This window comes from Rhodanobacter denitrificans, assembly GCF_000230695.2.
GTDB classification, from domain to species: Bacteria; Pseudomonadota; Gammaproteobacteria; order Xanthomonadales; family Rhodanobacteraceae; genus Rhodanobacter; species Rhodanobacter denitrificans.
Map to the genome: position 1 here is coordinate 1 of NC_020541.1, position 111,016 is coordinate 111,016.

Genomic DNA, 111,016 nt, shown 5'->3' on the forward strand with positions numbered 1-111,016 from the left:
AGGTTGGAAAGTATGTGGGGTGAATGACACCACTGTCAAATGGCGGTGGAGGGCACCCTGTGGATACCACTGTGGATAGGTGGGCGGCCGGGGGCGTGTGGGAGGCTGCTAGACTACCCCATCACCCCGCGCGCAAGCGCTCCCAAGCTGTGGTTGATCCTATCCATGAGTGATCTGTGGCGGCGCTGCCTTGAGCGCCTCGAAGGCGAGCTGAGCGCCGAAGACCTGCATACCTGGCTGATGCCGCTGCAGGCGCGCGAAGACGCCAACGGCCTGCAGTTGTTCGCGCCCAATTCCTACACCCTGGACACCGTGCGCGGGCGCTACCTGGAACAGATCGAGGCGATGCTGCTGCAGCTTGCCGGCAAGCCGTGTCCGGTGCGGCTGGAGGTCGGTTCCAGTGCGGTCCGGCCGGCACCGCCGGCGAAGGTAGCCGCGGCGCCCCGGGTCGCCATGACGGCGGCTGCCGCGTTCAGCCACAACCTCGACCCGCACTACACCTTCGAAACCTTCGTCGAGGGCAAATCCAACCAGCTCGGCAAGGCCGCCGCCATGCAGGTGGCGACCAATCCGGGCCGGGCCTACAACCCGCTGCTGCTGTACGGCGGCACCGGCCTGGGCAAGACCCACCTGATGCATGCTGCCGGCAACCTGATGCGCGAACGCAACCCGGACTGCAAGGTGCTGTACCTGCGCTCGGAGCAATTCGTGGGCTCGATGATCGAGGCCTTGCGCGCCAAGAGCATGGACCAGTTCAAGCAGCGCTTCCGCTCGGTCGACGCGCTGCTGATCGACGACATCCAGTTCTTCGCCGGCAAGGACACCACGCAGGAGGAGTTCTTCCACACCTTCAACGCGCTGTTCGAGTCCAAGCAGCAGATCATCCTCACCTGCGACCGCTATCCGAAGGAAGTGGACAAGCTGGAGCCGCGGCTGAAGTCGCGGCTGGGCTGGGGCCTGTCGGTGGCGATCGAGCCACCGGATTTCGAGACCCGCGCGGCAATCCTGCTGTCCAAGGCGCACGAGAAGGGGGTGGCCGTGGACGAACACGTGGCGATGCTGCTGGCCAAACGCATCCGCTCCAACGTGCGCGACCTGGAGGGTGCGCTGAACACGCTGGCGGCACGGGCGAATTTCTATGGCAAGCCGATCACCACCGACTTCGCCGAGGAAACCCTGCGCGACCTGCTGGCCACGCATGCGCAGGCGGTCACCATCCCGAACATCCAGAAGATCACCGCCGAGTACTTCAACGTGCGCCTGCAGGACCTGTTGTCCAAACGCCGCGTACGCTCGCTGGCGCGGCCGCGGCAGATCGCGATGACCTTGTCCAAGGAGCTGACCGAGCACAGCCTGCCGGAAATCGGCGAGGCGTTCGGCGGGCGCGACCACACGACCGTGATGCACGCCTGCAAGACGATCCGCAAGTTCATCGAGACGGACGCACGCATGCGCCAAGACTGGGAGCAACTGATTCGCACGCTGACCGGTTGAGCGACGATCGGCAAAGTTTATGGATAAGCGGGGGCCCAAGCTGTGGATAATGGGTGGACAGATCGGTCCTTGAAGTTATCCACAAACAGCCCACCGGCAGGCCGCCCTTTCAGGCACAATCAAGAATCATTGCAAATCATTGATAGACAAAAGAAAAACAGGTCGCGAACGTTATCCACCGGTACCACCACAACCACCAACTTCTTTTAAAGACAGAACAGCAGGTATAGGGGAAGCACAGCCATGCAATTCAGCATCCAACGAGAAGCTCTGCTCAAGCCGCTGCAGCAGGTGGTTGGTGTGGTTGAACGCCGCCAGACGCTACCCGTGCTGGCCAACCTGCTGGTCCGGGTCGGCAACGGCAAGTTGTCGCTGACCGGAACCGACCTGGAAGTGGAGATGGTCGCCACCACCGAGGCGGAGAAGCTGGTCGACGGCGAGGTGACCATTCCCGCCCGCAAGCTGTTCGATATCGTGCGGGCGCTGCCCGACGGCGCCCGCATCGAGCTCAAGCTGAACGGCGACCGCGTGGCGCTCAATGCCGGGCGCAGCCGCTTCACACTGACCACCCTGCCAGCCAGCGAATTTCCCACGATCGACGAAATCGAGCTGGTCGAAAAAGTCAGCCTGCCCGAGGAAGCGTTGCGCGACCTGATGGAGCGCACCGCGTTCGCCATGGCAAACCAGGACGTGCGCTACTACTTGAACGGCATGTTGCTGGACCTGCAGGAGCACACCTTGCGCTGCGTGGCTACCGACGGCCACCGTCTGGCGATGAAGGAAACCGAGCTGCAGAGCTCGGTCAGCGCGCGCCGGCAGATCATCATTCCACGCAAGGGCGTCAACGAACTGATCGGCCTGCTGGAAAGCGGTGACGGCCAGGTCGAACTGGAGTTCGGTCGCAACCACCTGCGCGTACGCCGCGGCGACGTGGTGTTCACCTCCAAGCTGATTGACGGCCGCTTCCCGGACTACGAAGCGGTGATTCCGCTGGGTGCCGACAAGACCGCCACGCTGGATCGGGAAGTGCTGCGTGGCGCCTTGCAGCGCGCGGCGATCCTGTCGAATGAGAAGTACCGCGGCGTGCGGCTGGAATTGTCGCCGGGCAAGCTGCGCATCGTGGCGCACAACCCGGAGCAGGAGGAAGCCGTGGAGGAGGTCGAGGCCGACACCCACGTGTCTGATCTGGCGGTTGGCTTCAACGTAGGCTACCTGCTCGATGCGCTGGCGGCGCTGCGCGGCGAACAGGCCCGGCTCAGCCTGCGCGACGCGCAGTCGAGCTGCCTGGTGCAGGAACACGACAACGAGCATGCCCGCCACGTGATCATGCCGCTGCGGCTCTGACGGCCGACCGATGGCGCTCGCCACGCACGGCAAGCCATGGCAACGCCGGGGCCCCCCTCAGGGACCCCGGCGTTGCCGTTTGTGGGCGCCTTGCCCGTGAGGTTGCAGCAGCTTCGGATACGCGGACTGCGTTGCCTCACCGACGTCGATGCGGTGCTGGGTCCGGCTATCAATGTTTTCGTGGGCGCGAACGGCGCCGGCAAGACCAGCGTGCTGGAAGCGGCGTTCCTGCTTTCACATGCCCGCTCCTTCCGCAGCGGGGCGAAGGAGGCGCTGTTGCAGCGGGGCGCCACGCAGTTGTCGATCTTTGCCGAGTTGTGTCATGCCGACCGGCGGGTGTGCCGGCTGGGCCTGGGCCGCGCCGGAGCGGGCTGGGAGGCGAAGCTCGATGGTTCGGGCGTCCCGCTCGGGCAACTGGTGAGCGAATGCGCGGTGGTCTGCTTCGAGCCAGGGTCGCACGCCCTGATCGCCGGCGCGGCCGAGGAGCGCCGACGCTACCTGGACTGGGGTGTGTTCCACGTGGAACATGCGTTTCTGTCCTGCTGGCGCCGCTACCAGCGGGCGCTGAAACAGCGCAACAGTCTGTTGCGTTCCCTCTCGCCCCCCGGCGACGAGCTGTTTGCGCCATGGGAGGCCGAACTGGCGCAGGCTGCCGATCAAATCGATCGGCAGCGGCGCGCCTACCTGGATCGGCTGCGCCCGCGGCTGCAGGGCAGCATCGCGGGTTTGCTGCCGGAACTGGGGGCGTTCGCGCTGCGTTATCGCCGCGGCTGGTCGGACGAGCTGGATCTGGCCCGGCAGCTGCGCGAGCAACGGGGCAGGGACCTGGCACGCGGGCACACCACGCTCGGCGCGCATCGGGCCGACTGGTCGATCACGTTCGAACAGGCGCCACTGCGTGAGCATCTGTCCCGCGGCCAGGAGAAACTCACCGCGCTGGCCTGCCTGCTGGCCCAGGCCGAACTGTATGCCGAGCATCGCGGGGAATGGCCCATCGTCTGCCTGGACGATCTCGCCTCCGAACTGGATCAGGCGCACCAGCTTGCGGTGGTGACGCTGCTGCGGGCGGCCGACGCCCAAGTCCTGCTGACCGGCACTGAGCTGCCGGCCGCGCTGCAGGGACTCCCTGCCTGCGTGTTCCACGTGGAACAAGGCAGGCTGGCGCGCCTGCTATAATCAAAAGGTTGCATCTCCCGGGATTGCATAACCCTGTCCGGCCATCCACGGCGCCGTGTCGGGCGGGTCGCTGGCGCCAGGAAACGGTCAACGCATGAACGAATCCAACAACGAATCGCATTACGACTCCAGCAACATCAAGGTCCTCAAGGGCCTGGAAGCGGTGCGCAAGCGCCCGGGCATGTACATCGGCGACACCGATGACGGCACCGGCCTGCACCACATGGTGTTCGAGGTCGTCGACAACGCGATCGACGAGGCGCTGGCCGGCTACTGCGACAAGGTGGTAGTCACCATCCTCGACGACGGTTCGGTCAGCGTCAGCGACAACGGCCGCGGCATTCCCGTCGACATCCATCCGGAGGAGGGCCGTTCCACTGCCGAGGTGGTGATGACGGTACTGCATGCCGGCGGCAAGTTCGACGCGAATTCGTACAAGGTCTCCGGCGGCCTGCACGGCGTGGGCGTATCGGTGGTGAACGCGCTGAGCGACCACCTGTGGCTGACCATCCATCGCGACGGCCACGAATACCTGCAGGAGTACGCGCTCGGCGAGCCGCTGTACCCCCTGAAAGAGGTCGGTCCGTCGACCAAGCGCGGCACCCTGGTGCGCTTCCTGCCCAGCCCGGCCACGTTCACCAACAACATCGATTTCCACTACGAGATCCTGGCCAAGCGCCTGCGCGAGCTGGCCTTCCTCAATTCCGGCGTCACCATCGAGCTGAAGGACGACCGCGGCGAAGGGCGCTCGGACACGTTTGCCTACCAGGGCGGCATCCGCTCGTTCGTGCAGCATCTGGCCCAGCTGAAGACCGCGCTGCATCCGAACGTGATCAGCCTGAGCGCGGAGCAGGACGGCATCGTGGTGGAAGTGGCGATGCAGTGGACCGACTCCTACCAGGAGACGATGTTCTGTTTCACCAACAACATCCCGCAGCGCGACGGCGGCACCCACCTCACCGGTTTCCGTGCCGCGCTGACCCGCTCGTTGCAGAACTATATAGAGAAAGAAGGTCTGGCCAAGACCGCCAAGGTTGCGCTGTCCGGCGACGACATGCGCGAGGGCATGATCGCGGTGCTGTCGGTGAAGGTGCCCGACCCGAAGTTCTCCTCGCAGACCAAGGACAAGCTGGTCTCGTCCGAGGTCAAGACGGTGGTGGAGCAGGTCGTCAACGAGAAGCTCGGCGAGTTCCTGCTGGAGCATCCGAACGAAGCCAAGGCGATCGCCTCCAAGGTGGTCGACGCCGCCCGTGCCCGCGAAGCCGCCCGCAAGGCGCGCGAGATGACCCGGCGCAAGGGTGCGCTGGACATCGCCGGCCTGCCCGGCAAGCTGGCCGACTGCCAGGAGAAGGATCCGGCGCTGTGCGAACTGTTCCTGGTCGAGGGCGACTCCGCCGGCGGCTCGGCCAAGCAGGGCCGCAACCGCAAGACCCAGGCCGTGCTGCCGCTCAAGGGCAAGATCCTCAACGTGGAGAAGGCGCGCTTCGATCGCATGCTGGCGTCGGCGGAGGTCGGCACCCTGATCACCGCGCTGGGCACCGGCATCGGCAAGGAGGAGTACAACCCGGACAAGCTGCGCTACCACCGCATCATCCTGATGACCGATGCGGACGTCGACGGCTCGCACATCCGCACCTTGCTGCTGACCTTCTTCTACCGGCAGATGCCGGAGCTGATCGAGCGCGGCCACATCTACATCGGCCTGCCGCCGCTGTACAAGGTGAAGCAGGGCAAGCAGGAGCTGTACATCAAGGACGACACCGCGCTGAACGACTATCTGATTTCCAGTGCGGTGGACAACGCCGCGCTGACCTACAGCCCGGACGCGCCGCCGATCACCGGCGAGGCGCTGGAAAAGCTGCTGCGCGGTTACCAGCACGCGCTGGACCAGATCGCCAAGCTGGCGCACCGCTTCGATGCCGCCGTGCTGAACGCCTTGCTCGAACACCCGCCGATCACGCCCGCGCTGTGGTCCGACGCGACCCTGATGCAGACTTGGCTGGATGGTGCCACCCGCCGCCTGGCCGCCAGCGGGCTGGGCAAGCCGCATTACCGCATGTCGCTGCGTCCGGCGCACGGCGAGCAGACGGCGGCGATCGAGGTGGTGAAGGAACAGCACGGGCTCAGCCACACCTGGCTGCTGCCACAGCCATTCTTCGCCAGCGCCGAGTTCCGCCCGCTGCTGGCGATCAGCCAGCAGATCGCCGGCATGATCCAGCCCGATGCCGTGGTGCGTCGCGGCAATGCCTCGCGCGGCGTGCTCAGCTTCCTGGAGGCGCGCGGCTGGCTGCTGGAGGAGGCGAAGAAGGGGCGCAGCATCCAGCGCTTCAAGGGCCTGGGCGAGATGAACCCCGAGCAGCTGTGGGACACCACGGTGAACCCGGACACCCGGCGCATGCTGCAGGTCGGCATCGAGGATGCGTTTGCCGCCGACCAGATGTTTTCGATGCTGATGGGCGAGGCGGTCGAACCGCGCCGCGACTTCATCGAGGCGAACGCATTGAAGGTCGCCAACCTCGACATCTGAAACAGCTTGCGCTGGCATGCCGGCCGGCGCCAGGCGTCGGCCAGCGGCATGCCCATTGGGCGCCTTGCCGCGTGGTGCGGCGCCAAGCAATTGATTTTCAACAGGCTTTGATGCGGCAGTGCAACTTGTTATCCCGTGCCGGGTCGAGTTACGCTCCGCAATCCCCCGCGTCATCACGACACGCCCAGACATTAGAGGATCACCATGAAGCATGCCCGAGGGTTAACCATGCTGGCCGGCATTGCGCTGCTGCTGGGCGTGGCCAGCAGCCCGGCACTGGCGCGCAAGAGCGACGACGCCAAACCCAAGAAGGAAGTGCTGTATCCGAACGCGACGCGCGTTGAGCCGAAGCTCGACCTGAGCAGCGTGAAGGATCAGAAGAACCTCAACGACGGCCTGGATGCGGTCAACGAGGGCGACAAGGCCAAGGCCGAGCAACTGCTGCAGCCGATCATCGACGGCAGCAAGAGCAAGTACGCCCAGGCGCTCGCCCTGCAGGGCATGGCCAGCCTCCACTACAACGACGGCGACACCAAGGGCGCGATCGCCGCGCTGCAGCGCTCGCTGGCGCTTGGCGTGATGCCGAATGACACCTACTTCCAGTTGATGTACATGCTGGCGCAGTTCCAGCTGGCCGACGAGCAGTACCAGGCCGCGCTGGACACGATCGCCAAGTGGCGCGCCGAAGGCAAGAAGGAAACCGCCGATTCGTACGCGCTCGAAGGCAATGCCGACTATCGGCTCGGCAAATATCCCGAGGCGATCGCCGCCATCACCAAGGCCAAGTCGCTGACCGACAAGCCGCAGCCGACCTGGGACCAGATCCTGATGGCCAGCTACGCCGAATCCGGCCAGGACGACAAGGCAGCCGCACTGGCTACCAGCCAGCTCAGTTCCAATCCGGACGACCCGAACGTGCTCAACAACGCGGTCGCCGTGCTGATGCAGGCGCACAAGTACCCCGAAGCGATCCAGATGCTGGAAAAGGCCCGCGCCGCCGGCAAGCTCGGCAAGGACACCCAGTATGTGAACCTGGCCAAGCTGTACCTGATCAGCGGCCAGGACAGTTCCGATCCTGCGCCGAACGCGCTCAAGGCCCAGCAGGTGCTTGAGGACGGTATCGGCAAGGGCGTGCTCAAACCCGACGCGGAAACCTACGTGCTGCTCGGCCAGTCCGCCGAGATCGGCAACAACATCGACAAGGCGATCGGCTATTACAACAAGGCCATCCCGCTGGCCAGCAACGGTGAGGCCGCGCTGCGCGCAGGACGCCTGCTGCTGAGCGAGAACAAGTACAGCCAGGCCAAGGGCCTGGTCCAGCAGGCGATCGACAAGGGCGTGCAGCACAAGGGTACGGCGTACATGCTGCTGGCCGAGTCCGAGCGTGGCTTGAAGAACAAGCCGGCGGCGATCGCCGCGATGAAGAAGGCCGCACAGGATCCGGAGACGGCGGCGAAGGCAAGGGACTGGCTGAAAAAGACCGGCGCCGAGTGACCGGCCGAGGCACCTGGCAGGTCGCGGGGTGGATGGACGTCCATATGATTCGCCACGCGGCGCTATACAAATGTCATGTGCTGTTGTACCGTTGAAACCTTTCCCTGCGTCTCCCCAGCGGCATGTTCCCTTCGGATCCGTCAAGGCATCAGACGACGGCTTCGGGGCCAAGCCCTGCGGCAACGTTCTCCTTCGGTTTGATCAGCTCCAGACAGTGACAGATGGCCTCAAGTAACGAAGAAATCGGGCGCGAGCCGTTTAGTTGGAAACGCACCTGGGCATTGGCAGTTGCCATCGGGCTGCATGCGTTTGCCTTCCTGTTGATCGTGGCGCCGATGGCGCCACCGAATCAGAACCACAAGGAAAAGGAACGCATCGTCCAGGTGAACTTCATCGAGCCGCCGCCGCCGCCGCCACCACCGCCGCCGCCGCCGCCGGAGCCGCCGAAGCAGCCGCCGCCGAAGATCATCCAGCAGATCAAGCCGCCGCCGACCCCGCCGCCGCCGACGCCGCCGCCACCGGTGGATGAGGTTTCGGCGAACGCGACTCCGGCACCGCCACCGGCGCCGCCGGCTCCGCCTGCGCCGCCTTCGGATATCACGGCCAGTTCGGACCTGAGCTACAACAGCCGTCTTCAGCCGAAGTACCCGCCGCAGGCGATCCGTCAGCGGCATGAGGGTACGGTCGTGCTGATGATCCTGGTGGGCGTGGATGGTTCGCCGAAGGACATCAAGATCGACCGCTCCAGCGGTTACCACGAACTCGATCGTGCTGCCATGGATGCCGCACGTCGTTGGCGCTTCAATCCAACGATTCGAAATGGACAAAAAGTTGAAGGGTACGCACGCGTTCCGGTCAACTTCAATCTCAACCAGCTGTAACCGGGTCCGCCCGGTTACAGTTACAGTTCACGCTTGACTTCCTTAGGGTAGCGTTATGTTCCTACAAACTCCTGCAACGACCGATGCCGCACAAGCTTTGGGTGGCAACACCAATGCTGAAGCCATGAAGGCCATGGGCTTTGGTGATTTGATCCACAATTTTGATCCGCTCGGTTGGGTCGTCTTCGTGACCCTGGTCGTGATGTCGTTCCTGTCGTGGTACTTCATCGTCGCCAACGGCATCCGCAATGCGACGGTGAAGGCCCGCGCCGACAAGGTCATCGACGGCTTCTGGGGCAACGGCTCCACCCAGGACGCGATCCGTGAACTGGAAGCCCAGCCGCGCAGCGAGCCGTTCTCCAAGATCGCGCTCGACGCCGCCTCGGCGGTCGCCCACCACCAGCAGGCCACAGCGGCGGCCGGCACCACCGGACGTCTGGCCGAGTCGCTGAGCCGTTCCGAGTTCATCGACCGCGCCCTGCGTCAGGCCGTGGCCCGCGAGAGCATGCGCCTGGAAGGCGGCATGACCCTGCTCGCCACGGTGGGCTCGGCCGCGCCGTTCGTCGGTCTGCTCGGTACCGTGTGGGGCATCTATCATGCTTTGATCAAGATTGCCGCTTCTGGCAACGCGTCGATGAACGCGGTGGCCGGCCCGGTCGGCGAGGCGCTGATCATGACCGCGTTCGGTCTGTTCGCCGCGATCCCGGCGCTGTTCGCCTACAACTTCTTCAGCCGCTCGAACCGCGTGGTCTATGCACGCTTCGACGAATTCGCGCACGACCTGCACGACTTCTTCGCCACCGGTTCGCGCGTCGAAAGCCAGAAGTGAGGGATTGACCCATGGCAGTCAGCCTAGGTGGCAATTCCGGCGGTCCGATGTCGGAAATCAACGTCACGCCGCTGGTCGACGTGATGCTGGTTTTGCTGATCATCTTCATGATCACGGCGCCGCTGATGTCGCACTCCATCACGATCGATCTGCCGATCGCGAATCCGAAGACCAAGGATGCGGAGTTGCCGGTGGCGCCTCTGGATCTGGCGGTCAAGCAGGACGGCAGCTTGTACTTCAATGACCACCTGGTCACCGAAGCCGAGTTGCGGGCGCAGTTTGCGGTGAATGCGCAGAAGTCGCCCCAGCCGGAACTGCAGATCCGTGCGGACAAGAACACCGAGTTCAAGATCGTGAAGAAGATCATCGGCGACGCCAAGGATTCGGGCATGGTCCATGTCGGCTTCATGACCACCGACGCGCCGAAGGGGTAACGAGATGTCTTTCTCCACCAAAACCAGCGGTCCGATGTCGGAGATCAACGTCACGCCGCTGGTCGACGTGATGCTGGTGCTCTTGATCATCTTCATGATCACGGCGCCGGTGCTGGCGCACAAGATCCAGGTCGACCTGCCGCAGCCGAACCCGAACCCGACGCCGCCGACCACGCCGCTGGATCCGATCCACCTGAAGATCGACCAGGCCGGTGCGCTGTACTGGAACGACACGCCGGTCGACGAGCTGGGCCTGAAGGCACAGCTCGCGGTGATCGCCCAGCAGAGCAACCAGCCGGAAATCCAGATCGCCGCGGATGACGCGGTGGCCTACCAGTACGTGGCGCGCGTGCTGGCGGATGCGAAGAGCTACAACCTGGTCAAGATCGGTTTCACCGAGAACTTCTGACCGGGCGCTGCCGCGGCAGCACGCAGCATCGAAGACCCCCGCCCTGTGCGGGGGTTTTTGTTTGCGTGAGCGGGCCGCGGGGCAGCGCTCAGCGCAGGATCTGCAGGTAGTTGCGCACGGTGGTGGCCAGTCCTTCGTACAGCGCCTCGCCGATCAGCGCATGGCCGATGGAGACTTCGGCCAGTCCGGGAATCGCCGCCTTGAAGGTGCCCAGGTTCGCCTGGCTGAGGTCGTGTCCGGCGTTCACCGCCAGCCCGGCCTGCTGCGCGCGGCGCGCGGTGTCGGCGCACGCGGCCAGCGCCGCCGCGGGCTGGCCATCGGCGAAGGCCTCGGCGTAGGGGCCGGTGTAGATCTCGACGCGCTGCGCGCCGATCGCTGCGGCCAGCTCGAAATCCCGGCTGCCGGCGTCGACGAACAGGCTGACCCGGCAGCCCAGGTCGCACAGTTCGCTGACCAGCGGGTGCAGCTGCGCGATGTCGCGGCGCAGGTCGAAGCCGTGGTCGGAGGTGATCTGGCCGTCGCTGTCCGGCACCAGGGTCACCTGGGTCGGGCGCACCTCGCGGGCCAGCGCGATCAGTCCCGGGTAGTCGCCGCGGGCGGCGGCAAACGGGTTGCCTTCGATGTTGTACTCGACCCGCCCGCGCAGCATCGCGGCCAGTGTGCGCACGTCCTGCGGCCGCACGTGGCGCTGGTCCGGGCGCGGGTGCACGGTGATGCCGCCACAGCCGGCCTCGATGCAGGTCTGCGCGGCGCGGCAGATATCCGGTTCGTGGCCGCCGCGCGAATTGCGCAGCACGGCGATCTTGTTGAGGTTGACACTGAGCAGGGTCATGGCGGGCGGTTCTTGGTGGTGGGCGATCGGCGTGGCACGCGGGTGGCGCACGGGCCGGTCGATGGACCGGAAACACTGCGCCGATCAGTCGTCGCTGGCAAGCGTGCCGAGGCGGATCCGCCGCTCGCCGCCGCGCCACGCCAGGGCGGCGATCAGGCCATGCCCGAGCGCCAGCCGCTGCAGCTGCCAGGCGCCGGCGTCGTCGCCGTGCAGCCGCCGCAGCTGCAGCCGTCCGTCCGCGCTGGCGACGCTGAGCCGGTCCAGGCCGAACGCGAGGCCGCGCCCCAGCGCCTTCAGCACCGCCTCCTTGGCGGTCCACAGTTCGAGGAAGACGGCGCCGCGCTCGGCCTCCGGCAAGGCGGCCAGCGCCGCGGCCTCCTCGGCGCAGAAAAAACGCCGGGCGAGCTGCAGTGCGTGCGGGCGTGGGCGCAGGCATTCGAGGTCGATCCCCGGCGCGACATGGCGGCCGACCGCGACCAGGGCATGGCCGCCACTGTGCGACCAGTTGAAGCCGAGCGTCGGGTCCAGCCCGGCGGCGAGCGCGGGGCGACCGTGCTCGCCCTCGGCCAGCACCACCTGCTCTGCCGCGATGCCGAGGTAGGTGGCCAGCAGTGCGCGCAGCGGTGCCCGCCCGCGCGACTGCTGGTGGTCCAGCCGCCACACATGAATCTCGTCATCGCGCAGGTGCTCTGCTACGTTGGCAAGTGTCGGTGCGGGCGCGGCGATCATCCGCGCATGGTGCCGCCGGCACCGCCATGGCACAAGCACGGGCCGCATGGTGCCGCGCCCGTCGATCGTCTGGCCGGGAGAAGGTGACTTGATTCAGGGGTGGATGCTGCTGCTGGTGTCGCTGCTGTACGTCGGGCTGCTGTTCGTGGTGGCCTACGCGGGCGACCGTCGGCCGCTGTACCCGCGCCAGCCGCGACTGCGGCCGATCGTCTACAGCCTGGCGCTGGCGGTGTACTGCTCGTCGTGGACGTTCTACGGCGCGGTCGGCACCGCCGCACGCGACGGCCTGGCCTACCTGCCGATCTACCTCGGCCCGATCCTGCTGTTCGTGTTCGGCTTCGGCCTGCTGCGCCGGCTGGTGCAGACGGTGAGGCAGCGCAACATCACCTCGATCGCCGACTTCATCGGCGCGCGCTTCGGCAAGTCGCACGGGTTGGCCGCGCTGGTGGCGGTGATCGCGGTGGTCGCCGTGGTGCCGTACATCGCGCTGCAGTTCAAGGCGGTGGCGATGTCGTACAGCGTGCTGGGCGGGGTCAGGCACGGCATGGTGACCGCCGGCGGCGTCGACAGCGCGCTGTGGTGCGCGGTGCTGCTGGCGGTATTCGCGATCCTGTTCGGCACGCGCAGCATCGACGCCACCGAACACCACCACGGCATGATGCTGGCGATTGCGCTGGAGTCGCTGATCAAGCTGCTCGCGTTCGTGGCGCTGGCCGGCTACGCGCTGTGGCAAGGCCCCGGGCTGGCCGATACCGTGCAGCTTCCGGCTGCCCAGCTGAGCCATGGCCTGTCGCCGGGTTTCCTGGCGCAGACGATGCTGGCGTTCTGCGCGATGTTCTGCCTGCCGCGGCAGTTCCAGATCGGCATGGTCGAATGCGAGGACACCGACGACCTCACCCGTGCGCGCTGGATGGTGCCGCTGTACCTGGTCATCGTCAGCGTGGCGGTGCTGCCGATCGTGGCGGCCGGCGCACACCTGCCGCTGGTGCGCGACGGCGCCGCTGACGCCTGGGTGCTGACCCTGCCGATGGCGCACGGTGACCGCGGCATGGCGCTGCTGGCCTTCATCGGCGGTTTCTCGGCGGCAACCGGCATGGTGATCGTGGCCTCGGTGGCGCTGTCGACGATGATCAGCAACGACCTGGTGATGCCAGCGCTGCTGCGCATCCGCCCGCTGCGGCTGGAGCAGCGCAGCGACCTGTCGCAGCTGGTGCTGGGCGTGCGCCGGGTGGCGATCATCCTGCTGGCGGTGATGGCCTACGCCTACTACCGGGCCGCCGCGAACGCGGAGAACCTGGCTGCCACCGGCCTGCTCGCGTTCGCCGCGGTGGCGCAGTTCGCGCCGGCGCTGATCGCCGCGCTGTACTGGCGCGGCGCCAGCCGTCGCGGCGTGATCGTGGGCCTGGCCGGCGGCTTCGCGGTGTGGCTGTACACCTTGCTGCTGCCGGCGCTGATCCGCTCGGATGGCTGGCTGCAGCACGGTCCGTTCGGCTGGGACTGGCTGCGCCCGCAGGCGCTGTTCCACCTGAGCGGCTGGGACCCGGTGATGCACGGCACGTTCTGGTCGCTGCTGGCCAACGTGGGCTGCCTGGTGTTCGTCTCGCTGCGGCTGCGGCCCAGCCTGGAGGAGCGCCTGCACGCGGCGATGTTCATGGATGCCGATCCGGCCAGCCGCGGCGGCAGCGGCGACTGGCGCGGCCGCGTGGCGGTGGCCGACCTGCGCACCATCGCCGAGCGCATCGTGGGCGAGCGCAGCAGCGTGCGCGCGTTCGAGGAATACGGACAGCGCCGCGGCAAGCCGCTGCTGGCCGGCGAGGCGGCCGACCGCGCACTGATCCAGTACACGGAGCGGCTGCTCGCCTCGGCGGTGGGCGCGGCGAACGCGCGGCGCATCCTGATCAGCGCGCTGTCCGGCAGCGGCCTGGACCTGGCCGAGTCGATGGCGTTGCTGGACGAGGCCTCGCAGGAGTTGCGCTTCAACCGCGAGCTGTTGTCCACCACGCTGGAAAACGTTTCGCAGGGGATCAGCGTGGTCGACGCGCGGATGCGCCTGGTGGCGTGGAACCGGCGCTACCTGGAACTGTTCGACTACCCCGACGGCATGGTGCACGTGGGCGTGCCGGTGGCCGAGCTGATCCGCTGGAACGCCGAGCGCGGCGAGTGCGGCCCGGGCGAGGTCGAGGCGCACGTGGCCAAGCGCATCCAGTACATGCGGGCCGGCTCGGCGCACCTGTTCCAGCGCGTGCGCCCGGACGGCACGGTGATCGAGATGCGCGGCCGCGCGCTGCCCGGCGGCGGCTACGTCACCACCTATACCGACGTCACCGCGTACAAGCACGCCGAGCAGGCGCTGATCGAGGTGAACGAGACGCTGGAGCAGCGCGTCGAGCAGCGCACTGCCGAGCTGTCCGAGGCGCTGGTCGCCACCGCGCAGGCGCGGCGCGCGGCGGAAACGGCGAACATCTCCAAGACGCGCTTCCTGGCCGCCGCCAGCCACGACCTGCTGCAGCCGCTCAACGCGGCGCGCCTGTTCACCTCGGCACTGCGCCAGCATCCCGGACTGGACCCCGAGGCCAGCGGTCTGGCCGAGCGCATCGACGCCTCGTTCCGCGCCGCCGAGGACCTGCTCGATGCATTGCTCGACGTCTCGCGGCTGGATGCCGGCAGCTACCACCCCGAGGTCGGCGCGTTCGCGCTGGCCGAGCTGTTCGATTCGCTGACGGCGCAGTTCGCGGTGGTCGCCGAACGGCGCGGGCTGCGCCTGCGCGTGGTGCCGACGCGGCTGGCGGTGCGCAGCGACCCGCAGCTGCTGCGCCGGATCCTGCAGAACTTCCTCTCCAACGCGCTGCGCTACACCAGCAAGGGCAGCGTACTGCTGGGCGCGCGGCGGGTCGGCGTGGACGAGGTGCGCATCGAGGTATGGGACTCCGGCCCCGGTATCGCGGCGGAGCAGCGCGCGCGGATCTTCGACGAGTTCCAGCGGCTGGAACAGCCTTCGCCGTGGGGTGAGAAAGGACTGGGCCTGGGCCTGTCGATCTGCGACCGCCTGGCCGGCATCCTCGGCCACCGGCTCGACCTGCATTCGCGGGTCGAGCACGGCAGCTGCTTCGCGGTGACCGTGCCGCGCAACGAGGCGGTGCCGGTGCGCCGCCAGCGCGTGCAACGCAGCGGCACCGACAAGCAGCTGCCGCTGACCGTGCTGTGCCTGGACAACGACGCGGCGATCCTCGACGGCATGCGCGCCCTGCTCAGCCGCTGGGGCGTCGACTGCCGCATCGCGCTCGACGCGGCACAGGCGCGCGACGAACTGCGCCGCGGCACGGTGGACCTGATCCTGGCCGACTATCACCTGGCCGACGATGCCGACGGCCTGCAGGTGCTGCAGCAGTTGCGCCAGGCGCTGGGCGACCTGCCGCCCGTGGCGATGATCACCGCCGACGGCAGCAGCGAGCTGAAACAGCGCGCCCGCGCGCTCGGCTACCCGCTGCTGCACAAGCCGGTGCGCCCCGCCGCGCTGCGCGCGCTGCTGACGGCGCTGGTACGCAGGCAGGGGGAGCCCGCGAGTTCAGCGGATTAGCAGGTCCGATACCGCGTCGGACCCATCCGTTTGCTGGCGCGAATTCCGCCGTGCGTTCCGCCATGGGGCAATCCGGGCTTTCCGCGATGGCGGGTTGCCTTCGCAAGCCTGCCCGGGACGGCTTCAGGCGTCGTCGTCTTCGGGCAGCGGCTGCATCGCGCCGGGTTCGACCGCCAGCTGGCTGGCGATCAGCGCGACCTGGGTGCGGTTGTTGACGCCGAGCTTGCGCATGATCGCGGTCATGTGCGCCTTGACGGTGGCTTCGGAAACGCCGAGCTCCCAGGCGATCTGCTTGTTCAGCAGGCCTTCGGCGATCATCGTCATCACGCGAAACTGCTGCGGTGTCAGCGCGGCGACCTGCGCGGCAGCGGCGGCTTCGTCGGGCCTGAGCTCGGCGTTGCCGCCGACCAGTTGTGGCGGCAGCCAGACGTCGCCGTCGAGCACGGCGCGGATCGCCGCCACGATGCTTTCGCCCGAACTGGATTTCGGGATGTACGCCGACGCACCGTGAGCCAGCGCGCGGCGTGCCACCTGCGCCTCTTCGTGGCCGGACACCACGATGGTCGGCAGGCCCGGATACTGGCCGCGGATGTGCGCCAGCGCGGAATAGCCGCGCGCACCGGGCATGTGCAGGTCCAGCAGCAGCAGCTCGGCATCGGGGAATTGCTCGATCAGGCCGAGCAGGGCGTGCACGCTGTCGGCGGTATGCACGCGTGCCTGCGGCATGGCGGCCAGCACCGCGCGCTGCAGCGCGTCGCGGAACAGCGGGTGGTCGTCGGCGATCAGGATGTCGGGCATGGCGTTCGTCGGCAAGGCGGGAGCGCACCCCGTGCGCGATGCTTTTGCTCCGCTGTGTGGAAAAGCACAGCGCACGGCGTGCGCTCCTGCCATTTCCTCATTTGATCAATCGCTCGTCCACCAGGTTCTTCACCACGCTGGGATCGGCCAGGGTGGTGATGTCGCCGAGCTGGTCGGGCAGGTTCTCGCCGATCTTGCGCAGGATGCGGCGCATGATCTTGCCCGAGCGCGTCTTCGGCAGGCCGGGCGCCCACTGCAGGTAGTCCGGCGTGGCGATCGGGCCGATCTCCTTGCGCACCCAGGCGATCAGTTCCTTGCGCAGCCCGTCGCTGCCGGTTTCGCCGGCGACCAGGGTGACGTACGCATAGATGCCCTGGCCCTTGATCTCGTGCGGGCAGCCGACCACGGCCGCCTCGGCCACCTTCGGGTGCGCCACCAGCGCGCTCTCCACTTCGGCGGTGCCGAGGCGGTGGCCGGACACGTTGATCACGTCGTCGACGCGGCCGGTGATCCAGTAGTAGCCGTCCTCGTCGCGGCGCGCGCCGTCGCCGGAGAAGTAGTTGCCGGGGTAGGCGCTGAAGTAGGTTTCGATGAAGCGCTGGTGGTCGCCGTAGATGGTGCGCACCTGGCCGGGCCAGGAGTCGGTGATCAGCAGGTTGCCCTCGGCCACGCCTTCCTGCACGGTGCCTTCGGCGTCGACGATGGCCGGCTTCACGCCGAAGAACGGCAGGGTGGCCGAGCCGGGCTTGGTGGCGATCGCGCCGGGAAGCGGCGAGATCATGATGCCGCCAGTCTCGGTCTGCCACCAGGTGTCGACGATCGGGCAGCGCTCCTCGCCGACCACCCGGTAGTACCACTCCCACGCCTCCGGGTTGATCGGCTCGCCGACCGAGCCGAGCAGGCGCAGCGACGCGCGAGAGCACTTCTTCACCGGCGCCTCGCCCTCGCGCATCAGCGCGCGGATCGCGGTGGGCGCGGTGTAGAAGATGCTGACCTGGTGCTTGTCGATCACCTGCCAGAAGCGGCTGTGGTCGGGGTAGTTCGGCACGCCCTCGAACATCACGGTGGTGGCGCCGTTGCATAGCGGGCCGTACACCACGTAGCTGTGGCCGGTGACCCAGCCCACGTCGGCGGTGCACCAGTAGATGTCGTCCTCACGCAGGTCGAACACCTGCTCGTGGGTGTAGCTGATGAACACCAGGTAGCCGCCGGTGGAGTGCTGCACGCCCTTCGGCTTGCCGGTGGAGCCGGAGGTGTACAGCACGAACAGCGGGTGCTCGGCCTCGACCGGGGTGGGCGCGCAGTCGGCCGACTGGCCTTCCATCAGCGTGTGCCAGTAGCGGTCGCGCGGCGACTGCATGTGCACCGCGCCGCCGGTGTGGCGCACCACGATCACGGTCTCCACGCTGTTGGTGCCGGGGCGTTCCAGTGCCGCATCCACGTTGACCTTGAGCGGGATGTGCTTGCCGGCGCGCCGGCCCTCGTCGGCGGTGATCACCACCTTGGCCTGCGAATCGACGATGCGCCCGGCCAGCGAGTCGGGCGAGAAGCCGCCGAACACCACCGAATGGATCGCGCCGAGCCGCGCGCAGGCCAGCATCGCCACCGCCGCCTCGGGGATCATCGGCAGGTAGATCGCCACGCGGTCGCCCTTGACCACGCCCAGGTGCTTCAGCGTGTTGGCGAACTTGCACACCTCGGCGTGCAGCTCGCGGTAGGTGATCCTGCGCGAGTCCTTCGGGTCGTCGCCCTCGAAGATGATCGCCACCTTGTCGCCGCGCTTTTCCAGCTGGCGGTCGAGGCAGTTCGCCGACACGTTCAGCTCGCCGTCCTCGTACCAGCGGATGTGCAGGTCCTTCGGATCGAACGAGACATCCTTGATCTTCGTCGGCGGCTTGATCCAGTCCAGGCGCTGGCCGATGCGGCCCCAGAAGCCCTCCGGGTCGCTGACCGACTCGGCGTAAAGGCGTGTGTAGTCGTCGCGGCGCAGGCGCGACGCGGCGGCAAACGAAGGGTTGACCGGATAGAGCTTGGACATGGCTGGGCTCCTGCTGGCTCGGCGTGGAAGGTGGCGAAGGGGGATCCCGCGGCAGGCGTCGACGCCCGGCGGTGCGCACGCTTCGAGTGTAGCCCGATCGTCGCGAAGGTAGCGGCGCGCCGCCGGCTCGACTTTGGTCGAAGTTCGACCAAAGGCGAATAGTCGCCCGCGTCGCAGCATGGCCATGCTCGGCTCGTCATCGACCCTGGGGAGACGCACGCATGACTCAACGACACACCCATCGTTACTCCGCGCTTGCCCTGAGCATGGCTTGCGCCCTGATGCTTCCGCTGGCCGGCCACGCGCAGGCGGACACGCACGAGCAGCAACTTGAGCAGCGTGTGGCGCAGCTCGAGCAGCAGTTGAACGAACTGAAGGCCATGATCCAGGCGCAGAAGGCCGCGCCCGCGCCGCCGGCACCCGCGCAGAACGTGGCGGCGGCCCCAGTGGCGGCGACGCCGGTGTTCAGCAGCGCGCCCGGCGTGTCGGTGGCGCTGCACGGTTTCGTCAGCGCCAGCGCGTTCAGCCAGAACAAGAGCTTCACCTACGGCAACGGTCAGAACGCGCTGTTCCCGATCCCCGGCTCGAAAGGCTCGCTCTCCGGGGTCGACGTGCGCAACACGCGCTTCTGGCTCGACTTCAAGGGCGCCAAGTTCGCCGGCAACTGGAGCGGCGGCGGGCGCATCGAGATGGACTTCTTCGGCGGCTTCAACGGCACCGGCGCGTACAGCCAGCAGCAGCCGACGCCGCGTCTGCGCCAGGCCTACATGGACCTGACCAACCCCGAGAGCGGCACCACCGTGCGCATCGGCCAGCAGTGGGACCTGATGTTCCCGGTCGACAACTCGCCGACCTCGCTGGCGCACATCGCGTTCCCGCTCGGCTTCGGTTCCGGCTACGGCGGCTGGCGCTTCCCCGGCGTGGTGGTGATGCAGGACCTCAACCACGGCAGTACCGGTGCGCAGTGGCGGCTCGACGTGGGCGCGTTCGAGGGCACCTGGAGCGGACCGGGCAACAACGTCAACTACCTCACCGCCGGCAGCGCCGGCTTCCGCCCGCAGGTGGAGGCACGCTTGCACGTGCAGGACAAGAACTGGCTGGCGTACTTCTCGGCGCACTACAGCAAGGTCGACCTGCGCGGCGTGGGCGGCACCGCGCCGACGCCAATCCAGTCCAGCGTGAAGAGCACCGGCTACGAAATCGGCGGCCAGTGGAAGCCGGGCCCGTGGACGTTCAAGGGACTGGCCTACACCGGCAACGGCCTTGGCGAGATCTTCGGCGCGATGTCGCAGTTCGGCGACATCCAGGAGAGCGGCGGCTTCGTGCAGGCGGGCTACAGCTTCACGCCGAACTGGAGCCTGTATGCGTTCTATGCCTACAGCAAACCCGACAGCAAGGACGTGATCGCCTGGATGGGCAACGGCTCGACCGGCTTGCTGCGCAACCGCCAGACCGCGCTGAGCCTGCAGTACACCGCCGGCTCGTATGACCTCAGTGCCGAATGGATGCACGACAAGCTCGACTCCACCAGCAACGGCGTGGATCGTAAGACCACCACCGGCAACCAGTTCAGCCTCAACGCGCTTTATCGCTTCTGAGGTTCATGGCGGCGTGCCCCGGCGCGCCGCCGACCCACCTCCCGCGACAGCGGGAGGATGACGAGGTGCGGCCCGGGGCAAGGGACGGTCCGCACCTTCCGACTTCTCCCCAGCGTTCCGGGCAGAGGCATCTCACACCATTCGGGAGGGGAAACATCATGGCCAGCAATGCCATTGGCGCCATCGGCAACCAGGCCGACGCCGCGCTCGACGTCAGCCACAAGCGGGTGATCCTGGCTTCCAGCCTGGGCACCGTGTTCGAGTGGTACGACTTCTACCTGTACGGCTCGCTCGCCGTGATCATCGGCCACCAGTTCTTCTCCGGCCTGAACGAGGCCAGCCAGCTGGTGTTCGCCCTGCTGGCGTTCGCCGCCGGCTTCGCAGTGCGTCCGTTCGGCGCGCTGGTGTTCGGCCGGGTCGGCGACCTGGTCGGGCGCAAGTACACCTTCCTGATCACCATCGTGATCATGGGCCTGTCCACGTTCTTCGTCGGCCTGCTGCCCAGTTACGGCTCGATCGGGGTGGCCGCACCAGTGATCCTGATCGCGCTGCGCATGCTGCAGGGCCTGGCACTCGGCGGCGAATACGGCGGCGCGGCCACCTACGTGGCCGAGCATGCGCCGCACGGCAAGCGCGGCCTGTACACCAGCTTCATCCAGATCACCGCCACCTTCGGCCTGTTCCTGTCGCTGCTGGTGATCCTGGGCTGCAAGTGGATGCTCGGCGACAAGTTCAACGACTGGGGCTGGCGCATTCCGTTCCTGCTGTCCTCGCTGCTGCTGGCGATCTCGGTGTACATCCGCCTGCAACTGGCCGAGTCGCCGGTGTTCAAGCAGATGAAGGAGGAAGGCAAGCAGTCGAAGGCGCCGCTGACCGAATCGTTCGCGCGCTGGGGCAACCTGAAGCTGGTGATCCTGGCCCTGCTCGGCGCCACCGCCGGCCAGGCCGTGGTGTGGTACTGCGGCCAGTTCTACGCGATGTACTTCCTCGGCAGCACGCTGAAGATCGACGCCACCACCACCCAGCTGCTGATCGCCGCGGCGCTGGTGATCGGCACGCCGTTCTTCGTGGTGTTCGGCTGGCTGTCGGACAAGATCGGGCGCAAGCCAGTGGTGCTGGCCGGCTGCCTGCTCGCCGCGCTGACCTACTTCCCGATCTTCAAGGGCCTCACCCACTACGGCAACCCGGCGATCGAGGCGGCCAGCGTGGCGGCACCGGTCAAGGTGCTGGCCGATCCGGCTGGCTGCAGCGTGCAGATCGACCTGATCGGCAAGAAGGTCTTCACCAGCTCCTGCGACGTGGCCAAGAGCTACCTGGCCAAGCGCGGCGTGCCGTACGAGAACGTCGCCGCGGCGCCGGGCACGGTGGCGGTCGTCTCGGTCGGCGGCCAGGACTTCCCCGCGTTCGAGGGCGGCGCCCTGGCCAAGGCCGACTTCACCGCGCAGGGCAAGGCGTTCGGCGACAGCGTCGGCAAGGCCCTGGCCGCTGCCGGTTACCCGGCCAAGGCCGACCCGGCGCAGACCAACACGCCGATGGTGATCCTGCTGCTGACCATCCTGGTGCTCTACGTGACGATGGTCTACGGACCAATCGCCGCGTGGCTGGTGGAGATGTTCCCCACCCGCATCCGCTACACCTCGATGAGCCTGCCCTACCACATCGGCAACGGCTGGTTCGGCGGCTTCCTGCCCTCGGTATCGTTCGGCATCGTCGCGGCCACCGGCAACTTCTACGCCGGCCTGTGGTATCCGGTGGTGATCGCCACGATGACCTTCGTGATCGGCATGCTGTTCGTGCGCGAGACCAAGGACGTCGACCTCAACGACTGAGTACAGTCGCCTGGAAACCAAAAACGCAGCGGCTCGTGCCGCTGCGTTTTTGTTGGCCACGGTGAACCGGACGGGTCAGGCGCGCTTGATCAGGCCGATGAGCACCAGCAGCACGATCGCGCCGATCATCGCGTAGATGATGCTGGTGACGATCGGGCTGCCGAGACTGAAGCCGATGCCGAGCGTCGGCAGCAGCCAGCCAGCGAGAAACGCGCCGATGATGCCGACCACGATATTGCCGAGCAGGCCGAAGCCGAAACCGCGCACGATCAGGCCGGCCAGCCAGCCGGCGATCGCGCCGATGAGCAGAAAAATGATCAAGCCGGACGCAGTCATCGTGAATTTCCAGGTAATGCGGGGCAGCAGGATGCCATGCCGCGATGTCAGCGCAAGCGTCCTAGTTCTGCCGTGCAGCGATCGTGATTGAAGCGTGATGCTGCCGACCCGCACCATGCACGCGCAGCGGCGATCCGGAAGCAGACGCTATGCTGGCAGCCGGGCTGCGTACGATGACTACGGGAGAGCACCGATGAGTAGCGCAGCAAGTTACGTTCACGGCGCCAGCGCGCAGCCGCTGCTGGGCGACACCGTGGGTTCGCTGATCGACCGCATCGCCGTCGCATACCCCGATCGACCGGCGCTGGTGGTGCGCGCGCAGGGCGTGCGCCTGAGCTACCGGCAATTCCACACCGAAGTGGAACGCATCGCTGCCGGGCTGCTGGCGCTGGGCCTCGAACCCGGCGAGCGCATCGGCATCTGGTCGCCGAACCGCGCCGAGTGGGTGCTGCTGCAGTTCGCCGCGCCGAAGGCCGGGCTGGTGCTGGTCAACATCAATCCGGCTTACCGCACGCACGAGCTGGAGTATTCGCTGAACAAGGTGGCTTGCCGCGCGCTGGTGCTGCCCCGCCGCTTCAAGACCTCGCATTACCTGGACATCCTGACCGAACTGGCGCCGGAGCTGGCCGCCGGCGTGCCGGGAGAGTTGCGCGCGGCGCGGCTGCCGGCGCTGCGCGAGGTGGTCCTGCTCGACGACGAACCGGCGCCCGGCACGCGCGGCTGGTGGCAGCTGGCGGCGCTCGGCGACGCCGCGGCGCTGGCGCGGCTGCACGAGGTGGAACGCGAACTGGGCTTCGACGATCCGGTCAATATCCAGTTCACCTCCGGCACCACCGGCGCACCGAAAGGCGCCACGCTGACCCACCACAACATCGTCAACAACGGCTGGTTCATCGGCGAGGCGATGCGCCTCACCGAGTACGACCGGCTGTGCATCCCGGTACCGTTCTACCACTGCTTCGGCATGGTGCTGGGCAACCTCGCCTGCGTCACCCACGGCGCCTGCATGGTGATCCCCGGCGAGGGCTTCGACGCGCTGGCCACGCTGGAAACCGTGGCGGAGGAAAAATGCACCGGCCTGCACGGCGTGCCCACCATGTTCATTGCCGAGCTGGAACACCCGCGCTTCGTCGAGTTCGACCTGTCGACCCTGCGCACCGGCATCATGGCTGGCTCGCCGTGCCCGATCGAGGTGATGCGGCGGGTGGTCGGCGAGATGCACCTGGCCGAGATCACCATCGCCTACGGCATGACCGAGACCAGCCCGGTGAGCTTCCAGACCGTGCCGGACGACCCGCTGGAGCGCCGCGTGGACAGCGTGGGGCGGATCCACCCGCAGCTGGAGGTGAAGCTGGTCGACGAGCGCGGGCGCATCGTACCGCGCGGCACGCCGGGCGAGCTGTGCACGCGCGGCTACTCGGTGATGCTGGGCTACTGGGAAGACGAATCGCGCACCCGCGAGGTGATCGACGCGGCGCGCTGGATGCACACCGGCGACCTCGCGGTGATCGACGCGGACGGCTACTGTCGCATCGTGGGCCGGCTCAAGGACATGATCATCCGCGGCGGCGAGAACGTGTACCCGCGCGAGATCGAGGAGTTCCTGTACGCCCACCCGAAGGTGCTCGACGTGCAGGTGTTCGGCGTGCCCGACACGAAGTTCGGCGAGCAGGTGTGCGCGTGGGTCCGTCTGCGCGAAGGTGCCGGCGCCAGCGAGGCCGAGATCCAGGACTACTGCCGCCATCACCTCGCCTACTACAAGGTGCCGCACTACGTGCGCTTCGTCGACGCCTTCCCGATGACGGTGACCGGCAAGGTGCAGAAGTACCGCATGCGCGAGGCGATGGTCGACGAGCTCGACCTGTAGGAGCGCACCCTGTGCGCGATGCTCTGAGGTCAATCCAGCCAAGAGCATCGCGCACAGGGTGCGCTCCTGCCCGTGGCGACCTTATCGAGCCAGGCGGTCGTGCTTCAGCGGATCCTTGCCCTCGCGCAGCCGCTTCAGGTCGTACTCGGACAGGCTGTCCCCGCGCACGCTGCCGGCGATGCGCGCCTGCACGAAGGCCAGCGTGGTGGCGAAGACGCCGATCAGCCCAACCAGCAGCCAGAAGCCCCAGGCGCCGGCGCCGTGGCGGGTGAAGCACAGCATGAACGCGAACACGGTGGAGACGAGCAGCAGCCAGCGCATGAAGTAAGCCCCGACAGGTGGAAGCGCACCGCCGGCAGCGGCGGACGGCCGCATCATAGCGTCGCCATGGCGCGTCCGGCGCGCGCCGGATCACGCCGCGCAAAAATGTCGCGACGGCTGAGACGTCGCCGCGCGACACTGCCGCGATGGATCATCCCTCGCCATTGCCGGCCTCCCCGGAACAGTTCCCCGCGACGCGCCCGCTCAAGGGCCGCGGCGCCGCCTCCAATCCGGAAGGCCGCTTCGAAAGCATCCGCCACCAGGCCGAGGACGACGGCTGGCAGAGCGCGCTGCTGGACGGGGATGCACCGCGCCCGCGCACCGAGGTCACCGAGGAGCGCGCGCGCAGCGTGATCAGTCGCAACGACTCGCCGGACATCGCGTTCAGCCAGGCGATCAATCCGTACCGCGGTTGCGAACACGGGTGTATTTATTGCTACGCGCGCCCCTCGCACAGCTACCTCAACCTCTCGCCCGGGTTGGACTTCGAAACGAAGCTGCGCGCGAAAGGCAACTTCGCCGAGGTCCTGCGTGCGGAACTGGCGAAGCCCGGTTACGCGATCAGCCCGATCAACATCGGCAGCAACACCGACCCCTACCAGCCGATCGAGAAGAAATGGCGGCTGACCCGCGCCGCGCTGGAACTGCTCGCTGAATGCCACCACCCGTGCACCATCGTGACCAAGAACGCGCTGGTCGAGCGCGACCTCGACATCCTGCAGCCGATGGCGCGCGAAAAACTGGTGCAGGTGTTCGTCTCGGTGAACTCGCTGGACAACCAGCTCGCCGCGAAACTCGAACCGCGCGCCAGCGCGCCGCACCGGCGGATCAAGGCCATCGCCGCACTGGCCGCGGCCGGCGTGCCGGTCGGCGTGCTGGTGGCGCCGATCATTCCCGCGCTCAACGACAAGGACATGGACGCGGTGATGGCGCAAGCGGCCGAGGCCGGCGCGCGCTGCGCCGGCTACACCACGCTGCGCCTGCCGTACGAGTTGAAGCAGCTGTTCCGCGAATGGCTGGCGCTGCACGCGCCGCAACGTGCCGAACACGTGATGAGCCTGCTGCAGCAGATGAACGGCGGCCGCGACTACGACAGCGATTTCCGCACCCGCATGCGCGGCCAGGGCGTGTTCGCCGATCTGCTGCGCCGCCGCTTCGAAGTCGCCTGCCGCAAGCACGGCTTCGGCCGCGCCCGCGAACTCACCCTCGATACCTCGCGCTTCGTGCCGCCGCGCAAGCCGTCGCCGCAGGGCGAGTTGTTTTGACGCGGTGGCCGCGGATGGACATCCCTCCGCGGCTTCGGCTCAGGGCTGCGCCAGGAACGGATGCGGCAGTCGCTGCATGCCACGCCAGCCGCGTCGACCAAGCCAGACCATTGCCGCGCCGAACAGCAGCCAGCTCAGCACCAGCGGCGGCAGTGTCGAGGCCGCGCCATGCAACGGGTGGCGACCCAAGGCCAGCACGGGCAGCAGCATGCTGAGCAGGGTCAGCGCGATCGCGATCATCAGCAGCAGGCCGGCGCCCCAGATCGGCAGCGCGCGGCCGCCGAACAGGTTGAGCATGGCGGCCACGGTGATCGTGGTCGTGCCCAGCTGCGCCAACAATAGGAACGACAGCATCGCCACATGGCCGTGCCAGCACAGCATGGCTACGCCGACCAGCAGCAGTACCAGCGCGTGCATCAGCAGCGGCAGGCCGAGCGCGGCGCGCAGCAATTGCCAGCGGACGTGGGCGTGCCCGCCCAGCCCGGGCAGCAGTGCCAGCAGGGGCAGTTCGCCGTTCACCCGCTGCCAGCGCTTGCTCAGCCACAGCAGACTCAGCGCGCTGATCATCGGCCCGGCTATCACGCCGAGCGTGCCGAGGCCGCCGACCAGGCTACCCTTCAGTAGATCCGTATTGTTGCGATCGTGCGGGCCGAGATAATCCAGCAGCAGAATCGACAGTACGGGCACCGCGACAATGCCAAGCAGCAGCGCCAGCTGCCGGAGGTGGCTGCTCAGGGTCAGCGGCAGGTACCAGCCGCCCAGCGCAACCCGCAGTGCGCGGTGCGGCTGCGTCGGGCCAACATCATCCAGATCGACGGCCGGCTGCAGCCAGCCCGGCCGCTGGCACAGCAAGCGCTGCTCGCCGACCTGGCTCCAGAGACCCCAGCTGCCGTTGCGGAACTGCAGCACCATCGGCGAGTTCCAGCCGCTCGCCTGGCCGTTGCTCACGCGCAGCAGCTGTCGCCAGCGCCAGGCACAGCACAGCAATAGCACCGGGATCAGCAGCAGCATCACCTCGACCGTGCGTGGATCGGTGAAGCCGGGCAGGTCGAAATGGCGCCACAGCCCGCTGAGCAGCGAGGGCGTTAGCCCGATCACGATGGCGAGATAGCGCGGCATCAGCGCGAACAGCATTCCGCCGGTGCCGAGCAGGGCCAGCAACGCGGTGGCGGGCAGCAGGGGTTGCCCGGCCCGTGCCAGCACGGCCAGCGGCAAGCCGAGACCCAGCGCGCCGTACAAGCACAGGCTGGCGAAGATCGGGCGCTGCACCCCCGGCACGCGTAGCCGCCGGGCGTCGATCGCCAGCAGCAGGCTGAGCGGCAGGAAGAACGCCCACACGAAGAACAGGCCGATGCCATACAGCATCGCCGCGCCCCGCCAGGCATCCGGCCGACCGGCGAGCAGGCCGAGCGCGAGCGCGCCTGCACTGCACAGCGCGAACACCAGAACAGTCATCCAGCGCAGCGGGCGGTGCGCCGAGTACCAGGGTATCTGCAACAGCTGCGAGAGATTCATTCGGCGACCTCCACGAACAGGTCTTCCAGGCCCAACGCGTCGATGCGCGCGCCGGCCAGCTCGGCGGCTTCCGGCCAGCCGCCGCGGGAGTCGCGTTCGACGACCAAGCTAAGGCTGCCGTCGTCGTGGCGGTGTCGGCTGAGGCTTTGCACGGGTGCGGCCGCGCTCATCCGCGCCGGCAGCCACAGTCGCGCATAGCGTTCCTTGGTGTCGTCCACGCTGCAGCGGAACAGCAGCCTGCCCTGGTGCAAGAACGCCACCTCTGAGGCGGCGCGTTCCAGGTCCGACACGATGTGGGTGGAGAACAGCACGGTGGTGCCCGCGTCGCCGGCGCGCAGCGCCACCTCGCGCAACAGCTCGCGGCGCGCCACTGGGTCGAGCGCCGCGGCCGGCTCGTCCAACACCAGCAGCTCCGGCTGCGAGGCGAGTGCGCGGATCAGGTCCACTCGCTGGCGCTCGCCCGGCGACAGTTTGGCCAGCAGCTTGTTTTCCGGGATCTGCCAGCGCTCCAGCATATGCTTCGCGAACACCTTGTCCCAGCGCGGGTAGAAGCGGCCGACAAAATCGAGCATCTGACGCGCGCTGAGCCAGGCCAGCGCCTCCGGCTGCTGGGGCACGTAGGCGATACGCGCCTTGGCGGCGTCGGACAGCGTCAGTGCCGGCTCACCGAACACGCGCACCTCGCCGGCACGCGGCTCGAGCAGGCCGAGCATGACGCGGATCAACGTGGACTTGCCGGCGCCGTTGCGGCCGACCAGGCCGAGCACGCTGCCCGGTTCCAGGACCAGCTCGACGCCGTCGAGCGCGTTGCAGCCGTCGTAGTGATGGACAAGGCCACGCACGGCGAGTGGGGCGATGGCGGATTCCGTTTCGCGCAGTATGGCGTTCATCTCACTCTCCCAGCAGTCTGGTCAGTCGCCGCAGCACCGGCTCGGCGGGCAGTTCGAGTTCACGGACGTGACGCGCCAGTGCCTGCAGTTGCGATTCGAGCAGGGCGAGGCGCTGGTGTTCGGTCCGGTTGGCGAGGCGCGTGGCGGCCACCGTCATGCCTTTGCCGCGCAGGCGTTCAAGCAGGCCCTCGCTTTCGGCAATGCCATAGGCACGCGACACGGTCATCGGATTGATCGCGTGGAATGCGGCCACCTCGCGTACCGATGGCAGAAGCTCTCCCGGCACCAGCTGGCCGCCGGCGATCAGCCGGCGCAGCTGTTCCGCGATCTGCCGGTAGATAGGCTCGCTGGCGGCGGGTTGTATGTTGAGCAGTGATGCATCCATGTGTATCAGTACAGCAATACACTTAGGTGCTTGTCAAGCATGATTTGCGGCGGCTGCCGCAATCCGGACGCGTCCGGCATGAAAAGCCGCCGGTCGCGTTGGCCATGCTTGCGCCGTGGATCGGCTAGTGAGTGGCCGGCAGGTATTGTCCGAACCACGCCAGCGCCCGCTGCAGCACGTCGCGCTGGTGCGTGGGGTCGACGAAGTGGTGGCCTTCGTTCGGGTAGACCACCAGCGAGGTCGGCACGTTCTGCGCGCGCAGCGCGTGCCACATCTCGAACGATTGCGGCGCCGGGCATTCGGCGTCGCGATCGCCGACCACGATCAGCATCGGCGTCTTCACCTGCTTGACGAAGTTGATCGCCGAGCTCTTCGCGTACACCGCCGGGTCGTCGTAGACGCTGGCGCCGAAGAACGGCGGCATCCACTGGTCGATCAGGTTCTGGCCGTAGTAGCTCTGCCAGTTGGCGGTGCCGGCGCCGGCCACCACGGCGCGGAAGCGCTGGGTCTGCGTGGGCGCGAACATGCTCATGAAGCCGCCGTAGCTCCAGCCGGTGAGGCCGAGCCGCTGGTCGTCCACCGGCAGCTTCTTCTCCACCGCGTCGACGCCGGCGAGGATGTCGCGCAGGTCGCCGTAGCCGAAATCCTTGCGGTTCGCCTGCACGTACTGCTCGCCCTGGCCGAAGCTGCCGCGCGGGTTCGGCATGAACACGAAGTAGCCCAGGGCCGCCAGCGGCGCGCCGCCGTAACCGACGCCGGGCCAGCGCGGGATCACCGCGCTGGACGGGCCGCCATGCACCACCACGATCATCGGGTAGCGCTTCTTCGCGTCGTAGTTGGCCGGGTACAGCAGCCAGCCCTGCACGTGGAAGCCCTCGTTGTTCCACTCCACCGATTCGGCCTTGCCCCAGGCCGGTTTCAGCGCGGCGTTGAACGCGGTCACTGCCGGCGGCGGCGCGTGACCCAGCGCGCCGACATGCACCTCGCTGGCGGCCGTGTACGAGCTCTGCACGAAGGCCACGTGCCTGAGGTCGGCGGAGAGCGACATCGCCATCGACGCGCTGCCGTCGCCGATGCTGGCCGGCACCGTGAAGTGCACGCCTTGCTGCTGCGCGCGGTCGCCGGTGACGGCGTAGTCCGCCAGCTGGCTCTGGCCGTTGCTGACCTGGCTGACCAGCAGCGAGTGCGGCCCGCTCCAGCGCAGCCACGACGGCGTGACGCGGATGCCCGGCGTGAGATCGACCGGCGCACCACCGCCGGCCGGCACCGCATAGATGTCGCCACCGGTGGCGCCCTGGTCGCTCATCAGGCCGCCGATGAAGGCGATCCGCGCGGCTTCCGGCGACCAGCGCGGCAGCGCGATCTGCAGGCCGTGCAGCGAAGCGCTGGCGGTGCCGGCCGGGTCGACCAGCACGCGGGCGTCGGCGCCCGCCTGCGCGCTCTGCACGTAAAGCTTCGCGATCCACCAGTTGTTGTCGCCCGGCGGCGGCGCGGCGGTGTAGGCGATGCGCGAGCCGTCCGGCGACCAGTCGAATTCGTAGGCGTACAGCGTGGCCGGGGTCAGTTCGCGCAGCGTGCCGTTGGCCACGTCGACGCTGGCCACGCGCTGCACTTCCAGCCCGCTCACGCCGATCTCGCCGGCGGCCGGCTTGGCGGCGGCCACCGCGCTGGCGTGGCGGGTGGCGCCGGGTACGTAGAGGAAGCCGAGCGACTTGCCGTCGGCAGTCCATTGCAGCGAACGCACGTAGCCTTGCAGTGCGGCCAGCCGCGCCGGCGTGCCGCCGCCGCGCGTGTCGGCGAGATAGATGGCGTTCTGCATCGCCTTGGTGCTGGTCAGATCGACGTGGCAATTGGCAATGAAGGCGAGGCGGCGCGAATCGGGCGCCCAGGCGATGCCGGATTCGGCACAGCTGCCCGGCGTAGTGGCGGCGCTGACGCGGTGCGCATGGCGGCCGTCGGCGTCGGCGACCTCGATCGCCGGCTTGTCGTCGCGCCGGATCACCCACGCCAGCTGTTTGCCGTCCGGCGACAGCGCCACCGCCTGGATCGACTGCGCCTTGCCCAGCTCGGTCAGCACCTGTTCGATGCGCGGATCGACCGTGGGCGTGGCGGCGAAGGCATGCGGTGCCAGTGCCACAGTCAGCAGCGACAGCGGGAGGATCAGGCGCGAGCGTTTCAGCATGGGAGGGTTCCGGCGCGGGAAGTCCCCACGCTACAACCCGGTGGTCACCGGCGCCAAGTGCAGGACGGCACGGCCGGCGTGGCTCAGGGGGCGACGTTGGCCGCGGCGGCCTGGTGCGCCGCGACCATCGCGGCCAGCTTGGTGCGGATCGCCGGGATCGCCGCCAACGCGGCTTTCTCGCCCTCGAGGATGGCCTGGTTCTTCTGCTCGAAATCGGTCGGGCCGATGCCGCGTAGGTCGGGACGGATCACCACGTCGGCGCGCGCACTTTCCTGTGCAGCCAATTGCCGGCCCATGATGGTGATGGACTGGCCGACGATGCCCATCATGTCCTGCGGGTTGCTGCCGTCGGGCATGGCGGAGATGTCCACCGCGATCACGAAGTCGGCGCCGAGCTGGCGCGCCGCGTCGACCGGGATCGGGCTGACCACGCCGCCGTCGACATAGTGCTTGCCGTGGATCTCGACCGGCTCGAACACGCCGGGAATGCTGGACGACGCGCGCACCGCGCGGCCGGTATTGCCGCGCACGAACACCGTGCGCGTGCCGGTTTCCAGCTCGGTGGCGACCGCGGCGAAGGGCCGCTTCAGCTGCTCGATCGGCTGCTTGTGCAGCAGCTGGTTGACGTAGTCCTGCAGTGCCTGGCCCTGCACCAAGCCGCCGGAAAACAGCCGCACGTCGCGGATCTTCGCTTCGTCCAGGCCGAACGCGGTCTGCTGCAGCGCGAACGCATCCATGCCGCTGGCGTACAGCGCGCCGACCACGCTGCCGGCGCTGGTGCCGGCGACCACGTCCGGGTGGATGCCGCTGGCCTCCAGCATCTTGATCACGCCGATGTGCGCGAAGCCCTTGGCCGCACCGCCGCCAAGGGCGAGGCCGATCTTCAGCTTCACCGGTGGCGGCGCCGCCGGCGGCGGCACGGGTTTGGTGGCATGCGTGCAGGCGCCCAGCAGGAGCGTGGCGAGCAGTGGCAGCAGGCGGCGGAGAGGCATGGGTGTCGGTGTCGGAGGTTTTTGATCCGCTCCTCCCGCTGCATGCAGCGGGAGGCTGGTGACCGAAGGGAGTCAATCAGCCCACGACGCCGTCGGCTTCCCGGTGGTAGTGCGTGGCCAGTTCGACCTCCTGCTTCGAACCGAGGAACACCGGCACGCGCTGGTGAAGACCGGTCGGCTGCAGCTCCATGATGCGCTGACGCCCGGTGGTGGCGGCACCGCCGGCCTGCTCGACGATGAAGGCCATCGGGTTGGCCTCGTACATCAGGCGCAGCTTGCCGCCCTGCTTTTCGATCTTGGCGTCCAGCGGGTAATAGAACACGCCGCCGCGGGTCACGATGCGGTGCACGTCGGCCACCATCGAGGCGACCCAGCGCATGTTGAAGTCCTTGCCGCGCGGGCCTTCCTTGCCGGCCAGCAGCTCGCCGACGTAGCGCTGCATCGGCGCCTGCCAGTGGCGCTGGTTGGACATGTTGATGGCGAACTCGGCGGTCTCGGCCGGAATGCGGATGCCGCGGCGGCTGAGGATGAAACTGCCCACCTCGCGGTCCAGCGTGAACTCGTGGGTGCCGTGGCCGAAGGTGAGCACCAGCACGGTGGACGGGCCGTACACCACGTAGCCGGCGGCGAGCTGGGCGGTGCCCGGCTGCAGGAAGTGCTCGGCCTTCGGCTCGGTCACGCCGTCCGGGCAGCGCAGCACCGAGAAGATCGTGCCGACCGAGATGTTGACGTCGATGTTCGAGGAGCCGTCCAGCGGGTCGAACAGCAGCAGGTGCTGGCCCTTCGGGTAGCCGTCCGGGATCTGCTGCGGGTCTTCCATCTCCTCCGAGGCGCAGGCGGCGAGGTGGCCGCCCCAGGCGTTCGCCTCCAGCAGGATCTCGTTGGAGATCACGTCCAGCTTCTTCTGCGCTTCGCCCTGGACGTTCATGCTCAGCGCGTCGCCGTTGCCGGCCATGCCCAGCACGCCGCCCAGCGCGCCCTTGCCGGTGGCCACGCCGATGCGCTTGCAGGCGCGCGCGACCACTTCGATCAGCAGCGAGAGTTCGGCGTTGATGTGGCCGGCGCGGCGTTCCTCGATCAGGAACTGGATCAGCGAGACGGGTTTCATGTCGGGTCCGTGGCAAGAGGAAGCGCCATTGTCCCGGCTCCGGCTGAACGGTGCCAGCCCGGCAGCCCGCGTGCCCGCATCCAGCCCGGCTGCTGACATCACGTTGGCAGCAAGGGGTGGGCAAGCTGTACCTCCATAGCGGAGGGACACGACATGCGCGACGCGGTTTATTTCCTGGTGTTCGACGGCTTTGCCGACTGGCAGGCCGCGCTGGCCCTGTGCGAGATCCGCCGGCCCGGCGACTGGCAGGTGCAGGCGGTGGGCTTCTCGACGGCGCCGGTGGTCTCGATGGGCGGCCTTCGCGTGCAGCCCGAGCTGTCGCTGGATCAGCTCGATCTCAAGCGGGCGGCGTTGCTGATCGTGCCCGGCGGCCACCTGTGGCAGCGTGGCGAGGGTGCCGCGGCGGTGGCGGCGATCCGCCGGCTGTACACCGCCGGGGCGCCGGTGGCCGCCATCGACAGCGGCGTGCTGGCGCTGGCCCGCAGCGGCCTGCTCGACCACTGCCGGCACACCGGCAACTGGGCCGGGCACATCGACAGCCACGTCCCGGCCTACGCCGGCGCGGAGCAGTACGATGCCGGCGTGCTGGCGGTCAGCGACGGCGGCGTGATCAGCGCCAGCCACCTCGGCAGCGTGGAGTTCGCGCGCGAGGTGATCCGCACGCTGGACCTGTACAGCCCGAGCGACCGCGAACACTGGTACCGCCTGTTCAAGCACGCCGAGCTGCCGCCGTGGTGCGTCGGCGAAGCCGTGGCGACGGCCTGAGGAGCCCACCATGAAGCCGCTACTGAAAACCGTGCTGATGGCCTACCGCCCGCTCTATCTGAATGGCCTGCTGCTGGACGGGCAGTACAAGCTGCCCAAGCCGGCGCCGACCGACGCCGCCGCGCCGCGCGCGCGCCGGCGCACCCTGCTGGCTGCACTGACCCACATCGTCTGGCACCCGCGCGGCAAAGCATGATCCCGTCCGTCGCAAGGCGTTCTTCGACTCGCCGCTGGCCTCGCCGGCAGCGGCCCTGCCCCGGCGCGATCGACATGGACCGCGACGAGCCGGCGGCGGCCCGTTTCCGCAGCACTGACATCACCCCATCGGGCAGGAGCACCCAGCATGGACACGACACCCCGCATCACCTTCTTTCATGCGCTGCAGAGCCGCTCCGCCGGCACCCGTGCCCTGCTCGAGGAACTCGGTGCCGACTACGAGCTGCAGCTGCTCGACCTGAAGGCCGGCGAACAGCGCCGGTCGCAGTATCTGGCGATCAACCCGATGGGCAAGGTGCCGGCGATCCGTCACGATGGCGCACTGGTCACCGAGCAGCCGGCGGTATTCATCTACCTGGCCGATCTCTACCCCGCGGCGAAACTGGCGCCACTGCTGGGCGACCCGCTGCGCGGGCCGTACCTGCGCTGGCTGGTGTTCTACGGCTCGTGCTTCGAGCCGGCGGTGACCGACAAGTCGATGCAGCGCGAACCGGCGGCGCCATCGACCTGCGGTTACGGCGACTACGACACCATGCTGCAGACGCTGGTCGGCCAGCTCGAACAAGGCCCGTACCTGCTCGGCGACAGCTTCAGCGCCGCTGACGTGCTGTGGGGCACCGCGCTGAACTGGACCACCCTGTTCAAGCTGGTGCCCGAGCTGCCGGTGATCCGCGCCTATATCGATCGCGTGCTGGCGCGCCCGGCGATGCAGCGCGCCGCGGCCAAGGATGCCGAACTGCTGGCCGCCCGGGCCGGGTGACGCGATGTATCGCGTCCGGCGTGACGTTCGGCGCTGTTCGCCCGCAGGTGCCTCGGCGATGATGTACGGATGCGTCGAGCCGATCGCCTGTTCCTCATCATCCATGCCCTGCGCGGCCGGCGTACCGCGTTGCAGGCGCGCTCGCTGGCGCAGACCCTGGGCGTGTCGCTGCGCACGGTGTACCGCGACGTCGCCGACCTGCAGCTGTCCGGCGTGCCGATCGAGGGGGAGGCCGGCGTCGGCTACGTGCTGCGCAAGGGCTCGGACATCCCGCCGCTGATGTTCACCGCGAACGAGCTCGAAGCCCTGGTGGTCGGCTCGCGCTTCGTGCGCGCGTTCGCCGGCACCCGGCTGGCCGAGAGCGCGCAGTCCGCCTTGCTGAAGATCGAGGCGGTGCTGCCGCCGGAATTGCGCGAGCGCGCCGCGCGCACGCGGATCTTCGCGCCGGTGTGGCGCGACCAGTACCGCGAGGATTTCGCCGCGCTGATCGACCGCCTGCACGCGGCCATCGTCGGCAGCCAGGTGCTGCGGCTGGAGTATCGCGACGAGGGCGGCAAGCCCAGCACGCGCGAGGTCGAGCCGCTGTGCCTGTCGTTCTGGGGCGGCAAGTGGACGCTGGGCGCGTGGTGCCGGCTGCGCGGCGACTTCCGCAATTTCCGCCCGGACCGCATCGGTACTTGCGTGCCCAGCGGCGAGGTCTTCGTCGAGACCGGGGAACGCGACCTGGCCGCCTACCTGCGCGCGGTCGGCGTGGGCAAGCTCGATCTCGGCTGAGCGGTGCGGCTGGCCCCACGTTGCCATGCCGCGGCAGGAAGGCGAGGATAGGCGTTCGCATCACGTCGCGTGATGCACGTTGACGCCGTCCCGCTGCAAGGAATCCGTGTGAACAAGCCCCTGATGATCGCGCGGCTGGCCGCGCTCGCGCTGACCTGCAGCGCCGCGCCGCTGCAGGCGGCCGCCACGCCGCCGCCCGCCGCCGCCAGCGCCAGCGCCGATGCACGCTTCAAGGACATCTACCGTGCCGAGTGGGCCTGGCGCACCGGCCAGGCCGGCATCAGCACCGCCGGCGAGCCGCAGCTGAACAGCGGCCGGCTCGACCAGGTCGATGCCGCCAGCCAGCAGCGGCGGCTGGCGTATTGGCAGGGTGTGCTGAAGCGGCTCGACGGCGTCGACGTGACGCGGCTATCGCCGGCCAATCAGGTCAACTACGCGATCTATCGCGAGCAGATCGGCAACTTCGTCGCCGGGCAGAAGTTCCAGGCCTGGCAGATGCCGTTCAACAGCGACTCCGCGTTCTGGTCCGATCTCGGTTACGTGCTGGGTGGCGACCGCCTGCGCACGGCCGCCGACTACCAGCGCTACCTCGACCGGCTCGGCCAGGTCCCGGCCTACTTCGACCAGCAGATCGCGAACATGCGCGCCGGCCTCAGGCGCGGCTTCAGCGTGCCGCGTGCGGTGCTGGGCGGGCGTGACGCCTCGATCGCCGCGGTGGCCGAGCTGAAAGACCCGACCCGCAGCAGCTTCTACGAACCCTTCCGGCAACTGCCGGCCTCGATCCCGGCCGATCGTGCGCAGGCGCTGCAGGGCCAGGCGCTGCGGCAGATCCGCGACGAGGTGATCCCCGCCTACGCGAAGCTGCTGGCCTTCTTCCGCAATGAATACGTGCCGCAGGCGCGCACCACACTGGCGGCCGAGGCGTTGCCCGACGGCAAGGCGTTCTATCGCCAGCAGATCCGCGAGTACACCACGCTCGACCTGGGGCCCGACGAGATCCACCAGATCGGCCTCGACCAAGTGGCGAAGATCCACGCGCAGATGCTGCAGGTGATGCAGGACACCGGCTTCAAGGGCAGCTTCGCCGAGTTCCTCACGTTCCTGCGCACGGACCCGCAGTTCTACGCGAAGACGCCAGACGAACTGCTGATGCGCAGCGCCTGGGTGGCCAAGCAGGTGGACGGCCAGATGTCGCGCTACTTCGGCCACCTGCCGCGCGCGCACTTCACCATCAAGCCGGTGCCGGCCGACATCGCGCCGTACTACACCTCCGGCCGCGGCGGCGCCGATGCCTACCTGGTCAACACCTACGACCTGAAGTCGCGGCCGCTGTTCAACGTGCCGGCGCTGACCCTGCACGAGAGCTACCCCGGCCACGCGCTGCAGCTGGAGCTGGCCGACGAACAGCACGAGCAGCCCGCGTTCCGCCGCAACAGCTACATCTCCGCCTACGGCGAGGGCTGGGGCCTGTACTCGGAATACCTCGGCAACGAGATGGGCATCTACCACACGCCGTACGAGCGCTTCGGCTACCTCACCTACCAGATGTGGCGCGCCTGCCGGCTGGTGGTCGATACCGGCATCCATCACCTCGGCTGGACGCGCCAGCAGGCGATCGACTACCTGACCGGCAACACCGCGCTGTCCGCACGGGAGATCGCCAACGAGGTGGACCGCTACATCAGCTGGCCGGGCCAGGCGCTGTCGTACGAACTGGGCTACCTGAAGATCCGCGAGCTGTGCGCGAAGGCGGAACAGGCGCTGGGCGGAAAGTTCGACATCCGCCACTTCCACGACACCGTGCTCGCGCTCGGTTCGGTACCGCTGCCGGTGCTGGAGCAGCGCATCGACCGCTTCATCGCCGAGGGCGGTCCGGAGCCGGACTACGCGTGCGACTGCGCGAAGACGAAGGGAGCTTCGGGACATTGAGGCCAGCTGGTGGTTGGCTGGTTTTTACTGTGCTCGTGAAGTAATATCTTCAATAACTTCACAGGGAGAGTAGGCACCATGGCTGCTCATTCGACCCGCATCGCCGAAGCCGCACCCCGCTACACGCCGCCGGACACGCTCGCCGAGCCGGCGCTGCGCGCGTTCTTCAAGCTGGCCGAACACTGGAAGCTGCGCATCGCCGACCAGCGCAAACTGCTCGGCGACCCGCCGGAATCGACCTTCTACAAGTGGAAGCGCCAGCAGGGCGGTGCACTGGGGCGCGACACGCTGGAGCGGATCAGCTACCTGCTCGGCATCTGGAAGTCGCTGCAGATCCTGTTCCCCGACCCGGCCCAGGCCGATGCCTGGCTGCACAAGCCGAACGCAGCGCCGCTGTTCGGTGGCCATTCCGCGCTGGAGCGCATGCTGTCCGGCAACGTCGCCGACCTGTACGTGGTACGCCAGTATCTGGATGCGCAGCGCGGCTGACGCATGTCGTGAGCGCGGTCGCGACGAGCGCGACGGAAATGCCACACGCTCAGCTCTTCCCTGCCATGCGGGGCGCGAGCACATCATGGAGCCGCGATGCCAACCGAACTTCCACCCGTCAAACGCATCCGCTGGAACCAGGCCTACCGCATCGTGCCCAGCCGCTTCCCGCCAGTCGGGGTGTATGACCGCATCGCCGATCCGGCCGATCTCGACGCGCTGTTCGCGATCGAGGCGCTGACCAACCCGCGCCTGCGCGAGGAAGCCGGCGCGTTGAAGCTGGTGCCGAAGGAGCATCGCCTCAGCGGGCCGGGCTCCACCCCGGTGATGGCCGCGTTCACCCATCTCAATCCGGAAGGCAGCCGCTTCTCCGACGGCAGCTGGGGCGTGTTCTACGCCGGGCACAGCGTCGCCACCGCGGTCGAGGAAACCGTGTACCACCGCGAGCGCTTCCTTGCCGCCACCGCCGAGCCGGCCTGCGACATCCAGATGCGCTGCTACCGCACCCATGTCGACAGCCGCCTGCACGACCTCCGCGGCGGCTGGAAGGCCGAGCACGATCCGGGCGTCTATACGGCCAGCATCAAGCTTGCCCGCGAGCTGCGCGAGCAGGGTTCCAACGGCATCGTCTACGACAGTGTGCGCGATCCGGGCGGCGAATGCCTGGCTGCATTCCAGCCTGACGTGGTGGCGCCGTGCGTGCAGGCGCAGCACCTGGTCTACCGCTGGGACGGCACGCGCATCGCGCAGGTGCTGGCGGTTTCGGAACTGGCGCGGCCGCGCCAGGCTGCGGGCACACCCGGGGAGGCGAGCCGATGAAGACCCTGCGCAACCTGCTGCTGTTCCTGCTGCTGTGGCCATTGCTGGCGATGGCACGCGACAACCGCGAGAACGATCACGCGCAGTGGAACGCGGAGATCGCCGCGTTCCAGGCCGGCGATCGCATGCATCCGCCGCCGGCCGGCGCGGTGCTGTTCATCGGCAGCTCGTCGATCCGCCTGTGGACCTCGCTGGCGGCGGATTTTCCCGGCGTGCGCACGATCAACCGCGGCTTCGGCGGCTCGGAGATCGACGACGCCACTTTCTTCGCCGACCGCATCGTGGCGCCGTACCACCCGCGCGCGATCGTGATCTACGCCGGCGACAACGACCTGCAGGACGGCGACAGCCCGGCGCACGTGCGCGACGATTTCGCTGCCTTCGTGCGCAAGGCGCGCGCGGTCGATCCCGGCGTGCCGATCGCCTTCATCGCGATCAAGCCCAGCGTGGCGCGCAAGGCGCTGTTGCCGAAGATCCGCGAGGCGAATGCGCTGGTGCGAACCTATGCAGCGACCCAGTCGGGTGTTGCCTACCTGGACGTCTTTACGCCCATGCTGGGCAAGGACGGCCAGCCGCAGTCGCGGTGGTTCATCGCCGACGGCCTGCACATGAACCGCCAGGGTTATGCACGGTGGATCGAGCTGGTGAAACCCTGGCTGGACGCGACGCTGCGCCGATCCGCCGGCTCAGGTATCCGCGTTGGCCGCCCAGCCCACGCGGTCGCCGCGGGTGAACACGCGGTCGCCGTCCAGCACGTCGCCGGCAGCGTGCGCCGGCCGCTCGCGCAGCTTGGCGTAGATCGGCGTGAAGTCCGGCCGGGTCGCCTCGAACAGCTGCTCGAAGCTGTCGATCACGAAGTAGGTCTGCTGGTAGGTGTCGATGCGGTAGCGCGTGCTCATCACGCGTTCCAGGCCGAAGCCGATGCGGTTCGGTGACGGCGAATCCAGGCAGTAGATCGACTCGCCCTTGGAGCTGACGATGCCGGCGCCGTAGATGCGCATGCCTTCGGCGGTGTGGATCAGGCCGAACTCCACTGTGTACCAGTACAGCCGGGTCAGGTTCATCAGCGCCTCGGGGCCGATCGCGAACGCCTTCATGCCGCCGCGGCCGTAGGCCTGCATGTAGTCGGCGAACACCGGGTTGAGCAAGAGCGGCACATGGCCGAACAGGTCGTGGAACAGGTCCGGTTCGCTCAGGTAGTCGAGCTGCTCGGGTTTCCTGATCCACCAGCTGACCGGGAAGCGGCGATGCGCCAGGTGGTCGAAGAACACCTCGTCCGGCAGCAGGCCTTCCACCGCCACCAGCTCCCAGCCAGTGGCCTGGCGCAGTACCCGGGTGACGTCCTCGAACTTCGGGATGCCACCGTTGCCCAGGCCGAAGCGCTCCACCCCGGCGAGGAACTCCCGGCAGGCGCGCCCGGGCAGCAGTTCGCGCTGGCGCTTGAACAAGGTGTCCCACACCTCGTGGTCACTCTGGCTGTAGCTGGCCCACGGCTGCTCGACCACGCCGGTGGCGTACACCGGCACGTAGCCGCGGTCGGTCTGCTGGTGTTCGACTTTGCGGGGCGTGTCCATCGGTGCGATTCCGGTGTGATCGGGCAAGCCACAGCATACGGCGGTTCGGCCGCAGCAGGGTTGTTTTGTTGCATCGCGCTGCGGAACAAATGCACTATTCTTGCTTTGAAATAGCCATTATCTGAGGTTTATTGCGCATGACGACACTCGATCGCACCGACCTGCGCATCCTCGCCGTGCTGCAGAGCGAGGGCCGCATCACCAACGCCGAACTGGCCGAGCAGGTCAGCCTGTCGCCGTCGGCCTGCCTGCGCCGGCTGCAGCGGCTGGAGGCGGACCGGGTGATCACCGGCTATGCCGCGCAGGTCGATCCGCAGGCGGTGGGGCTGGGCCTGCAGGCGTTCGTGCGGGTGCAGCTGGTGAAACACGAGAGCGCGGCGATCGAGGGCTTCGTGGAGCGCGTCAACGGCTGGGACGAGGTGGTCGCCTGCCACGCGCTGACCGGCGACATGGATTACCTGCTGCACGTCTACGTGGCCGATCTCAAGGACTTCTCGCGCTTCCTGCTCGACCATCTGCTGAACGCGGCGGGGGTGGCCGATGTCAATTCCAGCTTCGTGCTGCGCACGGTGAAGCGTTCGCCGTCGCTGCCGCTGGCGCAGCTGGAGCGCTGACGCCCCGCGTGTGCGCGAAACTGCCGCTAAACTAACCGACTGATGAGTATCGACACCACGACTACCACGACCGGGCCCGAGCGCGACCTGCTGCGCCCGCTGCGTTACCTGTGGCGGGTGCCGCTGCTGCTGCTGCACATCGTGCTGGGCATCGCGCTGTGCGCGCTGATCCTCAGCTGGAACCAGCGCGTGGTGATGAACAACGGCCGCGAGCCGTTCGCGCACCGCATGATCCGCTGGTGGTCGCTCGGTCTGCTGCGCATCTTCGGCCTGCGCTCGGTGCGCTTCGGCGAGGTGCGGCGCGACCCGGTGCTGTTCGTGGCCAACCACACCTCGTGGATCGACATCGTGATGCTGCACAGCCAGCGCGCGGCCTGCTTCGTGGCCAAGGCGGAGATCGCCGGCTGGCCGCTGATCGGCTGGCTGGCCAGGAACGGCGGCACCATCTTCCATCGCCGCGGCAACAACCATTCGCTGTCCACGGTGATGCAGGCGATGGTCGAGCGGCTGCGCGAGGGCCGTTCGGTGGCGGTGTTCCCGGAAGGCGGCACCGGCTACAACGGTGTGCTGAAGATCTTCCATGCGCGCATCTTCCAGGCCGCGCTGGATGCCACGGTGCCGGTGCAGCCGGTGGCGCTGCGTTTTGCCCGCGATGGGCGACGGGTGCTCGATGCCGGTTTCCGCGAGCACGAAAGTTTCCTGCACAACATCGTGCGCATGCTGGGCGAGGCGCCGCTGGACGCCGAGGTGCATTTCCTGGCGCCGGTGCCGGCCACCCCGGAGGCACGCCGACGCATGGCCGAGCTGTCGCGCGAGCGCATCGCCGTCGCGCTGGAAGATCGCCCCGGATGAACCTGCTGCACGGAAAGGATTTCCGACCGCCCTGGCCGCTCAGCAGCGGCCACATCCAGACCATGCTGTCCTCCAGCGGCGTGCGCCGCGTGTTGCTGCCACGCGCGGCGAAGAGCGTGCTGCGCGGGGCCGAGGCGGTAGTGGTCGACGGCGGCGGCGGCGTGCGCCTCACCGGTGCGTACACCGCACAGCAAACCCGGCCGCAGTCGCGCGGCCTGGCCGTGCTGTTCCACGGCTGGGAAGGCAGCGTCGACTCCACCTACGTGCTGCAGACCGGTAGCCGCCTGCTCGCCGACGGCTGGGACATCTTCCGGCTGAACTTCCGCGACCACGGCGACAGCCATGGGCTCAACGAGGCGCTGTTCCACTCCTGCCGGCTCGACGAGGTGGTGCACGCGCTGGGTGACATCGCCGCGCGCTGGAGCGCGCGGCCGATGGCGCTGGCCGGCTTCTCGCTGGGCGGCAATTTCGCGCTGCGCGCGGCGATGCAGACCTCGCGCGTGGGCATCCCGCTCAGCTACGTGCTGGCGGTGTGCCCGATCATCGACCCCGGCGAGGGCCTGTTCTCGCTGGAGGAATCCGCGCCGTGGTTCTACCAGGCGTACTTCATGCGCAAGTGGCGGCACTCGCTGCTGGCCAAGCAGAAGGCGTTCCCGCAGCACCAGTATTTCGAGATGTCCGAACTGAAGCAGCACCTGCGCGGGCTGACCGAGTCGCTGGTGCTGCGGCATACCGACTTCAATACCTTGCAGCAGTATCTGGACGGCTATTCGGTGGCCGGCGACGCCATGCGGGCGATGCAGATTCCCGCCACCATCCTCACCGCCAGGGACGACCCGGTGATCCCGGTCAGCGGCTTCGAGAAACTCGAACTGCCGGCCAACGTCGAGCTGGACATCGCGCCGTACGGCGGCCACTGCGGCTTCATTCGCGGCTGGGGCATGACCAGCTACACCGACGACTACATCGCCACGCGCTTCAATGCGGTGGCGGACGCGGCCGTGCCGGCCGGCTGAACGTCGGCGCGATCGCCTGGAGAGCGGGTGCCCACGGACGAACGCGCACCATCACCGTGGGCAGGCCGGGGGCGGGGGCATGATCGGATCGGGGTGGATGGGGAACTTGCACGCAGCCGGCTGGCTGCGCCGGGGTCTATGGCTGGCCTGCCTGCTGCCGTGCCTCGCGGCCGGCGCCACGGAAACGGGCTTCCTGCGCTCGTTCGAGAACAGCGAGCCGGCGCCGCCGGCACCGTTGGCGGGCGCCTCCTTCAGCGTCGACGTGGCCGGCGGCCCCGGCCAGGCGGCGGCGCTGACCGCCAAGCCCGGCGTCGGCTTCAGCGGGCAGCGTTCGCTGCACTACCGCGGCAGCGCCGGCGGGCAACAGCAGGCGGAGCTGTATGCGGTGGACCTGCCGGTACGGCCGGATACGCAGCTGTCGTACCTGATCTTCCCGCTGTCGAACGCGGGCGACCTGCGCAACCCTTCCACCTACGTCGCGGTGGACCTGCTGTTCGACGACGGCAGCCGGCTGTCCACCCGCGGCGCACGCGAGCAGCACCGCATCGGCGCCGCGGCGCGCGCACAGGGCGAGGGCCGCACGCTGTATCCGGACCAGTGGAACTACCTGTCGATCGACGTGGGCGCGGTCGCCGCCGGCCGCACGATCAAGCGCATCGTGCTGATGCACGATGGTCCGGCCGCCAGCTTCGATGGCTATCTGGACGACCTGCGCCTCGGCGCCGCGCCCGCCGATACGCGTCGGCGCCCCAGCGACTTCGTCGACACCCGCCGCGGCACCAACTCCAACGCCCGCTTCTCGCGCGGCAACAACTTTCCCGCGGTGGCCGTGCCGCACGGCTTCAACTTCTGGACGCCGGTGACCGATGCCGGCTCGGACTGGATGTACCAGTACCAGCAGCGCAACGATGTCGACAACCGCCCGCGGCTGGAAGCGTTCGCGCTGTCGCACGAACCGAGCCCGTGGATGGGCGACCGGCAGACCTTCCAGCTGATGCCGGCCGCGGTCGCCCGCGGTGCGCCGAGCGCGAATCGCGCGGCACGCGCGCTGAGCTTCAGCCACGCGAACGAGGACGCGCACGCGCACACCTACCGCGTGGCCTTTGACAACGGCATCGTCACTGAGCTCGCGCCGACCGACCACGCCGCGATGTTCCGCTTCACCTTCGCGGGCGATCGCGCGCAGCTGGTGTTCGACAACCGCGACGATCGCGGCGGCATCGCGCTGGACCCGGCGACGCGCAGCTTCAGCGGCTGGTCCGACGTGAAGAGCCGGCTTTCCGCCGGCGCCACCCGGCTGTTCTTCTATGGCGAGGTCGACCAGCCGGTGCACGAGAGCGGCCGGCTGCGCGGCGAAGGCCGCGACCACGTGGCGGCGTGGTTCGGCTTCGACACCACGCAGGCGAAAGTGGTGAACCTGCGCATCGCCAGCTCGCTGATCAGCCTGGAACAGGCGCGGCGCAACCTGGCGCTGGAGATTGCGCCGCACGAGAGCTTCGACGAGGTGCGCGAGCGCGCGCAGCGGCAGTGGGACAAGCAGCTCGGCATCGTCAAGGTGCGCGGCGCCAGCCGCGACGAGCTGACCACGCTGTACTCCAACCTGTACCGGCTGTTCCTGTACCCGAACGTCGCCTACGAGAACACCGGTACGGCGGCGCAGCCGCACTGGCGCTACGCCAGCCCGTTCTCCGCGCCGGTCGGCCCGGACACGCCCACGCAGACCGGCGCGCGCGTCGTCGACGGCAAGCCCTACGTCAACAACGGCTTCTGGGACACCTACCGCACCGCGTGGCCGGCCTACGTGCTGTTCACGCCGACGCAAGCCGGCGAGATGATCGACGGCTTCGTGCAGCAGTACCGCGACGGCGGCTGGATCGCGCGCTGGTCGTCGCCCGGTTATGCCGACCTGATGGTCGGCACCAGCGCCGACGTGGCCTTCGCCGACGCGTGGCTGAAGGGCGTGCGCAACTTCGACGTGCGCGCGTTCTACCAGTCCGCGCTGAAGGACGCCACCGTGGTCAGCCCGCTCGCCGGCACCGGCCGCAAGGGGCTGCAGCGCGCGATCTTCAACGGCTACACCGACACCGGGGTGAACGAGGGGCTGTCCTGGTCGATGGACGGCTATATCAACGACTTCGCGATCGGCAACCTCGCCGCCGCGCTGGCGCAGCAGCCGGCGAACGACGATCCGTACGCCGCGCACTACGCCGACGATGCGGCGTACTTCCGCCAGCGTGCGCTCGGCTACGCGAACCTGTTCGACCCCGCCGTCGGCTTCTTCGTCGGCCGCGACGGTGCCGGCGACTGGCACCACGGCGCCGAGGATTTCGACCCGCTGCGCTGGGGCGGCGACTACACCGAGACCGACGCCTGGAACATGGCCTTTCACGCACCGCAGGACGGCGCCGGCCTGGCCGCGCTGTATGGCGGCCGCGCCGCGCTGGCGGCGAAGCTCGATGCGTTCTTCGCCACGCCGGGCGAGTTCCACGTCGGCAGCTACGGCGAGCCGATCCACGAGATGCTCGAGGCGCGCGACGTGCGCATGGGCCAGTACGGCCACAGCAACCAGCCCTCGCACCACATCATCTACATGTACGACGTCGCGGGCCAGCCGTGGAAGACGCAGGACAAGCTGCGCGACGTGCTGAGTCGCCTCTACGTCGGCAGCGAGATCGGCCAGGGCTACCCGGGCGACGAGGACAACGGCGAGATGTCCGCGTGGTACCTGTTCAGCGCCGCCGGCTTCTATCCGCTGCGCATGGGCACGCCGGAATACGTGATCGGCGCGCCGTACTTCCCGCACCTGGACATCGCGCTGGAGAACGGCAGGCACCTGGTGATCGACGCGCCCGCGGTGAGCGACGTCAACCGCTACGTGCAGGGCCTGCGCGTCAACGGCCGGCGGTGGCACCGGCTGACCCTGCCGCACGCGCTGCTGGCGCAGGGCGCCACGCTGGAGTTCGCGATGGGGCCGCGCCCGTCGCGCTGGGCCAGCGACGAGGCCGCGCTGCCGCCGTCGCTGACCGGCGAGGGCCTGCCGCAGCCGCTGCACGATCTCGTCGAGCAGCGGCTGGGCCGGGCCCGCAGCATCCCCGCCGTCCCGGGCCTGCCGTTGCTGTTCGACAACGACTCCGCCACCGAAGTGGCATGGCCCGCCGCCACCGCCACGATCGACTGGTACTTCGGGCTGCCACGCCGGGTGAGCATGCTCACGCTGACCGCGGGCAGCACGGCCACGGCGCCGTCGGGCTGGCAGTTGCAGGGCTCCGCCGACGGGCAGCACTGGTCCACCCTCGATGCGCGCCACGACGAACGCTTCGCCTGGCCGCAGCAGACCCGCGCCTTCGCCGTGCGTGCGCCGGGCGAGTACGCCTACTACCGCCTGCGGATCGATGCGGCGACGACGGACGCGCGGCGCGCCCTGGCCGAGATCGAGCTGCTCGGCGCCACCTCCGGCCCGTAGGCAAGCCCTCGTTGAAGTCGAACTGCCCGGCGTCGCCCCCAACCCGTAGGAGCCCGCTGGCGGGCGATGCTTTGGTCTTGCGTATCCCGAATTCCGAATCCCGGCTCTCAACAGACGAACGTCTGGTCATCCCGGCTTTAACAGCATCGCCCGCCAGCGGGCTCCTACGCGATCCGGTCAGGGCTGCGCTGGCGCATCCAGCAGGCGATGCTCAGGCGCTCGCGCGTGGCCGGCAGCACCTCGTGCTCGAACCGCGCGGAGAGGAACAGCAGCAGCGTGCCGGCGTGCGGAAGGATGTCGCGATGCGTGCCGTCGCCCAGGTACAGCCGCAGCGCGCCGCCGTCGGCTTCCTGCCAGCCCTGGTTGAGGTAGAACACCGCCGACAGCACCCGCGCGTCGCTGTCGCGCAGGCGATCCAGGTGCCGCGCGTAGCGCGCCCCCGGCGGGTACACCGCGTAGTGCGCCTCGCTTTCCACCAGGCCCAGCATCAGCTCGCGGTTGAGCGCCAGGCGCAGCGCGTCGAGGCGCGCGACGAACGTCCGCTGCGGCGCACTCGCCGCCGCCGGGTCGAACCACTGCGTGCGGTCGCCGCGCAGCTCCGTGGCCGTGCGCGCCGCACCGACCCGCGCCGGCGCCAGCCGCCGCGCCGCGTACAGCGCCGTGCACTCGTCGGCCAGCGCATGGGTCTGTGCCGGCGCCAGCAGCTCGGTCAGCACGCACCAGCCGTCGCCAGCCAGGGCGTCGGCGGCGGTGCGGAAGAGGCTGGCGTTGTCCATGCGCGCAGTGTAGCCAGCGCGGCTCAGGAAGTACGTCGGCGCAGCGGCTCCAGCAGCCGGGACAGGCCGTTGTGGTCGAGCTCCAGCATCAACGCCAGCAACCGGCCCAGCTCGCCGTTCGGAAAGCCCTTGCGCGCGAACCAGGCCAGATACGCGCCGGGCAGGTCGGCGAGCAGCCGGCCCTGGTACTTGCCGTAGGGCATGCGCACCGTCACCAGCTTCGGCAGGTCTGCTGCATCCATCGTCGTCATTCCCGCCGTGCTGGCCCTCACGGCTTCACGAACTTCAACGTCATCCGATCCGACTCGCCGATCGCCTTCATCTGCGCGTGCTCGCCGTCAGGCCCGGACAGATCCGGCGGCAGGCGGTGCACGTTGATGTCTTCCGGGTCGTTCGGGTTGGCATTGATCTGCGATACGCCGGCCACGCGAAAACCGGTTTTGAGGGCCAGCGCGATCAGGTAATCCTCGGGGAGACGGTGCAATGCCCCGGCGCTTTCCACGCCATCGGCGAACGGTTTGGCGCGGTGTTCGGTGACGCCAAATACGCCGCCGAGCTTGAGCACGTTGAACGCAGCCTTGAACACGGCATCAAGCGTGGCCGGGCTGTGGTTGAGCCAGTCGTGCGTGTTGCGGAAGGTGAGCACCATGTCGGCGGAGTGGTCAGCGCCCAGCTTCACCTGCTCCGGTGGGGCGAACGGAATGACTTTTGCGATGTGTCCGTACACCGCCGGGTCGGCCTTGAGCTTGGCGGCGAACTTCGCGGCTGATGGTGGCGCCGCTTCGATCAGGTGACCGTGCGCGTGGAGGAACGGCGCGAGGATTTCGGTGTACCAGCCGCCGCCGGGTGCCAGTTCGATCACCGTCATGTTCGGCTTGATGCCGAAGAACTGCAGCGTCTCGAGCGGATGCCGATATTTGTCGCGGGCCCGGTTCGCGTCGGAGCGCCAGTGGCCGTTCACCGCCTGCTGCAGCGCCGCGGTGGTGCTGTCCGGCGCGCTGGCAGGAGCGGCGCTGGCGGCGACAGGGAGCAGCAGGGCCGCGAGCAGCGGGATGAGCAGCTTGCAGGTACGACGAAACATGGTTCGACCCTCCTGACGATGGGCGTTCAAGACTACGCCGAAACCGAGGGTCGGGGCCGTGCCGGAGCCGTCCTCCGCGGTAACCGTCGCGTTACTTTGCGAACAACTGCGCGCGATCGGCGAACACCTTGAACTCCAGCGCATTGCCGCAGGGGTCGAGCAGGAACATCGTGGCCTGCTCGCCCGGCTGGCCCTCGAAGCGGATAGGCGGCTCGATCACGAAGCGCGTGCCGGCCGCCCGCAACCGTTCGGCCGATGCATGCCACGCATCCATCTCTAGGAACCTTGCAAGCGCCCGGGCGGTCCACCCCATGCCTGCGCCGGGGGAAGGCTCGACCGTGAGAGAAGAGCCGGGGAAGTCCAGCCGTATGCGCGAGTCGAGTGGCCGGGTCGCGGTCCTGGTCGTGGTGATCGCCTGCCATCTTGGCCTGTGGATGCTGTTGCTGCGACCGGTCGTCTTCCATCGGGGCACGATGCCGGTCGTGGAAGACCATCCGCACGTACTCAAGCTGCGTTTTCTCCGGCTACCGCGGCCATTGCCGCACCAGGCATCGCCACGCCCGCCGACTGCACCGGCTGCGCGCGGCCATGCAACGCGGTCGGCAAGGTCGTCGAAATCGGTGGCGGTTCGGCAGGCTGTACGGATCGACGCGCAGCCCGATGAATCACACTCCTCCAGCGCGGGAAGCCAGGGCATGAGCGAGGACGATTCCGCCGGCGACGGAGGCTTTCAGAACCGGTTGCGCGATGCCCGGCACGCCCACTCCGTTCACGGAGTGCCCGGCTCCGATACTCCTTCTGCACCCGGCATCCATTTGGTCGATCCGATGAGCCAGGGTATCGGTGCAGTGATGCGCGCGGCACAACGCGCCTTCGGCATCAAGAATAGCCATTGCATCGATGTCGACGTGTGGCGCCATCTCACTCCGCAGGAGTTGAGTGCGCGACACGTCTCGCCGGATGACGTCGACAAGCTCGACGAGAAGTACGCCTGCAACAAGCCGCCGGGGCTACATTTCTAGTCTTCCGGCCAGAAGCGTGCCGCCGAGGCATGCAATCCGGCCTGGTTTTCCGGACCTCGAAGCGCCGTTCTTGGTGGGGCAGGCGATGGGCTCAATGCCCTTCGATGCCCGCCCTGTGCACCAGTGTCTCGAACGCCGCGGAGATCTGCGCGTCGGTGAAGTTGCAGTGCCCATCGCCGGTCGGGGCGAGCACAGTCAGCAACTTGCCGTTGCCCGCCGCACGCACCTGGTCAGGGTAGATGGGATGAAAGCGCGACGGGATGGTTTGATCGAAGGCGTTCCACTGCATCACCAGCGGCGCGTCGATACGGCCGGTCAAGGTGACGTTGCGTTGGGCATAGGCCATGGCAGCGGGCGAGCCGGCATAGCGATGCACCTGGCGGTTGAAGGCAGCATCGTCGCCGAAGCCGTGATAGATGGTCTTGCGGTTGTCCACCGGCATGCCGCCGGCGCGCTGTTCGAGTTCACGCAACACCATGTAGTCGAGCGCCAGCGATGGCAGCGTTTCCGGCGTTTCCTGCAGACGCTTTTCCAGCAGGCTGGCCTGCTTCGGGTGCGCCTGCAGCGCCTTGGCGAAGACAGCTGGAGGAATGAACGGTGGTGAGTCGGGAGCGGCCAGGTCCGGCAGGATGCCGGGAATCAGTGCATCGAAGGCCACCAGCGGTGTAACTACGGCACGCGACAGGAGGTCGGGTGTCGAAACGGTCACTCCGCACATGACCAGCGCACCGGTGTAGACGTGTTGGTAGCGCTCGATGCTTGCCGCGGTCTCCAGGCCACCCAGTGAGAAGCCGTAAATCCAAGTGTGGGCAGGGCGGGCGAAGGCACGAATGAAATGTCGGCGAAGACGTTCGTTGTCGACGACGGCATCACCCACAGCCCAGCCTTGCGATGCGTATTCGCTCTGTGCGACGGCATAGCCTTGCTTGAGAAAGATCGGAGTGGCTTCAGCTGCCCTCATCGGCGTCGTTTTCGGCGCACCCACGGGCTGATAGCCGTGCATCAGCATGACCAGGTCGCCGTTCCAGTTTGCCGGGATATCGATGCGGTAGGGAGCGCCCTGCAGCGTACCGGCGTGGGCGCCCGGCTCCAGGCCGGCGGCGAGCGCAGACAGAGAGCCGATTCCGATACAAGCGGCCAACATGAGCCAAACGTAGATCAGTCGAACCTTCCGTAGCGACCTTTGCATGATGACCCCTATGGTGGTGAGCGCAGGAAGTTAGTACGCGGAAAAGATCGGTATCGCCTCATCCTACAACTCAGTCCCGGTCAATCCGCCGCCACGCAGCGCCCCTGCGCCCACGCCCTTAGCGCCTCCACCTGCTCCCGCATCAACACCGACAGCGGCCGCGTCTGCTTCAGCGCATTGAGCAAGGTCGCCTGATCCGGCGGCGTGCCGCTGCCGGCGGCGTCGTACAGCGCGCTGACGATGGTCTGTTCGATTTCGGCGCCGGAGAAGCCGTCGCTGGCGGCGGCCAGCGCGGGCAGGTCGAAACTGGCGGGGTCGAGTTTGCGGCGGGCCAGATGCATGGCGAAGATCTCGCCGCGCACGTTTTCCTTCGGCAGGTCGACGAAGAAGATCTCGTCGAAGCGGCCCTTGCGCAGCAGTTCGGCGGGCAGCTCCTGCACTGCGTTGGCGGTGGCGACCGCGAACACCTTGGCCTTGCGTTCGGCCATCCAGGTCAGCAGGTAGCCGAGCACGCGGCGCGACACGCCGCCGTCATCGCCGCCGCCGGCCAGGCCTTTCTCGATCTCGTCGATCCACAGCACGCACGGCGCCAGCAGCTCGGTGCTGGCCAGCGCCTCGCGCAGGTTCTTTTCGGTCTCGCCCTGGTACTTGTCGTACAGCGTGCCGAAGTCCAGCCGCACCAGCGGCACGCCGAAGCCGCCGGCGATCGCCTTCGCCGCCAGGCTCTTGCCGCAGCCCTGCACGCCGAGCAGCAGCACGCCCTTCGGCGGGTCGAGCGCGGGGTCGGGCGTGGCGGCGAGGAACACCGCGCGGCGCCGCTGCACCCATTCGCGCACGCGGCTGACCCCGGCGATGTCGGCGAAGCTGGCGGTGGCGTATTCGTAGTGCAGCAGGCCGGAGCGGTTGAGCAGGTCGAACTTCGACTGCATCAGCTCGGGCAGGTCCTGCGGGCCGAGCGCGCCGTCGTTGTAGATCAGCTTGCGCACGATGCGCCGCGCATCCGGCGCGGACAGGCCGAGCAGGTTGCGCACGATGGTGCGCGCGGCGTCGTTGTCGACCGTGACGTTGCGGCCCTGCTCGCGCTGCCAGGCCACCGCCTCGCCGCGCAGGATGCCGGCCAGTTCCTTGAGATCGGGCAGCGACAGCGGCACGCGCAGGGCCAGCGCTTCGAGTTCCTCCGGCAGCTCGACCCGGGCGCCGACCAGCACGATGGTGTGCGCCGCCGAACGCTGGCGCTGCACGATCTCGCGCAGCTGGCGCAGGCTCATCGCGTAGCGCAGCAGGCTGTGGAAGTCGAACATCAGGTAGATGCCGCGCTGGTCCTGCGCGCGGATCGCGTCCAGCGTGGCGGTCGCGTCCGGCGCCACCTCGGCGTCGGTTTGCGCGAAGTCGAGCCGGCCCAGGCCGTCGGTGAGCGTCCAGCGCCACAGCGGGTGCAGCGCCTGCGCAATCACGTGGCGGAAGCACTCGATCACGCGCTGCTCGTCCACCGTCTCGATCACCAGCAGCGGCGTGGCCGCGCGGACCAGGGTGGTGAGATCGTCCAGTTCGCTCATGCAGTCCCCTCGAAAGGCTGCAGTTTAGCGGGCGGTGTGGCTTCTGGCTTCACGCGGGCCGGTATACGCTGCGGTTTCCCCGGAACGCGGAGAACTGCCATGCGCCTGCTGCTGCCGTTGCTGCTGGTCCTGTCGTCGCTGCCGGCGCTGGCCGCGCCGCCGCTGCAACGGCTGAGCCTGCCGAAGGGTTTCCACGTCGCGCTGTATGCCGACCAGGTGCCGGACGCGCGCGAGCTCGCGCTGGGCGCGAAGGGCACGGTGTTCGTTGGGTCCAACGACGCCGGCAAGGTCTATGCGCTCACCGACGCCAACGGCGATGGCGTGGCGGAACGGGTGCGGGTGATCGCCAGCGGGCTCGAGCTGCCGGTGGGCGTGGCGTTCAAGGGCGGCGACCTGTACGTGTCCGCGGTGAGCCGCATCGTCGTGCTGCGCGACATCGAGAACCACCTGGATGATCCGCCGAAACCGGCGGTGGTCACCGACAAGCTGCCGACCGAGGCCCACCACGGCTGGAAGTTCATCGCGTTCGGCCCGGACGGCAAGCTGTACGTGCCGATCGGCGCGCCGTGCAACATCTGCGACCCGGCTCCGGCGCACGGCAAGCTGATCCGCATGAACGTCGACGGCAGCGACTGGCAGGACGTGGCCCGCGGCATCCGCAACACGGTCGGCTTCGACTGGCAGCCGGGCACGCAGCGCCTGTGGTTCACCGACAACGGCCGCGACCTGCTGGGCGACGACCTGCCCAGCGACGAATTGAACGAGATCACCGGCCCCGGCCAGCACTTCGGCTACCCGTACTGCCATCAGGGCGACACGCTCGACCCCGAGTTCGGCCGGGGCAAACGCTGCAAGGACTATGTGCCGCCGGTGCTGAAGCTGGGCGCGCACGTGGCCGCGCTGGGCATGCGCTTCTACGAAGGCAAACAGTTTCCGGCCAGCTACCGGGGCGCGATCCTGGTCGCCGAACACGGCTCGTGGAACCGCACGAAGAAATCCGGCTACCGGGTGATGACGGTGCGCCTGCACGGCAGCAAGGTGCTCTCGTACGAGCCGCTGATCACCGGCTTCGAGCAGAACGAAAGCGCCTGGGGCCGCCCCGCCGACGTGCAGCCGCTGCCCGACGGCAGCGTGCTGGTCAGCGACGACCTGGCCGGGGCGGTGTATCGGGTGACGTACAAGCCATGAGCCCCATGGCATTCCTGCGCGAAGTGCGATTCCTGCCTGCGCAGGAATGACGATGGTGTGGGTGATGAGCGGGCGTGGACCTTTTTTCCCTTTGTCATTCCTGCGAACGCAGGAATCGCACTTCAATGCGAGGTATAGCCATGGACAGGCGACAACCCTGCGTCTACATGCTGGCGAGCAAGAAGAACGGCGTTCTCTACATCGGCGTAACCAGCGACCTGGCCAAGCGCATCTGGCAACACAGGAACGACGTGGTGGAGGGTTATACCCATCGTTACAGCGTGCATACGCTGGTGTGGTACGAACTTCATCTCACCATGGAATCGGCGATCCTGCGCGAGAAAACGCTCAAGGCCTGGAAGCGCGACTGGAAGATGCGGTTGATCAACGAAGGCAATGCCGAGTGGCGGGACTTGTATCCGACTATCCTGTAACTGTCGAAGTGCGATGTCTGCCTGCGCAGGCATGACGGGCGTGGAGGACGCCATATTTCTCCGCCGTCATGCCTGCGCAGGCAGGCATCGCATTCGGCGGGCAACCTGCTATCCAACGGAGAAACCCCATGCACCTGCGCAGCGACAGTTTCGACAACGGCCAACCGATTCCCGCCGAGTTCGCCTTCGGCCAGCGCGGCGACCCGGTCGCGCTGTCGGACAACCGCAGCCCGCACCTGGCCTGGCAGAACGCGCCGTCCGCCACCCGCTCGTTCGTGCTCACCTGCATCGACCCCGACGTGCCCAGTCGCGGCGACGACGTGAACCAGCCCGGTCGCACGGTGCCCGCCGACTTGCCGCGGGTGGAGTTCGTGCACTGGCTGATGGCGAACATCCCTGCCGAGTGCGGCGAACTGGCCGCGGGCGCGTGCAGCGACGGCATCACCGCGCGCGGCAAGCGCGCGCCGTTCGGGCCGCCGGGCAGCGTGCAGGGCGTCAACGACTACACCGGCTGGTTCGCCGGCGACGCCGAGATGGGCGGCGAGTACCGCGGCTACGACGGCCCGTGCCCACCGTGGAACGACGCACGGCTGCACCATTACCACTTCAAGCTGCACGCGCTCGACGTGGCCGCGCTGCCGCTGGCCGGCGGCTTCTCGCTGGCCGAGCTGCGCGCGGCGATGGCCGGCCACGTGCTGGCCGAGGCGGAGCTGGTCGGCAGCTACAGCCTGAACCCGGCGGTTGCCGGCTGAGAAATCGCGTCTGGCACGCCATGGTCGGCCGGCCCGGACCGCACGTGTCGCAAACGTCGGCATCGCGTGCACGGCGCTGCCGGCGCCCTTCACACCCGCATGGCGCCGGCTGTGGGTGAATGGTCACGCGCGGTTTCCCCGCCGCCATTCCCTGCAGATGAGGATGCCTTCATGCTTCACTACGCCCTGGTTTTCCTGGTCATCGCGATCATCGCCGCCGTGCTCGGCTTCGGCGGCATTGCGGGTGCCGCCACCGGGATCGCGAAGATCCTGTTCATCATCTTCCTGATCCTGGCGATCATCGCGTTCTTCCGCCGCGCCAGTTGACGGCCGGTCGTCGCATCGCGTCTGTGCCACCATGAGTCTTCTCCGGAGCATGCAATGAACAAGCAAGTCCAGACCCCCGAACAAGCCGTCGGCGATCGCATCGACGAACGCGCCGAACGGATCAAGCAGGCCACCTCCGAGGCAGTCGCCGCCACCAAGGAAAAGGTGGATCGCGCCGCGGACCATGTCGAGGAAGGCCTGCACCACGCCACCGACAAGGCTGCCGGCGCGGCCCACAAGGCCAGCGACAAGGCCGCACGGGTCGGCGAGCGTGGCCGCGAGGTCTACGACGAAACGATGGACCGCGCCGACGCGTGGCTGGAGCAGGTACGCGACTACGTGCGCGAGAAGCCGATGCAGTCAGTCGCCATCGCGCTCGGCGCCGGCTGGCTGATCGGCCGCATCCTGCGACGTTGAACGGCGCGGCACAGGGGCCGGGAATGCACGACGAGGGTGAGTCACCCCGCGCAGCGGCGGCGCCGGATCCGGCGCCGCCGTCGTCTGGCTTGCTGGCCGAGGTCGGCCAGCTCGCGCGCGCGGTCAAGCGGCTGTTCGGCGCGCAGATGCAGCTGCTGGCGGCGGAGCTGGGCTTGGCGCGCAGCGCGATCTCGTGGCTGCTGCTGGCGGCACTGGCCACCACCGTGGCCGGGGTCGCCCTCGGCCTGACCCTGCTCGGCTTGGTCGGCGTGCTGCTGGCGGCGTGGTTCGGCTCGTGGATCTGGGCCTTGCTGGTGCTGGCGTTGCTGCAGGTGCTGTTCCTGCTTGGCTCGATCGCGCTGTTCCGCCGCTGCATGCACTGGATGAGCCTGCCCGCCACACGCAGTGAATGGAGTGCGATGATGCGCGAGACCCTGCACAAGGCCGAAGCCGGCGACACGGCCGCGCAGGACAACGGACAGGACAGTCAGCGGGAGGAGCGGCGATGAGCGTGTTCGATCGCCTGGCGAAGGTGCAGGCCGCCCAGTTGCGCATGCGCGCGGCGCGACACGCGTTGACCACGCCGGCGGCCGCACTGCTGGTGCGCGGCCGCGCGCATCCGCTGACGACGGTGGGCGCGGCCGCCGGTGCCGGCTTCGTATTGGGCAGCCTCGACGTGCATCCGCTGCGGGTGCCGGGGCTGGGTCCGCTGCTCGGTGGCGGCCTGGCCGAGGTGGTGGCCCACGGCGTGCGCTTGGTCGCGGAGCTGGGCGCGATGGCGCCGGGTGCCGCCGCTGCGGCGGATGCCGAGGGCGGCGAGCCGGCATGAGCGAACCCGAACAGGTCTTTCCGCCCGCACCGGACGGAGACGTGACCGGGGCCGGCGCCATCGCCATCCCGGCGGAGCCGGCGACGGCAGAAGAGACGGCGGTTCGCCACGGGCTGCGCCACTTGAACGCCGCGCGCGGCATGCGCCAGCACCTGCGTGCGGTGCGCATGGTGCTGAACGCACTGCTGTTGCTGGCGCTGCTGTACACCATCACCCTGACCAAGGCCTTGCTGATTCCGCTGGTGCTGGCCGCGTTCATCGGCCTGGCGCTGAACCCGATCGTCGCCTTCGGCACGCGCATCCGCCTGCCACGCTGGCTCACCGCCAGCGTGCTGATGCTCGGCCTGATCGTCGGCATCGGCAGCGGCGTGGGCCTGCTGGCGCAGCCGGCGATCGGTTGGTTCCATGGCGCGCCCACGGCGATCAAGAGCTTCGTGCCGAAGCTGCGCAGCTTCACCAAGCCGCTGGAGGCGGCCAACCGCGCCACGCAGACCCTGGTCAGCAGCGGCACCAGCACCCGTGCGGCCGTGCCGCAGTCCGCGCCGGTCTCGATCAGCGCCTGGGACGTGGTGTCGACCGCGCCGAAGGTGCTGGCGGCCGTGCTCAGCGTGATGTTGCTGGTGTTCTTCTTCCTGATCTACGGCGACTCGATGCTGCGCCGGCTGGTGCAGATCACCCCCGGCTTCGCCTACAAGCGACATGCGGTGACCATCGTGCGCGGGATCCAGACCGAGGTGTCGCGCTACCTGCTCACCGCGCTGCTGATCAACGCCGGCCTCGGCGCGATCACTGCCGGCATGCTGTGGCTGTACAAGGTGCCCGACCCGCTGCTGTGGGGCGCGGTGGCGATGTTCGCCAACTTCATTCCCTACGTCGGCGCGATCGTCACCACCACCGTGCTGGCGGTGGTGTGCATGCTGTACGCGAACGACGCCAGCCTCGAAGTGTTCCTGCCGGTGCTGACCTTCGCCGGCATCACCGCAGTGGAGGGCAACCTGATCACGCCGATGATCCAGGGCGCCAGCATGCGGCTATCGCCCATCGCGATCCTGCTGTGGCTGCTGGTGTGGGGCTGGCTGTGGGGCATCCCCGGCGCCCTGCTGGCGGTGCCGATGCTGACCTGCACCAAGCTGATCACCGAACGCGTGCGCGGCTGGGAATGGTTCGCGCACATCGTGCAGCGCTAGATACGCTCGTCGCAGGGTGGACACGACCCGCCGTTCCCCATGCTCCAGCCCGCCACTTGGTCGCCGCCCTGATCATGGGGCCTGCGTCAAGCATCCTGGGTCGGCATGTCACGATTGCATTTCCTGATGCGTCCTGGTGATTGGCGGGCGGACACAACGACCGCGAAACCAGCGAACTTGAGGAGAATGCGATGAACAAAAGTGCGAGTCTCGTGATGCTCAAGGCCAAGCCCGGCCAGCGCGACGAGGTCAGGCGCGTCTGGGAGAAATATGCCCGCGACTACATCGCCGGCAGCGCGCTCAGCTTCTACTATTGCTACGACGACAACGATCCCGACCGGATCATCGTGTTCGGACTCGGCGATCAGGCCAGCCTTCGGGGGTTCGCGCAGCAGCCCTGGTTCCCCGACTATCAGCGCGACACGCACGCGCTGCTTGCCGAGCCGGGCGAGGTCCGCAGCACGACGCCGCAGTATGTGAAAGACAACGCATGATCGGGTACGCGATGACAGACAGTGCGATCAACCTGTGCGACAAGCTCACCCGGTTCTCGGAACACTGGTCGCCCCGCGTCATTGCCGAGATGAATGACTACCAGTTCAAGCTCGCCAAGCTCCAGGGCGAGTTTGTCTGGCATGCGCACGCGGACACCGACGAAGTCTTCATCGTTCTCCAGGGCGCCATGACGCTCCAGTTCAGGGACAAGGCCATCCCGCTCGCTGCCGGGGAAATGTACGTCGTTCCCAAAGGCGTGGAGCATCGCCCCGTGGCCGAGCAGGAATGCTGCGTGATGCTGGTCGAGCCACGCGGCGTGGTCAACACCGGCGATGCAGGCGGTGCCTATACCGCGCAGAACGACGTGTGGGTGTAGCGCACCCCGCGGTTCATTTCAGCAGCGGGCATTCATGCAGGCTTCTTCGCGGAAGCGGGATCGGCCGGGGCGGCGTTCGCCGGCGGCGCAATGCCGTGCGCACGCAGCAGGGCCGAGATGTCGAAGCGCCAGAGATTGCGCGAGCCGTTCAGCGGCGACTGCAGGCGCCGTTGCAGCGAGGCCGCATCGTCGCGGGGTTTGGGGAAATGCACGTCGTCGCGGCGCGCGCTCGCTACGTAGAGCTCGCCGAACGCCGGCCCCAGCGACGGTGCGTTTTCCAGCGTGCGGCTGTTGACCTCGCCGCCCAGGCGTGCGGGGTTGCCCCAGCCGCCGTCCGGCCGGCGGAACACGATGTAGATGTCGGCGCTGCCCAGCGCGTCGCCCTCGTTGCCGGCGTAGAGCAGGAAGCGTCCTTGCGGGTCGACCGCGGGATCCATGCGGTTGTTCGCCAAGTCGCCCAGCGGCAGCCGTTCGGGTGCCGCGTAGCCGTTGCCGCGGCGGTGCGCCAGGTAGATCTGGTATGCCTTGCCGGAATCTTCGCGGTGCGCCGAGAAATAGAGGTCGCCGTTCGCCGCCAGCGACGGGTTGTAGATCATCGCGCCGTCGTTGAGCGCGCCGTCGACGTGGATCGGCGCACTCCATCCGCCGTTCGGTTGCCGCGCGACGTACCAGAGGTTCGTGCCGGGAAAACGCCGCCCGTTCATCTCGGCCATCACCGGCGCGGCGCCCGGGCGCGGCGGCCGGTTGGAGACGAAGTACAGGCGCCCGCCGTCGGGCGACAGCGTCGGTTCGGAGTCGTGCCACCGGCCGGAGAACGCGGCCACCTGCGGCGTCGACCAGCGGCCCGCGGCGCGATGCGCGACCATGATGGTGTCGTCGGCTTCGGCGAAATCCGAGCGCATGAAGTACAGCGTCCGGCCGTCCGGCGTCAGCGCGGCCGAGGTTTCCTGCAAGCCGGTGGAGATCACGCCGGAGCCGAGCAGTTCGCCGACGCTGGCCGCGCGCGCGGCGGGCAGCGCGGTGAGCATGGCCGCGATACAGGCGGCGTGGACGAGCTTGCGTGGGGACATGCGGATCTCCTGGCGGATGCGGCTGGATCGCGCCGGCGATGGCGGACGGAGCGAGCTCACGGCGCGTGCTGTGCCGCCAGCCACGGCGCCAGCGACAGCCGCCAGATGTGGTTGTTGCCGTTGTCCCAGGCGCGCATGCGCGCCAGGTCCGCGCGCGCCTGCGCGGGCGCGCGCGGGTAGGCCACCTTCGCCGTGTAGTTGCTGGTGAAGTACAAGGTGCGGGCGTCCGGACCCAGGTGCGAACCCCACGGCTCGTAGCGGTTCACCGCATCGCCGAGGTCGACCGGCTTGCTCCAGGCATCGCCTGCGCGGAAGGCGATGTACAGCCGGTCGGGCTTGTCCTTGCCGGCGTAGTTGGCGTCGAACACGATGAACGACTGGTCCGGCGCGACCGCCGGATCGAGTTCGTGCGCCGCCGGATCGCCCGGCGCGAGCCGCTGCGGCGGCTGGTAGCGGCCCTCGCGCCAGGCGGTGCGGTAGAGGTGGAACTCGTGCGTGGCCTCGTCGCGCCGCTGGTAGTACACGTCGCCGTTGGCCGCCACGCTGGGCGCGTAGATGTTTGGCGCGTCGTTCACCACGTCGGGCAATCGCTGCGGCTGGCCCCAGCCGTCGCCGCGGCGGTCGACCCGCCACAGGTGGCCGCCATGCAGCGCCGGCCCGCCGGCCACGTCGGCGCGATTGGAGGTGTACACCAGGAACGAGCCGTCCGGCGCCATCGCCGGATCGTGGTCCTGCCACTGCCCGGAGAACGATGCGATTTGCGGCGTCGACCAGCCGTTGCCGACGCGATGCGCTTCCATGATGAAACCGTTCCAGCCCGCCTGTTGGTCGAAGTAGACGGTGGCGCCATCGGGCGCGAAGGTCAGGCAATCCACCCCGGACGGGCCGGAGATCGCGCCAGGCGCGAAGATTTCCGGTGTGGCGGGTGTCGTGTCGGCGGCGTGGGCGCCGGCGAGGCCGAACAGGGCCAGCGCGAGGAGGCTGCAGGCGAGCAGGGGGAGCGGGTGGCGGGCCATGCATGTGCCTCGACAGGACGATGGTGCGGTCGAGTCTGCTTGGCGGTGTTGGCGCGTCGCTGCCGCTTTGTGACGAGCGGAGACTCGCTGTGACCAGCGGTTGTCAACGTAGGGCAACCGGTTCGACCTCGTCGCGGACTCGCGGCGCCCCTGACGCGTGCGCTGCCCTTGTAGGAGCGCGCTTGCGCGCGATGCTCTTGTCTGACCGGGTATCCGGCTTCCTGCGTTGCCTCACCTCGCCGTGGCCCGCACCCGGGTGCGCGCCCATTGGTGCCAAGCGATCCTTGCACATGCCCATTTCGGGCAATAACATGCCCAATATGGGCAACAAGACGAACAGCAGAATCAGCGAAGCAGCGGCGCTCTACGCCAGCACCAGCTTGTCCGATGCCTTGTTCACCGCCACCCAGCAGCGCGTCCTCGCCTGCCTGTTTGGCCAGCCTGATCGCAGCTTCACCATCAGCGAACTGATCCAGACTACCGGTGCCGGCAGCGGCGCGGTGCAGCGCGAGGTCGCCCGGCTGGCCGGTAGCGGCCTGCTCGCGGTGGAACCCGTCGGCAATCAGAAGCGCTATCGCGCCGACCCAGCCTCGCCCATCCATGCCGAGCTGGTATCCATCGTGCGCAAGACCTTTGGCCTTGTTGCTCCCTTGCGCGAAACGTTGGCGCCGCTGGCTCCGCATATTCCGGCCGCGTTCGTGTACGGCTCGGTGGCCAAGGGTACCGACACCGCTGCCAGCGACATCGACCTGATGCTGGTGTCGGATGCGCTGACCTATGCGGACGTCATGGCCGTCCTGCATCCGCTGATCGAACGCCTGGGGCGGGAGATCCATCCCACGCTCTACACCCGCGCCGAACTGCGCAAGCGCATCGCCGCGGGCAACAGCTTCGTGACCCGCGTGCTGGCACAGCCGCGGCTCTGGGTCATCGGTGGTGAGCATGACCTCGCCGCTTGAGAACCTCGCCGGCACCGGCAAGCCGCTGGTGGAGGAGCCGATGGATTCGGCGGAACTCGAAGGTCTGCTTCGCTCCGGCAGAGCGTGACTGGTCGACGCACGCAACGCATCACTCGCATTGGAAAGCCGCTTCGACCTGGCCTACAACGCTGCGCATGCATTGTGTCTGGCTGCGTTGCGCCGCGAGGGCTACCGCGCCCGCCATCGTTACATCGTCTTCCAGGTACTGCCGCATACGCTCGGACTGGGGCCGGACATATGGCGCGTGCTGGACAAGTGCCATCACATGCGCAACGTCGCCGAGTACGAAGGGGTCCTTGATGTGGAGGAACGGATCGTGGCTGACCTGGTCGCGGCGTGTGAGAAGGTTGCGGATACACTTGCCGCGCTCCTGCAAAGGGATCATTCGTAGGTGATGGGTACCGCACCATGACCGACAAACTCTACGGCGTCATCTGCGACAACACCGGCTTCCTCGTATTCCTTGACCACGCTCCTGACTCGGAAGCAGCCTGTCGCTTGGCGACGAGAGAAGGTACGCGCTGGGGCGCATTGGGGTCTTTCAAGCGTTCGCTCATGGGAGCACCGAAAGGTGATGGCCGCTCCTGGCTGGAGCTGAGCGTTTACGACGTGACGGGCGTGCTTGAGTCTGACCTCGATCCGATTCCGGATGACGAGTCGTTGATGTGCGCCATGGACGAAGAAAACTTCGCAGCGCGCTTCATCGCGGAGCAATTGAGCTGATGCGCCGCAGTCGCGGTCTTCAAGGCGAGGTGATGACATGCCACTGACGAGAGACTTCAAGCAGACCCTGGTGGAGCGCGCGCAACGTGAGCCGGCGTTTGCGCGCGCTGCTGGATGTGGCCGCCTCACTGTTCCTCAACGGTGACCCGGCAACGGCGCGCGTGGTCCTGCGCGACCTGGTCAACGCCCCCGCTCGTCCGCCCATGTGACACAAAAGTGCTACATTCGCGCAAGATACAGCCGCCCCGGAGCGTTTCATGAGCACCACCACCATCCGCCTGCCCGACGAACTCAAGGCCCGCGTTGCCGAGGCGGCGAAACAGGCGGGCACGACACCGCACAATTTCATTCTGGAGGCGATCGCGGAGAAGGCCGACCTGGCCGCGCAGCATGCCGCGTTCCACGCGTTGGCGGATCAGCGCTACGCCGAGTTCCTGGAATCCGGCAAGAGCATCCCGTGGGACGAAGCGCGCGCTTACCTCAAAGGGCGCATCGCGGGAAAGGCGGTGAAGCGACCGGTGGCCCGCAAGCTGGACCGATGACGTGACGCGTGTGAGGCTGGCGCCCGGGGTGATCGAGGATCTGGACCGCATCGTGGAGCACTTGCATCACCACGAGAGCGCGGCAGCCGAGACAAGGGCGGGGGGAATCATCAGTGCGTTCGACGTGCTTGCGGACAACCCGCTGATCGGCCGCCCGGCTGGCGACGACAAGCGCGAATTGCTGATCGGCCACGGCGCGGCGGGATACGTGGCGTTGTACTGCTACCTGCCGGTGATCGATACCGCCCTGATCCTGGCGGTGCGGGGACAGCGCGAAGGGGATACGCAAGACCGTGAACGGAACCGAAGCCGACAGGGTTGCAGCAGGTGCCGTTCGGCTCAGCTCCGTGGACGAGGCTTCTTGGGCGGCGGTCCCAGCTCCACAAAGGCCACGCCCACGATGGCAGCTTCCGTGATGATGGCTTCCAGTGCCGCCTTGCCCGCTTCGTTGACATAGAGCACCGCCGCGGCTGTCAGCGGGTCTTTAAACACGGCCGCACCGACCGGCACCCAGTCCTCGAAGAATTCCTCCCTCACGATCGAACCGCTCGGACGCTTGGCCGAGCGAGCCTCGTCGATGCAGGGAATGACGCTGGTCACGTTGTAGAACCAGCGCGACTCGCCTGCGCAGTCCATCTCGAGGAACTGCCCGAAGCGCGACAGGAAGGGCTCGAGCGCAACCTTCGCCTTGTCGTTCATGACCAGGGCGCCCGGAGTCAGTGCACTGACGTCTGCCAGCGGTTTGGGCTTCTTCTTTCCCGGTTCGACGAAGACTTCGACCCTGGGCTTTCTTGACCAGGAGAGGCTGGCGCCGGAGGTGTCGAACATGCCCGACGCGACGTCCTTGTCGCTGCCAAAGACCAAAGGCGCATAGTCATTGACGGAGCCACTTTCGAGTTTCCATACTTTCACTTCCACCACCTCTGCCGGGAGGCTCGGCATCGTTCGCGTACAACAACACGACGATGTCCTTGCGCATATCGTTTGCCGCCGCGGCGCGGCTGCGGCTTGCCGTCGTAGTAGCCGTCGAGCGCTGCGCCGCCGGCGGCCACCGGCCGGTTCGAGGCGAACACCAGGTAGGAGCCGTCCGGCGCCATCGCCGGGTCGAGGTCGCGCCAGCGCCCGGGGAACGGCGCGACGCGCGGCGTCGACCAGCGGCCATCGACGCGATGCGACTCCATCAGCGTGAAGCTGTCGGTGCCGCGCATGAAGTACACCGCGGCGCCATCCGGGCTGAACGCGGCGGCGCCGTCGTCGTTGGGACCGGCGATGACGCCGGGAGCGAAGATCGCCGGTGCTGACGAGGTGGCAGGCGATGCTGCATGGGCGCCGCCACCGATCAGGGTCGCGGCGGTCAGGAGCACGAACGGGGACGGCAAGCGCATGTCTGGCTCTCCTTCGCCGCGCGCCCGATAAAGCGGATGGCCGGCCGCGACGGCATGGATGTGGATGCCGCGCAGGCTGGCACGCGCGGCTCGGACCGTCGCCGATCTTGTGACGATCGGTGCTTCGAGCGTGACAAGCAGCGCGCGAACCCGCGCGGCCGGCCGGCAGGCGCTGCGGATGGATGCTGGTCCGCGCCGCGACCCCGTCGCGACCGCGCCAGGTCGAGCTAACCGGCTCGGCGCGCCCTTAGCCGCTTCGCGACGAGCGTGCCCAGCGCCTCGGCGACCGGTACCGCGGCCTTCCCGGCGAAGATCCGCACATCGATGGACGGCAGCGCCGGCAGCCCGCGCGCCCTGGGCAGATCCGGCGCGGCCAGATGGGAAGCCAGAACGCCAACCGCCAAACCGGCGCGCGCGGCAGCTTCCACCGACGCCACGCTGGAGGTGCTGGTGGTGATCTCCCAGGGCAGCCCGGCGCGATCCAGCGCGGCGAGCGCCTGCCCGCGCATGAGACAGCCTTCGGGGTAGAGCACGAGGGGAACAGCACCTTTGCCCGGCCAGTGACCCATCCACCGCAACGGCAGCCTGGCCAAGGTGGTGCCGGCGGCGTGGCCCGGCAGCCCGAGGCCGATCACCAGATCGCATCGCGTGTCGAGCTGCGCCACCAGGTCCCGCGTGGTGCCGGTCGTTATCTCGAACAGCAGGTCGGTCCGCCGCGCGCGGAGATCGGCGAGCGCCGGTATCAAGGCGTACGCGGCGATCTCGTCGGTCACGCCGAGCCGTACCACGCTGCGCGTGGTGCCGTCGCGCACCGCCAGGACCGCCTCCTCGCTCAGGTGGAGCAGCCGGCTGGCGTAGCCGAGCAGGCGTTCGCCGGCAGGACTCAGGCGCACCTCGCGACTGTTGCGCGCAAACAGTGTTTCGCCCAGTTGCGCCTCCAGCCGCTGGACCTGCTGGCTGATCGCCGCCTGGCTGCGCGAAATGCGAGAAGCCGCCGCGCTGAAGGAGCCGCGCTCGGCAACGGCAACGAACGTGCGCAGCAGGTCAAGGTCGAGCGATGTCATGAATTTCTTATAGATGAGATAAGAACTATTGGATTGTCTTGATGATGCTGTCCGACTAGTGTCGCGTCAACCACGCACCCGGAGAACCAGCATCGTGACCAGCGGCAACCAGACCACCGACAAGCGGGTTTGCTTTGACTTCGAAGTCGATTTCTCGAACGGCGGTGGCATGCAGGGGCAGGGATTCCGCCTGGATCTCGACGGCGACGACATCGCCGATCAGGCGCTCGCCGAGTACATCATCAAGGACCTGCGCCTGTTGATGGTGGGAGCGGTCCGCATCCTGAACAAGCAGATCATCAACGAGCGGCACAAGCGGCGCGCCAGTGCCGTGGCGATCGCGCAAGGCGCGGCGCGGGGTGACCTGTTCGACCTGAGCCATCCGGTCCGGGACGGCGAAGTCGTGTTTCCGGGGCTGCCGGCGCCAAGGATCACCGAATACATGAGCCACGAGGCAAGCCATGGCCGCTATGCGCCCGGGGTGACCTTCCAGATCGGCCGGGTGGACATGGTCGCCAACACCGGCACCAGCATCGACGCGCCGTCCCATCGCTACCCGGGAGGAATCGACGTGGCGGGGCTTGCCCTGGCATCGGTGGCCGACCTCGACGCCGTCGTGATTCGGTTGGCGGGGATGCAGGGGCGCGCGATTGCGCGCGAGGCGATCGCCGCCACGGAAGTGCGCGGACGGGCGGTGCTTCTGGATACCGGCCAGGCGCTGCGCTGGGGGACGCCGGCCTACACCGAGGCGTCACCCTATCTGTCGCGCGACGGGGCGGAGTATCTGCGCGACAACGGCGCGCTGCTGGTCGGGATCGACGCCATCAACATCGACGACACCCAGGATGCCCAGCGGCCGGCACACTCGATCCTGCTCGCGGCAGGCATCCCGATCGTGGAAAACCTTGCACCGATGAACTCGTTGCCCTCCCGGAACCTCCGCTTCTCCGCCGCTCCGATGCGGATCGCCGGGATCGGCGCGTTCCCGGTGCGCGCGTGGGCCAGGGTACTGCCGTGATTCAGCCGCCCAGCCGGCGTACGCAGCAGGTCGCGGCATCGAGCAGCCGCGGCGTTGCTGGCGGAAACCCCGGTGCTTCGTCGCCGTGATCGTGGACGCCGCTGGACAGCGCTTGCCTGCCGCTTGTCCTCCTCCCGCCGGCGCTGGTCACGGAAGCGTTGCCGGTCGCCGCCCTGCCGTACAGGCTGGGTCGGCGGTCATCCGGCCGCGCATGAGGGCAGTGCGATGTGCAAGCCATATCTGTTTCGGATCGGCACCAGGTGTGTGGCCGTGCTGTCGATGACGACCCTGAGCGTGCACGCGGCCACCGCCGTCGCGCGCGCGGGCGCGAACGAGACCGGCAGAAGCGAGGCGGCAGTGATCGCCGTCGACCAGCACTGGCTGGCGGCCGAGCTCGATGGCGACACGGCCTGGCTCGACGGCATGTTGCTGCCCGAGTACCGCTCGGTCGGCGCCGACGGGGTGGTGCATGCGAAGGCCGCGATCCTGGCGCATGCGGTGAAGAACCGCGGCAACGACGCCGAGCGGCGCAAGGTGGATACGTGGCTGAAGGCGCATCCATCGGGCAAGGCGGTCGTGATCCACGGCGACACCGCGATCCTCACCTTCTACGACCCGCAGCTGGGCGCGGCCAACGGCGTGCGTTCGTCCGACATCTTCGTCTACGCGGGCGGCCGCTGGCATGCGCTGTACTCGTAGCACAGCACAGTCGGCGCCGGCTGAGCCCATTCCTCGATGCGGGAGCGCGGATCACCAGGCGATGGGTTCGCCGTCGCGGAAGAAGCGTCCGGTCGGCGCCGGGGTGGGCAGGCTGGTGGCCCACACCACACCGGCGGCGCCGATGCTGACCGGGCGGCCACCGGGGCCGCCGAGGTCGGTGGCGGTCCAGCCTGGGCACACCGCGTTGACTGCAATGCCGCTGCCCTCCAGCTCCGCCGCCAGCGTGCGCGTGTACGCGTTGAGCGCGGACTTGGAGGTGCGGTAGGCCACGCAGGCGCTGCCGTTCGAAGCGCTGGCGGCGCAGCCGCTGGAGACGTTGACGATGCGGCCGTAGCCATGCCGGCGCATCAGCGGCAGCAGTGCGCTGCACAGCCGCCAGCTGCCGAACAGGTGGGTCTGCATCGCGTCCAGCGCCGGCGCGAGGTCGCCGTCGCTGGCCTGCGCGTCGGGGTCGTAGTAACCGCCGGCGTTGTTGACCAGCACGTCGAGCCGGCCGTAGGTGATCTCGATCCAGCGCGCCAGCGTGTCGACCTGCTCCTGTTGCGTGACGTCGAGCTGCACCGCGATCACCTCGCCGGGCGCGCCGGCCAGCTGGCGCGCCGCGTGCAGGCCCTTGTCCAGGTCGCGTGCGCCGAGCAGCACGGTCATGCCGTATTCGCTGAGCTGGCGTGCCACCTCGAAACCGAGGCCGCGGTTGGCGCCGCTGACCAGCGCCACGCGATAGGTCGGCGTGATGACCGGCGTCGCCGCCGGCGCGCGTCGGGCCGGCCGGCTCATGGCGCGGCGCCGACCTGGGCCACCGCGCTGCAGCGCTCGTCGCCGCAGGCCTGCCAGCCGCCGCCGAGCGCCTTGTACAAGGCCACCGCGCGGGTGTTGATCGCCGCCTCGGCCTGCGCCAGCTCGTCCTCGGCGGCGAGCTGGGTGCGTTCGGCGTCCAGCAGTTCGAGGAAGCCGGTGGCGCCTTCCTGGTAGCGCACGCGGGCCAGGTCGGCAGCGCGTTTGCTCTGCGTGCCCTGCTCGATCAGGCGATCGACGCGCACGCGCTGCTGGTTGAAGCCGGTGACCGCGTTGTCGATGTCCTCGATCGCTTCCAGCACGGTGCGCTGGTAGTTCGCCTGCGCCGCATCGGTGCGCGCCTCGCTGGCGTGCAGGTTCGCGCGCACGCGCTGCACGTTGAGCCCGGCCCAGCTGATGCTCGGCGCCAGCGACCAGGCGCGCGTCGACGGGCTGCCGAAGTCGTTGCTGCGCCCGGACAGGAAGCCGAGGAACCCGCCCAGCGTGAGGTGCGGGAAGAAGTCCGCCTTGGCCACGCCGATGCGCGCGGTGGCGGCGGCGTACGCGCGTTCGGCCATGCGGACGTCCGGACGGCGCGCCAGCACGTCGCCGGCGTCGCCGATCGGCAGGCTCGCCGCGATCGGGGTGAAGCTTTTCGGCGACACGTCGATGTCCAGCTCGCCGGGGCGTTCGCCGAGCAGCACGGCGAGACGGTATGCGCTGGCGCTGGCCTGCGTCTGCAGCAGCGGCAGCTGCGCCTGCACCGCGGCGAGGCGCGCCTTCGCGCTGGCCACGTCCTGCTCCGCGCCGGAGCCGAGCTGCTGGCGCACCTCGGTGAGGTGCACGGTCTGCTGCTGGTTGTCGATGTCGCGGCGCGCGATGTCCAGCCGCAACTGGCCGCCGCGCAGTTCGAAATAGTTGCGCGCCACCTCGGCCAGCAGGCTGACCTGGGCGTCGTGCAGCGCCGCCTCGCTGGCGCCGAGGTCGGCGCCGGCCGCTTCCACCGAACGGCGCACGCCGCCGAACAGGTCCAGTTCCCATGACGCGTCGAAGCCGGCCTGGTACGTGGTCGTCGTCTGCCGCTGCGTGCCGAAGCCGGGCTGCTGGCCGCGGCTGCGCGTGTAGTTCACGTCCGTGTCGATGCTCGGCAGCTGCCCGGACTTCGCGCCGCTGAGCAGCGCGCGCGCTTCATGCAGCCGCGCCACGGCGATGCGCAGGTCGAGGTTGTTCGCCGCGGCGCGCTGGATCAGCGCGTCCAGCGTGGGGTCGTTGAACTGCTTCCACCACGCGGCCTGGAATTGCGCGTTGTTTTCCTGGGCGGCGTCGAGGCCCTGCAGTTGCGGCGCGGCGGGTTTCGCTTCGTGGTAGTTCGGGCCCACGCTGGCGCAGCCGGCGAGGGCCAGGGCCGCGCTGAGCGCGGCGATCTTGAGCAAGGTTTTCATCAGTGGTTCTCCAGCGCCGGCTGGGCGTGCGCGGCGGCGCGTGCGGCCGCGCGCGCCTCGCGGCGCTCGACCAGGGCGCGAATGACGACATAGAACAGCGGCGTGTAGATCAGCCCGAAGATGGTCACGCCGAGCATGCCGGCGAACACCGCCACGCCCATCGCGTGGCGCATCTCGGCGCCGGCGCCGTGCGAGGTGACCAGCGGCACCACGCCCATGATGAAGGCGAACGAGGTCATCAGGATCGGGCGCAAGCGCAAGTGGGCCGCTTCCAGCACCGCCTCGTGGCGGCTCATGCCTTCATGCTGGCGTTCGCGGGCGAACTCCACGATCAGGATCGCGTTCTTGCACGCCAGCCCGACCAGCACGATCAAGCCGATCTGGGTGAAGATGTTGTTGTCGCCACCGGACAGCCACACGCCGGCGATCGCGGACAGCAGCACCATCGGCACGATCAGGATCACCGCCAGCGGCAGCGACCAGCTCTCGTACAGCGACGACAGCACCAGGAACACCAGCAGCACGCACAGCGGGAATACCAGGATCGCGGTGTTGCCGGCCAGGATCTGCTGGTAGGTCAGCTCGGTCCACTCGAAGCTGACGCCGTTCGGCAGGCTGTCCTTGGCCAGCTTTTCCATCGCCGCCTGCGCCTGGCCCGAGCTGAAGCCCGGCGCCGGGCCGCCGTTGATCTCGGCGGTGGGATAGCCGTTGTAGTGCTGCACGCGATCCGGGCCGGCACCTTGTTTCACGGTGACGAACGAACCCAGCGGCACCATCTGGCCCTGCGCGTTGCGCGTCTTCAGCTGCATGATGTCTTCGGGCGTGTGGCGGAACGCCGGGTCGGCCGAGACGTTCACCTGGTAGGTGCGGCCGAAGCGGTTGAAGTCGTTGACGTAGAGCGAGCCCATGTAGGCCTGCATGGTCTGGTACACGTCGCCCAGGTTCACGCCGACGGTCTTGGCCTTCTCGCGGTCCACGTCGGCGTCCACCTGCGGCACGCTGATCTGGAAGCTGGAGAACAGCCCGGCCAGCGCCGGATCCTTGCGGCTGGCGGCGATCAGGTTCTGCGTCTGCTGGTACAGCTCGTCGAAGCCGCGGTCGCCGCGGTCCTCGATCTGCATGCGGAAGCCGCCGATCGTGCCCAGGCCCATCACCGGCGGCGGCGGGAACACCGCGATGTAGGCATCCTGGATCGAGGCGAACTTCTGGTTCAGCGCACCGGCGATCGCGCCGGCCGACAACGATGCGTCACGGCGTTCCTCGAACGGCTTCAGCGTGACGAACACGATGCCGGAGTTGGTCGAGTTGGTGAAGCCGTTGATCGACAGGCCGGGGAACGCGACCGCGTGCTCCACGCCCGGCTGCTTCAGCGCGATCGCGCCCATGCGCTGGATCACGTCCTCGGAACGGTCGAGCGAGGCCGCGTCGGGCAGCTGCGCGAACGCCACCAGGTACTGCTTGTCCTGGCCCGGCACGAAGCCGGTCGGCACGTGCGAGAAGCCGAACCAGGTCAGTGCGATCAGGCCGGCGTACACCACCAGCGCCAGCTTGCCCTTGCCGACGATGCGCCGGACGCCGCCCACGTAGCGTTCGGAACCGCGATGGAACAGGCGGTTGAACGGGCGGAACAGCCAGCCGAACGCGCGGTCGATGCCGCGGGTGAGGCGGTCCTTCGGCGCATCGTGGCCCTTCAGCAGCACCGCGGCGAGCGCCGGGCTCAGGGTCAGCGAGTTGAACGCGGAGATCACCGTGGAGATCGCGATGGTCAGCGCGAACTGGCGGTAGAACTGGCCGGTGAGGCCGCTGACGAACGCGGTCGGGATGAACACCGCGCACAGCACCAGCGCGGTGGCGACGATCGGCCCGGTGACCTCGTGCATCGCCTTGCGCGTGGCTTCGCGCGGCGATTGCCCGAGCTCGATGTGCCGTTCCACATTCTCCACCACCACGATCGCGTCATCGACCACGATGCCGATCGCCAGCACCAGGCCGAACAGCGACAGCGCGTTGAGCGAGAAGCCGGCCAGGTACATCACCGCGAAGGTGCCGATCAGCGATACCGGCACCGCCACCAGCGGGATGATCGAGGCGCGCCAGGTCTGCAGGAACAGGATCACCACCAGCACCACCAGCAGGATCGCCTCCAGCAGCGTGTGCGCCACCGCCTCGATCGAGCCGCGCACGAACACGGTGGGGTCGTACACGATCTGGTAGTCGACGCCCTGCGGGAACTCCTTCTTCAGCTGCGCCATGGTGGCGCGCACCTCGTCGGAGATCTGGATCGCGTTGGAGCCGGGCCGTGCGAAGATCGGCAGCGCCACCGCCGGCTTGTTGTCGAGCAGGCTGCGCAGCGCGTAGTTGTTCGAGCCCAGGTCGACCTTCGCCACGTCGCCCAGATGGGTGACGCCGCCGTTCGCGGCGGTGCGCACGATGATGTTGCGGAAATCGTCCTCGCTGACCAGCCGGCCGCGCGTGTTGATGTTGAGCTGGAACGCCGAGTTGGTGGGGCCGGGCGGCGCGTTCAGCGCGCCGGCGGCGACTTGCACGTTCTGCTCGCGGATCGCATTGATCACGTCGCCGGTGGTGAGCGAGCGCTGCGCCAGCTTCTGCGGGTCCAGCCACACGCGCATCGAGTATTCGCCGGCGCCGAAGATCTGCACGTCGCCGACGCCATCGAGCCGCCCCAGCACGTCCTTCACGTGCAGCCGCGCGTAGTTCGACAGGTACAGCATGTCGTAGCGCTGATCCGGCGAGGTGAGGTGCACCACCATGGTCAGGTCGGGCGAACTCTTCTGCGTGGTCACGCCGAGCCGCTGCACTTCCTCGGGCAGCTTCGGCAGCGCCTGCGCCACGCGGTTCTGCACGTCGACCTGGGCGGTGTTCAGATCGGTGCCGAGCGCGAACGTCACGGTCAGGGTGAGTGCGCCGTCGCTGGTCGCCTGCGAGGAGGTGTACAGCATGCCTTCCACGCCGTTGATCTGTTCCTCCAGCGGCGTGGCGACGGTTTCGGCGATCACCTTCGGGTTGGCGCCGGGGTAGGCGGCACGCACCACCACGGTGGGCGGCACCACTTCGGGGTATTCACTGATCGGCAGCTTGAACACCGCGATGGAGCCGGTGATCACGAACAGCAGCGACAGCACGGCGGCCATGATCGGCCGGTCGACGAAGAATTGGGCGATGTTTTTCATGCAAAAGATCCTCGACGAAGCCGTTTCGCGGCCTCGGTCTGCTTTGCTCCTCCCCCTGCATCGCAGGGGGAGGTGGGGAGGGGGTGACGCTCTTGCTCTTGGCTTCGCCGGAGGGCTTCACCCCTCCCCAGCCCTCCCCTGCTGCACGTCCCGCAAGGGGACTTTCTTCGGCCGCAGGGGAGGGAGCGGTGTTCAGCCTTGCGGGCGACTCTGCGGAGCTGTCGTGCCGGCTTGCGCGGTGCGCGCATCGGCATCCGGCGCATCGCCCCGCTCCACCAGCGCCTTGTCCGCGCTGTCCAGCCGGTAGCTCATCGCCACCTTCTGCGGATTCACCTCCACGCCGGGGCGCACGCGCTGCAGGCCGTTCACCACCACCACGTCGTTGGCGCCCAAGCCGCTGTCGATCACGCGCAGGCCGTGGAACAGCGCGCCGGTGTCGACCTTGCGGTACTGCACCTTGTGCTCCTTGTCGACCACGTAGACGAACTGGTTGCCGAGGTCGGTGCCGATCGCGCGGTCGTCCACCAGCACGCGCGGGCGCGCCTGGCCGCTCTGCAGCTGCACGCGGGCGTACAGGCCGGGCGTGTACAGCCCGTCGGCGTTGTCGAACACCGCGCGCAGGCGCATCGTGCCGGAGCCGCTGTGCAACTGGTTGTCGACGAAGTCGAGGCGGCCGTCATGCGGGTAACCGGTCTCGTCGGCCAGGCCCATCGCGGCCTCGATCCGCGCGTTGCGGCCGGCCTGCTTCGCGCTGGCGCGCAGGTGGTCGAGCTTGAGCCAGGTCTGCTCGTCCACGTCGAAGTAGACGTAGACCGGGTTGACCGAGACCACGCTGGTCAGCACGTCGCTGCTGGTGACCAGGTTGCCGGGGGTGACGCGGGCGTTGCTGACGCGACCGTCGATCGGCGAGCGCACCTGGGTGAAGTCCAGGTTCAGCCGCGCCGCGGCGAGCGCGGCGGTGGCGGCGCCCAGCTGGGCGCGTGCGCTCTGCGCGGTGGTGGCCTGGCGGTCGGCTTCCTGCTGCGCGATCGCGTGCTGGGCCAGCAGCATCTCGGCGCGGCGCTGGTTGGTCTCGGCCAGGCTCAGCTCGGCCTTGGCCTGCGCCTGGTTGGCGACCAGCCGGTCGACTTCGGCCTGGTACGGGCGGGCGTCGAGCTGGAACAGCACGTCGCCCTTGTGCACCAGCGCGCCTTCCTGGAAATGCACCGACTCCACGAAGCCGCCGACCCGCGGCTGCACCTGCACCGTGTTCACCGCTTCCAGCCGGCCGGTGAACTCGGCGCTGTCGCTGACCTGACGGGTCAACGCCTGCGCCACCGTCACTTCCGGCGGCGGCCCGCCGGCGGGGCTTTGCGCGCGGCTGTCGTTGCCGTGCAGCAGCAGCCAGCTGCCGAAGGCTCCGGCCGCGACCAGGGGAACCAGCATCCATTGTTTTTTCATCTTGCGCTCCCAACACCTTGTTGGCCGGGGAGGGGGAACCCGGCGAAGGGTCGAGAGAATAGGTGTACTTTCCGGTATAGAAAATCCGTTCCTTGCGCACTACACTCGTGCGCCGCAGTCACGAATCGACGAGGAATTGAAACCATGGAAGACTTTTCCGCCATTTCGACCTTCGTCCGCGTGGTCGAGGCCAAGAGTTTCGCCGCCGCCGCCAGCCAGCTCGGCATGACCCCCTCCGGGGTCAGCCGGGCCGTTTCCCGGCTGGAATCCCAGCTCGGCGCCAGGCTGCTGTTCCGCTCCACCCGCTCCCTGCGGCTGACCGACGACGGGGCTTCGTTCCATGCACGTTGCAAGGAAATCCTTGCCGACCTGGCCGAGGCGACCGAGGCGCTGAACTTTGCCAACAGCAAGCCGACCGGCAAGCTGCGCGTGGGCATCTCGCTGTCGGTGGGCCGCGCCGCGGTGATCCCGCGGCTGACCGAGTTCGAGCAGCGCTACCCGGACATCCGGCTGGAGCTGTCGATGAGCGACTCGCCGGCGGACCTCAATGGCGAGGGCCTGGATTGCGCGATCCGCGTCGGCGAGCTGGAGGATTCCAGCCTGATCGCGCGCAAGATCGGCTACCTCAGCAACGTGGTGTGCGCCTCGCCCGAGTACCTGCGCAAGTACGGCGCGCCGCGCAGCATCGAGGATCTGAAGAGCCACCGCTGCATCAACTACGTCTACCCGAACGGCCGGCCGCGCCAGTGGCAGTTCGACACGCCGGGCGGGCAGATGAGCGTGGACATCGACGCGCACATGCTGATCAACGACGGCGAATCGGTGCTGCAGGCGGTGGCTGCCGGGCTGGGCATCACCCAGGTGCCGCGCATGCTGGCCGCGTGCCTGCTGGAGAAGGGCATGCTGGAACGGGTGATGACCGACACCCACTCCACCGGCAAGCCGGTGTGGATCGTCTACCCGCAGAAGAAGCACCTGTCGGCGCGCGTGCAGGCCTTCATCGAATGGGTGCGCGAACTGTTCGACCGCACCAACCAGCCGGGCCAGTGTGCGGTCGACGCACCGAAGACCCCGCCGAAACCGGCGCCGCGGAAGGCGCTGGTCGAAGCCGCGTAGGCGCCACCGCCGGCGCTGGTTCGCAGGGTCCGGTCGCGGCGGGCTCAGCCGCCGGCCGGCACCAGCCACAGCAGCGCCACGCCGAACGCGATGCGATAGAGCGCGAACGGCGTGAACGCATGCGCGCGGATGTAGCCGAGCAACCACTTCACCGCCACGAACGCCATGATCGCCGAGATCACGAAGCCGACGACCAGGGCGGTCCAGTCCTCGTGCGCCGCGCCGCCGCCCCTGACCACCTTCAGCAGCTCGTAGCCGGTGGCCGCGTACATGGTGGGAATGCCGACCAGGAAGGCGAACTCGGTGGCCGCCGCGCGGTTGCTGGTGCCGAACAGCATCGCCGCGAAGATCGTCGCGGCCGAGCGCGAAGTGCCGGGAAAGATGCCGGCGATCATCTGCGCGATGCCGACCAGGATCGCCACTTTCCAGGTCACTTCACGGCGATCCGGCTGCCGCGCGGCCAGCCGTTCGGCGGCGATCATCCACAGGCCGCCGATCACCAGCGCCCACGCCACCGGCGTCACCGTCTCCGGCAGCTTGAAGCCGAGCTTCACCGCGACCAGGCCGAGCGCGGCGGTGATCAGGAAGGCCACGGTCAGCTTCAACAGGTAATCGCGGTTGCCCGGCTCGCGCCACTGCGTCAGCAGCAGCCAGATCCGCCTGCGGTAGATCAGCGTCACCGCCAGGATCGCGCCGGCCTGGATGCCGATGTTGAACAGGTCCGAGCGCGCACCCAGCCCGAACTTCTCCGCGATCAGCAGGTGCCCGGTCGAGGAGATCGGCAGGAATTCGGTGATGCCCTCGATGATGCCGAGCAGGATGACATGGAGCAGGTCGGTCACGGGCGGGTCCGTTGGCAGGGTGGAGGTGTGCCGTCGAACGGATCGCCGGCATGAAGCGGCATAGCTTACGGGTTTTGCCTTGATGCCGGATGGCCGGCAGCCGAGCAGGCGGCCGGGCCGGATGCGCACTGCAACAGTGCAAAGCGGTCGCCTCGACGGGTGCGGATGGTGCGAACTCGGGCGCGGCCGCTTCGTTGCGATGCCGCCGATGCCGTCTCGACCACGGTTTCCGCGCGTGGCACGTGGCTTGCTGAGGGACAGGGGGAGCCATCCAGGTGCATGGCCGCGACGCAACGGCGCATGGACGTCTGGACGTCCGGACGGCCATCACCCAGGCACCATCAGCGGAGGGAGTGCGGCCCATGAGACGAAGCTGGATGTCCGCGGCGGTGGTTGCGTCGGGATGGGCCGCCATCGCGCCGATGCCGGCGCGGGCCGGCGACGCCCCGGTCAGCCGGTGGCTCGGCAGCGCCGGCGTGGTCAGCGACTACCTGTTCCGTGGCCTGTCGCAGACCGATCGCCGACCTGCCGTGCAGGCCGGCGTGGAATTCGACCATGCCGGCGGCGGGTACGTCGGCGGCTGGGGCAGCAACGTGAGCTGGCTGGCCGATGCCTCGACCTCCACCGCGCCGATTTCCAGCAGCGTGGAGCTGGATCTCTACGCCGGCTGGCGCGGCGATGCCGGCGGCGGCTGGAGCTGGGATGCGGGCCTGTATCGCTACCAGTACCCGGGCAGCTATCCACGGGGGTCCACCCGGCCGCACACCACCGAGGGCTATGCCGCGCTGGCCTGGAAAAGCGTGTCGCTGAAGTACTCGTACGCGTTCACCGATCTGTTCGGCTATGCCGGCAGCAGGCACAGCGGCTACCTGGACCTGTCGTGGAGCCGGGAGTTCGCGCCGGGCTGGCTGCTCAACGCGCACGTGGGGCACCAGCACGTGGCGAACGTGCCGGGCACCTCGTACAGCGACTGGAAGCTGGGCGTGACGCGCAACTTCGGCAGCGGCTGGTCGCTGGCGCTGGGCTACTGCGACACCGACGCGCGCCGGGCTGCGTACACCAATGCGCGCGGCCACTACCTGGGTGGCGCCACGGCGGTGCTGAGCGTGGCCAGGTCGTTCTGAAAGACATTCCATCCGGAGCCATCCATGAAAATGATCACCAGCGTGATCCGCCCGTACAAGCTCGACGAGGTCCGCGACGCGCTCGCGCATGCCGGCGTGTCGGGCATCACGGTGACGGAAGTGCGCGGCTTCGGCCGCCAGAAGGGCCACACCGAGCTGTACCGCGGCGCCGAGTACGTGGTCGATTTCCTGCCCAAGCTCAAGGTCGAGGTGGTGGTGCCCGACGAACTGCTCGACGCGGTGCTGGAGGAGATCCAGCGCGCCGCGCGCACCGGCAACGTCGGCGACGGCAAGCTCTTCGTCACCGGCGTGGAGCAGGTGATCCGCATCCGCACCGGCGAGCTCGACGCCGATGCGCTCTGACCCGCACCCCGTGAGGTTCCCCATGAAAGCGTTCAAGTTCCGTCGCGGCATCGGCGCGGGCCTGCTGCTGCTCCTGGCTGCGCCGCTGCTGCACGCCACCGCGCCCGCGCCGATGGTCGACAAGGGCGACGTGGCGTGGATGCTCACTTCCACCTTGCTGGTGCTGCTGATGACGGTGCCGGGGCTGGCGCTGTTCTACGGCGGCCTGGTGCGCGCGAAGAACGTGCTGTCGGTGCTGATGCAGGTGCTGACGGTGTTCTCGCTGCTGCTGCTGCTGTGGGTGGCGTACGGCTACAGCCTCGCCTTCAGCGGCGGCGGCGCGGTGATCGGCAACTTCGCCAAGCTGTTCCTGCATGGGGTGACGAAAGACACGCTGGCGGCCACGTTCACCCCGGGCGTGTCGTTGCCCGAGTACGTGTTCGTGGCGTTCCAGGCCACCTTCGCCGGCATCACCGGCGCGCTGATCGTGGGCGCGCTGGCCGAGCGCATGCGCTTCCGCGCGGTGCTGCTGTTCGCCGCGATCTGGTTCACCTTCGCCTACCTGCCGATCGCGCACATGGTGTGGGCCGGGCCGGACGGTTTCCTGTACGCGAAGGGCGCGCTGGATTTCGCCGGCGGCACCGTGGTGCACATCAACGCCGGGGTGGCCGGCCTGGTCGGCGCCTGGTTCGTCGGGCCGCGGCTGGGCTTCGGCCGCGAACCGATGAAGCCGCACAACGTGACCTTCACCATGATCGGCGCGGCGCTGCTGTGGGTGGGCTGGTTCGGCTTCAACGCCGGCTCCAACCTGGAGGCGAACGCCGGCGCGGCGCTGGCCTTCCTCAACACCTTGCTGGCCACCGCGGCGGCGGTGCTGGCGTGGCTGGCGATCGAGGCGGTGCGGCGCGGCCACGCCTCGATGGTGGGCGGTGCTTCCGGCGCGGTGGCCGGCCTGGTCGGCATCACCCCGGCCTGCGGCACGGTGGGGCCGCTGGGCGCGATCGTGATCGGTGCGCTGGCCAGCGTGTGCTGCGTGTGGGGCGTGACCGGGCTGAAGAAGCTGCTGCACGCGGATGACGCGCTGGACGTGTTCGGCGTGCACGGCGTCGGCGGCATCGTCGGCGCGCTGCTGACCGGCGTGTTCAGCGCGCCGGCGCTGGGCGGCACCGGCGCGGCGGACTATTCGGTCATCCACCAGCTCGGCGTGCAGGCGCTGGGCGTGGCCATCACCGTGCTGTGGAGCGGGGTGGTGTCGGTGCTGGGCTATCTGGTGGTGAAGGTGGTGTTTGGCCTGCGCGTGCCGTACGACGCCGAGCGGGAGGGGCTGGACATTACCTCGCACGGCGAAAGCGCCTACGATGGCTGAGCCGGGTGGCCGGGCCACGGCCGGATGTTCCATGATGGTGCAATGCGTTTTATCGACTGCACCAGCATGAAACCTTCCGACTGCCCCGAAGCACCCCGGAAGCCCGCCACCCCTTGCGGCGCAACGGGTTCGCTCGCTGGCACGCGCCTTGCTCCATCCGCCTCATCCCGCTCATCCATCCACGTCGAGGTTGTTCCATGTCCACCGCCCACCACGTGCTCGACCTGATCCAGGAACACGAGGTCGAATTCGTCGACTTCCGTTTTGCCGACATGCTCGGCGTGCACCACCACGTCACCTTCCCGGCCCACGCGATCGACGAGTCGACGTTCGAGGACGGCAAGATGTTCGACGGCTCCTCGATCACCGGCTGGAAGGGCATCAACGAGTCGGACATGATCCTGCTGCCCGACCCGGACACCGCCCACCTCGATCCGTTCAGCTCGCACACCCAGCTGATCCTGCATTGCGACGTGCTGGAGCCGAGCACCATGCAGGCCTACGGCCGCGACCCGCGCTCGATCGCCAAGCGCGGCGAGGCGTACCTGAAATCCACCGGCATCGCCGACACCGCGTTCTTCGGTCCGGAGCCGGAGTTCTTCATCTTCGACTCGGTGCGCTGGCAGAACGACCCGGGCCGGGTGTTCTACGAGATCGGCTCGGAAGAAGCGGCATGGTCCTCGCGCTACAAGTACGACGGCAACAACAGCGGCCATCGCCCGGGCGTGAAGGGCGGCTACTTCCCGGTCAGCCCGGTCGACTCGCTGGGCGACCTGCGCGCCGACATGTGCAAGGTGCTGGAGTCGCTGGGCCAGAAGGTCGAAGTGCACCACCACGAAGTGGCCAATGCCGGCCAGTGCGAGATCGGCGTGAAGTTCAATACGCTGGTGAAGAAGGCCGACGAGCTGCTGACGATGAAGTACGTCATCAAGAACGTGGCGCACCAGAACGGCAAGACCGTCACCTTCATGCCGAAGCCGCTGGTCGGCGACAACGGCTCGGGCATGCACGTGCACCAGTCGCTGGCCAAGAACGGCGAGAACCTGTTCGCCGGCGACCTCTACGGCGGCCTCAGCCAGACCGCGCTGTGGTACATCGGCGGCATCTTCAAGCACGCCCGCGCGATCAACGCGTTCGCCAATTCCACCACCAACAGCTACAAGCGCCTGGTGCCGGGCTTCGAGGCGCCGGTGATGCTGGCCTACTCGGCCCGCAACCGCTCGGCGAGCTGCCGCATCCCGTACGTGGCCAGCCCCAAGGGCCGCCGCATCGAGGTGCGCTTCCCCGACCCGATGAACTCCGGCTACCTGGTGTTCACCGCGCTGATGATGGCCGGCCTCGACGGCATCATCAACAAGATCGACCCGGGCGCGCCGGCCGACAAGGACCTCTACGACCTGCCGCCGGAAGAGGAGAAGAACATCCCGCAGGTGTGCTCCAGTCTCGACGCCGCGCTGGAAGCGCTGGACAAGGATCGCGACTTCCTGAAAGCCGGCGGTGTGTTCACCGACGACTTCATCGACGCCTACATCGAGGTGAAGATGAAGGAAGTGACCAGGTACCGTGCCAGCACGCACCCGCTGGAGTTCCAGATGTACTACTCGCTCTGAGCCGGCCCATCATGTGATGCGGACAACGGGCGCTTTGGCGCCCGTTGTCGTTTCGGCGGTGCCGCCAAGCTCGATGCGCTTGCTATTGAAACCCACCGCCTCGAATCCATCTACCAACCGAATTTGCGATCGTTCGGTTGTGGCTGCGTGTGGGACCCGCGGTCAGCGGTCGCTGCGGTGAAGATCATTCATCGACGGCATCGACCCAGCCGTGGGCGACGATCAGATCCTTGATTTCTTTCGGTGTGTGCCTGGAAGACAGGCATGCACGAATGATCCGAGCCACGATGGCGCCGTCCATCATGTCGTGCTGTCTGAAAACACCGGACTCCACGGCTCTCACCAGCTTGGCGGCTTCTTCCAGCCGGCAGGTGCTGTACTTGACGTAGCTGGTCTGTTTCACGAACGGATGGTCGCCTGCGTACAGCAGACAGGCGGGGTCGTAATAGGCGTTCTGACGAACCGTGCTGAGGCTGACGAGCAAACACTTGGGTGGCTCGCCAAAGGGGTCGCAAAGCAGCACGAACAAATGACGCAGATCGGGTCGATCAATCGACCCGGACGGTATAAGCACCGTCGCGCGCTTGGTCGCGAAAAACATCAGATCGTGGCGAACAGACGATCCACGATCGCCGCCTCGGCCAGACGCTCCTGGGCTTCATTCGCCTGCTGCATGTTCCGGCCCAACGCGAGAAAGACATCGCGCGGCGGGATTGGGTTCATGGAACCCTTGGGGTCGGTCCATTCTCCACACATCGTGTGGGTGAGATCGCGAATCTCGTACTTGCCAAGCTGGCCGAAACGATCCCAGGTGTCGGTCAAAACCTCGATGTCGGCATCGCTGAGTGCACCCAATGAGTCACGATTCAGCGGCCCGTGTTTGGCCGAGCCGACCTCGTAACCGGCCCTGCCGGTGACCCAATGAGACCAATCGTTGGTATCCGAGCATTCGCCGTTGATAAGCTCCAACGTCCGCGACAACACTGGGCCGTGCGGCATCGAAACCATGCGGTCGCCGGAAATCGGCTCGTCGTAGCGATCCATGGATTCGCGGTCAGCTAGGTACAGAAGCTTCATGAGCTTCAGTACCGGCATGCTGCCGTGGCCCTTCTCGAGGAAGAACGCGGCCATCTGGGAAACTTTCTTTTCGTTGAACATGGCTTTGGCCTTCATCTGCCCCGGGAATCGGCGTTGCGATGTTCGCCAGACTTTTGCTTGTCGGGAATGGCTGGGTAACGGCGCCATCCAACTGATACGGATCAAAGGTAGTGGCTGAAGAGTCGGTGGCCGCGTGAGCCGCGGAAATGTCTGACTGATCAAGACAAAAGGTACCACAAGCGAGCGGCCGAGAAGTCAAGATGGGCAGGGATGGTTGGGGCGCGTTCACGGCCCGGCACTTGGGCGCCGGCCACGTGCGGTGGTCGATCGGCGGTGCGCTCCGGTGCTCCTTCTCCGCGAAGGCGGGGATGATGCCGAGCCCCGGCGTTCAATTCAGAACGTCACCTGCGTGTACAGGCCGATGACGAAAGCATCGGGGATGCTGCCGGTGCCGCCGGGGTGCATCACGTACTGCAGATTGGGGCGCAGGATGAGCCAGGGAGTGAGCTTGGCGCCGTAGTCGATCTCGGCGACGCTTTCGTAGCGCTGGATGCCGATGCTGCCGGGCGCCACCAGATCGCGGTCGCGCTGGTAGCGGGTCAGCCGCGGGTTGGTGCGGCCGCTGGCGACCATGAGCGAGACCACGTCGTCGTCGCGGCCGGGGAAGGTGCCCTGGTAGTGGCCACCGACGATCCAGAAGTAGCGGTACTTCGCGGTCGACGCATCGCCCACGCCGCCCATCGCGCCCAAGGTGAGCCCGCGTTTCGTGTCGGGCCCTTCGCGGTAGACCATCTTGTCGACGATGAAGTAGCCGCCCGAGCGGCCATTGTGCTGCATGAAACCGGCGCCGGTGAGGCCGGCCGACTGGCCATTGACGTCGGTGTAGACGTCCGGCGTGCCGACGGTGTTGTAGTACGCGCCGAGCTTGAGATCGGCGGGCAGCTGCCCGCTGCCGTAGCCGTTGGACCAGCCCACCTCGACCGGCAGGAACACGCCGTGATGCTTGAGGCTGAGGTTCCAGCCCTGGTCCTTGTTGCCGGCGTTGGGATTGTTGAGATAGGCGCCGACGGTGGCGTAGAAGTCCGGCGTGGCATGCCACTTCACGTGGCCGCCCCATTGCGCGGTGGGGTAGTTGTGCGCGCCGCTGTTGGTGGTCATCGCGTTGGCGTGGCCGCAGATGATGCCGTTCTGGAAATTGCAGAACGCAGGCAGTCGCGCGAAGTCGTCGCCCGCCGGCGACCAGCCCAACTCCATGAAGACCCGATGGTCGAGGAAATCCTGTTGCCAGTTCAATGCGGCCAGGCGGAAGTTCTGTCCCGCGCCGTAGAGCTCCTGCACCGAGAACTGGTTGCCGATCGCGTCGGTCGACAGGCTGCGGCCGTCGCGCTCGGTGACGGTGAACTGGATCTTCGCGTCGGGCACGCCCCACAGCTTGTCGAGGTCGAAGTCCGCGCCGAGGTCGAGCTGCTGGGTGTAGCGCGCGGTCTGGCGATGGCCGCCGGAGAGGTTGCCCGCGCTTTCGGTGGTCCAGTGCGCGCGCAGGGCGATGCCGTCGCCATGCAGCTGCGTGCGCGTGCCGCCCCAGTCGCCGGTCAGCGTGGGTTGCCCAAGCCAGCCGCCGGCCTGCTGTGCCAGGGCCGGCAACGTGCACAGCCACAACGTGCTGCCGAGCGCCAGGCCGGGGATCGTGCAGGGTGGATGGCGCATGAGGGTCAGGCCTGGCCGGAGGAAGTCCGGCGCCGCTTGCGCCGGCGCCACAGAACAATGATGGCGAGGATCAGCACCACCACCACGACCATCGCCAGCCGGACCAGCGCGGCCAGGTGCGATGGCGCGCCGCCGGCGCGCAGGTTGGCGACCCGCGTCGCCGTGATCCGTGCGGCGGGGTTGCCGTAGCGCAGCGTCAGGTAATTGCCCAGGGTGGCGATCTGCTGGTCGCTCAGATCGCCCGCGAAGCCCGGCATGTGCACGCCGGAGTCGCCGGTCTGCCAGCGGATGCCTTCGAGGATCACCAGCACCAAGTTGCCGCTGGCGACGCGGCCGGTGGCGGTGTTGTGGAACAGCGGCGGCAGGCCGCCGTCGAAGCTGCCTTCGCCGCCGGCCTGGTGGCAGCTGGCGCAGTGGGCGTCGTACAGCTGCTCGCCGCTCCACTGCTCCGCGTCGGCGGGCGGGGCGATGCCGCGCTGGTCGGCCATCCCGTCGAACGCGGCGCCCCAGCCGCCGACGGCGCGGGTGTCGGCCGGGTCGTGGCGTGCGGGTACCGTCTTCAGGTAGCTGGCGATCGCCTGCAGGTCGGCGGGTTCGAAGTGTTGCAGGCTGTGCTCGACCGCCTCGGCCATCGGTCCGGCGGCCTGCGCCTTGCCGCGGGCGTGGCCGAGCTGCAGGTAGTCGACCAGGTCCTGTTCGCTCCAGCCGCCGATGCCGCTGTTCGCGTCCGCGGTGATGTTCGGCGCCAACCAGCTGCCGACCATGCCGCCGGCCAGCTCGCGCGACGACCGCTCGGCCATCAGCAGGTTGCGCGGCGTGTGGCAGGTGCTGCAGTGGGCCAGCCCGCGCACCAGGTAGGCGCCGCGGTTCCATTTGGCGTCTTTGGCCGGATCGGGCGTGAACGGCTTGCGGTCGAGGAACAGCAGGTTCCACCCTGCCATCGACAGGCGGAGGTTGAACGGGAACGGCAGCCGGGTCAGTGCCGGCCTGTTGTCCACCGACGCCACGCCGTGCATGAAGTACGCGTACAGCGCACGCACGTCGTCGTCGGTGACCTGCGCATACGACGTGTACGGCATCGCCGGATACAGGTGGGCGCCGTCGGCGCGAATACCCTTGCGCAGGGCGTCGCGGAACTGCGGCTCGGTGTAGCGGCCGATGCCGGCGGTGGTCGACGGCGTGATGTTGGTGCTGATGATGTTGCCGACCGGCGTGGGCACCGTCAGCCCGCCAGCGTACGGCTTGCCGCCGGGTGCGGTATGGCAGGCCACGCAGTCGCCGGCGGTGGCCAGGTACTGGCCGCGTTGCAGCAGGGTGGTGTCCGTCGTGTCGGCGGCATGGGCCGACGCAGTGACGAGCAGGGCGAGCAGCAGCCGGCCGCAGGTCGAAACGTTCATGCGAGGCTCGCCTCGCGCCCGCTGTCCGCCGTGGTGGTGCGCGATGCCTTCGCCGGCAGGATGTGCTCGGCGGTGCGCAGCGCCAGCGCCACGCCGGTGAGCGTGGAATTCATCGTGGCCGCGGTGGGCATCACGCCGGTGCTGCAGATGAACAGGTTCTCGTGGTCATGCGTGCGGCCGAACGCGTCGACCACCGAGCTCGCCGGATCGTTGCCCATGCTCATCGTGCCGGTGATGTGCTGGTTGTTGGCGAACTGGCCTTCCGCGCTGTAGCGCAGGCCGGTGCCGCCCATCAGTTCGGCGATGCGCGCGAAGTCGGCCTTGGACACGTCCGCGCCGCGGCGCGTGTAGTCGTCGATCGCGTAGTGCGCCTCGGGCTTGGGGATGCCCATGACGTCCTTCTCCGCGCTGAGCGTGATGCGGTTGTCGGGATGGGGCAGCACCTCCAGCACGTTCTTCACGTTGACCTGGCGCGCGGCGCGCCAGCGCAGCTGCTTCTCGAACTCCACGCCGTAGACGCCTTCCTTGATCAGGTCGCCGGTGACGTTGAGCACCTGCGAGATGTTGGTGAAGTCCAGCCGGTACGGCGCATGCTGCGAGCGGAACGCGCCGTCGCGCAGGGTGTTGATCGAACTGGGGCTCTGCGGGCCGCGGCCCAGCCACAGTTCCTCGTCGACGTAGAAGGTGAGCGAGGTGCTGGGGTGGTCCATCAAGTGGCGGCCGACCATGCCGGAGCTGTTGGCCAGCCCGTTCGGATATTTGTCGCTGGCCGACAGTAGCAGCAGCTTCGGGCTCTCGATGCCGTTCGCGGCGAGGATGAAAGTGGCGCCGGTGACGCGGTGTTCGCTCTTGTCCGGCGCGTAGTAGCGCACCGCCGCGATGCGCCCCTTCGCGTCGTGCTCGATGCGGAAGACCACCGCGTTGGGAACGACCTTGGCGCCGGCGGCCTCGGCCGCCTCCACCGCATTGATGCCGAGGTATTGCGCGTTGACCGGGCAGATCGGCTGGCAGCTGTTGTTGCCCACGCAGGCGGGGCGGCCGTCGTAGCCGCGGCTGTTGCGCGCCACGGTGTTGGCGACCACCGGGTAGGCCGGCGCCAGCCGCTCGCGGAAGCGGCGCATCGACCACGGCTCGGCCACCGGTTCCATCGGGAACGGATGCTGGCGCGGCGAACCGGTGTCGTCGGCGCCGGCCACGCCGAGGATCTCCTCCGCCTCCTGGTACCACGGATCGAGCTCCTCGTAAGTGAGCGGCCAGTCCACGCCGACGCCGTACAGGCTCTTGATGCGCACGTCGTTCGGCACCAGCCGCCACGCCTGCGCGGCCCAGTGCCAGGTGGTGCCGCCCACGGCGCGGATGTACTCGGCCTGGTAGGGATACGGCCCGGCCTGCTTCAGGTAGCCGTTGTCCTGCGGCACGTAGATCGGATGCGGCGCCCACGGCGAGGGCGGGTACGGCGCCATCCAGTTGCCCTTGATCGGCGAGTTGCGGAACGCAGCGACGACGCGGGCGCGCTCCAGCCGCGGCCCCGCCTCCAGAATCAGCACCGAGGCGCCTTGCTGCGCCAGCCGGTGCGCCGCCAGCGCGCCGATGATGCCCGAGCCGATCACCACGATGTCAGCCGATAGCTGTGCGGACATTCGGTTTCCACTCCTCAGATATTGGGCTTGCTGGTCCAGCTGCCGTACGCGCCGTAGGCGAAGGTGGGCGGCTTCAGCACGTCGGCCACGATCACCGCGTTGAGCGCGGTCTCGTAGGCGACGCAGCGCGCGCCTTCGCCGCTGCCCACCACGCCGAGCGCCCAGGCGCCGAGGACCTGCCGCGGCAACGGCGCCAGCGGCGAATGCTCGCCATCCAGCACGCCTTGCAACTGTTGCGGATCGATGTGGCGTTCGTTGAGCAGGGCCAGCAGCGCCTGCACGTCGGCCGGAAAGTTCGGATGCGCGGCGGCGAGGGCGTCGTAGAGGCGGGTGGCCTGCGCGGCATCCAGCGCCTGCCGGCCGACCAGGATCGCGGAGAGCGCGGTGAACGCGCCGAGGTCGGCGCGCGGCGCGGGCTGCGCCAGCGCCCAGGGAATCAGCGAGGCGGTGTACGCGGTGAGCAGGCCCGCCAGCAGGCGGCGACGCGAGGGGTCGACGGGGCCGTTGCGGCGCGCGGCGACGCTGTCGGGTTCTTCCGGCGCCATTGACCCTCCCCCCTTGCGGATTGCCGTGCAGCTGGCGACTGGGACCGCTGCCAAGGCGGGCCCGACCTTACTCTGGTTACGGTGCAAGGCGACGTGAAGATTCGAGATGGTTGGGGGAATGTGGCGGAACGCATTGCTGCAAGAAATAACGGGATGCCGTCGACAGGCGTGGAGAGTGCCGAACCCTCGACGGGTGTCGACCGCATTCGATGGCTATTCAGTGGGCGCAGCGGCCGATGAAGAAGAAAAGACCATCCCGCAGGCGTGCTCCAGCCTCGACGCCGCGCCGGAAGCGCCGGACAAGGATCGTGACTTCCTCAAGACCGGCGGCGTGTTCACGGACGCCTGCATCGAGGTGACGATGAAGGCGGCCACCAGGTGCCGCGCCAGCACGCATCTACCGGAGTTCCGGATGTATTGCCCGCCCCCGATCGCGGAGACATCGGGGGATTGAAAACGATGGGCGCTGCGGCGCCCGTCGTCTTTGGCGGTCGCGCGATAGGCGCCCCGTGGACCGGGACGGCGGCCGGTCGCGTGTCTGCGTGCTGAATCGGCGCGAGGCCTTGCGCGGCGCCTAGACGGGTCGTTGAAAGTCGATTTGCACGGCGAGGCCGGGTTCGCCATCGCCCAGGCTTACCGTGATCTCGTGCAGCTGGGCGACTGCGGTCACGAGCGCGAGTCCTAGGCCGCTCCCGGGCGTGCTTCGAGAGGAATCCAGGCGGACGAAGCGTTGCAGTACGCGTTCGCGCTCGTGCTTCGGGATGCCTGGTCCCGTGTCGCGAACAATCGCCCGGGCACATCCGGGCATCGGCAGCAACGACAGAAATACGGGTGTGTGGGGCGGGGTGTGATGCAGCGCGTTTTCGACCAGGTTGGCGAACATCTGCGTCAACAGCATCGCATCGCCGCGCACAATCGCGCCCGGATGGATTCGGGCATGAAGACTGCGGCCCTGATCCTCGAAGACGGGTGCGAAGTCGCCGACCAGCACGCCAAGCAAGCCCGAGAGATCAACATCAGTGAAGTTTTCCTGCTGCTTCTGGTTCTCGATTTGCGCGATCCTGAGCAAAGCCGCAAAGGTAGCCAGCACATGGTCGACGTCGGCCAGGGCCGTCGTGCAGGATTCCCGGTAGCCTTCGACGCTGGTGACCTGAAGCGTCGTGGCTTCAAGCTTGTGGCGCAAGTGCGTCAAAGGTGTACGCAGATCGTGGGCGATATCGTTGGAGACCTGGCGCATGCCCTCCATCAGTGACTGAAGTCGGGCCAGCATTCGGTTCAGCGAGCGGGCGAGGCGGTCGAATTCGTCGTCGCGATCCGTTACCACGATTCGCGTGCCCAGATCGCCCTTGACGATGTTCGATGCGGCCTGAGTGATCGTCTCGACCTTGCTCAGGTAACTTCTGGCCGTAAGCACGCCACCGGCCAGTGCCAGCACCACGGCCGCGAGCCCGGCCCAGATGAAGGACTGCAACAGGAGTTCATTCAGTTGGTCCGCCTGCAAGGTCCCGTGGGCCACCGCCAGGATGTTGCCGTCCTCGAGACGGGACGAATTGATCAGAAGGTGGCCGGGCACGGAGTGCTTGCTATCGATATGGCGAAGTTCGTGCAACCTGGTCCAACCGAGTGACGGCGGCATCTTTGCCAGACTGCCCGCGATGCGATCGCCACGGGGGGAAAACAGTCCGTAGAAGAACGTTCCCTTTTGCGCATGAGCAACGGCTTTGTTGATCGAGGCCACGCGAATGCTGCCGGGCACGGCGGTCATTTCGCTCGATTCGTCGCTGATTTCCTGACGGAGTTGTGCGGTGACATAGCCGCTTACGGAAACCCAGGTAATCGCAAACAGCACGAGTGCCGCGAAGGCGAACGATGCGGCTTGCAGAACGCCGAGTCGAAATGCGGCGCTGTGCAACAGCCGGGAGATCTGCTCCTTGGTGCGGATGTTCACGATTCAGTGTCTGTCCGGCAAGCGCAGTATGTAACCTGCGCCCCGCACCGTATCAATGAGTTCGCCGCCGGGGAAGCCGCGGTCGATCTTGGCGCGAAGCCGGCTCATGTGCGTCTCCACGACGCTGGTCCGTGGATCGAATTGATATTCCCACACGTTTTCGAGCAGCATTGCGCGGGTGACGATGTGGCCGGCATGACGCATGAGGTATTCGAGCAGGCGGATTTCACGCGCCTGCAGGTCGATGACATGACCGCCCCGGCAGGCCTCGCGCTTGAGCAGATCCAGTTCGAGATCGGCCACGCGCAGCAGCGTCTCCGAAGGCGCCGCCATTTGCATCCGCCTTGCCAGCGAACCGACGCGAGCCGCCAGTTCGCTGAATGCGAAGGGTTTCGAAAGATAGTCGTCGGCGCCGGCGTCGATGCCTTCGACGCGCTGATCCACGTCGCCCAACGCCGTCAGCATCAAGACCGGCGTAACCACGCGTGCCGACCGCAACGCTCTCACCAGGCTCATGCCGTCAAGTCCCGGCAACATGCGATCGATGACGAGTACGTCGTGTTCCTGCGATGAGGCGCGCTGCAATCCTTCCCGGCCGTCCATCGTCTGTTCGACCACATGGCCAAGTTTCGTCAGCTCCCTGGTGATATAGGCCTGGGTCTCGGCGTCGTCTTCGATCAGCAGGATGTTCATGAGGCGATTGCTTCGCTGCGTCGGGCAGGGCTATCCAAAGTGCGCTCAAGGGCCAGCCGGTGCGGAAGCCGACTCCGATCAAACCGGCACGGCATGTGGAAGGACCGCCACACGCCCGTGGACCGGCCCGTTGAAGTTGGCGCGGTCCACAGTGGCTGGCGCGGTCGGATACCGGCATGTCGTCCCGGATCCGATCAGAACTCGAAGCGCACACCTGCCATGTAGGTTATCCCATAGAACTCGCGCTGGATCGGATGGTCCGGGGTGCCTTGATAGAATGCATGGGGCGTATCGAGCAGGTTCTTGGCGTAGAAATAGATCGACCAGTCTGCCGGAAACTCGTAGCTGGCGCTGAAGTCCATCGATGTGCGGCGTGCGTTGTAGATGTCGCTGGTGCGATCGGTGCCGATGCCGAACAGGTCGGACGATACCGAATACGCCGCCAGGTTCAGCGAGAGACCAGCGCGCTTGTAGAAGATCGAGGCGTTCCAGGTGTTCTTCGATGTCGACGGGAGCAGCGAATACTCGCCGGGACGGATCTGGATCCGCGAATTGACCCAAGTGTAGTTGGCGCTGGCACCCAGGCCATCGAGCCAGCCCGGCAGGTTGCGGAACTGTTGAACCCAGTTCAGCTCCAGGCCGCGCGCGTATGCGGAGCCGATGTTTTCGAACGTGAAGATATGGAACGGCTGCGGACTGCCCGGGTACAGGTTGTTGTTCGGCAGTGTCTGGGTCGTCTCGATCGGGATGATGTAGTTGGAGATTTCCTTGTCGAACACCCCGGCGGACATGATGCCGCCGCCGTCCAGGTAGTGCTCGATGCTGAAATCGAAGCTGTTGGCCGTCGCTGGTTTTAGCGACGGGTTGCCGGTGGTGACGATGCCCGAGCCCACGTCGATCGCCAGCGCCGGGTTGGCCTGGTTGAAGCCCGGGCGGCCAATGGTCGACGAATAAGCCGCGCGCAGGATCGTGTCGGGCGCCAGTTCATAGCGAAACTGGAGGCTTGGGAAGAAATTGTCGTAGTTGTGCTTGATGTTGATCGGATACGCGAATGGATTGCCGGAGGCGTCCATGCCGGCGGAGAATGCGCCGCTTCGATCATGCGTCTGTTCGAAACGAACGCCGGCGAGTATGCCGAGGTTGCCGTAGCTGCCCGTGTATTCACCGTAGGCCGCGGAAATGTCCTCATGCGCGTCGAGGTACTGCTGCTGGGCGCTCAATACATCGCCGGCCTCGATCGTGCCTTGGCCAAAGATGCCCCGCAAGACGCCGGGGGCGATATCCACGCCGTTCTGATAGAGCCCGTCGTAGTAGGTTTCGTTGGAACCGCTTGAGACGGCGGTCAATGGCAGGGCAGTGGGATTGAGCGTGTACGGTTGTGCCGTCGTCCGTTTATGCCGCTGGCGCACGCTCAGGCCGAACCGCAGGTTTTGATCCGTCAGGCTCCCCCAATTCACCGGCGTATCGGAATTGATGGCGTACGACATTTCACGGTCGAAGTTGTACGCCGTGCTGTTGCTGAGGCTGGTCAGTGCGTAGTTGGCCGGATCGAGGTAGCCCGGCGCGTTCGAGAGCGTGTAGACGGGAACGTGGCCGGGACCCGTCGGGCCGTACGTGATTTGCCCCGCTGGCGTGGAAGGGGAGTTGTACGTGAACGTGGAGTTGTAGTCGAAGGGCTTCTTGTACGTGCCCTCGACGTAGGCGACGTGATAGTCCACGGTCGTGTCGCCCAGGATGTTCTTGCCGCCCAGCATGTAGAGTCGCTCGGTGGACGTTTCCTGCTCGTCGCGCAGCGATTTGGTGATCGCGCCCGGGAAAGAGAGGGTATCCTGCAGCGTTCCGTTCGACAGCACCGTGGTGTTGCCGTCAGGCAGGATGTCCATGAACTGGCGCTTGTATCTTTCGGTGTAGCCCGCATCGAAGGCACGGAAATACCAGTCGTTGTCGTCATCGGGCTGATAGTCGATATCCATCGCGTAGCCGTGGCGCCGGCGGTGCAGCTCGTAATCGCGCTGCTCGATATCGTTCACCGCCTGGTACGGATGCGCCGAATCGTTGAAATAGGCGGGCTCGACGTCATCGATGCCGCGTGAATCGTTGTGGCCCGATGCCGTCAGGACGATCGAGAAGGGACCGAATCGGCCACCTCCCACCAGCGAGAATTCGCTGATCGGCGTGCCGCGCAGCGGCTCGTAACCGCCGCCCGCGCTGCCCTCGAAAAACGCGCCCTGCTCATCGGGGGCCCGTTTCGGCAGCACTTCGATCGTGCCGCCGAGGGCCTCCGCATCCTGGCTCGGCAGGTTCGACTTCGTCACCTTGACGGCGCCGATGAAGCCCACCGGGATGGAATCCAGGGCCACGCCGCGATAACCGCCGAACGGCGAGGCATTGTTGGTGGGAAGAAGCCGGACACCAGCGTAGGTGGTGCTGTTCAGATCGGCGTCGAATCCGCGGATGTTGACATAGCGACCTTCGCCCTCGTCGGTTTCCAGCGAGATGCCGGGAATGCGGCGAACGGCTTCGGCGGCACTCACATCCGGCAGCGCCCGGATTTGTTCCTCGGTACGAATATTGATCAGGTTGGGCGCGTTTTCCTGCGTCTTGCGGGCAATGTCATCGGACGTGCGCGGGGCTACAACACTGACTCCCTGCAGGTCTTTTACTTCCTGCTTGGACTTCTGCCTGTGCTGGCGATCGGCGCCACTTGCGTTGGCAGTGTCGCTCGCTGTCGATCCGTCATGCGCCGGGGCCGGCGTATCCGACGCCGTAGCCGCAAAAGCAAACACATCCGTCGGCGCGCTCAGTGCCCCGAGACACGAGAGGATGGTGCAACTAAGCAGGGCAACGCGTAATTTTGAACGGTGCATCGAGCTGGCCTCAATCGGGGACAAACCATCCGTTCCACCGCGCGGAGCGTGGTGGGGCTGGGGAGTGGGAAGTCCCTCGAAGCTAGGCGGGGGCTGTGACAGACAAGTTGCTGCGCACTTACCGATCCGTAAGCTGCCGATGCGTGGTCCTTCTGGCTAGACTCGCCACCTGCGTGTCAGTCAACTTGCGTAGCTGAGGATGATCAATTGAAGACAATGGCATGGGTTCTGACCCTCGCGTGCATGGTCGTGGCTCCGTCATGGGGTGCTGCGCCACCGTCGGGTAACTACCGGGTTACGCATCAGTACGCGCTGGGAGGATCGGGTGGCTGGGACTATTTGACGCTCGACCCTTCCACCAATCGTCTCTTCGTCGCTCGCGACAATCGCGTCATGGTTGTCGACACGAAAAGCGGCAAGGTGGTCAAGGAGATCCCGGGGATGAAACACGCACATGGCGTTGCGCTGGTGCCGGATCTGCAGCGCGCCTACGTCACCAACGGGGACGCGAACGATGTCAGCGTCGTGGATCTCAAGACACTCGCCGTGGCAGGCAGCATTCCCGTTGGCGGAAAAGATCCCGACGCCATCATTTACGACAGCGCGACGTCGCACGTCCTGGCGATGAACGGGGACAGCAACAGCATAAGCGTGATCGATCCCAGGCTCGGCAAAGAGCTGCAGACCATCGCCCTTGCGGGCAACCCCGAATTCGCCACAAGCGATGGGCATGGAAACGTGTACGTCAATCTCGAGGACAAGGGCGAGCTGGCGCATATCGATACAAGGGCCAATGCCGTAAAGCAGACCTGGTCCCTGTCGCCATGCGAAGGCCCGACCGGCCTCGCACTGGACGCGGTGAACCAGCGGCTGTTTTCCGTGTGCGCGAACGGATGGCTGATCGTCACGGATGCCGGCTCCGGACATCAGGTCGCCAGGCTGCCGATCGGCAAGGCCCCCGATGCGGTCGCCTACGATGCTCGGACCCACACGGTTTTCAGTTCGAGCCGGGAAGGCGTGCTGGACGTGATCCACCAGGTGGACAAAGACCACTACTCCTCCGCAAAGGCCGTCCCGACGCTGAAAAGCGCGCGTACCTTGGCGCTTGACCCCGCATCGCACGAGATTTTCCTGGTGGGCGCGAAGAGTGCGGTAAAGGGCAAGCCGGTAAGCGGATTCACGATGCTTGTTGTGGATCCGCATTGATCGACAAGTTTGCCGCATGACCGTTCTGCCCACCTGCCGGCCGTCACACGGTCGCTTCACGGATGGGAGCTGGCGTCCGGTGCGGGTCCGGGCAAGGAATGCCGGGTGACCTGGCGCGCGAACCAGGGCATCCCTGGCGTCGTGTCCCAAGAAAAAGTTTGAACGAGGCTGGCCGTTGCCCGCGCGAGCTTGGCGAGAATCGTACCGGCGCTCTTGTACCGGACGAAAGGTCTGGGATCGGCGTTGCGCCGGTCGACGTACTCGCGAACGGATTGCTCCAGACCAGCCACGCGGGTGCGTGTGCTGCGCCTGATCCTTTGCTCGCCGATCTTGCCGGGAGAACGTTCGACCCGATTGAGTCAAGGGGCACAGGCGGAGATGAAGTGCGCATGGAATCGCAGGCGCCTTGCGGATCGCCAGCCGTGCCATCAGCTCCGCGTGCCCCGCGTCGGTCACCACCAGTTCCGTTCAATTCCCAATCTGGTGCGACTTGTTCTTGAGACACCCCGCCAAGGAGCTTGCTGGTCCAAGTGCCGTACGCGCCGCAGGCGAAAGTAGGCGGCCTCGGTAGATCGGCCACGCGAGGGGTCGGGCTGTTCGGAAAAACCATGCCGCCGGCGGTACAAGAAAGGTGAAGGCCCGAGGCGGCCAGAGGCAAGGCGCGGACAGCGTGCCTTGCCGCAAGAAATGGCAGAAGGCTTTCCCTCATCGGAACCCGCGGGGCACCCGCAACCATGGGCGCCCGCGTCTCCCGTCCGGGCCTGTGGACGGATTGCGTGCCGTCGTCTCCAGGGCGATGATCGCAGCCGGACGACGTGTGTGACTGCTGGTCATCCCGCCATGTTGATGTTGCGAGGTTCAAGCCCAATCCGGGCATGCCGCCCGTCCTGGACGAGCCGGCATATTCAATCTGACGAGATCCGAGGAGAACGTCGTGGACAAGTTGATCAGCGCAGTGGCACGCCATCCTGATGGCGCAGCTTTTCATCATCTCCGGCTGGCAGAAGCTGATCGGGTTCAGCGGCACGGAAGGCTATTTGGCCTCGATGGGCATCCCCATGGTCGGCCTGGTGACGCCCCTGGTGATCCTGATTGAACTGGGCGGCGGGCTGGCCCTGCTGTTCGGTTTCAAGACCCGTTGGGTGGCGGCCGTGATCGCGTTGTTCAGCGTGGGCTCGGCGCTGGTCGCGCACACGCATTTTGCCGACCAGGCGCAGGCGATCAATTTCATGAAAAACCTCTCGATCGCCGGCGGCCTGCTGTGGTTCGTCAGGAATGGCGGCGGTACGGCCAGCGTCGACGCACAGATCGGAAGCAAGTAGGGCGCAAGCCGGAAGAGCACGATGATCGTCGCCTGGCCTTCGCCGGGCGGCGGTCATCCGGTTTCCGGAGGCTCGCCCGCCCGTCGGTGAACGCTTTCCCGGAAAGCCCGGTGGGTCTGCGGTTTCACGAACAGTGCCACGACCTCCGGGTGGAGCCGGCGAATCCGCAGGCTGATCGGCCGCGGCTGGCGGGCATGCCGGATGCCCCGGTAGAGCGACACGCCCGCACCGAGCGCGAACACCAGCAGCGCCACGATGAAGCTCCAGAAATACAGCTCGCGACCGTAGCCCACAGCGGATGCTCCGGGTCGGCCCGGCGTTGCGAGCGGCGCATGCCTTACAGCAGCAGGACCTCGTTGCCGGTGTCGACGAAGGAATGCACTGCCTCGCTGAGCATGGCCGAACTGCCGGTCCGTGCCGCCGCCACGGTCTTGGTGGTGGCGACCAGCAGGTTGCCGACCAGGGCGGCATGCACGGTCAGGCGCGTGGACGGAGTCCCCGCCGTGGCGGATCCGGCCATGCGCCCGCCGCGGTTTCGCTCAGCCCTCGCGAGGCAGCACGATCAGCACGCGCTCGATGAACAGGTGCAGTTCCTTCATGTAGTTGCCGAGGAATTCGGTGGTCGATTCGTCGCTGACCGTGCCATCCTCGGCGATCAGCCCCGGCCTGAACTGGATGTATGCCTCCATGGTGTTCATCAGCGGCGAGTTGCAGAAGCACAGCACGCCGCGCAACTGCTGCTGGGCGACCGCGGTGCCGATCGCGCCGGGCGAGGTGCCGATCACGCCGGACGGCTTGCGCGCGAACGAGTTCTTGCCCCACGGCCGGCTGGCCCAGTCGATCGCGTTCTTCAGCGCGCCGGGAATCGAGCGGTTGTACTCCGGGGTGACGAACAGCACCGCATCGACCTCGGCGATGGCCTGCTTGAACGCGCGTGCCACCGGCGGGTAGTCGGCGTCGTAGTCGTAGCTGTACAGCGGCAGCTCGCGGATCGGGATCTCCACCAACTGCAGCCCCGGTGGTGCGAGCCGCACGAGCGCCTTGGCCAGCAGGCGGTTGATCGAGCCCTTGGCGAGGCTGCCGACGAGATAGCCGACTTTGTAGGTCTTCATGGGGGTTCCTCGGAAGTGGGTGGTGTTGCCGCGGAAGTGCGGATGGGCCTTTCAGTGGCCGGTCGAATCGCTGCGGCGGGCGGTCTCGAACAGGAACCAGGTGCGCCGTTCGGTCTCGTCGATCCAGTTCTCGATCAGGCTGGCGGTGGCGATGTCGCGGCGCTTGTCGCAGACTTCATGGGCTTCGCGCAGGCGCGCGGCCAGCGCCAGGTTGTCCTCGCGCAGTTCGGCCAGCATGTCCGCCGGCTCGACGTATTCGGCGTCGTTGTCGTCGACCCGCTGCAGCCGTGCGATGTGGCCGATCGAGCGCAGCGTGGTGCCGCCGAGCTTGCGCACGCGCTCGGCGATCGGGTCGGTCATCGCGAACAGCTGGTCGCCCTGCTCGTCGAGCATCAGGTGGTAGTCGCGGAAATGCGGCCCACTCATGTGCCAGTGGAAGTTCTTGGTCTTGAGGTACAGCGCGAACACGTCGGCCAGGATCGCGTTCATCGCGCCGGCCACATCGCGGGTGGCCCTGGCATCGAGGTCGGTGGGTGTGACCAGCGGCGCACGCTGCTTGCGCAGCAGGGATGCCTGGTCGGTGACGGGTTTCTTCTTCATGGCGGGATCCTTGGGTGAAACGGCCGAGGAACGGGGTTCGATGCGGATGGGTGTCAGTAACCGACGGTGAAGCGTTGCCGCGAATGCCTGGGTGTCTCCAGTTCGTCGGCCATGGCGATCGCGAAGTCTTCCATCGAGATCCAGCTGCGGCCATTCGCGTCGGTGAGCAGGCGGTCGCCGCCGAGGCGGAATGTCCCGGTGCGGTCGCCGGGAGCGAACTCGGCGGAGGGCGACAGGAAGGTCCAGTCCAGCTGCGGTTCCTTGCGCAGCATGTCGAGGAAGCGGCGCCCGGCTTCCGCCTCCGGTTTGTACGCCGCCGGGAAGTCCGGCGCGTCGATCAGTGCCTGGCCGGGCGCGACTTCCAGGCTGCCGGCCCCGCCCACCACTGCCAGCCGCTGCGCACCGGCCTGCTTCACCGCGGCGATCAGTGCCGCCGCATCGGTGCTGGCGAATTTCATCGCGCTGACCACGGCGTCGTGGCCTTCCAGCAGCGGCGCCAGTTGTGCCGGCTGGTTCGCGTCGGCGTTCTTCAGCACCAGCCGTGGTTGGGCGGCCACCATCGCGGCATTGCGGGCGATACCGGTGACGTGGTGGCCGCGCCGGAGCAACTCTGCCAGCAGACGCGAGCCGACGCGCCCACTGACCCCGATCAAGGCGATGTGCATGACATGGCTCCCGCTTGCATGGTTGTCGATATGTGCTCCGGAGCCGCGATCATCCGGAGCGGAGTTCGTTGCCCAGCGCAGTGCGCCAGACGCCGGTGAAGATCAGCGAGGGCCGGCAGTACGCCGCGGATGACCAGCCCGCCGCTGCCCGGGCCGGGCTTGCTCTGGATGCTGTTTGCGGTTGCCATGCGGATGGTCCTGCTCGTGATGGTTCGTGCCGGCGGTCTAGAACGGGTAGCTACGTGGGACGTGCTGCACCGAGATCCAGTGGGCCGCGGTGAACTCGTCGATGATCCACTCGCCGCCGAAACGCCCGATGCCGGAATTCTTCTCGCCGCCGAACGGCACATGCGGTTCGTCGTTCACCGACATGTCGTTGACGTGAGTCATGCCCGCCTCGATGCGCTGGGCGAAGCGCACGCCGCGATCGATGTCGCCGCAGAACACCGCGCTGGACAGGCCGTAACCGGTCGCGTTGGCCAGCCGCAGCGCGTCGGCCTCGTCCTTCGCGCGCACGATCGGCACGATGGGGCCGAACGATTCGTCGCGGAACAGCGAGCTGTCCGCCGGGACGTCGGTGAATACGTGCGGCGGCAGCAGCTGCCCATCGGCCTCGCCGCCCAGCAACTCGGTGGCGCCCTGCTGTTTGGCCAGCGCGATCTTCTCGACGATGCCGCGCAGCTGGGCGGCGTCGATGATCGGGCCGATCGCGGTGGCGATGTCGTTCGGGTCGCCCACCTGCAGCGTCCGCGTGCGCGCCACGAAGCGCTTGACGAACGCATCATGCAGCTGCGCGTCGACGATGATGCGGTTGACGCTCATGCAGATCTGGCCTTGATGCAGGAAGCGGCCGAACACCGCGGCGCGCGCGGCCTGTTCCACATCGGCGTCGCCCAGCACCACGAACGGGCTGTTGCCGCCCAGTTCCAGCGCCACCCGCTTCAGGTGCGTGCCGCTGCTGGCGAGGCGGCCGATGCCCTGGCCCACGGCGGTTGAGCCGGTGAAGGAGATCAGCCGGGGCTGCGGGTGTGCCACGAAGTAATCGCCGATCTCGCTGCCCGCGCCCACGATGACGTTGAGCACGCCGGGCGGCAGGCCGGCCTCCTCGAAGATCTTCGCCAGCAGCAGGCCGCCGCTGACCGGAGTGTCGCTGGCCGGCTTGACCACCACCGCGTTGCCCAGCGCCAGCGCCAGCGCCGGTGCCAGCGAGCGCTGGGTCAGATGCAGCGGGAAATTCCACGGACTGATGATGCCGATCACGCCCAGTGCGCGACGGTAGACCCGGTTCTCCTTGCCGGGAATGTCCGAGGCCAGGATGCGGCCGGCCACGCGGTATGGGAACGAGGCGGCCTCCAGCGTGACCGCCCGCGCGCTGTCGCATTCGATGTTTGCCTTCAGCCGGGTCGAGCCGGCTTCGCGGATCAGCCACGACAGGATCTCCTCGCGGCGCTCGTCGAAGACGCGCACGGCGTTGTGCATTACGAGCGCACGCTCGGCCGGCGCGGTGGCGGCCCAGGCGGCCTGCGCCGCGCCGGCCGCCAAGTAGGCATCGTCCACGTCCTGCGTGGCGGCCAGCGGAATCGTGACCAAGGTGTCGCCGGTGTAGGGATCGATGTCGGTGTTGTGGCGGGTGGATCGGCCGCTGCGCCAGGTTCCGGCGATCGGCAGGGCTTCGAACCCCTCGAAAGTTTTTGGTGATGCCGGCATGGCGGCCACGGCTTTCTCCTCAACCCGAGGTTGTGGGGCATTGGCAACCTGCCCGCTGAGAGGCCGGCAGATGGCCTTCCATATGGTTGGATGTTGCACTGACGATCACGGCAGACTAACGCGGAGCATGTAACCAATACGTGCATGAAACTGGGGCCCGCGGGCACGCTCGAAGGCCGGCCTCCGCGGCGTGCGTGCCGCCGATCGAGAAACCCGCGGCCATGGCGGGCCTTGCCGTCGGCGCGGCTCGTTCACCACCACTCACGGGACATGCCATGAATACGCGTATGCCGACGGTCTTCCTCGGGCACGGCAATCCGATGAACGCCCTGCACGACAACGACTGGAGCCGAAGTTGGGCGGCGCTCGGCCAGCGCCTGCCGCGGCCGCGTGCGGTGCTGTCGGTGTCGGCGCACTGGTACCTGCCGGGCACCGCGGTCACCGCGATGGCGGCGCCGCGCACCATCCACGATTTCGGCGGCTTCCCGCGCGAGCTGTTCGAGGTGCAATACCCGGCGCCCGGCGATCATGGCCTGGTGCGCCGCGTGCGCGAACTGCTGCAGCCGCTGGAGGTGCGCGGGGATCTTGCGTGGGGACTGGACCACGGCACCTGGTCGGTGCTGCGTCATGTGTTTCCCGCCGCCGACGTGCCGGTGGTGCAGCTTTCGATCGACGAGTCGCAGCCGCCGGCGTTCCATTACGGGCTGGGCCGGCTGCTGCGGCCGCTGCGCGACGAGGGCATCCTGCTGGTCGGCAGCGGCGACATCGTGCACAACCTGCACGCCTATGCCTGGGGCCGGCATCCGCAGCAGCCGTTCGACTGGGCGCTGCGTTTCGAGTCGCGGGTGCGCGAACTGATGCTGCGGGGCGACCACGAGTCGCTGGTGAACTACGAGTCGCTGGGTGCGGACGCGGAGCTGTCGGTGCCCACGCCGGAGCACTACCTGCCGCTGCTGTACGTGCTCGGCGCCAGCGGCGAAGGCGACGCGGCGACGTTCCCGGTCGAGGGCATGGACGGCGGCTCGATCTCGATGCTGTCGGTGCAGTTCGGCTGAGCGCCGGCGGAGCCCGCGGCCCCCGTTGACGGGTCACGTCGCGTTCCAGTCTTCAGTGGCTCGTCGCAGTCGCCGGTCCGCGATAGACGCGCCCGCTCTTCATCACAAAATCCACCCTGGCGGTGACGCCAATGTCGGCCAGCGGGTCGCCCGGCATGGCCACGATGTCGGCGTGCCTGCCGGCCGCGAGCACGCCGATGTCGTCCTGGCCGAGCAGCTCCGCCGCGACGCTGGTGGCGGCTTTCAGCGCGCGCAGTGGCGTGAGGCCCGCCGCCACCATCGCCTGGAATTCGAGGATGCCGTGGCTGAAGGGGAACATGCCGCAATCGGTGCCGTAGGCGATTTTCACCGCGCTCTGCGCGATCAGCCGCTGCGACTCGACGATCGTGCCGCTGTCGCGGCTGAACTTCCAGATCGCCTGGCACGGCAAGGTGTGCTCGTGCAGGGCGTGCAGGTCTTCCTGGGTCATCTGCATCGTCGGCACCAGCCAGGCGCCGGCCTGCTGCGCCATCGCCAGCGCCTCGGCGTCGATCAGGTAGGCGTGTTCCAGGCTGCGCGCGCCGGCGCGGATGGCCTGCCGGCAGCCGTCGGCGGCGCCGGTGTGCACCGCCACCGGCATGCCGAGCTGCCGCGCGGTGGCGGCGAGCAGGTTCATCTCGTCGTCGAACCAGGTCACCCGGGCCGGGTCGTCGCCGGGGCTGAAGTAGCCGCCGGTGTTGGTGGTCTTGATCCAGTCGCTGCCGAAGGCGTGCTCGCGGCGCACCAGCGCCTTGATCGTGCCCGCGTCGTCGGCGATGGCGGAAACCGGAATGTCCCAGCGCGGGCCGTAGAACCCGCGCAGGTCGCCGTGCCCGGCCGAGGAGCTGATGATGTGCGCGGCGACGATCAGCCGCGGCCCCTCGACGAGGCCGGCGGCGAGCGCGTTGCGCAGATCCACGGTGGGGAAGTCCGGATCGACGCAACCCATGTCGCGCAGCGTGGTGAAGCCGTAGCGCATGTACTCGCGGGCGATGCTCAGCCCCTTCAGCGCCTTGGTTGCGGACGAGGTCAGCGTCTGCTGCGCCAGGTCGGCGGCGTCCATGGTCAGGTGGACGTGGCAGTCGATGAAGCCGGGGCTGACGGTGCGCTCCGACAGGTCGATCGTCTGCGCATCGGGCGGCCGGCGTACCGTGGGTCCGATCGCCGCGATGCGGTCCTCTTCCACGAGGATCTCGAGCGGACCGCTCAGGCGTGCGGAGACGCCATCGAACATCCGGCCGCACTGCAAGACGCAGGTTCCCATGTCAGTTCCTTGCGCCGTGGTGCCGGCGCTGCCAAGGCTCAGGGCGCCGCCAGCCACGCCCGCGCGGCCACCATCAGCGTTTCCACGCCGGTCTGCAGGGTCGGGTGCAGCACCGGCAGGAAGCGCGGGTTGTGGTTGGTCGGGATCTCGTTGAGCCGGTTCGCCGCCTTCGCTTTCGCATAGGTGTCGGGGTCGGTGCCGCCGACGAACCAGAACACCGACGGCACCTGCCACTCGGCGCCGAACGAGCCAAAGTCCTCGCTGGCCGAGGTCGGGCCGGTTTCGCGGATGCGCTCGGCGGGAAAGTGACGGTGGAAGGCCTCGACCACGCGCGTGGTCGCCACGTCGTCGTTGGTGACCAGCGAATAGTTGTCCAGTGGCGTGATCTCCGGCGGCTTCGGCGCGCCGGAGGCCGCCGCCTCGGCGTTGACGATGCGGGTGATCGCGGCGAGTACGCGTGCGCGCACGCCCTCGTCGAAGGTGCGCACGTTGAGCTTGATGACGGCCTCGTCGGGAATCACGTTTTCCTTGGTGCCGGCCTGCAGCGAGCCGATCGTGAGCACCGCCGCCTCGGTCGGCGCCAGCTCGCGGGCGACGATGGTCTGCAGCCGCAGCACCGTCGCCGCCGCCATCACCACCGGATCGATGCTGGCTTGCGGCATCGAGCCGTGCGCGCCGCGCCCGAACAGACGGATCTGCAGGCTGTCGGCGGCCGAGGTGATCACCCCCTTGCGCCCGCCGACGGCGCCGGCCGGGCCCACCATGACATGCTGCCCCAGCACCACGTCAGGCTTGGGGAAGCGCTTGAACAGCCCGTCGTCGATCATCGCCTGAGCGCCTTCGGCCGTCTCTTCCGCCGGCTGGAACACCGCCATCAGCGTGCCCCGCCAGCTGTCGCGGGTCTGCGCCAGCAGCGTCGCGGCGCCGACCAGCCAGGCGACGTGCATGTCGTGGCCGCAGGCGTGCATCACCGGCACCGTGTTGCCCTCGTGGTCGGTCGCGGTGACCTTGCTGGCGTACGGCGCGCCGGTCGCTTCCTCGACCGGCAGCGCGTCCATGTCGGCGCGCAGCATCACGGTGGGGCCGTCGCCGTTGCGCAGCAGGCCGACCACGCCGGTCTTGCCGACGCCGGTGGTCACGTCGTAGCCGGCCGCGCGCAGGTGGTCGGCGGCCAGGCCGGCGGTGCGGGTCTCCTGCATCGAGAGTTCGGGATGCGCGTGGATGTCGGTGTACAGCGCTTCGAGTCGCGGCAGCAGCGCCTGGAGATTTCCCGGCAATGGTTCGGTGGAGGGCATGGTCTTCTCGTTCGTGGTGGTGGGCGTTTCGGGTGCCGGCCGCACGCTGTCACTGCTGCCGCGCGATCACCCGGCCGATGCGGTGCGCCAGCGTGTCGAAGTCGCCCTGGTACAGGTAGCCGTTGACGAAGAAGCTGGGCGTGCCGTTGGCGCCGCTGCGCACGCCGCCCATGAAGTCGCGCCGAATGGACGCATCGATGTCGGGGTTGCGCAGCGTGGCGGCGATCGTCGCCTCGTCCAGGCCCAGCGCGCGCACGCCGGCCTCCAGCCCGGCGCCGCCGGACGAAGCCCAGTCCGGCTGGTGCTCGTAGAGCCAGTCGTGGATCGCCCAGAAGCGGCCCTCGACCGCCGCCGCCTCGGCCAGCTCGGCGGCGAGCATCGCGTAGGGGTGCGCCTGGGCTAGCGGGAAGTGGCGGAACACGAAGCGCAGGTTGCCGGCGTAGCGGTGCTGCAGCTGCTTCACCAGCGGGTAGGCGCTGCCGCAGGCCGGACACTGGAAATCGCCGTATTCCAGCAGCGTCACCACGGCGTGGCCGTTGCCCTGGACATGGTCGTGCGCGGTGACCGGCGCGGCCAGGATCGAGTCCTCGTGCAGCATCAGGAGGCCTCCCGCGCGAGGTTCACGGGCAGCGCCTTCTGCACGTTGTTCGAGGGCAGCGCCTCCAGCGCGTTGACGATGCCGGCCGCCCCCGGGTTCACGCCGATCGGCGACAGGTGACTCCAGCGGATCATGCCGTCGCCGTCGATCACGAACAGCGCGCGCTGCGCCAGGCCGAGCTGCGCGTCGTACACGCCATAGGCGCGCGCCACCTTGCCCTTCGGCTCGAAGTCGGACAGCAGCGGGAAGCGATACCTGCGCTCGCGCGCCAGCGCGGCGTGGCTCCACACGCCGTCCACCGAGATCGCCAGCAGCTGTGCGTTGAACCGGGCGAACTCGTCCAGCAGCTCGTTGTACAGCGCCAGCTGGTCGCTGCACACCGGGCTCCAGTCGGCGGGGTAGAACGCCAGCACCACGTTGCGGCCGCGGAACTCCTTCAGCGCCACGCTCTGGTCGGGGCTGGCATGCAGGGTGAAGGCCGGTGCGCGGGTGCCGGCGGCGAGGATGGTCATGGCGGACTCGATGATCGGGTCGATGGGTTATCCGCGCGCCTCGCGGGCGCGTTCTTCCTGCACGGTGAGCACCGCCTCGGGCGTGCTCTGCAGCCGCACCAGCGGGATCGGCTCGCCGCTGAGGTCGGAGCAGCCGTAGCTGCCCTCGGCGATCTTCTGCAGCGCGCGCTTGATGTTCGCCAGGCGGCGGTCGTCCACGTCGTGCAGCGCCTGCTCGATTTCGTGCCGCGACGAAGCCTGTGCGGCGTCCTCGTCTTCGGCGGCCTCGTCGCCGTGCTCGAGCTGGAAGTCGCGTTCGCCGGCCAGCCCATCCTGCTCGCTGCCCAGCAGCCGCCTGCGCAACGCGACCAGGCGCTGGCGCTGCTGCTTGATGAAGGCCCGGCTCAGGCCGGCCTGCGGTTCGGACGACATGGGATGCTCCTGCCCGCGGTGTCTGCTCGCGCGTCTGCGCACAGTGGAATCAGCCGGGTGAATGCGCTGTAAAAATCGTCCGGCGGATCGCCGCCAGTTCCGGCGCAGCCGCTTCAGCGGGCGGCTTTCCGGCGGCGAACGGCAGTGCCTGCGGCTGGCCCGGGTGATCCTGTGCCGGCCGTTCCCGGCCGTGCTGGATGAGGCCATCGGTGCGCTCGACGCTGCGGTGACCGTGCCTCCGCGCGTGCGGTCGCGATGGCCGGATCGGCTGGGCATCGCGACTAAGCGCCGGAACGCAGCCCAGGGCCGATTTGCACCAAGACGAGACATTGCCCATGATGGTGCAATGAGCGAGCAGGCGTGGCGGACATGGGCAGAGCAGATGGCGACCGGGCTGGCCCTGGTCGACGCGCAGCTGCGCCTGCGCTGGCTCAACCCCGCCCTGGTCGAGTGCCTGGGGCTGGCTTTCCGCCACGCGGTGGGGCAACCGCTCGGGCTGCTGCTGGACGATGCGGACGAAGGCATGGCGCGGGCGGCGAAGGTGCGGGCGGAGCAGCGGCCGGCGCAGTGGCGCGCCGTGGCGCTGGCCGCGGCCGACGACCGCGAGCTCAGCGCGGACATCGCGCTGCAGCCGTTCGGCGACGGCCTGCTGCTGGAAGTGCACGTGCTGGCCGAGCCGCCGTCGGCCGCTTCGCCGCTGTCGGCCACCCTGCGGGGCTTCGCGCACGAGGTGAAGAACCCGCTGGCCGGCCTGCGCGGCGCCGCGCAGCTGCTGCAGCGGCGGGTCGAGGGCGAGGACCTGCAGGCGCTGGCCGGCATGATCATCGCCGAGGCCGACCGGCTCGGCGCACTGGCCAACCGCCTGCTGCGTCACGACGGCGCGGCGCAACTCGGCCCGGTCAACATCCATCGCCTGCTGGAACGGCTCGCCGACCTGCTGCTGGCCGAGCCTGCGCCGCCGCAACTGCATCACGACTACGACCCCAGCGCGCCGGACCTGCACGGCGACGCCGACCGCCTGCACCAGCTGCTGCTGAACCTGGCGCGCAACGCGCTGGAAGCCGGCGCACGCACGCTCACCCTGCGCACGCGGGTCGAGCACGGCGTGCGCGTGGGCGAACGGATGCTGCGCATGGCGCTGCGGGTGGACCTGATCGACGACGGCGCCGGCGTGCCCCCCACGCTGCGCGACACGCTGTTCCAGCCGCTGGTCTCCGGCCGCGCCGACGGCAGCGGCCTCGGCCTGGCGTTGGCGCGCGAGATCGCCCACGAGCACGGCGGCGAGTTGCGCCACGCCAGCCGCCCCGGCCACACCGTGTTCTCGCTGTACCTGCCGCTGGAGCGCACGCATGACTGATCGAGCCAAATCACCGGCAGGAGCGCAGCCTGCGCTCCTGCAAGAAATCTGGATCGCCGACGACGACCGCGCCGTGCGCTTCGTGCTGGCCGAGGCGTTGCGCGACGCCGGGCTCGCGGTGCGCGAGTTCGACGCGGTGGCCGGCGTGCGCGCGGCGCTGCGCGAGGCGCGTCCCGCGCTGCTGCTGACCGACGTGCGCATGCCGGGCGAGGACGGTCTGAATCTGCTCGGCGAGCTGCAGGCGCAGGGCATCGGCCCGGTGATCGTGATGAGCGCGTACACCGACGTGGCCACCACCGCCGCGGCGTATCGCCTGGGTGCGGTCGACTACCTGGCCAAGCCGTTCGACCTCGACCAGGCGGTGGCCGCGGTGCAGCGCGCGCTGGCCAGCGTGGCTGCGCCGACGCCGGTCGCCGGCGCGGCGCTCGCGCCGACTCATGCGCTGCTCGGCGGGAGCGCGCCGATGCGCGAGGTGTTCCGGCTGATCGGTCGCGTCGCCGCCAGCGACCTCAACGTGCTGGTCACCGGCGAGACCGGCACCGGCAAGGAACTGGTGGCGCGCGCGCTGCACGAGGAAAGCGCGCGCCGCGGCCAGCCCTTCGTGGCGCTGAACACCGCGGCGATTCCCAGCGAGCTGCTGGAGAGCGAGCTGTTCGGCCACGAGGCCGGCGCGTTCACCGGCGCTACCCGCCGCGTGGCCGGGCGCTTCGAACAGGCCGAGGGCGGCACGCTGTTCCTCGACGAGATCGGCGACATGCCGCTGATCCTGCAGACGCGCCTGCTGCGCGTGCTGGCTGGCGGCGAGTTCTACCGGGTCGGCGGGCGCGAGCTGATCCGCTGCAACGTGCGCATCGTCGCGGCCACCCACCAGGATCTGGCCGCGCGTGTCGCCGCCGGCGCGTTCCGCGCCGACCTGATGCACCGGCTCGACGTGGTGCGCATCGAGCTGCCGCCGCTGCGCGCCCGCCGTGCCGACATTCCGCTGCTGGCCCGGCACTTCCTCGCCGCCACCGCGCAGGAGCTGAAACTGCCGCCGAAGCGTTTCTCCAAGCCCGCGTTGAAACTGGTCGCCCAGCGCGACTATCCCGGCAACGTGCGCGAACTGGAAAACCTGTGCCGGCGGCTGGCGGTGATCGCGCCCGGCAGCGAGATCCTGCCGGCCGACCTCGGCAGCAGCGCCGATGCGACGCGCGGCGGCGAATGGACCGACGCGCTGCGCGAGTGGGCGGTGCAGGCGCTGGCCGATGGCGAGGCGGACATCCACGCGCGCGCCCGCGCGGCGCTCGACCAGACCCTGCTGCAGGCCGCGCTGCAGGCGCACGAGGGGCATCGGCAGAACGCAGCGCAGGCACTCGGCGTGGGCCGCAACACGCTGACGCGCAAGCTCGGCGCTTCGCGCACGCGGCGAGGCTAGCGTCCCCGATCTGCCGGTCCATCGTCGGGGAGCGGTTTCGGGGAGCCGGCGGGCGGTACCCGCCGTGGCGTTACGGGTCTGGATGCGTGCGGGTAGGCACGCAGCCCAGCGTGATGAGTAGCTGGTGCGTTTCGCCATCATCAGGCAGTGCAAGTGCAGCATCGGCATCCAGCATCTGGCCGTCCATGTCGATGTGCGCCACGCCGCGGCAGACCCGCGTCGGATTCTCGACGCGGATCACGTAGCGGCTGACGCGAGTCCGACGATGGAGGTAAGTCAGTTCGAACCCCGGCCAGTCTCGGGGCATGCAGGGATCGATGCGCAGCCGGTCGCCTTTCAGATGGAAGCCGAGCAACGCCTCCAGCCCGGCGCGGTACAGCCAGCCGGCCGAACCGGTGTACCAGGTCCAGCCGCCGCGGCCGGTGTGCGGGGCGACCGAATAGACGTCGGCGCAGGCAACATAGGGTTCGACCTGGTAGCGCGCCTCCGCGGCGGGGCGGTCGCCATGGCGGATCGGGTTGAGCAGGTCGAACAGGGCGCCGGCGCGGTCGCCGTCGCCGAGGCCAGCCCAGGCGAAGATCGACCACACCGCGCCGTGCGTGTACTGGCCGCCGTTCTCGCGCACGCCGGGCGGGTAGCCCTTGATGTAGCCGGCGTTCTCGCGGCCGTGGTCGAACGGCGGGGTGAACAGGCGGGCGATGCGATGATCGTGGTCGACCAGCAGGCGATCGACCGAGTCCATCGCCTGCGCCGCATGCGCGCGATCGCCGATGCCGGCCAGCACGCTCCACGATTGCGCGATGGTATCGATGCGGCATTCGTCGCTTTCGCGCGAGCCGAGCGGTGCGCCGTCGTCGTAGTAGCCGCGGCGATACCACTGGCCGTCCCAGGCGTGTTCCAGCGCGGCACGCAGCTCGTCGGCATGGTCGCGCCAGCGCTGCGCGCGCGCCTTCTCGCCGCGTCGCTCGGCGTACGGCGCCAGCGCGGCGATCGTGGCGAGCAGGAACCAGCCGAGCCAGCTGCTCTCACCGCGCCCCGCGGCGCCGACCGCGTTCATGCCGTCGTTCCAGTCGCCGGTACCGATCAGCGGCAGGCCGTGCGCGCCGCGGGTGAGGCTGCTGTCGATCGCGAGTGCGCAGTGCCCGTACACGGTGGCTTGCTGGTCGGAGTGCCCGGGCAGGAAGAACGCGTCGGTGGCGCCGTCGGGAATCGGCTGGCCGGCGAGGAACGGCAGCATCTCGTCCAGCACTTCAGCGTCGCCGCTCACCTCGACGTAGTGCGCGGCGACATACGCCAGCCACAGGCGGTCGTCGCTGACCCTGGTGCGGATGCCCTGGCCGCCCGGCGGCAGCCACCAGTGCTGCACGTCGCCCTCGACGAACTGGCGGCCGGCCGCACGCAGCAGGTGTTCGCGGGAGAGATCGGGGCGGCTCACGCACAGCGCCATCACGTCCTGCAGCTGGTCGCGGAAACCGTAGGCGCCGCTGGCCTGGTAGTAGGCGGTGCGCGCCCACAGCCGGCAACTGGTGACCTGGTACAGCAGCCAGTCGTTGAGCAGGAGGTCCAGCGCACGATCGGGCGTGCGCACCTGCACGGCATCGAGCAGGCCGTTCCATTGCGCGGCGACCTCGGCGAGCACGCCATCGATATCCGCCGTGCGATATTTGCCGATTAACGCTTGCGCGGCGGCTTCGTCGGCGGCGTCGCCGAGCAGGAAGCGCAGGTCGAGTTGCGTGCCCGGCGGCAGTTCGATGCGTACCTGCAGCGCGCCGCAAGGCTCCAGCCCGGCACCGAGGCGGCCGGACAGCGGCGTGCCGTCGCGCAGTGCCAGCGGCTGCGCGACCGTGCCGAGCGGCCCCAGGAATTCGTGGCGGTCGCCGCTCATCGAATGCGCGGGCCCGGCCAGGTCGATGAACGCCACGCGGTCGCCGAAGTCGGGCCGCCAGCGGTTGCGCGCGAACAATGCGCCGGTGCGTTCGTCGCGCGAGGTGGCCACGAACGGCGCGGGCGTGCTGCCGTTCGCGCCCAGCGCCCACTCCACATAGCCAGTCACCGACAGCCGTCGCGTGCGCGGCGAGCGATTGCACAGGCGCAGGCGCGACAGCTTGAGCGGGTCGTCCGTCGGCACGCACTGCAGCAGCTCCAGCTCGATGCCGTGCGCGTCGTTCTCGAAGCGCGTCCAGCCCTTGCCGTGGGTGGCCGCGTAGTGCGCGCCGGCCACGCGGATCGGCAGCGCGCACGCGCTCCACAGCACGCCGCTGTCCTCGTCGCGCAGGTACAGCACGTCGTGCGGGCGGTCGCTGACCGGGTCGTTCGGCCACGGCGTCAGCGGATTCTGCTGGCTGTTGAGCGACCACGCGTACCCGCCGCCTTCGGCCGACAGCATGCAGCCGAACGCGGGGTTGGCGATCACGTTGACCCACGGCGCGGGCGTGGGATGCGCCTCGTCGAGGTCGATCCGGTAGGCGTGGCCGCCGTCGACGAAGCGGCCGTGGCCGTTGGCGAATTCCGGCGCATCGGCGTTGGCGGTGACGGCCGCTGCCATGGCGGTCGCGCGGATCGGCGCGGGCACGGCGCGGGCGGCTGGCGATCCGGCCGCGGCCTGCGCGGGCGGCGCCTCGTCCAGCACCACGCGTGCCACCGTCAGCAGGCCGCTGCGCAAATCCGCGCCGATCGCGTCGTCGCGCAACGCGAACAGCTCGGCCTTGGGCAGCGGGTCGTCGGTTTTCAGGCGCGCCTGCTGCGCACCCACCAGCGAATCGAGCGCGGCCTGCCGCGCCTCGCCGGCGGCCTGCAGCAGCACCACGTCGACGGCGAATTGCTGACGGCGCCAATGCTGCTGCGCCTGCAGCACCTCGCTCACGCGCGTCAGGTCGTCGCTCTCGCCGAGGCGCAGCAGGAGGATCGGCCGGTCGCCGGAGATGCCGGTGGACCACAGCACCGGCGCGCCGCCGTGGCCGCGTACGAGCACGTCGGGCGCCGCGCGCTGGCATGGATCGTTGCACAGCAGCGCGCTCATCCAGCGCGCGAAGCGTGCCGCCTGCGCCGCGCCGATGCCGAGCTGCGCGTATTCGGCTTCGGCCTGGCGTGCCGCGCCGTCGAACAGCCGCGCGGCGGCGGCCGGATCGCCGAGTTGCGCGGTCAGGGCGATGGCGCCGTCGCGCGAATCGGCCAGTCGGGTCCACAGCAGCAGCGTCACGCTGCTGTCCGGCGCCAGCGTGAAGCGCCGGCGCAGGCTGAACACCGGGTCGAGCACGCAACCGGCGGTGTGCGACAACGCGGCGCCCGGCTGCATCGCCTGTGCGTCGCGCAGCGTGTGCAGGCGGCCGAGGAAGCGTGCGCGGTCGGTTTCGAATTCGCCGGCATCGCCGCCATCCTCGCCGACGACCTGCAGCGCCTGCGCGGCCCACACTTCGGCTTCGCTGCCGTCGCGCCGCCGCCGCGTGGCCAGCAGCATGCGGTGCGCCTCGTCCCATGCGGTCTGCACGAACATCTTGGAGAACGCCGGGTGCGTGTTGTCGGCGCCGATCGGGCCGAGCACCAGTTCGGCGTACGAAGTCAGCGACAGCGTACGCGTGCGGTCGCCGTGGTTGCTCAGGGTGAGCCGGCGCAGCTCGACGTCGGCCTCGGCCGCCACCGCAACTTCCAGCACGCTGTGCACGCTGTGGTGGCGCCGGCTGAAACGGGCGCAGCTCGGCTCGAATGCGACCGCGTCGTCCGGCCTGTGCGTGCCGTACGGCTGCCGGCTGGCCGACCAGGTTTCACCGCCGTCCTCGTCGCGCAACAGCAGGTAGCTGCCCCAGCCGTCGCCGACCGGGTCCTCGCGCCAGCGCGTCACCGCCAGGCCGCGCCAGCGGCTGAAGCCGGCGCCGTTCGCATCCAGCATCACGCTGTAGCGACCGTTGGACAGCAGGCAGCGCTGCTCCGCATCGATGCTGCGGGGGGAAGGCGATGACATGGCGACTCCTGTCGACGGCGGCAAAAAAACCAGCATGCGCCGGCCACGGCATGCGCGGCGTCAACCTGCGCTTCACCACGTCGCGGAGTACGATGCCCGCGATATCGGCCGGCGATTGGCCGTCGCAGCATCTTTCGTTTGCATGCTGCGGTCACCGCGAAAGACCACGACGAGATCCATGCCCGCCCAACCCCCCAGCCATCCGTCCGCAGCGGACCCGCTGCTGCAACACCTGCAGGACAAGGCGTTCGCCTACTTCCGGTGCGAGACGAACCTGGCGAATGGTCTGGTGGCGGACAAGACCGCAACCGATTGGCCGGCCAGCATCGCCGCCACCGGGCTGGCGCTGAGCTGCTACCCGGTGGCGGTCGAACGCGGCCTGCTGAGCCGCGATGCCGCAATCAAGCGCACCCTGGCCACGCTGCGCTTCTTCCGCGACAGCCCGCAGGGCACCGAACCCGACGCCAGCGGCTACCGCGGCTTCTACTACCACTTCCTCGACATGCAGACCGGCCGGCGCGCGTGGCAGTGCGAACTGTCCACGGTGGACAGCGCCTTCCTGTTCGCCGGCATGCTGACCGCCGCGGCGTACTTCGACGGCGACAGCGCCGGGCAGAAGGAGATCCGCGACACCGCGAACTTCCTCTACCAGCGCGCGGAGTGGCCGTGGGCGCAGGCCGCGGACGGCACCCTCGGCCACGGCTGGCACCCGGAGAGCGGCTTCATCCCGCATCGCTGGCAGGGCTACGACGAGGGGCTGCTGCTGTACGTGCTGGCACTCGGTTCGCCCACCCATCCGTTGCCGCCGGCGGCGTACGCGGCGTGGTCGTCCACCTACGAGTGGAAGCATTGCTACGACATCGACTACCTGTACTGCGGCCCGCTGTTCACCCATCAGCTGTCGCAGGCATGGATCGATTTCCGCGGCATCCAGGACGCGTTCATGCGCGACAAGGGCATCGACTACTTCGAGAACAGCCGCCGCGCCACCCAGGTGCAGCAGCGCTACGCCAGCGACAACCCGCTCGGCTTCAGCGGCTACAGCGAGCATTGCTGGGGCATCACCGCCTGCGACGGCCCCGGCCCGGCCACGCGCAGGATCGACGGCATCG

Annotated in this window: 104 protein-coding genes and 2 pseudogenes (1 of these 106 cut by a window edge); 57 read left to right on the top strand and 49 right to left on the bottom strand. The window is 68.1% G+C overall.

Going from position 1 to position 111,016, the window contains the following annotated elements; translation table 11 throughout:
- Positions 1 to 165 precede the first annotated feature (165 nt).
- The 9 genes from dnaA (at position 166) to R2APBS1_RS00045 (ending at position 10,588) form a co-directional block, all read left to right on the top strand.
- Positions 166 to 1,494 carry a chromosomal replication initiator protein DnaA gene (gene dnaA / locus R2APBS1_RS00005; protein ID WP_007510031.1) on the top strand — a complete coding sequence of 443 codons (1,329 nt, stop codon included), beginning with the start codon at positions 166 to 168 and terminating at the stop codon, positions 1,492 to 1,494.
- A 243-nt stretch (positions 1,495 to 1,737) separates the two neighbouring features.
- A complete protein-coding gene (dnaN, locus tag R2APBS1_RS00010) occupies positions 1,738 to 2,838 on the top strand; it encodes a DNA polymerase III subunit beta (RefSeq protein WP_015446337.1) in 1,101 nt (366 codons plus the stop codon).
- 96 nt (positions 2,839 to 2,934) lie between these two features.
- Positions 2,935 to 4,014 (top strand): DNA replication/repair protein RecF, encoded by a 1,080-nt coding sequence (gene recF, locus R2APBS1_RS00015; RefSeq protein WP_041676632.1) that lies wholly within the window; start codon positions 2,935 to 2,937, stop codon positions 4,012 to 4,014.
- A gap of 94 nt (positions 4,015 to 4,108) precedes the next feature.
- Positions 4,109 to 6,541: a DNA topoisomerase (ATP-hydrolyzing) subunit B gene (gene gyrB, locus R2APBS1_RS00020; RefSeq protein WP_007510038.1), complete on the top strand. Its 2,433-nt coding sequence runs from the start codon at positions 4,109 to 4,111 to the stop codon at positions 6,539 to 6,541.
- A 228-nt stretch (positions 6,542 to 6,769) separates the two neighbouring features.
- Positions 6,770 to 8,035 (top strand): tetratricopeptide repeat protein, encoded by a 1,266-nt coding sequence (locus R2APBS1_RS00025; protein WP_027489759.1) that lies wholly within the window; start codon positions 6,770 to 6,772, stop codon positions 8,033 to 8,035.
- 281 nt (positions 8,036 to 8,316) lie between these two features.
- Complete coding sequence (locus tag R2APBS1_RS00030) at positions 8,317 to 8,916, top strand: energy transducer TonB (protein ID WP_007510044.1); 600 nt, start codon at positions 8,317 to 8,319, stop codon at positions 8,914 to 8,916.
- A gap of 55 nt (positions 8,917 to 8,971) precedes the next feature.
- Positions 8,972 to 9,745, top strand: coding sequence for a MotA/TolQ/ExbB proton channel family protein (locus R2APBS1_RS00035; RefSeq protein WP_015446341.1), 774 nt, complete (start codon positions 8,972 to 8,974; stop codon positions 9,743 to 9,745).
- 11 nt (positions 9,746 to 9,756) lie between these two features.
- Entirely contained in the window at positions 9,757 to 10,179 is a 423-nt protein-coding gene (locus tag R2APBS1_RS00040; RefSeq protein WP_007510046.1) for an ExbD/TolR family protein, read from the top strand.
- Positions 10,180 to 10,183: 4 nt separating this feature from the next.
- A complete protein-coding gene (locus tag R2APBS1_RS00045) occupies positions 10,184 to 10,588 on the top strand; it encodes an ExbD/TolR family protein (protein WP_007510047.1) in 405 nt (134 codons plus the stop codon).
- A gap of 88 nt (positions 10,589 to 10,676) precedes the next feature.
- On the opposite strand, the gene R2APBS1_RS00050 is transcribed toward R2APBS1_RS00045, so the two are convergent.
- Positions 10,677 to 11,420: a pyridoxine 5'-phosphate synthase gene (locus tag R2APBS1_RS00050; RefSeq protein ID WP_015446342.1), complete on the bottom strand. Its 744-nt coding sequence runs from the start codon at positions 11,418 to 11,420 to the stop codon at positions 10,677 to 10,679.
- Positions 11,421 to 11,504: 84 nt separating this feature from the next.
- The gene (locus tag R2APBS1_RS00055; protein ID WP_015446343.1) at positions 11,505 to 12,149 is read right to left on the bottom strand and encodes a 4'-phosphopantetheinyl transferase family protein; all 645 of its coding nucleotides are present in this window, start codon (positions 12,147 to 12,149) and stop codon (positions 11,505 to 11,507) included.
- 88 nt (positions 12,150 to 12,237) lie between these two features.
- On the opposite strand from R2APBS1_RS00055, the gene R2APBS1_RS00060 reads away from it, so the two are divergent.
- On the top strand, positions 12,238 to 15,726 hold the full coding sequence (locus tag R2APBS1_RS00060) for a hybrid sensor histidine kinase/response regulator (RefSeq protein ID WP_217154268.1): 3,489 nt from the start codon (positions 12,238 to 12,240) through the stop codon (positions 15,724 to 15,726).
- Between the two features lie 123 nt (positions 15,727 to 15,849).
- Here the strand turns inward: R2APBS1_RS00060 and R2APBS1_RS00065 are convergent, their stop codons facing one another.
- Positions 15,850 to 16,524 carry a response regulator transcription factor gene (locus R2APBS1_RS00065; protein WP_007510051.1) on the bottom strand — a complete coding sequence of 225 codons (675 nt, stop codon included), beginning with the start codon at positions 16,522 to 16,524 and terminating at the stop codon, positions 15,850 to 15,852.
- A gap of 97 nt (positions 16,525 to 16,621) precedes the next feature.
- Positions 16,622 to 18,562 carry an acetate--CoA ligase gene (gene acs / locus R2APBS1_RS00070; RefSeq protein ID WP_015446345.1) on the bottom strand — a complete coding sequence of 647 codons (1,941 nt, stop codon included), beginning with the start codon at positions 18,560 to 18,562 and terminating at the stop codon, positions 16,622 to 16,624.
- Positions 18,563 to 18,783: 221 nt separating this feature from the next.
- Between acs and R2APBS1_RS00075 the strand changes: the two genes are divergently transcribed.
- A complete protein-coding gene (locus tag R2APBS1_RS00075; protein WP_015446346.1) occupies positions 18,784 to 20,160 on the top strand; it encodes a carbohydrate porin in 1,377 nt (458 codons plus the stop codon).
- 158 nt (positions 20,161 to 20,318) lie between these two features.
- A complete protein-coding gene (locus R2APBS1_RS00080; RefSeq protein ID WP_015446347.1) occupies positions 20,319 to 21,989 on the top strand; it encodes an MFS transporter in 1,671 nt (556 codons plus the stop codon).
- 75 nt (positions 21,990 to 22,064) lie between these two features.
- On the opposite strand, the gene R2APBS1_RS00085 is transcribed toward R2APBS1_RS00080, so the two are convergent.
- Positions 22,065 to 22,442, bottom strand: coding sequence for a GlsB/YeaQ/YmgE family stress response membrane protein (locus R2APBS1_RS00085; RefSeq protein ID WP_235645095.1), 378 nt, complete (start codon positions 22,440 to 22,442; stop codon positions 22,065 to 22,067).
- A gap of 76 nt (positions 22,443 to 22,518) precedes the next feature.
- On the opposite strand from R2APBS1_RS00085, the gene R2APBS1_RS00090 reads away from it, so the two are divergent.
- Positions 22,519 to 24,192, top strand: a complete 1,674-nt coding sequence (locus R2APBS1_RS00090; protein WP_015446349.1) for an AMP-binding protein — start codon at positions 22,519 to 22,521, stop codon at positions 24,190 to 24,192.
- A gap of 81 nt (positions 24,193 to 24,273) precedes the next feature.
- On the opposite strand, the gene R2APBS1_RS00095 is transcribed toward R2APBS1_RS00090, so the two are convergent.
- A complete protein-coding gene (locus R2APBS1_RS00095; protein WP_015446350.1) occupies positions 24,274 to 24,513 on the bottom strand; it encodes a hypothetical protein in 240 nt (79 codons plus the stop codon).
- A gap of 146 nt (positions 24,514 to 24,659) precedes the next feature.
- Between R2APBS1_RS00095 and R2APBS1_RS00100 the strand changes: the two genes are divergently transcribed.
- On the top strand, positions 24,660 to 25,778 hold the full coding sequence (locus R2APBS1_RS00100; RefSeq protein ID WP_015446351.1) for a PA0069 family radical SAM protein: 1,119 nt from the start codon (positions 24,660 to 24,662) through the stop codon (positions 25,776 to 25,778).
- Between the two features lie 39 nt (positions 25,779 to 25,817).
- Here R2APBS1_RS00100 and R2APBS1_RS00105 read toward each other — a convergent pair whose 3' ends face one another.
- The 6 genes from R2APBS1_RS00105 to R2APBS1_RS00130 all read right to left on the bottom strand — a co-directional run bounded on the left by R2APBS1_RS00105 (position 25,818) and on the right by R2APBS1_RS00130 (position 32,850).
- A complete protein-coding gene (locus tag R2APBS1_RS00105) occupies positions 25,818 to 27,293 on the bottom strand; it encodes a hypothetical protein (protein WP_015446352.1) in 1,476 nt (491 codons plus the stop codon).
- Positions 27,290 to 28,183, bottom strand: coding sequence for an ABC transporter ATP-binding protein (locus R2APBS1_RS00110; protein ID WP_015446353.1), 894 nt, complete (start codon positions 28,181 to 28,183; stop codon positions 27,290 to 27,292). Before R2APBS1_RS00110 ends, R2APBS1_RS00105 begins: the two co-directional genes overlap by 4 nt.
- Before the next feature lies 1 nt (position 28,184).
- Positions 28,185 to 28,568: a GntR family transcriptional regulator gene (locus tag R2APBS1_RS00115; RefSeq protein WP_015446354.1), complete on the bottom strand. Its 384-nt coding sequence runs from the start codon at positions 28,566 to 28,568 to the stop codon at positions 28,185 to 28,187.
- 124 nt (positions 28,569 to 28,692) lie between these two features.
- Positions 28,693 to 30,750: an alpha/beta hydrolase family protein gene (locus tag R2APBS1_RS00120; RefSeq protein ID WP_015446355.1), complete on the bottom strand. Its 2,058-nt coding sequence runs from the start codon at positions 30,748 to 30,750 to the stop codon at positions 28,693 to 28,695.
- A gap of 83 nt (positions 30,751 to 30,833) precedes the next feature.
- Positions 30,834 to 31,742: a patatin-like phospholipase family protein gene (locus R2APBS1_RS00125; RefSeq protein ID WP_015446356.1), complete on the bottom strand. Its 909-nt coding sequence runs from the start codon at positions 31,740 to 31,742 to the stop codon at positions 30,834 to 30,836.
- 76 nt (positions 31,743 to 31,818) lie between these two features.
- On the bottom strand, positions 31,819 to 32,850 hold the full coding sequence (locus R2APBS1_RS00130) for a class 1 fructose-bisphosphatase (RefSeq protein ID WP_015446357.1): 1,032 nt from the start codon (positions 32,848 to 32,850) through the stop codon (positions 31,819 to 31,821).
- Positions 32,851 to 33,003: 153 nt separating this feature from the next.
- Here R2APBS1_RS00130 and R2APBS1_RS00135 point away from each other — a divergent pair, with 153 nt between their 5' ends.
- The 8 genes and pseudogenes from R2APBS1_RS00135 to R2APBS1_RS19440 form a co-directional block, all read left to right on the top strand.
- A complete protein-coding gene (locus tag R2APBS1_RS00135; RefSeq protein WP_015446358.1) occupies positions 33,004 to 33,615 on the top strand; it encodes a DJ-1/PfpI family protein in 612 nt (203 codons plus the stop codon).
- A 10-nt stretch (positions 33,616 to 33,625) separates the two neighbouring features.
- A complete protein-coding gene (locus tag R2APBS1_RS00140) occupies positions 33,626 to 33,811 on the top strand; it encodes a hypothetical protein (protein WP_007510087.1) in 186 nt (61 codons plus the stop codon).
- A gap of 147 nt (positions 33,812 to 33,958) precedes the next feature.
- Positions 33,959 to 34,591, top strand: coding sequence for a glutathione S-transferase family protein (locus R2APBS1_RS00145; protein WP_015446359.1), 633 nt, complete (start codon positions 33,959 to 33,961; stop codon positions 34,589 to 34,591).
- Between the two features lie 69 nt (positions 34,592 to 34,660).
- Positions 34,661 to 35,365, top strand: coding sequence for a helix-turn-helix transcriptional regulator (locus R2APBS1_RS00150; RefSeq protein WP_015446360.1), 705 nt, complete (start codon positions 34,661 to 34,663; stop codon positions 35,363 to 35,365).
- A 108-nt stretch (positions 35,366 to 35,473) separates the two neighbouring features.
- The gene (locus tag R2APBS1_RS00155) at positions 35,474 to 37,294 is read left to right on the top strand and encodes a DUF885 domain-containing protein (protein WP_041676634.1); all 1,821 of its coding nucleotides are present in this window, start codon (positions 35,474 to 35,476) and stop codon (positions 37,292 to 37,294) included.
- Between the two features lie 78 nt (positions 37,295 to 37,372).
- Positions 37,373 to 37,783 (top strand): MbcA/ParS/Xre antitoxin family protein, encoded by a 411-nt coding sequence (locus tag R2APBS1_RS00160; RefSeq protein ID WP_015446362.1) that lies wholly within the window; start codon positions 37,373 to 37,375, stop codon positions 37,781 to 37,783.
- Between the two features lie 96 nt (positions 37,784 to 37,879).
- On the top strand, positions 37,880 to 38,602 hold the full coding sequence (locus R2APBS1_RS00165) for an RES family NAD+ phosphorylase (RefSeq protein ID WP_015446363.1): 723 nt from the start codon (positions 37,880 to 37,882) through the stop codon (positions 38,600 to 38,602).
- A 125-nt stretch (positions 38,603 to 38,727) separates the two neighbouring features.
- Positions 38,728 to 39,186, top strand: a pseudogene (locus R2APBS1_RS19440) (GDSL-type esterase/lipase family protein); the annotation flags it as partial.
- A 102-nt stretch (positions 39,187 to 39,288) separates the two neighbouring features.
- On the opposite strand, the gene phhA reads toward R2APBS1_RS19440, so the two are convergent.
- Positions 39,289 to 40,176 (bottom strand): phenylalanine 4-monooxygenase, encoded by an 888-nt coding sequence (gene phhA / locus R2APBS1_RS00170; RefSeq protein WP_015446365.1) that lies wholly within the window; start codon positions 40,174 to 40,176, stop codon positions 39,289 to 39,291.
- Positions 40,177 to 40,313: 137 nt separating this feature from the next.
- On the opposite strand from phhA, the gene R2APBS1_RS00175 reads away from it, so the two are divergent.
- The 4 genes from R2APBS1_RS00175 to R2APBS1_RS00190 all read left to right on the top strand — a co-directional run bounded on the left by R2APBS1_RS00175 (position 40,314) and on the right by R2APBS1_RS00190 (position 46,121).
- On the top strand, positions 40,314 to 40,790 hold the full coding sequence (locus R2APBS1_RS00175; RefSeq protein ID WP_015446366.1) for an Lrp/AsnC family transcriptional regulator: 477 nt from the start codon (positions 40,314 to 40,316) through the stop codon (positions 40,788 to 40,790).
- A gap of 42 nt (positions 40,791 to 40,832) precedes the next feature.
- Positions 40,833 to 41,642: a lysophospholipid acyltransferase family protein gene (locus R2APBS1_RS00180; RefSeq protein ID WP_015446367.1), complete on the top strand. Its 810-nt coding sequence runs from the start codon at positions 40,833 to 40,835 to the stop codon at positions 41,640 to 41,642.
- Positions 41,639 to 42,658 carry a YheT family hydrolase gene (locus R2APBS1_RS00185; protein ID WP_007510107.1) on the top strand — a complete coding sequence of 340 codons (1,020 nt, stop codon included), beginning with the start codon at positions 41,639 to 41,641 and terminating at the stop codon, positions 42,656 to 42,658. The genes R2APBS1_RS00180 and R2APBS1_RS00185 overlap by 4 nt, the downstream gene beginning before the upstream one ends.
- A gap of 97 nt (positions 42,659 to 42,755) precedes the next feature.
- Positions 42,756 to 46,121: a GH92 family glycosyl hydrolase gene (locus R2APBS1_RS00190; RefSeq protein WP_015446368.1), complete on the top strand. Its 3,366-nt coding sequence runs from the start codon at positions 42,756 to 42,758 to the stop codon at positions 46,119 to 46,121.
- 164 nt (positions 46,122 to 46,285) lie between these two features.
- On the opposite strand, the gene R2APBS1_RS00195 is transcribed toward R2APBS1_RS00190, so the two are convergent.
- From R2APBS1_RS00195 to R2APBS1_RS00210, 4 genes are all read right to left on the bottom strand, one after another.
- The gene (locus tag R2APBS1_RS00195; RefSeq protein ID WP_015446369.1) at positions 46,286 to 46,897 is read right to left on the bottom strand and encodes a 2OG-Fe(II) oxygenase; all 612 of its coding nucleotides are present in this window, start codon (positions 46,895 to 46,897) and stop codon (positions 46,286 to 46,288) included.
- A 23-nt stretch (positions 46,898 to 46,920) separates the two neighbouring features.
- Positions 46,921 to 47,139 (bottom strand): DUF3820 family protein, encoded by a 219-nt coding sequence (locus R2APBS1_RS00200; protein ID WP_015446370.1) that lies wholly within the window; start codon positions 47,137 to 47,139, stop codon positions 46,921 to 46,923.
- Positions 47,140 to 47,165: 26 nt separating this feature from the next.
- Positions 47,166 to 47,978: a class I SAM-dependent methyltransferase gene (locus tag R2APBS1_RS00205; RefSeq protein WP_015446371.1), complete on the bottom strand. Its 813-nt coding sequence runs from the start codon at positions 47,976 to 47,978 to the stop codon at positions 47,166 to 47,168.
- A gap of 91 nt (positions 47,979 to 48,069) precedes the next feature.
- Positions 48,070 to 48,252 carry a glyoxalase gene (locus R2APBS1_RS00210; protein WP_231378327.1) on the bottom strand — a complete coding sequence of 61 codons (183 nt, stop codon included), beginning with the start codon at positions 48,250 to 48,252 and terminating at the stop codon, positions 48,070 to 48,072.
- 94 nt (positions 48,253 to 48,346) lie between these two features.
- Between R2APBS1_RS00210 and R2APBS1_RS20365 the strand changes: the two genes are divergently transcribed.
- Complete coding sequence (locus R2APBS1_RS20365) at positions 48,347 to 49,000, top strand: hypothetical protein (protein WP_167540068.1); 654 nt, start codon at positions 48,347 to 48,349, stop codon at positions 48,998 to 49,000.
- A gap of 91 nt (positions 49,001 to 49,091) precedes the next feature.
- Here the strand turns inward: R2APBS1_RS20365 and R2APBS1_RS00220 are convergent, their stop codons facing one another.
- Together R2APBS1_RS00220 and R2APBS1_RS00225 are read right to left on the bottom strand one after the other, a co-directional pair.
- The gene (locus R2APBS1_RS00220; RefSeq protein WP_041676635.1) at positions 49,092 to 50,144 is read right to left on the bottom strand and encodes an alpha/beta hydrolase; all 1,053 of its coding nucleotides are present in this window, start codon (positions 50,142 to 50,144) and stop codon (positions 49,092 to 49,094) included.
- Between the two features lie 125 nt (positions 50,145 to 50,269).
- Positions 50,270 to 51,745: an AAA family ATPase gene (locus tag R2APBS1_RS00225; RefSeq protein ID WP_015446375.1), complete on the bottom strand. Its 1,476-nt coding sequence runs from the start codon at positions 51,743 to 51,745 to the stop codon at positions 50,270 to 50,272.
- Between the two features lie 99 nt (positions 51,746 to 51,844).
- On the opposite strand from R2APBS1_RS00225, the gene R2APBS1_RS00230 reads away from it, so the two are divergent.
- The 10 genes from R2APBS1_RS00230 to R2APBS1_RS00275 all read left to right on the top strand — a co-directional run bounded on the left by R2APBS1_RS00230 (position 51,845) and on the right by R2APBS1_RS00275 (position 57,750).
- Positions 51,845 to 52,933, top strand: coding sequence for a PQQ-dependent sugar dehydrogenase (locus R2APBS1_RS00230; protein WP_015446376.1), 1,089 nt, complete (start codon positions 51,845 to 51,847; stop codon positions 52,931 to 52,933).
- Positions 52,934 to 53,073: 140 nt separating this feature from the next.
- Positions 53,074 to 53,367: a GIY-YIG nuclease family protein gene (locus tag R2APBS1_RS00235; RefSeq protein ID WP_015446377.1), complete on the top strand. Its 294-nt coding sequence runs from the start codon at positions 53,074 to 53,076 to the stop codon at positions 53,365 to 53,367.
- A 128-nt stretch (positions 53,368 to 53,495) separates the two neighbouring features.
- Entirely contained in the window at positions 53,496 to 54,119 is a 624-nt protein-coding gene (locus R2APBS1_RS00240) for a YbhB/YbcL family Raf kinase inhibitor-like protein (protein ID WP_015446378.1), read from the top strand.
- A 171-nt stretch (positions 54,120 to 54,290) separates the two neighbouring features.
- Positions 54,291 to 54,446, top strand: coding sequence for a DUF1328 domain-containing protein (locus R2APBS1_RS19445; RefSeq protein ID WP_007510123.1), 156 nt, complete (start codon positions 54,291 to 54,293; stop codon positions 54,444 to 54,446).
- 54 nt (positions 54,447 to 54,500) lie between these two features.
- Entirely contained in the window at positions 54,501 to 54,863 is a 363-nt protein-coding gene (locus R2APBS1_RS00250; RefSeq protein WP_015446379.1) for an ElaB/YgaM/YqjD family protein, read from the top strand.
- A gap of 23 nt (positions 54,864 to 54,886) precedes the next feature.
- Positions 54,887 to 55,372, top strand: coding sequence for a hypothetical protein (locus R2APBS1_RS00255; protein WP_015446380.1), 486 nt, complete (start codon positions 54,887 to 54,889; stop codon positions 55,370 to 55,372).
- Positions 55,369 to 55,692 carry a hypothetical protein gene (locus R2APBS1_RS00260; RefSeq protein WP_015446381.1) on the top strand — a complete coding sequence of 108 codons (324 nt, stop codon included), beginning with the start codon at positions 55,369 to 55,371 and terminating at the stop codon, positions 55,690 to 55,692. The genes R2APBS1_RS00255 and R2APBS1_RS00260 overlap by 4 nt, the downstream gene beginning before the upstream one ends.
- A complete protein-coding gene (locus tag R2APBS1_RS00265) occupies positions 55,689 to 56,879 on the top strand; it encodes an AI-2E family transporter (RefSeq protein ID WP_015446382.1) in 1,191 nt (396 codons plus the stop codon). The genes R2APBS1_RS00260 and R2APBS1_RS00265 overlap by 4 nt, the downstream gene beginning before the upstream one ends.
- A gap of 191 nt (positions 56,880 to 57,070) precedes the next feature.
- Entirely contained in the window at positions 57,071 to 57,373 is a 303-nt protein-coding gene (locus R2APBS1_RS00270; RefSeq protein ID WP_015446383.1) for a putative quinol monooxygenase, read from the top strand.
- Positions 57,370 to 57,750, top strand: a complete 381-nt coding sequence (locus tag R2APBS1_RS00275) for a cupin domain-containing protein (RefSeq protein ID WP_007510151.1) — start codon at positions 57,370 to 57,372, stop codon at positions 57,748 to 57,750. The genes R2APBS1_RS00270 and R2APBS1_RS00275 overlap by 4 nt, the downstream gene beginning before the upstream one ends.
- Before the next feature lie 32 nt (positions 57,751 to 57,782).
- Here R2APBS1_RS00275 and R2APBS1_RS00280 read toward each other — a convergent pair whose 3' ends face one another.
- Together R2APBS1_RS00280 and R2APBS1_RS00285 are read right to left on the bottom strand one after the other, a co-directional pair.
- The gene (locus tag R2APBS1_RS00280) at positions 57,783 to 58,820 is read right to left on the bottom strand and encodes a TolB-like translocation protein (protein ID WP_015446384.1); all 1,038 of its coding nucleotides are present in this window, start codon (positions 58,818 to 58,820) and stop codon (positions 57,783 to 57,785) included.
- A gap of 56 nt (positions 58,821 to 58,876) precedes the next feature.
- Positions 58,877 to 59,836 carry a TolB family protein gene (locus R2APBS1_RS00285; protein ID WP_015446385.1) on the bottom strand — a complete coding sequence of 320 codons (960 nt, stop codon included), beginning with the start codon at positions 59,834 to 59,836 and terminating at the stop codon, positions 58,877 to 58,879.
- A gap of 290 nt (positions 59,837 to 60,126) precedes the next feature.
- Here R2APBS1_RS00285 and R2APBS1_RS00290 point away from each other — a divergent pair, with 290 nt between their 5' ends.
- From R2APBS1_RS00290 to R2APBS1_RS19945, 6 genes are all read left to right on the top strand, one after another.
- On the top strand, positions 60,127 to 60,795 hold the full coding sequence (locus R2APBS1_RS00290; RefSeq protein ID WP_231381776.1) for a nucleotidyltransferase domain-containing protein: 669 nt from the start codon (positions 60,127 to 60,129) through the stop codon (positions 60,793 to 60,795).
- Positions 60,796 to 60,913: 118 nt separating this feature from the next.
- The gene (locus R2APBS1_RS00295; protein WP_236126978.1) at positions 60,914 to 61,207 is read left to right on the top strand and encodes a hypothetical protein; all 294 of its coding nucleotides are present in this window, start codon (positions 60,914 to 60,916) and stop codon (positions 61,205 to 61,207) included.
- Positions 61,208 to 61,224: 17 nt separating this feature from the next.
- Complete coding sequence (locus tag R2APBS1_RS00300; protein ID WP_015446387.1) at positions 61,225 to 61,539, top strand: hypothetical protein; 315 nt, start codon at positions 61,225 to 61,227, stop codon at positions 61,537 to 61,539.
- An 86-nt stretch (positions 61,540 to 61,625) separates the two neighbouring features.
- Positions 61,626 to 61,748, top strand: a complete 123-nt coding sequence (locus tag R2APBS1_RS20605) for a hypothetical protein (protein ID WP_255325561.1) — start codon at positions 61,626 to 61,628, stop codon at positions 61,746 to 61,748.
- A 48-nt stretch (positions 61,749 to 61,796) separates the two neighbouring features.
- Positions 61,797 to 62,081: a type II toxin -antitoxin system TacA 1-like antitoxin gene (locus tag R2APBS1_RS00310; protein ID WP_015446388.1), complete on the top strand. Its 285-nt coding sequence runs from the start codon at positions 61,797 to 61,799 to the stop codon at positions 62,079 to 62,081.
- 52 nt (positions 62,082 to 62,133) lie between these two features.
- Complete coding sequence (locus R2APBS1_RS19945; RefSeq protein WP_236127029.1) at positions 62,134 to 62,538, top strand: type II toxin-antitoxin system RelE/ParE family toxin; 405 nt, start codon at positions 62,134 to 62,136, stop codon at positions 62,536 to 62,538.
- On the opposite strand, the gene R2APBS1_RS00315 is transcribed toward R2APBS1_RS19945, so the two are convergent.
- The 3 genes from R2APBS1_RS00315 to R2APBS1_RS00325 form a co-directional block, all read right to left on the bottom strand.
- On the bottom strand, positions 62,421 to 62,999 hold the full coding sequence (locus R2APBS1_RS00315) for a hypothetical protein (RefSeq protein WP_236126979.1): 579 nt from the start codon (positions 62,997 to 62,999) through the stop codon (positions 62,421 to 62,423). The two genes, R2APBS1_RS19945 and R2APBS1_RS00315, sit on opposite strands and share 118 nt — an antisense overlap.
- Positions 62,990 to 63,466, bottom strand: coding sequence for a TolB-like translocation protein (locus R2APBS1_RS00320; protein ID WP_051061120.1), 477 nt, complete (start codon positions 63,464 to 63,466; stop codon positions 62,990 to 62,992). Before R2APBS1_RS00320 ends, R2APBS1_RS00315 begins: the two co-directional genes overlap by 10 nt.
- A gap of 227 nt (positions 63,467 to 63,693) precedes the next feature.
- Positions 63,694 to 64,530 carry a LysR family transcriptional regulator gene (locus R2APBS1_RS00325; RefSeq protein WP_015446391.1) on the bottom strand — a complete coding sequence of 279 codons (837 nt, stop codon included), beginning with the start codon at positions 64,528 to 64,530 and terminating at the stop codon, positions 63,694 to 63,696.
- A gap of 94 nt (positions 64,531 to 64,624) precedes the next feature.
- Here R2APBS1_RS00325 and R2APBS1_RS00330 point away from each other — a divergent pair, with 94 nt between their 5' ends.
- Entirely contained in the window at positions 64,625 to 65,548 is a 924-nt protein-coding gene (locus R2APBS1_RS00330; RefSeq protein WP_015446392.1) for a cyclase family protein, read from the top strand.
- 279 nt (positions 65,549 to 65,827) lie between these two features.
- Positions 65,828 to 66,247: a nuclear transport factor 2 family protein gene (locus R2APBS1_RS00335; RefSeq protein WP_236127030.1), complete on the top strand. Its 420-nt coding sequence runs from the start codon at positions 65,828 to 65,830 to the stop codon at positions 66,245 to 66,247.
- 51 nt (positions 66,248 to 66,298) lie between these two features.
- On the opposite strand, the gene R2APBS1_RS00340 is transcribed toward R2APBS1_RS00335, so the two are convergent.
- The 4 genes from R2APBS1_RS00340 to R2APBS1_RS00355 all read right to left on the bottom strand — a co-directional run bounded on the left by R2APBS1_RS00340 (position 66,299) and on the right by R2APBS1_RS00355 (position 73,115).
- The gene (locus R2APBS1_RS00340) at positions 66,299 to 67,045 is read right to left on the bottom strand and encodes an SDR family NAD(P)-dependent oxidoreductase (protein WP_015446394.1); all 747 of its coding nucleotides are present in this window, start codon (positions 67,043 to 67,045) and stop codon (positions 66,299 to 66,301) included.
- Positions 67,042 to 68,484, bottom strand: a complete 1,443-nt coding sequence (locus tag R2APBS1_RS00345) for an efflux transporter outer membrane subunit (protein ID WP_015446395.1) — start codon at positions 68,482 to 68,484, stop codon at positions 67,042 to 67,044. Before R2APBS1_RS00345 ends, R2APBS1_RS00340 begins: the two co-directional genes overlap by 4 nt.
- Positions 68,484 to 71,675: an efflux RND transporter permease subunit gene (locus tag R2APBS1_RS00350; protein ID WP_015446396.1), complete on the bottom strand. Its 3,192-nt coding sequence runs from the start codon at positions 71,673 to 71,675 to the stop codon at positions 68,484 to 68,486. The genes R2APBS1_RS00345 and R2APBS1_RS00350 overlap by 1 nt, the downstream gene beginning before the upstream one ends.
- A 192-nt stretch (positions 71,676 to 71,867) precedes the next feature.
- Positions 71,868 to 73,115 carry an efflux RND transporter periplasmic adaptor subunit gene (locus R2APBS1_RS00355; protein ID WP_015446397.1) on the bottom strand — a complete coding sequence of 416 codons (1,248 nt, stop codon included), beginning with the start codon at positions 73,113 to 73,115 and terminating at the stop codon, positions 71,868 to 71,870.
- A 144-nt stretch (positions 73,116 to 73,259) separates the two neighbouring features.
- Between R2APBS1_RS00355 and R2APBS1_RS00360 the strand changes: the two genes are divergently transcribed.
- Positions 73,260 to 74,231 (top strand): LysR family transcriptional regulator, encoded by a 972-nt coding sequence (locus tag R2APBS1_RS00360; RefSeq protein WP_015446398.1) that lies wholly within the window; start codon positions 73,260 to 73,262, stop codon positions 74,229 to 74,231.
- A gap of 44 nt (positions 74,232 to 74,275) precedes the next feature.
- On the opposite strand, the gene R2APBS1_RS00365 is transcribed toward R2APBS1_RS00360, so the two are convergent.
- A complete protein-coding gene (locus R2APBS1_RS00365; RefSeq protein ID WP_015446399.1) occupies positions 74,276 to 75,073 on the bottom strand; it encodes an undecaprenyl-diphosphate phosphatase in 798 nt (265 codons plus the stop codon).
- A gap of 362 nt (positions 75,074 to 75,435) precedes the next feature.
- Here R2APBS1_RS00365 and R2APBS1_RS00370 point away from each other — a divergent pair, with 362 nt between their 5' ends.
- The 4 genes from R2APBS1_RS00370 to glnA all read left to right on the top strand — a co-directional run bounded on the left by R2APBS1_RS00370 (position 75,436) and on the right by glnA (position 79,515).
- Positions 75,436 to 76,197: a TorF family putative porin gene (locus tag R2APBS1_RS00370; RefSeq protein ID WP_015446400.1), complete on the top strand. Its 762-nt coding sequence runs from the start codon at positions 75,436 to 75,438 to the stop codon at positions 76,195 to 76,197.
- A gap of 24 nt (positions 76,198 to 76,221) precedes the next feature.
- Complete coding sequence (locus R2APBS1_RS00375) at positions 76,222 to 76,560, top strand: P-II family nitrogen regulator (protein ID WP_007510185.1); 339 nt, start codon at positions 76,222 to 76,224, stop codon at positions 76,558 to 76,560.
- A 22-nt stretch (positions 76,561 to 76,582) separates the two neighbouring features.
- Entirely contained in the window at positions 76,583 to 77,905 is a 1,323-nt protein-coding gene (locus R2APBS1_RS00380; protein WP_015446401.1) for an ammonium transporter, read from the top strand.
- 197 nt (positions 77,906 to 78,102) lie between these two features.
- The gene (gene glnA / locus R2APBS1_RS00385; protein WP_015446402.1) at positions 78,103 to 79,515 is read left to right on the top strand and encodes a type I glutamate--ammonia ligase; all 1,413 of its coding nucleotides are present in this window, start codon (positions 78,103 to 78,105) and stop codon (positions 79,513 to 79,515) included.
- Positions 79,516 to 79,699: 184 nt separating this feature from the next.
- On the opposite strand, the gene R2APBS1_RS00390 is transcribed toward glnA, so the two are convergent.
- The 6 genes from R2APBS1_RS00390 to R2APBS1_RS00415 form a co-directional block, all read right to left on the bottom strand.
- Positions 79,700 to 80,116, bottom strand: coding sequence for a hypothetical protein (locus tag R2APBS1_RS00390; protein WP_015446403.1), 417 nt, complete (start codon positions 80,114 to 80,116; stop codon positions 79,700 to 79,702).
- A complete protein-coding gene (locus tag R2APBS1_RS00395; RefSeq protein ID WP_015446404.1) occupies positions 80,116 to 80,673 on the bottom strand; it encodes a Panacea domain-containing protein in 558 nt (185 codons plus the stop codon). Before R2APBS1_RS00395 ends, R2APBS1_RS00390 begins: the two co-directional genes overlap by 1 nt.
- A 333-nt stretch (positions 80,674 to 81,006) precedes the next feature.
- Positions 81,007 to 82,320 (bottom strand): carbohydrate porin, encoded by a 1,314-nt coding sequence (locus R2APBS1_RS00400; protein WP_015446405.1) that lies wholly within the window; start codon positions 82,318 to 82,320, stop codon positions 81,007 to 81,009.
- Between the two features lie 5 nt (positions 82,321 to 82,325).
- A complete protein-coding gene (locus R2APBS1_RS00405; protein WP_015446406.1) occupies positions 82,326 to 83,717 on the bottom strand; it encodes a cytochrome c in 1,392 nt (463 codons plus the stop codon).
- Complete coding sequence (locus tag R2APBS1_RS00410; protein ID WP_015446407.1) at positions 83,714 to 85,357, bottom strand: GMC family oxidoreductase; 1,644 nt, start codon at positions 85,355 to 85,357, stop codon at positions 83,714 to 83,716. The genes R2APBS1_RS00405 and R2APBS1_RS00410 overlap by 4 nt, the downstream gene beginning before the upstream one ends.
- A 14-nt stretch (positions 85,358 to 85,371) precedes the next feature.
- A complete protein-coding gene (locus tag R2APBS1_RS00415; protein WP_015446408.1) occupies positions 85,372 to 85,902 on the bottom strand; it encodes a sugar dehydrogenase complex small subunit in 531 nt (176 codons plus the stop codon).
- A gap of 193 nt (positions 85,903 to 86,095) precedes the next feature.
- Between R2APBS1_RS00415 and R2APBS1_RS00420 the strand changes: the two genes are divergently transcribed.
- Positions 86,096 to 86,356 (top strand): hypothetical protein, encoded by a 261-nt coding sequence (locus R2APBS1_RS00420; protein ID WP_425476995.1) that lies wholly within the window; start codon positions 86,096 to 86,098, stop codon positions 86,354 to 86,356.
- A gap of 120 nt (positions 86,357 to 86,476) precedes the next feature.
- On the opposite strand, the gene R2APBS1_RS00425 is transcribed toward R2APBS1_RS00420, so the two are convergent.
- The 3 genes from R2APBS1_RS00425 to R2APBS1_RS00435 form a co-directional block, all read right to left on the bottom strand.
- Positions 86,477 to 87,850, bottom strand: coding sequence for a sensor histidine kinase (locus tag R2APBS1_RS00425; RefSeq protein ID WP_015446409.1), 1,374 nt, complete (start codon positions 87,848 to 87,850; stop codon positions 86,477 to 86,479).
- Positions 87,851 to 87,853: 3 nt separating this feature from the next.
- Entirely contained in the window at positions 87,854 to 88,543 is a 690-nt protein-coding gene (locus tag R2APBS1_RS00430; protein WP_015446410.1) for a response regulator transcription factor, read from the bottom strand.
- Positions 88,544 to 88,737: 194 nt separating this feature from the next.
- Positions 88,738 to 91,410, bottom strand: a complete 2,673-nt coding sequence (locus R2APBS1_RS00435; RefSeq protein ID WP_015446411.1) for a TonB-dependent receptor — start codon at positions 91,408 to 91,410, stop codon at positions 88,738 to 88,740.
- A 216-nt stretch (positions 91,411 to 91,626) separates the two neighbouring features.
- Between R2APBS1_RS00435 and R2APBS1_RS00440 the strand changes: the two genes are divergently transcribed.
- On the top strand, positions 91,627 to 92,616 hold the full coding sequence (locus R2APBS1_RS00440; RefSeq protein WP_027485119.1) for a YncE family protein: 990 nt from the start codon (positions 91,627 to 91,629) through the stop codon (positions 92,614 to 92,616).
- Between the two features lie 971 nt (positions 92,617 to 93,587).
- On the top strand, positions 93,588 to 93,938 hold the full coding sequence (locus R2APBS1_RS00445) for a DoxX family protein (protein WP_007510212.1): 351 nt from the start codon (positions 93,588 to 93,590) through the stop codon (positions 93,936 to 93,938).
- Between the two features lie 176 nt (positions 93,939 to 94,114).
- On the opposite strand, the pseudogene R2APBS1_RS19455 reads toward R2APBS1_RS00445, so the two are convergent.
- The 5 genes and pseudogenes from R2APBS1_RS19455 to R2APBS1_RS00470 all read right to left on the bottom strand — a co-directional run.
- Positions 94,115 to 94,458, bottom strand: a pseudogene (locus R2APBS1_RS19455) (cation diffusion facilitator family transporter); the annotation flags it as partial.
- Between the two features lie 19 nt (positions 94,459 to 94,477).
- The gene (locus R2APBS1_RS00455; RefSeq protein WP_007510216.1) at positions 94,478 to 95,050 is read right to left on the bottom strand and encodes an NADPH-dependent FMN reductase; all 573 of its coding nucleotides are present in this window, start codon (positions 95,048 to 95,050) and stop codon (positions 94,478 to 94,480) included.
- Between the two features lie 51 nt (positions 95,051 to 95,101).
- Positions 95,102 to 95,650: a Dps family protein gene (locus R2APBS1_RS00460; RefSeq protein ID WP_015446413.1), complete on the bottom strand. Its 549-nt coding sequence runs from the start codon at positions 95,648 to 95,650 to the stop codon at positions 95,102 to 95,104.
- Between the two features lie 53 nt (positions 95,651 to 95,703).
- Positions 95,704 to 96,315, bottom strand: a complete 612-nt coding sequence (locus R2APBS1_RS00465) for an NAD(P)-dependent oxidoreductase (RefSeq protein WP_015446414.1) — start codon at positions 96,313 to 96,315, stop codon at positions 95,704 to 95,706.
- 225 nt (positions 96,316 to 96,540) lie between these two features.
- Positions 96,541 to 98,022 (bottom strand): aldehyde dehydrogenase family protein, encoded by a 1,482-nt coding sequence (locus R2APBS1_RS00470; protein ID WP_041676836.1) that lies wholly within the window; start codon positions 98,020 to 98,022, stop codon positions 96,541 to 96,543.
- Between the two features lie 275 nt (positions 98,023 to 98,297).
- Here R2APBS1_RS00470 and ygiD point away from each other — a divergent pair, with 275 nt between their 5' ends.
- Positions 98,298 to 99,077: a 4,5-DOPA-extradiol-dioxygenase gene (gene ygiD / locus R2APBS1_RS00475; RefSeq protein WP_015446416.1), complete on the top strand. Its 780-nt coding sequence runs from the start codon at positions 98,298 to 98,300 to the stop codon at positions 99,075 to 99,077.
- Between the two features lie 52 nt (positions 99,078 to 99,129).
- Here the strand turns inward: ygiD and R2APBS1_RS00480 are convergent, their stop codons facing one another.
- The 5 genes from R2APBS1_RS00480 to R2APBS1_RS00500 are packed head-to-tail and all read right to left on the bottom strand — an operon-like array spanning position 99,130 to position 103,175.
- Complete coding sequence (locus tag R2APBS1_RS00480) at positions 99,130 to 100,359, bottom strand: metal-dependent hydrolase family protein (protein ID WP_015446417.1); 1,230 nt, start codon at positions 100,357 to 100,359, stop codon at positions 99,130 to 99,132.
- Between the two features lie 38 nt (positions 100,360 to 100,397).
- Positions 100,398 to 101,654 (bottom strand): M20 family metallopeptidase, encoded by a 1,257-nt coding sequence (locus R2APBS1_RS00485; protein WP_007510229.1) that lies wholly within the window; start codon positions 101,652 to 101,654, stop codon positions 100,398 to 100,400.
- Positions 101,655 to 101,703: 49 nt separating this feature from the next.
- Positions 101,704 to 102,252 (bottom strand): DsbA family protein, encoded by a 549-nt coding sequence (locus R2APBS1_RS00490; protein ID WP_015446418.1) that lies wholly within the window; start codon positions 102,250 to 102,252, stop codon positions 101,704 to 101,706.
- Positions 102,252 to 102,764, bottom strand: coding sequence for a redoxin domain-containing protein (locus tag R2APBS1_RS00495; RefSeq protein ID WP_015446419.1), 513 nt, complete (start codon positions 102,762 to 102,764; stop codon positions 102,252 to 102,254). The genes R2APBS1_RS00490 and R2APBS1_RS00495 overlap by 1 nt, the downstream gene beginning before the upstream one ends.
- Before the next feature lie 27 nt (positions 102,765 to 102,791).
- Positions 102,792 to 103,175 (bottom strand): TraR/DksA family transcriptional regulator, encoded by a 384-nt coding sequence (locus R2APBS1_RS00500; protein WP_015446420.1) that lies wholly within the window; start codon positions 103,173 to 103,175, stop codon positions 102,792 to 102,794.
- A gap of 346 nt (positions 103,176 to 103,521) precedes the next feature.
- On the opposite strand from R2APBS1_RS00500, the gene R2APBS1_RS00505 reads away from it, so the two are divergent.
- A complete protein-coding gene (locus R2APBS1_RS00505) occupies positions 103,522 to 104,532 on the top strand; it encodes a two-component system sensor histidine kinase NtrB (protein ID WP_015446421.1) in 1,011 nt (336 codons plus the stop codon).
- Positions 104,525 to 105,946 carry a nitrogen regulation protein NR(I) gene (gene ntrC / locus R2APBS1_RS00510; protein WP_015446422.1) on the top strand — a complete coding sequence of 474 codons (1,422 nt, stop codon included), beginning with the start codon at positions 104,525 to 104,527 and terminating at the stop codon, positions 105,944 to 105,946. The genes R2APBS1_RS00505 and ntrC overlap by 8 nt, the downstream gene beginning before the upstream one ends.
- Positions 105,947 to 106,016: 70 nt before the next feature.
- On the opposite strand, the gene R2APBS1_RS00515 is transcribed toward ntrC, so the two are convergent.
- Positions 106,017 to 109,904 carry a GH36-type glycosyl hydrolase domain-containing protein gene (locus R2APBS1_RS00515; RefSeq protein WP_015446423.1) on the bottom strand — a complete coding sequence of 1,296 codons (3,888 nt, stop codon included), beginning with the start codon at positions 109,902 to 109,904 and terminating at the stop codon, positions 106,017 to 106,019.
- A 178-nt stretch (positions 109,905 to 110,082) separates the two neighbouring features.
- On the opposite strand from R2APBS1_RS00515, the gene R2APBS1_RS00520 reads away from it, so the two are divergent.
- Positions 110,083 to 111,016: the 5' portion of a glucoamylase family protein gene (locus R2APBS1_RS00520; RefSeq protein WP_015446424.1), read on the top strand. 401 nt of this gene lie beyond the right edge of the window; the window shows 934 of its 1,335 coding nt (coding positions 1–934); its start codon is at positions 110,083 to 110,085; its stop codon lies beyond the right edge, outside the window.

Excerpts from the sequence above, each read along its gene's own strand:
- dnaA (WP_007510031.1), top strand. The coding sequence starts at position 166 with ATGAGTGATCTGTGGCGGCGCTGCCTTGAGCGCCTCGAAGGCGAGCTG.
- dnaN (WP_015446337.1), top strand. The coding sequence starts at position 1,738 with ATGCAATTCAGCATCCAACGAGAAGCTCTGCTCAAGCCGCTGCAGCAG.
- gyrB (WP_007510038.1), top strand. The coding sequence starts at position 4,109 with ATGAACGAATCCAACAACGAATCGCATTACGACTCCAGCAACATCAAG.
- R2APBS1_RS00025 (WP_027489759.1), top strand. The coding sequence starts at position 6,770 with ATGCTGGCCGGCATTGCGCTGCTGCTGGGCGTGGCCAGCAGCCCGGCA.
- R2APBS1_RS00035 (WP_015446341.1), top strand. The coding sequence starts at position 8,972 with ATGTTCCTACAAACTCCTGCAACGACCGATGCCGCACAAGCTTTGGGT.
- R2APBS1_RS00040 (WP_007510046.1), top strand. The coding sequence starts at position 9,757 with ATGGCAGTCAGCCTAGGTGGCAATTCCGGCGGTCCGATGTCGGAAATC.
- R2APBS1_RS00045 (WP_007510047.1), top strand. The coding sequence starts at position 10,184 with ATGTCTTTCTCCACCAAAACCAGCGGTCCGATGTCGGAGATCAACGTC.
- R2APBS1_RS00050 (WP_015446342.1), bottom strand. The coding sequence starts at position 11,420 with ATGACCCTGCTCAGTGTCAACCTCAACAAGATCGCCGTGCTGCGCAAT.
- R2APBS1_RS00055 (WP_015446343.1), bottom strand. The coding sequence starts at position 12,149 with ATGATCGCCGCGCCCGCACCGACACTTGCCAACGTAGCAGAGCACCTG.
- R2APBS1_RS00065 (WP_007510051.1), bottom strand. The coding sequence starts at position 16,524 with ATGCCCGACATCCTGATCGCCGACGACCACCCGCTGTTCCGCGACGCG.
- acs (WP_015446345.1), bottom strand. The coding sequence starts at position 18,562 with ATGTCCAAGCTCTATCCGGTCAACCCTTCGTTTGCCGCCGCGTCGCGC.
- R2APBS1_RS00075 (WP_015446346.1), top strand. The coding sequence starts at position 18,784 with ATGACTCAACGACACACCCATCGTTACTCCGCGCTTGCCCTGAGCATG.
- R2APBS1_RS00080 (WP_015446347.1), top strand. The coding sequence starts at position 20,319 with ATGGCCAGCAATGCCATTGGCGCCATCGGCAACCAGGCCGACGCCGCG.
- R2APBS1_RS00085 (WP_235645095.1), bottom strand. The coding sequence starts at position 22,442 with ATGGTGCGGGTCGGCAGCATCACGCTTCAATCACGATCGCTGCACGGC.
- R2APBS1_RS00090 (WP_015446349.1), top strand. The coding sequence starts at position 22,519 with ATGAGTAGCGCAGCAAGTTACGTTCACGGCGCCAGCGCGCAGCCGCTG.
- R2APBS1_RS00095 (WP_015446350.1), bottom strand. The coding sequence starts at position 24,513 with ATGCGCTGGCTGCTGCTCGTCTCCACCGTGTTCGCGTTCATGCTGTGC.
- R2APBS1_RS00100 (WP_015446351.1), top strand. The coding sequence starts at position 24,660 with ATGGATCATCCCTCGCCATTGCCGGCCTCCCCGGAACAGTTCCCCGCG.
- R2APBS1_RS00105 (WP_015446352.1), bottom strand. The coding sequence starts at position 27,293 with ATGAATCTCTCGCAGCTGTTGCAGATACCCTGGTACTCGGCGCACCGC.
- R2APBS1_RS00110 (WP_015446353.1), bottom strand. The coding sequence starts at position 28,183 with ATGAACGCCATACTGCGCGAAACGGAATCCGCCATCGCCCCACTCGCC.
- R2APBS1_RS00115 (WP_015446354.1), bottom strand. The coding sequence starts at position 28,568 with ATGGATGCATCACTGCTCAACATACAACCCGCCGCCAGCGAGCCTATC.
- R2APBS1_RS00120 (WP_015446355.1), bottom strand. The coding sequence starts at position 30,750 with ATGCTGAAACGCTCGCGCCTGATCCTCCCGCTGTCGCTGCTGACTGTG.
- R2APBS1_RS00125 (WP_015446356.1), bottom strand. The coding sequence starts at position 31,742 with ATGCCTCTCCGCCGCCTGCTGCCACTGCTCGCCACGCTCCTGCTGGGC.
- R2APBS1_RS00130 (WP_015446357.1), bottom strand. The coding sequence starts at position 32,850 with ATGAAACCCGTCTCGCTGATCCAGTTCCTGATCGAGGAACGCCGCGCC.
- R2APBS1_RS00135 (WP_015446358.1), top strand. The coding sequence starts at position 33,004 with ATGCGCGACGCGGTTTATTTCCTGGTGTTCGACGGCTTTGCCGACTGG.
- R2APBS1_RS00140 (WP_007510087.1), top strand. The coding sequence starts at position 33,626 with ATGAAGCCGCTACTGAAAACCGTGCTGATGGCCTACCGCCCGCTCTAT.
- R2APBS1_RS00145 (WP_015446359.1), top strand. The coding sequence starts at position 33,959 with ATGGACACGACACCCCGCATCACCTTCTTTCATGCGCTGCAGAGCCGC.
- R2APBS1_RS00150 (WP_015446360.1), top strand. The coding sequence starts at position 34,661 with ATGCGTCGAGCCGATCGCCTGTTCCTCATCATCCATGCCCTGCGCGGC.
- R2APBS1_RS00160 (WP_015446362.1), top strand. The coding sequence starts at position 37,373 with ATGGCTGCTCATTCGACCCGCATCGCCGAAGCCGCACCCCGCTACACG.
- R2APBS1_RS00165 (WP_015446363.1), top strand. The coding sequence starts at position 37,880 with ATGCCAACCGAACTTCCACCCGTCAAACGCATCCGCTGGAACCAGGCC.
- phhA (WP_015446365.1), bottom strand. The coding sequence starts at position 40,176 with ATGGACACGCCCCGCAAAGTCGAACACCAGCAGACCGACCGCGGCTAC.
- R2APBS1_RS00175 (WP_015446366.1), top strand. The coding sequence starts at position 40,314 with ATGACGACACTCGATCGCACCGACCTGCGCATCCTCGCCGTGCTGCAG.
- R2APBS1_RS00180 (WP_015446367.1), top strand. The coding sequence starts at position 40,833 with ATGAGTATCGACACCACGACTACCACGACCGGGCCCGAGCGCGACCTG.
- R2APBS1_RS00185 (WP_007510107.1), top strand. The coding sequence starts at position 41,639 with ATGAACCTGCTGCACGGAAAGGATTTCCGACCGCCCTGGCCGCTCAGC.
- R2APBS1_RS00190 (WP_015446368.1), top strand. The coding sequence starts at position 42,756 with ATGGGGAACTTGCACGCAGCCGGCTGGCTGCGCCGGGGTCTATGGCTG.
- R2APBS1_RS00195 (WP_015446369.1), bottom strand. The coding sequence starts at position 46,897 with ATGGACAACGCCAGCCTCTTCCGCACCGCCGCCGACGCCCTGGCTGGC.
- R2APBS1_RS00200 (WP_015446370.1), bottom strand. The coding sequence starts at position 47,139 with ATGGATGCAGCAGACCTGCCGAAGCTGGTGACGGTGCGCATGCCCTAC.
- R2APBS1_RS00205 (WP_015446371.1), bottom strand. The coding sequence starts at position 47,978 with ATGTTTCGTCGTACCTGCAAGCTGCTCATCCCGCTGCTCGCGGCCCTG.
- R2APBS1_RS00210 (WP_231378327.1), bottom strand. The coding sequence starts at position 48,252 with ATGGATGCGTGGCATGCATCGGCCGAACGGTTGCGGGCGGCCGGCACG.
- R2APBS1_RS20365 (WP_167540068.1), top strand. The coding sequence starts at position 48,347 with ATGCGCGAGTCGAGTGGCCGGGTCGCGGTCCTGGTCGTGGTGATCGCC.
- R2APBS1_RS00220 (WP_041676635.1), bottom strand. The coding sequence starts at position 50,144 with ATGTTGGCCGCTTGTATCGGAATCGGCTCTCTGTCTGCGCTCGCCGCC.
- R2APBS1_RS00225 (WP_015446375.1), bottom strand. The coding sequence starts at position 51,745 with ATGAGCGAACTGGACGATCTCACCACCCTGGTCCGCGCGGCCACGCCG.
- R2APBS1_RS00230 (WP_015446376.1), top strand. The coding sequence starts at position 51,845 with ATGCGCCTGCTGCTGCCGTTGCTGCTGGTCCTGTCGTCGCTGCCGGCG.
- R2APBS1_RS00235 (WP_015446377.1), top strand. The coding sequence starts at position 53,074 with ATGGACAGGCGACAACCCTGCGTCTACATGCTGGCGAGCAAGAAGAAC.
- R2APBS1_RS00240 (WP_015446378.1), top strand. The coding sequence starts at position 53,496 with ATGCACCTGCGCAGCGACAGTTTCGACAACGGCCAACCGATTCCCGCC.
- R2APBS1_RS19445 (WP_007510123.1), top strand. The coding sequence starts at position 54,291 with ATGCTTCACTACGCCCTGGTTTTCCTGGTCATCGCGATCATCGCCGCC.
- R2APBS1_RS00250 (WP_015446379.1), top strand. The coding sequence starts at position 54,501 with ATGAACAAGCAAGTCCAGACCCCCGAACAAGCCGTCGGCGATCGCATC.
- R2APBS1_RS00255 (WP_015446380.1), top strand. The coding sequence starts at position 54,887 with ATGCACGACGAGGGTGAGTCACCCCGCGCAGCGGCGGCGCCGGATCCG.
- R2APBS1_RS00260 (WP_015446381.1), top strand. The coding sequence starts at position 55,369 with ATGAGCGTGTTCGATCGCCTGGCGAAGGTGCAGGCCGCCCAGTTGCGC.
- R2APBS1_RS00265 (WP_015446382.1), top strand. The coding sequence starts at position 55,689 with ATGAGCGAACCCGAACAGGTCTTTCCGCCCGCACCGGACGGAGACGTG.
- R2APBS1_RS00270 (WP_015446383.1), top strand. The coding sequence starts at position 57,071 with ATGAACAAAAGTGCGAGTCTCGTGATGCTCAAGGCCAAGCCCGGCCAG.
- R2APBS1_RS00275 (WP_007510151.1), top strand. The coding sequence starts at position 57,370 with ATGATCGGGTACGCGATGACAGACAGTGCGATCAACCTGTGCGACAAG.
- R2APBS1_RS00280 (WP_015446384.1), bottom strand. The coding sequence starts at position 58,820 with ATGTCCCCACGCAAGCTCGTCCACGCCGCCTGTATCGCGGCCATGCTC.
- R2APBS1_RS00285 (WP_015446385.1), bottom strand. The coding sequence starts at position 59,836 with ATGGCCCGCCACCCGCTCCCCCTGCTCGCCTGCAGCCTCCTCGCGCTG.
- R2APBS1_RS00290 (WP_231381776.1), top strand. The coding sequence starts at position 60,127 with ATGCCCATTTCGGGCAATAACATGCCCAATATGGGCAACAAGACGAAC.
- R2APBS1_RS00300 (WP_015446387.1), top strand. The coding sequence starts at position 61,225 with ATGACCGACAAACTCTACGGCGTCATCTGCGACAACACCGGCTTCCTC.
- R2APBS1_RS00310 (WP_015446388.1), top strand. The coding sequence starts at position 61,797 with ATGAGCACCACCACCATCCGCCTGCCCGACGAACTCAAGGCCCGCGTT.
- R2APBS1_RS00320 (WP_051061120.1), bottom strand. The coding sequence starts at position 63,466 with ATGCGCTTGCCGTCCCCGTTCGTGCTCCTGACCGCCGCGACCCTGATC.
- R2APBS1_RS00325 (WP_015446391.1), bottom strand. The coding sequence starts at position 64,530 with ATGACATCGCTCGACCTTGACCTGCTGCGCACGTTCGTTGCCGTTGCC.
- R2APBS1_RS00335 (WP_236127030.1), top strand. The coding sequence starts at position 65,828 with ATGACGACCCTGAGCGTGCACGCGGCCACCGCCGTCGCGCGCGCGGGC.
- R2APBS1_RS00340 (WP_015446394.1), bottom strand. The coding sequence starts at position 67,045 with ATGAGCCGGCCGGCCCGACGCGCGCCGGCGGCGACGCCGGTCATCACG.
- R2APBS1_RS00345 (WP_015446395.1), bottom strand. The coding sequence starts at position 68,484 with ATGAAAACCTTGCTCAAGATCGCCGCGCTCAGCGCGGCCCTGGCCCTC.
- R2APBS1_RS00350 (WP_015446396.1), bottom strand. The coding sequence starts at position 71,675 with ATGAAAAACATCGCCCAATTCTTCGTCGACCGGCCGATCATGGCCGCC.
- R2APBS1_RS00355 (WP_015446397.1), bottom strand. The coding sequence starts at position 73,115 with ATGAAAAAACAATGGATGCTGGTTCCCCTGGTCGCGGCCGGAGCCTTC.
- R2APBS1_RS00360 (WP_015446398.1), top strand. The coding sequence starts at position 73,260 with ATGGAAGACTTTTCCGCCATTTCGACCTTCGTCCGCGTGGTCGAGGCC.
- R2APBS1_RS00370 (WP_015446400.1), top strand. The coding sequence starts at position 75,436 with ATGAGACGAAGCTGGATGTCCGCGGCGGTGGTTGCGTCGGGATGGGCC.
- R2APBS1_RS00375 (WP_007510185.1), top strand. The coding sequence starts at position 76,222 with ATGAAAATGATCACCAGCGTGATCCGCCCGTACAAGCTCGACGAGGTC.
- R2APBS1_RS00380 (WP_015446401.1), top strand. The coding sequence starts at position 76,583 with ATGAAAGCGTTCAAGTTCCGTCGCGGCATCGGCGCGGGCCTGCTGCTG.
- glnA (WP_015446402.1), top strand. The coding sequence starts at position 78,103 with ATGTCCACCGCCCACCACGTGCTCGACCTGATCCAGGAACACGAGGTC.
- R2APBS1_RS00390 (WP_015446403.1), bottom strand. The coding sequence starts at position 80,116 with ATGTTTTTCGCGACCAAGCGCGCGACGGTGCTTATACCGTCCGGGTCG.
- R2APBS1_RS00395 (WP_015446404.1), bottom strand. The coding sequence starts at position 80,673 with ATGTTCAACGAAAAGAAAGTTTCCCAGATGGCCGCGTTCTTCCTCGAG.
- R2APBS1_RS00400 (WP_015446405.1), bottom strand. The coding sequence starts at position 82,320 with ATGCGCCATCCACCCTGCACGATCCCCGGCCTGGCGCTCGGCAGCACG.
- R2APBS1_RS00405 (WP_015446406.1), bottom strand. The coding sequence starts at position 83,717 with ATGAACGTTTCGACCTGCGGCCGGCTGCTGCTCGCCCTGCTCGTCACT.
- R2APBS1_RS00410 (WP_015446407.1), bottom strand. The coding sequence starts at position 85,357 with ATGTCCGCACAGCTATCGGCTGACATCGTGGTGATCGGCTCGGGCATC.
- R2APBS1_RS00415 (WP_015446408.1), bottom strand. The coding sequence starts at position 85,902 with ATGGCGCCGGAAGAACCCGACAGCGTCGCCGCGCGCCGCAACGGCCCC.
- R2APBS1_RS00430 (WP_015446410.1), bottom strand. The coding sequence starts at position 88,543 with ATGAACATCCTGCTGATCGAAGACGACGCCGAGACCCAGGCCTATATC.
- R2APBS1_RS00435 (WP_015446411.1), bottom strand. The coding sequence starts at position 91,410 with ATGCACCGTTCAAAATTACGCGTTGCCCTGCTTAGTTGCACCATCCTC.
- R2APBS1_RS00440 (WP_027485119.1), top strand. The coding sequence starts at position 91,627 with ATGGCATGGGTTCTGACCCTCGCGTGCATGGTCGTGGCTCCGTCATGG.
- R2APBS1_RS00445 (WP_007510212.1), top strand. The coding sequence starts at position 93,588 with ATGGCGCAGCTTTTCATCATCTCCGGCTGGCAGAAGCTGATCGGGTTC.
- R2APBS1_RS00455 (WP_007510216.1), bottom strand. The coding sequence starts at position 95,050 with ATGAAGACCTACAAAGTCGGCTATCTCGTCGGCAGCCTCGCCAAGGGC.
- R2APBS1_RS00460 (WP_015446413.1), bottom strand. The coding sequence starts at position 95,650 with ATGAAGAAGAAACCCGTCACCGACCAGGCATCCCTGCTGCGCAAGCAG.
- R2APBS1_RS00465 (WP_015446414.1), bottom strand. The coding sequence starts at position 96,315 with ATGCACATCGCCTTGATCGGGGTCAGTGGGCGCGTCGGCTCGCGTCTG.
- R2APBS1_RS00470 (WP_041676836.1), bottom strand. The coding sequence starts at position 98,022 with ATGCCGGCATCACCAAAAACTTTCGAGGGGTTCGAAGCCCTGCCGATC.
- ygiD (WP_015446416.1), top strand. The coding sequence starts at position 98,298 with ATGAATACGCGTATGCCGACGGTCTTCCTCGGGCACGGCAATCCGATG.
- R2APBS1_RS00480 (WP_015446417.1), bottom strand. The coding sequence starts at position 100,359 with ATGGGAACCTGCGTCTTGCAGTGCGGCCGGATGTTCGATGGCGTCTCC.
- R2APBS1_RS00485 (WP_007510229.1), bottom strand. The coding sequence starts at position 101,654 with ATGCCCTCCACCGAACCATTGCCGGGAAATCTCCAGGCGCTGCTGCCG.
- R2APBS1_RS00490 (WP_015446418.1), bottom strand. The coding sequence starts at position 102,252 with ATGCTGCACGAGGACTCGATCCTGGCCGCGCCGGTCACCGCGCACGAC.
- R2APBS1_RS00495 (WP_015446419.1), bottom strand. The coding sequence starts at position 102,764 with ATGACCATCCTCGCCGCCGGCACCCGCGCACCGGCCTTCACCCTGCAT.
- R2APBS1_RS00500 (WP_015446420.1), bottom strand. The coding sequence starts at position 103,175 with ATGTCGTCCGAACCGCAGGCCGGCCTGAGCCGGGCCTTCATCAAGCAG.
- R2APBS1_RS00505 (WP_015446421.1), top strand. The coding sequence starts at position 103,522 with ATGAGCGAGCAGGCGTGGCGGACATGGGCAGAGCAGATGGCGACCGGG.
- ntrC (WP_015446422.1), top strand. The coding sequence starts at position 104,525 with ATGACTGATCGAGCCAAATCACCGGCAGGAGCGCAGCCTGCGCTCCTG.
- R2APBS1_RS00515 (WP_015446423.1), bottom strand. The coding sequence starts at position 109,904 with ATGTCATCGCCTTCCCCCCGCAGCATCGATGCGGAGCAGCGCTGCCTG.